102 protein-coding genes, 1 tRNA gene and 1 pseudogene (2 of these 104 running past the window's edge) are annotated in these 114,094 nt (G+C 58.8%); 46 read left to right on the top strand and 58 right to left on the bottom strand.

From position 1 onward, the window contains the following. The 4 genes from AB4P91_RS24300 to AB4P91_RS24285 form a co-directional block, all read left to right on the top strand. Positions 1-3,952, top strand: partial view of an RHS repeat-associated core domain-containing protein gene (locus AB4P91_RS24300; RefSeq protein WP_395603872.1) — the 3' portion only. 776 nt of this gene lie to the left of the window's left edge; the window shows 3,952 of its 4,728 coding nt (coding positions 777-4,728); its start codon lies off the left edge, out of view; its stop codon occupies positions 3,950-3,952. After that, the gene (locus AB4P91_RS24295) at positions 3,949-4,335 is read left to right on the top strand and encodes a hypothetical protein (protein WP_224787182.1); all 387 of its coding nucleotides are present in this window, start codon (positions 3,949-3,951) and stop codon (positions 4,333-4,335) included. The genes AB4P91_RS24300 and AB4P91_RS24295 overlap by 4 nt, the downstream gene beginning before the upstream one ends. A 132-nt stretch (positions 4,336-4,467) precedes the next feature. Continuing rightward, positions 4,468-4,842, top strand: coding sequence for a hypothetical protein (locus AB4P91_RS24290; RefSeq protein WP_395603871.1), 375 nt, complete (start codon positions 4,468-4,470; stop codon positions 4,840-4,842). After that, positions 4,842-5,258: a hypothetical protein gene (locus AB4P91_RS24285; protein ID WP_150688893.1), complete on the top strand. Its 417-nt coding sequence runs from the start codon at positions 4,842-4,844 to the stop codon at positions 5,256-5,258. The genes AB4P91_RS24290 and AB4P91_RS24285 overlap by 1 nt, the downstream gene beginning before the upstream one ends. 87 nt (positions 5,259-5,345) lie before the next feature. Here AB4P91_RS24285 and AB4P91_RS24280 read toward each other — a convergent pair whose 3' ends face one another. Together AB4P91_RS24280 and AB4P91_RS24275 are read right to left on the bottom strand one after the other, a co-directional pair. Beyond that, entirely contained in the window at positions 5,346-7,136 is a 1,791-nt protein-coding gene (locus AB4P91_RS24280) for a bifunctional diguanylate cyclase/phosphodiesterase (protein WP_395603870.1), read from the bottom strand. Positions 7,137-7,270: 134 nt separating this feature from the next. Next, the gene (locus AB4P91_RS24275; protein WP_395603869.1) at positions 7,271-9,355 is read right to left on the bottom strand and encodes a carboxy terminal-processing peptidase; all 2,085 of its coding nucleotides are present in this window, start codon (positions 9,353-9,355) and stop codon (positions 7,271-7,273) included. A 138-nt stretch (positions 9,356-9,493) separates the two neighbouring features. Between AB4P91_RS24275 and AB4P91_RS24270 the strand changes: the two genes are divergently transcribed. After that, the gene (locus tag AB4P91_RS24270) at positions 9,494-10,456 is read left to right on the top strand and encodes a zinc-binding dehydrogenase (protein ID WP_150595595.1); all 963 of its coding nucleotides are present in this window, start codon (positions 9,494-9,496) and stop codon (positions 10,454-10,456) included. Between the two features lie 134 nt (positions 10,457-10,590). Here AB4P91_RS24270 and AB4P91_RS24265 read toward each other — a convergent pair whose 3' ends face one another. The 6 genes from AB4P91_RS24265 to AB4P91_RS24240 all read right to left on the bottom strand — a co-directional run bounded on the left by AB4P91_RS24265 (position 10,591) and on the right by AB4P91_RS24240 (position 16,018). Further along, a complete protein-coding gene (locus tag AB4P91_RS24265) occupies positions 10,591-11,244 on the bottom strand; it encodes an HAD family phosphatase (RefSeq protein ID WP_047300339.1) in 654 nt (217 codons plus the stop codon). 104 nt (positions 11,245-11,348) lie between these two features. Further along, positions 11,349-12,338: an ABC transporter ATP-binding protein gene (locus AB4P91_RS24260; protein WP_150595596.1), complete on the bottom strand. Its 990-nt coding sequence runs from the start codon at positions 12,336-12,338 to the stop codon at positions 11,349-11,351. After that, positions 12,335-13,135, bottom strand: coding sequence for an ABC transporter permease (locus AB4P91_RS24255; RefSeq protein ID WP_150595597.1), 801 nt, complete (start codon positions 13,133-13,135; stop codon positions 12,335-12,337). The genes AB4P91_RS24260 and AB4P91_RS24255 overlap by 4 nt, the downstream gene beginning before the upstream one ends. Next, on the bottom strand, positions 13,122-13,958 hold the full coding sequence (locus AB4P91_RS24250; protein WP_162184598.1) for an ABC transporter permease subunit: 837 nt from the start codon (positions 13,956-13,958) through the stop codon (positions 13,122-13,124). Before AB4P91_RS24250 ends, AB4P91_RS24255 begins: the two co-directional genes overlap by 14 nt. A 5-nt stretch (positions 13,959-13,963) precedes the next feature. Continuing rightward, positions 13,964-14,770: an alkaline phosphatase family protein gene (locus tag AB4P91_RS24245; RefSeq protein ID WP_150688897.1), complete on the bottom strand. Its 807-nt coding sequence runs from the start codon at positions 14,768-14,770 to the stop codon at positions 13,964-13,966. A gap of 180 nt (positions 14,771-14,950) precedes the next feature. Further along, a complete protein-coding gene (locus tag AB4P91_RS24240) occupies positions 14,951-16,018 on the bottom strand; it encodes an ABC transporter substrate-binding protein (RefSeq protein ID WP_047300342.1) in 1,068 nt (355 codons plus the stop codon). Between the two features lie 350 nt (positions 16,019-16,368). Between AB4P91_RS24240 and phnR the strand changes: the two genes are divergently transcribed. Beyond that, positions 16,369-17,082: a phosphonate utilization transcriptional regulator PhnR gene (phnR, locus tag AB4P91_RS24235; RefSeq protein ID WP_395603868.1), complete on the top strand. Its 714-nt coding sequence runs from the start codon at positions 16,369-16,371 to the stop codon at positions 17,080-17,082. 493 nt (positions 17,083-17,575) lie between these two features. Here the strand turns inward: phnR and AB4P91_RS24230 are convergent, their stop codons facing one another. The 8 genes from AB4P91_RS24230 to minC form a co-directional block, all read right to left on the bottom strand. After that, complete coding sequence (locus AB4P91_RS24230; RefSeq protein ID WP_395603867.1) at positions 17,576-18,910, bottom strand: amidohydrolase; 1,335 nt, start codon at positions 18,908-18,910, stop codon at positions 17,576-17,578. Positions 18,911-18,976: 66 nt separating this feature from the next. Further along, entirely contained in the window at positions 18,977-21,130 is a 2,154-nt protein-coding gene (locus tag AB4P91_RS24225) for a mechanosensitive ion channel domain-containing protein (RefSeq protein WP_395603866.1), read from the bottom strand. Positions 21,131-21,207: 77 nt separating this feature from the next. Next, positions 21,208-21,384, bottom strand: a complete 177-nt coding sequence (locus AB4P91_RS24220) for a hypothetical protein (protein ID WP_191624088.1) — start codon at positions 21,382-21,384, stop codon at positions 21,208-21,210. Positions 21,385-21,490: 106 nt separating this feature from the next. Then, on the bottom strand, positions 21,491-22,780 hold the full coding sequence (locus AB4P91_RS24215) for a M18 family aminopeptidase (protein WP_395603865.1): 1,290 nt from the start codon (positions 22,778-22,780) through the stop codon (positions 21,491-21,493). 197 nt (positions 22,781-22,977) lie between these two features. Continuing rightward, positions 22,978-23,613 carry an RluA family pseudouridine synthase gene (locus tag AB4P91_RS24210; protein ID WP_016982865.1) on the bottom strand — a complete coding sequence of 212 codons (636 nt, stop codon included), beginning with the start codon at positions 23,611-23,613 and terminating at the stop codon, positions 22,978-22,980. Positions 23,614-23,704: 91 nt separating this feature from the next. After that, positions 23,705-23,959: a cell division topological specificity factor MinE gene (minE, locus tag AB4P91_RS24205; protein WP_003223146.1), complete on the bottom strand. Its 255-nt coding sequence runs from the start codon at positions 23,957-23,959 to the stop codon at positions 23,705-23,707. Beyond that, positions 23,959-24,771 (bottom strand): septum site-determining protein MinD, encoded by an 813-nt coding sequence (gene minD / locus AB4P91_RS24200; protein WP_042558418.1) that lies wholly within the window; start codon positions 24,769-24,771, stop codon positions 23,959-23,961. Before minD ends, minE begins: the two co-directional genes overlap by 1 nt. Before the next feature lie 169 nt (positions 24,772-24,940). Continuing rightward, positions 24,941-25,678 carry a septum site-determining protein MinC gene (gene minC / locus AB4P91_RS24195; protein WP_395603864.1) on the bottom strand — a complete coding sequence of 246 codons (738 nt, stop codon included), beginning with the start codon at positions 25,676-25,678 and terminating at the stop codon, positions 24,941-24,943. Positions 25,679-25,795: 117 nt separating this feature from the next. Here minC and AB4P91_RS24190 point away from each other — a divergent pair, with 117 nt between their 5' ends. Next, complete coding sequence (locus tag AB4P91_RS24190) at positions 25,796-26,728, top strand: lipid A biosynthesis lauroyl acyltransferase (protein WP_042558420.1); 933 nt, start codon at positions 25,796-25,798, stop codon at positions 26,726-26,728. Between the two features lie 34 nt (positions 26,729-26,762). Beyond that, positions 26,763-27,935 carry a patatin-like phospholipase family protein gene (locus AB4P91_RS24185; RefSeq protein WP_150595607.1) on the top strand — a complete coding sequence of 391 codons (1,173 nt, stop codon included), beginning with the start codon at positions 26,763-26,765 and terminating at the stop codon, positions 27,933-27,935. Positions 27,936-28,068: 133 nt separating this feature from the next. On the opposite strand, the gene AB4P91_RS24180 is transcribed toward AB4P91_RS24185, so the two are convergent. The 8 genes from AB4P91_RS24180 to puuE all read right to left on the bottom strand — a co-directional run bounded on the left by AB4P91_RS24180 (position 28,069) and on the right by puuE (position 36,215). Then, positions 28,069-28,854: an outer membrane protein OmpK gene (locus AB4P91_RS24180; protein ID WP_042558422.1), complete on the bottom strand. Its 786-nt coding sequence runs from the start codon at positions 28,852-28,854 to the stop codon at positions 28,069-28,071. Between the two features lie 373 nt (positions 28,855-29,227). Next, positions 29,228-30,013, bottom strand: coding sequence for an outer membrane protein OmpK (locus AB4P91_RS24175; protein WP_395603863.1), 786 nt, complete (start codon positions 30,011-30,013; stop codon positions 29,228-29,230). 160 nt (positions 30,014-30,173) lie between these two features. Continuing rightward, positions 30,174-31,532 (bottom strand): nucleobase:cation symporter-2 family protein, encoded by a 1,359-nt coding sequence (locus tag AB4P91_RS24170; RefSeq protein WP_395603862.1) that lies wholly within the window; start codon positions 31,530-31,532, stop codon positions 30,174-30,176. A gap of 167 nt (positions 31,533-31,699) precedes the next feature. Further along, positions 31,700-33,013, bottom strand: a complete 1,314-nt coding sequence (locus tag AB4P91_RS24165) for a urate hydroxylase PuuD (protein ID WP_150595610.1) — start codon at positions 33,011-33,013, stop codon at positions 31,700-31,702. Between the two features lie 50 nt (positions 33,014-33,063). Beyond that, a complete protein-coding gene (locus AB4P91_RS24160; RefSeq protein WP_150595646.1) occupies positions 33,064-33,567 on the bottom strand; it encodes an ureidoglycolate lyase in 504 nt (167 codons plus the stop codon). Positions 33,568-33,687: 120 nt separating this feature from the next. After that, on the bottom strand, positions 33,688-34,689 hold the full coding sequence (gene alc / locus AB4P91_RS24155) for an allantoicase (protein ID WP_150595611.1): 1,002 nt from the start codon (positions 34,687-34,689) through the stop codon (positions 33,688-33,690). Positions 34,690-34,776: 87 nt separating this feature from the next. Further along, the gene (gene uraD / locus AB4P91_RS24150) at positions 34,777-35,292 is read right to left on the bottom strand and encodes a 2-oxo-4-hydroxy-4-carboxy-5-ureidoimidazoline decarboxylase (RefSeq protein ID WP_395603861.1); all 516 of its coding nucleotides are present in this window, start codon (positions 35,290-35,292) and stop codon (positions 34,777-34,779) included. Next, a complete protein-coding gene (puuE, locus tag AB4P91_RS24145) occupies positions 35,289-36,215 on the bottom strand; it encodes an allantoinase PuuE (RefSeq protein WP_047300354.1) in 927 nt (308 codons plus the stop codon). Before puuE ends, uraD begins: the two co-directional genes overlap by 4 nt. A gap of 441 nt (positions 36,216-36,656) precedes the next feature. Here puuE and uraH point away from each other — a divergent pair, with 441 nt between their 5' ends. Beyond that, the gene (uraH, locus tag AB4P91_RS24140; RefSeq protein ID WP_042558430.1) at positions 36,657-37,010 is read left to right on the top strand and encodes a hydroxyisourate hydrolase; all 354 of its coding nucleotides are present in this window, start codon (positions 36,657-36,659) and stop codon (positions 37,008-37,010) included. Between the two features lie 131 nt (positions 37,011-37,141). On the opposite strand, the gene AB4P91_RS24135 is transcribed toward uraH, so the two are convergent. The 8 genes from AB4P91_RS24135 to AB4P91_RS24100 form a co-directional block, all read right to left on the bottom strand. Then, positions 37,142-40,642, bottom strand: coding sequence for a calcium-binding protein (locus tag AB4P91_RS24135; protein WP_395603860.1), 3,501 nt, complete (start codon positions 40,640-40,642; stop codon positions 37,142-37,144). Positions 40,643-40,843: 201 nt separating this feature from the next. Beyond that, positions 40,844-42,796 carry a hypothetical protein gene (locus AB4P91_RS24130; protein WP_395603859.1) on the bottom strand — a complete coding sequence of 651 codons (1,953 nt, stop codon included), beginning with the start codon at positions 42,794-42,796 and terminating at the stop codon, positions 40,844-40,846. A gap of 119 nt (positions 42,797-42,915) precedes the next feature. Continuing rightward, a complete protein-coding gene (locus AB4P91_RS24125) occupies positions 42,916-44,580 on the bottom strand; it encodes a hypothetical protein (protein WP_395603858.1) in 1,665 nt (554 codons plus the stop codon). A 323-nt stretch (positions 44,581-44,903) separates the two neighbouring features. After that, the gene (locus tag AB4P91_RS24120; protein ID WP_395603857.1) at positions 44,904-48,521 is read right to left on the bottom strand and encodes a calcium-binding protein; all 3,618 of its coding nucleotides are present in this window, start codon (positions 48,519-48,521) and stop codon (positions 44,904-44,906) included. A 108-nt stretch (positions 48,522-48,629) separates the two neighbouring features. Then, the gene (locus tag AB4P91_RS24115) at positions 48,630-50,543 is read right to left on the bottom strand and encodes a hypothetical protein (RefSeq protein ID WP_395603856.1); all 1,914 of its coding nucleotides are present in this window, start codon (positions 50,541-50,543) and stop codon (positions 48,630-48,632) included. A gap of 497 nt (positions 50,544-51,040) precedes the next feature. Continuing rightward, positions 51,041-51,673 (bottom strand): LysE family translocator, encoded by a 633-nt coding sequence (locus tag AB4P91_RS24110; protein ID WP_042558435.1) that lies wholly within the window; start codon positions 51,671-51,673, stop codon positions 51,041-51,043. A gap of 87 nt (positions 51,674-51,760) precedes the next feature. Beyond that, entirely contained in the window at positions 51,761-53,110 is a 1,350-nt protein-coding gene (locus AB4P91_RS24105; RefSeq protein ID WP_150595619.1) for an NCS2 family permease, read from the bottom strand. 314 nt (positions 53,111-53,424) lie between these two features. Further along, a complete protein-coding gene (locus tag AB4P91_RS24100) occupies positions 53,425-53,871 on the bottom strand; it encodes a MarR family winged helix-turn-helix transcriptional regulator (RefSeq protein ID WP_150596962.1) in 447 nt (148 codons plus the stop codon). Positions 53,872-53,953: 82 nt separating this feature from the next. Here AB4P91_RS24100 and AB4P91_RS24095 point away from each other — a divergent pair, with 82 nt between their 5' ends. Beyond that, positions 53,954-55,120, top strand: coding sequence for a PLP-dependent aminotransferase family protein (locus AB4P91_RS24095; protein ID WP_150595621.1), 1,167 nt, complete (start codon positions 53,954-53,956; stop codon positions 55,118-55,120). 166 nt (positions 55,121-55,286) lie between these two features. Here the strand turns inward: AB4P91_RS24095 and AB4P91_RS24090 are convergent, their stop codons facing one another. From AB4P91_RS24090 to AB4P91_RS24070, 5 genes are all read right to left on the bottom strand, one after another. Continuing rightward, positions 55,287-55,658 (bottom strand): glutathione S-transferase N-terminal domain-containing protein, encoded by a 372-nt coding sequence (locus tag AB4P91_RS24090; RefSeq protein ID WP_395603855.1) that lies wholly within the window; start codon positions 55,656-55,658, stop codon positions 55,287-55,289. 102 nt (positions 55,659-55,760) lie between these two features. Then, positions 55,761-56,306 (bottom strand): GTP cyclohydrolase I FolE, encoded by a 546-nt coding sequence (folE, locus tag AB4P91_RS24085; protein ID WP_003236739.1) that lies wholly within the window; start codon positions 56,304-56,306, stop codon positions 55,761-55,763. Positions 56,307-56,383: 77 nt separating this feature from the next. Further along, the gene (locus AB4P91_RS24080; RefSeq protein WP_042558443.1) at positions 56,384-56,941 is read right to left on the bottom strand and encodes a Smr/MutS family protein; all 558 of its coding nucleotides are present in this window, start codon (positions 56,939-56,941) and stop codon (positions 56,384-56,386) included. A 74-nt stretch (positions 56,942-57,015) separates the two neighbouring features. Then, the gene (locus tag AB4P91_RS24075) at positions 57,016-57,336 is read right to left on the bottom strand and encodes a hypothetical protein (protein WP_042558444.1); all 321 of its coding nucleotides are present in this window, start codon (positions 57,334-57,336) and stop codon (positions 57,016-57,018) included. Between the two features lie 131 nt (positions 57,337-57,467). Continuing rightward, positions 57,468-58,058, bottom strand: coding sequence for a cysteine hydrolase family protein (locus AB4P91_RS24070; protein ID WP_008080919.1), 591 nt, complete (start codon positions 58,056-58,058; stop codon positions 57,468-57,470). A 239-nt stretch (positions 58,059-58,297) separates the two neighbouring features. On the opposite strand from AB4P91_RS24070, the gene prmB reads away from it, so the two are divergent. Continuing rightward, on the top strand, positions 58,298-59,206 hold the full coding sequence (gene prmB / locus AB4P91_RS24065) for a 50S ribosomal protein L3 N(5)-glutamine methyltransferase (RefSeq protein ID WP_150595623.1): 909 nt from the start codon (positions 58,298-58,300) through the stop codon (positions 59,204-59,206). 115 nt (positions 59,207-59,321) lie between these two features. On the opposite strand, the gene AB4P91_RS24060 is transcribed toward prmB, so the two are convergent. After that, entirely contained in the window at positions 59,322-60,113 is a 792-nt protein-coding gene (locus tag AB4P91_RS24060) for a hypothetical protein (protein WP_150595624.1), read from the bottom strand. 130 nt (positions 60,114-60,243) lie between these two features. Next, a complete protein-coding gene (locus AB4P91_RS24055; RefSeq protein WP_395603854.1) occupies positions 60,244-61,197 on the bottom strand; it encodes an alpha/beta hydrolase in 954 nt (317 codons plus the stop codon). Positions 61,198-61,327: 130 nt separating this feature from the next. Here AB4P91_RS24055 and aroC point away from each other — a divergent pair, with 130 nt between their 5' ends. The 5 genes from aroC (at position 61,328) to mtnC (ending at position 65,550) form a co-directional block, all read left to right on the top strand. Further along, complete coding sequence (gene aroC, locus AB4P91_RS24050) at positions 61,328-62,419, top strand: chorismate synthase (RefSeq protein ID WP_395603853.1); 1,092 nt, start codon at positions 61,328-61,330, stop codon at positions 62,417-62,419. Between the two features lie 34 nt (positions 62,420-62,453). Continuing rightward, positions 62,454-63,599 (top strand): MFS transporter, encoded by a 1,146-nt coding sequence (locus tag AB4P91_RS24045; RefSeq protein ID WP_150596958.1) that lies wholly within the window; start codon positions 62,454-62,456, stop codon positions 63,597-63,599. Then, on the top strand, positions 63,596-64,222 hold the full coding sequence (locus AB4P91_RS24040; protein WP_150595627.1) for a methylthioribulose 1-phosphate dehydratase: 627 nt from the start codon (positions 63,596-63,598) through the stop codon (positions 64,220-64,222). Before AB4P91_RS24045 ends, AB4P91_RS24040 begins: the two co-directional genes overlap by 4 nt. A 94-nt stretch (positions 64,223-64,316) precedes the next feature. After that, entirely contained in the window at positions 64,317-64,862 is a 546-nt protein-coding gene (locus AB4P91_RS24035; protein ID WP_042558451.1) for an acireductone dioxygenase, read from the top strand. Positions 64,863-64,866: 4 nt separating this feature from the next. Next, a complete protein-coding gene (mtnC, locus tag AB4P91_RS24030; protein ID WP_150595628.1) occupies positions 64,867-65,550 on the top strand; it encodes an acireductone synthase in 684 nt (227 codons plus the stop codon). Positions 65,551-65,644: 94 nt separating this feature from the next. On the opposite strand, the gene AB4P91_RS24025 is transcribed toward mtnC, so the two are convergent. Continuing rightward, positions 65,645-65,923 carry a DUF3509 domain-containing protein gene (locus AB4P91_RS24025; RefSeq protein ID WP_042558453.1) on the bottom strand — a complete coding sequence of 93 codons (279 nt, stop codon included), beginning with the start codon at positions 65,921-65,923 and terminating at the stop codon, positions 65,645-65,647. Between the two features lie 383 nt (positions 65,924-66,306). Here AB4P91_RS24025 and AB4P91_RS24020 point away from each other — a divergent pair, with 383 nt between their 5' ends. The 10 genes from AB4P91_RS24020 to AB4P91_RS23975 all read left to right on the top strand — a co-directional run bounded on the left by AB4P91_RS24020 (position 66,307) and on the right by AB4P91_RS23975 (position 75,458). Then, positions 66,307-68,145: a long-chain-acyl-CoA synthetase gene (locus AB4P91_RS24020; RefSeq protein WP_395603852.1), complete on the top strand. Its 1,839-nt coding sequence runs from the start codon at positions 66,307-66,309 to the stop codon at positions 68,143-68,145. A gap of 96 nt (positions 68,146-68,241) precedes the next feature. Beyond that, complete coding sequence (locus AB4P91_RS24015) at positions 68,242-68,760, top strand: ankyrin repeat domain-containing protein (RefSeq protein WP_150595630.1); 519 nt, start codon at positions 68,242-68,244, stop codon at positions 68,758-68,760. Positions 68,761-68,827: 67 nt separating this feature from the next. Continuing rightward, positions 68,828-69,358, top strand: a complete 531-nt coding sequence (locus AB4P91_RS24010; protein WP_150596954.1) for a hypothetical protein — start codon at positions 68,828-68,830, stop codon at positions 69,356-69,358. Positions 69,359-69,429: 71 nt separating this feature from the next. Continuing rightward, on the top strand, positions 69,430-69,621 hold the full coding sequence (locus AB4P91_RS24005) for a PLDc N-terminal domain-containing protein (protein WP_042558457.1): 192 nt from the start codon (positions 69,430-69,432) through the stop codon (positions 69,619-69,621). 237 nt (positions 69,622-69,858) lie between these two features. Next, positions 69,859-70,734: a polyamine aminopropyltransferase gene (gene speE / locus AB4P91_RS24000; RefSeq protein ID WP_395603851.1), complete on the top strand. Its 876-nt coding sequence runs from the start codon at positions 69,859-69,861 to the stop codon at positions 70,732-70,734. Between the two features lie 233 nt (positions 70,735-70,967). Then, positions 70,968-71,201, top strand: coding sequence for a hypothetical protein (locus AB4P91_RS23995; protein ID WP_150595632.1), 234 nt, complete (start codon positions 70,968-70,970; stop codon positions 71,199-71,201). A 210-nt stretch (positions 71,202-71,411) separates the two neighbouring features. Then, on the top strand, positions 71,412-71,759 hold the full coding sequence (locus tag AB4P91_RS23990; protein WP_042558460.1) for a ribonuclease E inhibitor RraB: 348 nt from the start codon (positions 71,412-71,414) through the stop codon (positions 71,757-71,759). Between the two features lie 526 nt (positions 71,760-72,285). After that, on the top strand, positions 72,286-73,695 hold the full coding sequence (locus tag AB4P91_RS23985) for a circularly permuted type 2 ATP-grasp protein (protein WP_150595633.1): 1,410 nt from the start codon (positions 72,286-72,288) through the stop codon (positions 73,693-73,695). Between the two features lie 12 nt (positions 73,696-73,707). Next, entirely contained in the window at positions 73,708-74,658 is a 951-nt protein-coding gene (locus AB4P91_RS23980) for an alpha-E domain-containing protein (RefSeq protein WP_007914063.1), read from the top strand. Further along, positions 74,655-75,458, top strand: coding sequence for a transglutaminase family protein (locus AB4P91_RS23975; protein WP_042558462.1), 804 nt, complete (start codon positions 74,655-74,657; stop codon positions 75,456-75,458). The genes AB4P91_RS23980 and AB4P91_RS23975 overlap by 4 nt, the downstream gene beginning before the upstream one ends. Before the next feature lie 129 nt (positions 75,459-75,587). Here AB4P91_RS23975 and AB4P91_RS23970 read toward each other — a convergent pair whose 3' ends face one another. Next, positions 75,588-76,409, bottom strand: coding sequence for a cytochrome c (locus AB4P91_RS23970; RefSeq protein ID WP_150595647.1), 822 nt, complete (start codon positions 76,407-76,409; stop codon positions 75,588-75,590). A gap of 585 nt (positions 76,410-76,994) precedes the next feature. On the opposite strand from AB4P91_RS23970, the gene AB4P91_RS23965 reads away from it, so the two are divergent. The 3 genes from AB4P91_RS23965 (at position 76,995) to AB4P91_RS23955 (ending at position 81,184) form a co-directional block, all read left to right on the top strand. Then, entirely contained in the window at positions 76,995-78,200 is a 1,206-nt protein-coding gene (locus tag AB4P91_RS23965; RefSeq protein ID WP_395603850.1) for an acetyl-CoA C-acetyltransferase, read from the top strand. A gap of 24 nt (positions 78,201-78,224) precedes the next feature. After that, positions 78,225-80,369: a 3-hydroxyacyl-CoA dehydrogenase NAD-binding domain-containing protein gene (locus tag AB4P91_RS23960; protein ID WP_395603849.1), complete on the top strand. Its 2,145-nt coding sequence runs from the start codon at positions 78,225-78,227 to the stop codon at positions 80,367-80,369. A 92-nt stretch (positions 80,370-80,461) separates the two neighbouring features. Beyond that, positions 80,462-81,184, top strand: coding sequence for an amidotransferase (locus tag AB4P91_RS23955; protein ID WP_150596978.1), 723 nt, complete (start codon positions 80,462-80,464; stop codon positions 81,182-81,184). 105 nt (positions 81,185-81,289) lie between these two features. Here AB4P91_RS23955 and AB4P91_RS23950 read toward each other — a convergent pair whose 3' ends face one another. The 3 genes from AB4P91_RS23950 to AB4P91_RS23940 form a co-directional block, all read right to left on the bottom strand. Further along, positions 81,290-82,261, bottom strand: coding sequence for a magnesium and cobalt transport protein CorA (locus AB4P91_RS23950; protein WP_042558467.1), 972 nt, complete (start codon positions 82,259-82,261; stop codon positions 81,290-81,292). A gap of 133 nt (positions 82,262-82,394) precedes the next feature. After that, positions 82,395-83,117: a 1-acyl-sn-glycerol-3-phosphate acyltransferase gene (locus AB4P91_RS23945; protein ID WP_150688924.1), complete on the bottom strand. Its 723-nt coding sequence runs from the start codon at positions 83,115-83,117 to the stop codon at positions 82,395-82,397. A 215-nt stretch (positions 83,118-83,332) separates the two neighbouring features. Then, positions 83,333-84,022 carry a crotonase/enoyl-CoA hydratase family protein gene (locus AB4P91_RS23940; protein ID WP_150595638.1) on the bottom strand — a complete coding sequence of 230 codons (690 nt, stop codon included), beginning with the start codon at positions 84,020-84,022 and terminating at the stop codon, positions 83,333-83,335. 295 nt (positions 84,023-84,317) lie between these two features. On the opposite strand from AB4P91_RS23940, the gene AB4P91_RS23935 reads away from it, so the two are divergent. From AB4P91_RS23935 to AB4P91_RS23925, 3 genes are all read left to right on the top strand, one after another. Next, positions 84,318-84,407 (top strand) — tRNA-Ser (locus tag AB4P91_RS23935). Between the two features lie 152 nt (positions 84,408-84,559). Further along, positions 84,560-84,880, top strand: coding sequence for a YbjQ family protein (locus AB4P91_RS23930; RefSeq protein ID WP_047300625.1), 321 nt, complete (start codon positions 84,560-84,562; stop codon positions 84,878-84,880). A gap of 163 nt (positions 84,881-85,043) precedes the next feature. Further along, entirely contained in the window at positions 85,044-85,232 is a 189-nt protein-coding gene (locus tag AB4P91_RS23925; protein ID WP_150595639.1) for a hypothetical protein, read from the top strand. A gap of 97 nt (positions 85,233-85,329) precedes the next feature. Here the strand turns inward: AB4P91_RS23925 and AB4P91_RS23920 are convergent, their stop codons facing one another. Beyond that, on the bottom strand, positions 85,330-85,560 hold the full coding sequence (locus tag AB4P91_RS23920) for a hypothetical protein (protein ID WP_150595640.1): 231 nt from the start codon (positions 85,558-85,560) through the stop codon (positions 85,330-85,332). Between AB4P91_RS23920 and AB4P91_RS23915 the strand changes: the two genes are divergently transcribed. From AB4P91_RS23915 to AB4P91_RS23900, 4 genes are all read left to right on the top strand, one after another. Next, complete coding sequence (locus tag AB4P91_RS23915; protein WP_150595641.1) at positions 85,559-85,930, top strand: glycine zipper domain-containing protein; 372 nt, start codon at positions 85,559-85,561, stop codon at positions 85,928-85,930. The genes AB4P91_RS23920 and AB4P91_RS23915 overlap by 2 nt on opposite strands. A gap of 137 nt (positions 85,931-86,067) precedes the next feature. Then, entirely contained in the window at positions 86,068-86,490 is a 423-nt protein-coding gene (locus AB4P91_RS23910; protein ID WP_115148196.1) for a YMGG-like glycine zipper-containing protein, read from the top strand. Positions 86,491-86,613: 123 nt separating this feature from the next. After that, positions 86,614-86,784, top strand: coding sequence for a hypothetical protein (locus tag AB4P91_RS23905; RefSeq protein WP_164488108.1), 171 nt, complete (start codon positions 86,614-86,616; stop codon positions 86,782-86,784). A gap of 85 nt (positions 86,785-86,869) precedes the next feature. Further along, positions 86,870-87,013 (top strand): hypothetical protein, encoded by a 144-nt coding sequence (locus AB4P91_RS23900; RefSeq protein ID WP_191624089.1) that lies wholly within the window; start codon positions 86,870-86,872, stop codon positions 87,011-87,013. A gap of 7 nt (positions 87,014-87,020) precedes the next feature. On the opposite strand, the gene AB4P91_RS23895 is transcribed toward AB4P91_RS23900, so the two are convergent. From AB4P91_RS23895 to AB4P91_RS23885, 3 genes are all read right to left on the bottom strand, one after another. Continuing rightward, positions 87,021-87,326 carry a contact-dependent growth inhibition system immunity protein gene (locus AB4P91_RS23895; RefSeq protein ID WP_150595642.1) on the bottom strand — a complete coding sequence of 102 codons (306 nt, stop codon included), beginning with the start codon at positions 87,324-87,326 and terminating at the stop codon, positions 87,021-87,023. Between the two features lie 123 nt (positions 87,327-87,449). After that, positions 87,450-87,878, bottom strand: coding sequence for a DUF6896 domain-containing protein (locus AB4P91_RS23890; RefSeq protein WP_150595643.1), 429 nt, complete (start codon positions 87,876-87,878; stop codon positions 87,450-87,452). Beyond that, positions 87,875-88,111, bottom strand: a complete 237-nt coding sequence (locus AB4P91_RS23885; RefSeq protein WP_395605002.1) for a ParB N-terminal domain-containing protein — start codon at positions 88,109-88,111, stop codon at positions 87,875-87,877. The genes AB4P91_RS23890 and AB4P91_RS23885 overlap by 4 nt, the downstream gene beginning before the upstream one ends. 174 nt (positions 88,112-88,285) lie before the next feature. On the opposite strand from AB4P91_RS23885, the pseudogene AB4P91_RS23880 reads away from it, so the two are divergent. Next, positions 88,286-88,522: pseudogene (locus tag AB4P91_RS23880) on the top strand (diguanylate phosphodiesterase); the annotation flags it as partial. A 52-nt stretch (positions 88,523-88,574) separates the two neighbouring features. Here the strand turns inward: AB4P91_RS23880 and AB4P91_RS23875 are convergent. Together AB4P91_RS23875 and AB4P91_RS23870 are read right to left on the bottom strand one after the other, a co-directional pair. Beyond that, positions 88,575-88,985 (bottom strand): hypothetical protein, encoded by a 411-nt coding sequence (locus tag AB4P91_RS23875; RefSeq protein WP_395603848.1) that lies wholly within the window; start codon positions 88,983-88,985, stop codon positions 88,575-88,577. Positions 88,986-88,992: 7 nt separating this feature from the next. Continuing rightward, positions 88,993-93,894, bottom strand: coding sequence for an RHS repeat-associated core domain-containing protein (locus AB4P91_RS23870; RefSeq protein WP_395603847.1), 4,902 nt, complete (start codon positions 93,892-93,894; stop codon positions 88,993-88,995). A gap of 245 nt (positions 93,895-94,139) precedes the next feature. On the opposite strand from AB4P91_RS23870, the gene AB4P91_RS23865 reads away from it, so the two are divergent. Further along, positions 94,140-94,835 carry an HAD-IA family hydrolase gene (locus AB4P91_RS23865; protein WP_150688337.1) on the top strand — a complete coding sequence of 232 codons (696 nt, stop codon included), beginning with the start codon at positions 94,140-94,142 and terminating at the stop codon, positions 94,833-94,835. A gap of 82 nt (positions 94,836-94,917) precedes the next feature. Here AB4P91_RS23865 and AB4P91_RS23860 read toward each other — a convergent pair whose 3' ends face one another. Next, a complete protein-coding gene (locus AB4P91_RS23860; RefSeq protein WP_150594582.1) occupies positions 94,918-95,664 on the bottom strand; it encodes a 3-oxoacyl-ACP reductase family protein in 747 nt (248 codons plus the stop codon). 127 nt (positions 95,665-95,791) lie between these two features. Here AB4P91_RS23860 and AB4P91_RS23855 point away from each other — a divergent pair, with 127 nt between their 5' ends. After that, on the top strand, positions 95,792-96,718 hold the full coding sequence (locus AB4P91_RS23855) for a LysR family transcriptional regulator (protein ID WP_150594583.1): 927 nt from the start codon (positions 95,792-95,794) through the stop codon (positions 96,716-96,718). 131 nt (positions 96,719-96,849) lie between these two features. On the opposite strand, the gene AB4P91_RS23850 is transcribed toward AB4P91_RS23855, so the two are convergent. The 3 genes from AB4P91_RS23850 to AB4P91_RS23840 form a co-directional block, all read right to left on the bottom strand. Further along, complete coding sequence (locus tag AB4P91_RS23850; protein ID WP_150594584.1) at positions 96,850-97,578, bottom strand: aspartate/glutamate racemase family protein; 729 nt, start codon at positions 97,576-97,578, stop codon at positions 96,850-96,852. A gap of 53 nt (positions 97,579-97,631) precedes the next feature. Continuing rightward, positions 97,632-99,170 carry an NCS1 family nucleobase:cation symporter-1 gene (locus AB4P91_RS23845; protein ID WP_395603846.1) on the bottom strand — a complete coding sequence of 513 codons (1,539 nt, stop codon included), beginning with the start codon at positions 99,168-99,170 and terminating at the stop codon, positions 97,632-97,634. 483 nt (positions 99,171-99,653) lie between these two features. After that, positions 99,654-100,388: a phosphoadenylyl-sulfate reductase gene (locus tag AB4P91_RS23840; RefSeq protein ID WP_150597017.1), complete on the bottom strand. Its 735-nt coding sequence runs from the start codon at positions 100,386-100,388 to the stop codon at positions 99,654-99,656. Positions 100,389-100,551: 163 nt separating this feature from the next. Between AB4P91_RS23840 and thrH the strand changes: the two genes are divergently transcribed. Next, positions 100,552-101,169 (top strand): bifunctional phosphoserine phosphatase/homoserine phosphotransferase ThrH, encoded by a 618-nt coding sequence (gene thrH / locus AB4P91_RS23835; RefSeq protein ID WP_150594587.1) that lies wholly within the window; start codon positions 100,552-100,554, stop codon positions 101,167-101,169. A gap of 86 nt (positions 101,170-101,255) precedes the next feature. Here the strand turns inward: thrH and pabB are convergent, their stop codons facing one another. From pabB to AB4P91_RS23815, 4 genes are all read right to left on the bottom strand, one after another. Next, positions 101,256-102,599 (bottom strand): aminodeoxychorismate synthase component I, encoded by a 1,344-nt coding sequence (gene pabB / locus AB4P91_RS23830; RefSeq protein ID WP_150597019.1) that lies wholly within the window; start codon positions 102,597-102,599, stop codon positions 101,256-101,258. Positions 102,600-102,900: 301 nt separating this feature from the next. Next, positions 102,901-103,887, bottom strand: coding sequence for an alpha-L-glutamate ligase-like protein (locus AB4P91_RS23825; protein WP_150594589.1), 987 nt, complete (start codon positions 103,885-103,887; stop codon positions 102,901-102,903). Next, entirely contained in the window at positions 103,887-105,422 is a 1,536-nt protein-coding gene (locus tag AB4P91_RS23820) for an inactive transglutaminase family protein (protein WP_150594590.1), read from the bottom strand. Before AB4P91_RS23820 ends, AB4P91_RS23825 begins: the two co-directional genes overlap by 1 nt. Before the next feature lie 5 nt (positions 105,423-105,427). Beyond that, the gene (locus tag AB4P91_RS23815; protein WP_016983749.1) at positions 105,428-105,964 is read right to left on the bottom strand and encodes an ATP-dependent zinc protease; all 537 of its coding nucleotides are present in this window, start codon (positions 105,962-105,964) and stop codon (positions 105,428-105,430) included. A 288-nt stretch (positions 105,965-106,252) separates the two neighbouring features. Between AB4P91_RS23815 and AB4P91_RS23810 the strand changes: the two genes are divergently transcribed. The 6 genes from AB4P91_RS23810 to prpD form a co-directional block, all read left to right on the top strand. Next, complete coding sequence (locus AB4P91_RS23810; RefSeq protein ID WP_150688343.1) at positions 106,253-106,978, top strand: GntR family transcriptional regulator; 726 nt, start codon at positions 106,253-106,255, stop codon at positions 106,976-106,978. Continuing rightward, positions 106,975-107,868 (top strand): methylisocitrate lyase, encoded by an 894-nt coding sequence (gene prpB, locus AB4P91_RS23805; RefSeq protein ID WP_115148452.1) that lies wholly within the window; start codon positions 106,975-106,977, stop codon positions 107,866-107,868. Before AB4P91_RS23810 ends, prpB begins: the two co-directional genes overlap by 4 nt. Positions 107,869-108,004: 136 nt before the next feature. Continuing rightward, positions 108,005-109,132: a 2-methylcitrate synthase gene (gene prpC, locus AB4P91_RS23800; RefSeq protein WP_395603845.1), complete on the top strand. Its 1,128-nt coding sequence runs from the start codon at positions 108,005-108,007 to the stop codon at positions 109,130-109,132. Positions 109,133-109,338: 206 nt separating this feature from the next. Next, entirely contained in the window at positions 109,339-111,933 is a 2,595-nt protein-coding gene (acnD, locus tag AB4P91_RS23795) for a Fe/S-dependent 2-methylisocitrate dehydratase AcnD (protein ID WP_395603844.1), read from the top strand. Positions 111,934-111,987: 54 nt separating this feature from the next. Continuing rightward, a complete protein-coding gene (prpF, locus tag AB4P91_RS23790) occupies positions 111,988-113,178 on the top strand; it encodes a 2-methylaconitate cis-trans isomerase PrpF (protein ID WP_395603843.1) in 1,191 nt (396 codons plus the stop codon). 360 nt (positions 113,179-113,538) lie between these two features. After that, on the top strand, positions 113,539-114,094 hold the 5' end (the start) of the coding sequence (prpD, locus tag AB4P91_RS23785) for a 2-methylcitrate dehydratase (RefSeq protein WP_395603842.1). 929 nt of this gene lie beyond the right edge of the window; only the first 556 of its 1,485 coding nucleotides appear in the window; its start codon is at positions 113,539-113,541; the stop codon falls past the right edge of the window.

Here is a 114,094-nt window from a genome sequence, read left to right as displayed (position 1 = left end):
GGAGATGCTGCCGCCGAGCCAGATCGCCGGTAAAACCGCGCAAGCGGTATCGATGATGATGGTGCAAGTGCTGATCGACGTGCTGATTGCCGTCATTCTAACTTTCGCCAGTGGTGGCGGAGGGATCGCTTATCTGACGCTACGTCTGGCAGGTCACGCGGTTCAACTGCTGTCGGCGCTGGTGCGGTTGGTGAAGGCGATGTTCAGCATCGTCAGCGGTTTCATCAAGTACGTTGATCAATACAAGACTGTTGCCGCGCGCGGGATCGCCGCCGGTATCAAAAAAGGCCGGATGCAATTGCGCTGGAATGCCAAGCGCAACGCCGTGCTGAAAAAAGACGAACACCACGACGATTCCCCGGATCAGGCAAAAAACCCCAACGGCAACAGCGCCGATTGTGTGCCACTCACCTGCAAAAACGGCTGCCCGGTGTCGATGGTCACCGGCGAGGAACTGCTGACCCTGACCGATGGCGTGCTCGACGGGTTGCTGCCATTCGAATTCACCCGGCTGTATCGCACCAGTGCCGCCGAAATCGATGTCGGGCTGGGGTTTGGCTGGAGCCATTCGCTGGCGCATCGGCTGGAGTTCGATGGCGATTGTGTTGTCTGGGTTGACCATGAAAACCGGCGTACGCGGTTCCCGTTGCCGAGTGTTGAGCGCCCGGCGATTCATAACAGCCTGTCGCGGGCGGCGATTTTTCTCGGGGATGAACCGGAAGAACTGATCCTCGCGCTGGCGGGGGATACGGCGCGGTTTTATCACTTTCGAGCCGGGCGTCTGACGGCGGTCAGTGATGCCTATGGCAATCGTCTGCGCGTTGTTCGGGATCGGCAGGATCGGGTTCAGCGTCTGGACAACGGCGCGGGTCGGGCGTTGTTGTTGCGTTATGACCGGACGCATCTGATCGCGGTTGATTACCAGCGTTTTGACTCGGCGCTGAACCTTGCCGAGCCTTGGCACACCGAACACACCCTCGTCAGTTATCGCTACGACGCCTATCAGCGTCTGGTCGAGGCGACCAATGCTGTTGGCGACAGCGAGTGTTACGACTACGACGATCAGCACGTCATCCTCCAGCGGCAGCTCACGGGGGGCGCGAGTTTCTTCTGGGAGTGGGAACTCGCTGGCAAAGCTGCCCGTTGCGTGCGGCACTGGGCGTCGTTCTCGCAGATGGACACGCGCTACGTCTGGCATGACGACGGCAGTGTCGTCGTGCATTACGTCGATGGCACCGAAGAAACCTACGTCCACGACGACCGCGCACGACTGGTGCGAAAGGTCGAGGCCGACGGCGGCGAACACCTCAAGGCCTACGACGGTTCGGGCCGCTTGGTCGCCGAGCAGGATCCCTTAGGCGCGGTCACCGAATACCGCTACGACGATGTCGGACGGCTGATCGCGCTGCTCCCGCCGGACGATGTGCCAACGTCCTACGAGTACCGCAACGGTTTCCTGCACAGCCGTTCCCGGGGCGACGCGGTATGGACCTACCGGCGCAATGCCCAGGGCGATGTCACTGAGGCGGTCGATCCTGATGGTCAGGTCAGCCATTACCACTACGACGCTCGCGGGCAGTTGCTGTCGATCCGTTACCCGGACACCAGTCGACATGTGTTTGTCTGGAACACCCTCGGTCAGTTGGTTGAAGAAACCCTGCCCGATGGCGGTGTGCGGCGCTTTTCCTACGATGCACTGGGGCGCAGGACTACCACTGCTGATGAACACGGTGCGGTCACGCGTCAGCATTGGGACGCCATTGGCCGACTGATCCAGACAACTTCTCCTACGGGCGCCACCCGCGCCTACAGTTATGGCGCCTACAACCAGGTCACCGCCGAGCGCGACGAACTCGGGCGCATCACCCGTTTCGAGTATGACGACGACCTGCACCTGGTCTCGCGCCGGATCAACCCCGACGGCACGCGGGTGCAGTACCGCTACGACCATGCGCAACTGCTGCTCACCGAAATCGAAAACGAGTCTGGCGAAAAGTACCGACTGGACTACACGCCGACCGGACTGATCCGACAGGAAACCGGCTTTGACGGGCGGCGTACGGCCTACGGCTACGACCTCAAGGGTCATCTGCTGGAAAAGACCGAGTTCGGCGATGACGGCTCGGTGTTGGTCACGGGCTACGAGCGCGATGCGGCCGGGCGCCTGCTGGTCAAGACCTTGCCTGACGGGGGCAAGGTCATCTACCAGTACGACCGCCTCGGTCGGCTGACTGGCGTCGACGACGGCCAGAAACATCCGCTGGCTTTCGAATACGACCTGCAGGACCGGCTGATCACCGAGCATCAGGGCTGGGGCACGCTGCGTTACGCCTACGATGCCTGCGGCCAGCTCAAACGCATGCGCCTGCCGGACAACAGCAAGCTCGACTATCAGTACGCCAAGGGCGGCGCACTGACCGCCATCCACCTCAACGGCGCGCCGCTGACGCAACACGTCTACCAGTCGGGCCGCGAACAACAACGTCAGCAAGGCCTGCTGCTCAGCGAATATGCCTACGACGATCAGGGCCGATTGCTCGCCCACGCCGTAGGCCATCAGCACGATTCGCTGTACCGCCGCGATTATGCCTACAGCGCCAACGGCAATCTGGAGCACATCGCCGACACCCGTCATGGCCAACGCACCTACGGCTACGACGCTCTTGACCGCCTGATCCGCGTACGCCACTCACGCGACGAACTGCCGGAATCCTTCGCCCATGACCCGGCCGGCAACCTGCTCATGCAGGACCATTGCGGCCCGAGCCACATCAAGGGCAACCGCCTGCTGATGCAGGGCGACCGCCACTACGACTACGACGCCTTCGGCAACCTGATCCGCGAACGCCGCGGCACCGCACAGAAACTCGTCACCGAATATCGCTACGACTGCCAGCACCGCCTCATCGGCCTGACCCGCCCCGACGGCAAAATCGCGACCTACCAGTACGATGCTTTCGGCCGGCGGATCAGCAAAACCGTCGACGGCGAAAAAACCGAGTTCTTCTGGCAAGGCGACCAGCTCGTCGCCGAAAGCAGCAAAACCCAGCACCGCAGCTACGTCTACGAGCCCGGCACCTTCCGCCCGCTGGCACTGCTCGACGGCAAAGGCCCAAAAAAGGCCTGCCCGTTCTACTACCAACTCGACCACCTCGGCACCCCACAAGAACTCACCGACTACAGCGGTGAAATCGTCTGGTCGGCGCAATACGACGCCTACGGCAAAGTCGCCGCAATCACCCTGGCTGGCGAGGAATACCTGGACCAACCACTGCGGTTTCAGGGGCAGTATTTCGACGCGGAAAGCGGGCTGCACTACAACCGGCATCGGTATTACGACCCGCGACTTGGGCGGTATCTGACGCCGGACCCGATCAAGTTGGCGGGCGGGTTGAATCAGTACCAGTACGTGCCGAATCCGACAGGGTGGGTGGATCCGTTGGGGTTGAATGGGTGTCCGGGTGGCGATGGCTGCAAGAAACCAGCCCTCGAGTCAATCGATCCGACCAAAAAAATAAAGGGTGGAGAGGAAGACTTTTCCCGCTCAGTACCGCAACAAACTTACTTGTACCGTGGATCTGGAACAGATCCAACAGAAGTCTTCGAGAACGGCTTTAAAAGCAAAGGAAATAGCACGGATCTATTTCTTCACTCAATCGATAGTGACTTTCCTCCAAGTAATTTTATTAGCACCTCTCTTTCAAGAGAGATGGGGAAGGCATTTGCTACCAGCTATTTCACACGTCCCGGATTTCTCTACACACTGAAAATGATCCCAGGCCATAACTTGAAAAAAGAGTTAGGTGCATCATATAGATTTAGTAAGGAACAGGAAATTGCCATCCCTGGTCAGATCAAAAGGGAAGATATTCTTGGTGCTACACTGATTATTGATGATGGCAGAGAATTTGGTTACTCAATTCCTAATCCATACAGGAAAATAAACAAGTGATAAAAATATTTACAGTTGATGTTGTGATGAATGGAAATAAGAAGAGAATTAATCTTGCATGTGATCCTGTAGCTATATCTATAACAATCGACCTTGGAGGTGGGCCAAAAAAGACGTATTTCGGAAGTGATTTTTATAAGTGTTTTGCGGCATTAAGAAAAGATAATGATGATTTGGTTTTTTATTGTAAGGGGGCGAAGACTAATGTTCATCCATCAAGCATGGCCTCGCAGATGTCTCTCGGTCTGAAAGCATACGAGTTGGTGATCGGCAAAGAACCGTCAATAGATGACCTCGTATTCATCTTCGATTATGAGGAGAAAGACTTGTCAGGCGATCCCGATGAGCAACGGCAGTTTTATTTGAGTTGGATGGCTTCTTGAGTATTGCGAAAGGAATTCGAGCTTTTGGTGTATTAGTGATTATGCATTAGGTTTAGGTCATTGTTGGAATAGTGCATGTAAAAGTCGATTTACTGTGAGCTGAATGTTACTTTGGTACGGACTAGGAAGGTTATGAGTAAAGTTGATAGTGATGCAGGGAGAAATTTCGGTCTTGGTGGTCATCAATCAGCCGGTAAAGAAGGTGACATTGAAAGAGATACATTCAGAGGCGTTCCTAGCTCTAGGTTTATTAGTAGTCGGGCGCAAATGAACGCTTATAATGAAGCGCTGACAAGGGAGGTCAGAAACATGCCGCGCTTTACGGGTGAGGACAGTATGGGGAATTTGGTCGTGCGGATGCCCGCGGAAGGTGTGGGTGAAGGATATGAGCCTAATCCATATGAACCGACAGAGCCTAGATTCATGCCTAAAATGAATGCGTTCGAAATGAAGTTTGATTTCGAAACGTTACAACCCTATGCCCTGTATCCGGTGGAGAATGTTTGATGTTGATGCATCCCTATCTTGATGTTCCATATAATCCGCAGTTGAAGCACTTTCTTGGAGGATTCGATATATACGATCGCGAGGAGACGCTGGGCTCGGAGTTGGCGGAGTACGATCCTGAGTGTCCTTCGGATAGAGAGGTTCTGATATCGAAGTTTGTTGTGAAAAGATTTTCTGGTTTGACTTACCGGCACAAATTTTTCTTGTTTTCCGTTTTGGGTGAGGCTTTGGATGGCGAAATATGTGATCTAGCTAAAGCCTTCAAACATGATCCGTTTTCTCATTCATTGCTCCCGTTTGGGTGGAACGAGATGAAAGATCCGAAGAGTTTTTTTGAGCACATATACTCTGTCCTGTCCGAAGTCTGGACTGATGATTTATATCTAGCCAGTCAGGAAGACCGCTCAGCGTGGTAGCCGACATTAGAAGCGGAACCTAGAGTGCCTGTACTGACGCCTTCGCGGGCAAGCCCGCTCCCACTGGGAAGTGTGTCGTTTGAGGAATCAGCGTGGACCCGTTAGCTGTGGTTGGTAGAGCACTGAGGTTGTAAGGCTATCCAGCAAATGCACGCTATACCCCGGCACATTCTTCGCATGATGCTTCGCCTGCGAAGCCATCTCCGCGAGTTGGCTTGCGTCGAGTTGTGCGCAAGCTTCGGGATGCAGGTGCACCACGCCAATGGACAATGACAGCAACGGAAACTCCTGCCGCACACCCTGTCGATTCGGCGCGATAAAGCATCCGGCCTCAAGGTGTTCAGGGCGGTAGAAACGTCGGCATTGGCTCTGGAAGTCATCCAGTAACTGGTTGAGCCGTTTGCACCAGTCTTCGGGGCCGAGGACGAGGAGGAAGTCGTCGCCGCCGATGTGGCCGACGAAGTCGCGGGAGGGGTCGACGCGTTCGTTGAGGCATTGCGCCAGGCACAGCAGGACTTCGTCGCCGCGGCCGTAGCCGTAGATGTCGTTGAAGGGTTTGAAGCTGTCGATGTCGACGTAGCAGATGACCGACTCGCGGCCTTGCTGCAGCAGGCGGGTCAGGCATTGCTGGATCGGTACGTTGCCAGGCAGCAAGGTCAGTGGGTTGGCGTAGCGGGCCTGCTGGATTTTCAGTTCGGTGATCAGTTTGAGTACGTCGATCACCCGGCCAAGGCCGAGGTAGCCGCCGTTGAGGGTGATGATGAAATCTTCTTCGATGCGTTGACGGGCGCGGCTGGTGATCAGGCGGCTGACCTGTTGCAGCGACTGGCTCATTTCCACGGCGAGGAAGTCGTCGTTCATCAGGCGGCTGATGGGTTTGCGGGCGAACAGGTCGGTGGCGAAGGGTTTGAGCAATGCATCCGACAGGGAGTGGCGGTGGACGATGCCGCACGGCTGGCCTTGTTCGTCGAGCACTGCCAGCGAGTTGAGATTGGCCTGGCGGCGGAAGGCTTCCAGCACGGTGGCGGTCGGCGTATCGCGCCCCACGGCCGGTTGCTCGTTGAGCAAGGCGCTGAGGTCGCTGCCTTCGTCGTTCAGCGCCACTGCGCTGCTGTCGTGTTTGGGCATCAAAGCGCGGGCATCGCGGGGTGGATGCTCTTGCGGACGGCCGAGCAGATAACCCTGCACCAGATCGACACCCATTTCCGTCAGCACCGCCAGTTCTTCCGGCAATTCGATACCTTCGGCAATCACTTGAGCCCGTGACGCCTTGGCGATTTGCAGGATCGACCCGACGAACTCGCGCTTCAAGGCGTCCTGATGAATACCGTCGATAAAGTGCCGGTCGATTTTCACGTAATCCGGACGCAGTTCCGACCACAGGCGCAAGCTCGAATACCCGGCGCCGAGATCATCCAGCGCAATGGAAAAACCCATGGCCCGGTAGTGATGCAACGCAGTCTGCAACAACTGGAAGTCGTCGATCGGCGTCTGTTCGGTGAGTTCGATGACCACCTGGCTAGGTGGAATGCCGAAGTCCTGCAGCAGTTGCAACGTGCGCCCCGGCTGGTGCGCGGCTTCGAGCAAGGATTCCGGGGAGACGTTAAGAAACAGCTTGCCCGGCAGTTGCAGCTCGTTGAAACGGCGGCAAGCACTTTGTCGGCAAGCGATCTCCAGTTCGCTCAGGCGCCCGGCCTGACGCGCCACGGCGAACAGCGCGATCGGTGAATGCAAAGGACTGTTGGACGGGCCACGGGTGAGGGCTTCGTAGCCGAGAATGCGGCGCTCGGAGAGAGAGATGATCGGCTGAAACAGGCTGTGTAATCCGCTTTGAGTCAGGATCGAGCTCAAGGCACTCAGCTGTTCGGTCGTGGTCATGGCAATCTCTGGCGATAAAAAAAGGACTGGGAGCCCTCTCGATGAAGAGAGTGGCTCCCAGTCCTTCATTGCACGACAGAATGATGACTGTTTGATGACGATCCGGGGATCGTCAGCATTAAATTGCCATCACCTTACTTCTTGGCGACCTGGTTGCTCAGCTTCAGGTAATCCAGCAGAACGCGCCCGGTTTCGCTCAGATAAGCATCGTCTTCTGGTTTGAGCTTGTCCGGCTCGGCTGCCGCGAGGGCGTCCTCGTCTTCTTTCTTCAGCTCTTTGAGCGGCTCTTCGCCCTTTGCCTTGCGACGGATGTTCTCCATCACCAGTTGCTTGGCGTCGATGTCGGCATGCTGGGCACGGCGGTCGGCTTCGTTGAGGCTGACGGTTTTTTCCAGCATCAGTTTCTGCGCCAGGGCCAGCTTGTCACGGATGAACACGAACTCGGCATCCTTGGCGGTGCGCGTGTCATGTTCGGACTTGAGCTGCGCCAGGAACGGTTTGAACGGATCGGCTGCCGGTTTGATCGCCGCGCGGATGGTGTCCCACGGCATGGCTTCCGGCAGGGCGCTCTCGCCGATTTCCTTGGTGTCGATCAGCGACGGGTAGTCGATGTCCGGCAGGACGCCCTGATGCTGGGTGCTCTGCCCGGAAACCCGGTAGAACTTGGCCAGGGTCAGTTTCAGTTCGCCATGGTTCAGCGGCTGAATGGTCTGCACGGTGCCTTTACCGAAGGTCTGGCCGCCGATGATCAGTGCACGGTGGTAGTCCTGCATGGCGCCGGCGAAGATCTCCGAAGCCGAGGCGGACAGGCGGTTGACCAGCAGTGCCATCGGACCTTTGTAGAACGCACCCGGGTTTTCATCTTCCAGCACGTCGACGCGGCCATCAGCATTACGCACCAGGACGGTCGGGCCCTTGTCGATGAACAGGCTGGTCAGCTCGGTAGCTTCCTGCAGGGAACCGCCGCCGTTGTTGCGCAGGTCGATAACCACGCCGTCGACTTTTTCTTTCTGCAGTTCGGTCAACAGTTTCTTGACGTCACGGGTGGTGCTCTTGTAATCCGGATCACCGGCACGGAACGCCTTGAAGTCGAGGTAGAAGGCTGGAATCTCGATCACGCCGAGTTTGTAATCCTTGCCGTCCTGTTTCAGGTTGAGCACGGATTTTTTCACGGCCTGGTCTTCGAGCTTCACCGCTTCACGGGTGATCGGCACGATCTTGGTGGTCTGGTCGTTCGGTGCATTGCTGGCCGGAATCACTTCCAGGCGCACCACGGTGCCTTTCGGACCGCGGATCAGCTTGACCACTTCGTCCAGACGCCAGCCGACCACGTCGACCATCTCTTTGTTGCCTTGGGCAACGCCGATGATCTTGTCGGCCGGAGCCACCATCTTGGTCTTGTCGGCCGGGCCTGCTGGCACCAGACGCACGACTTTCACCTGATCGTTGTCGCTCTGCAACACGGCGCCGATGCCTTCGAGGGACAGGCTCATGTTGATGTCGAAGTTTTCCGCGTTGTCCGGCGACAGATAGTTGGTGTGCGGATCGTAGGACATGGCGAAGGTGTTGATGTACGCCTGGAAGATGTCTTCCGGACGGGTCTGGTCCAGACGCGACAATTGATTCTTGTAGCGCTTGGTCAGGGTTTCCTGGATCTGCTTGGGCTCTTTGCCAGCGATCTTCATCCGCAGGACTTCGTCCTTGACGCGTTTGCGCCACAGGTCGTCGAGTTCGGCGGTGGATTTGAGCCAAGGGGCGTCCTTGCGATCAATCAGCAAGGTTTCCTTGGTGTTGAAATCCAGCTTGTCGACGCCTTTGTTCAGCTCGGCAAGGGCGAAGTCCAGACGCGATTTGACGCGATCCAGATAGCGCTTGTAGATGGTGAACCCGGCGTTGAGGTCGCCGCTTTTGAGGAAGTCGTCGAACTGGGTCTTCCACTTGTCGAATTCGGCGATGTCGCTGGCCATGAAGTAGCTGCGCGACGGATCCAGCAGCTTGAGGTAGCTGTCATAGATGATCACCGAGCGCGCATCGTCGAGCGGCGGCTTGCTGTAGTGGTGACGCTTGAGCAACTCGACGACGTTCAGGCTGGCGATCACTTCGTCGCGATCAGGCTGTAACTTGTCCCAGCTGTTGGCTGCGAATGTATTGCCCGACACCGGCAACAGGCCGATACCGATGAAAAGTGCTAGGGCGGTGCTGGGGAGCAAATGCTTCATGCTGATTCGACGCGGGGACAATTGATAACGCATATTAGGCCGTCTTTGAAGTCGCCGGTTCTACAAGAGCCGGTCGCATAATGCAAAAAGCCCGGCGCTACAGCTTCGGGCTCAGTCCAGACTCACTATGGAGGCACTGTGAAGGCATTGCAAGGCGTGGAAGGTCAAGTGGCATGGGTTGAAGAGCCGAGTCCTACATGTGATGTAGGACAAGTTCGCATTCGCGTGGCGGCAGCGGGCCTCAATCGAGCCGATTTATTACAAAAGGCAGGGCTTTATCCACCTCCGCCGGGTGCCAGCCAGGTACTCGGTCTTGAGTGCTCGGGGGTGATCAGCGAGGTCGGTGCAGGTTCGTCCTGGCAGGTAGGCGACAGGGTCTGCGCCTTGCTGGCCGGGGGCGGGATGGCCGAAGAGGTGGTGGTCGACGGGCGGCATGTGCTGCCGGTTCCGGAGGGTGTTTCGCTGATCGAAGCGGCGGCATTGCCCGAGGTTTACGCAACAGTCTGGCTGAATGTGTTTCAACTTGCGGCGCTCAAACCGGGTGAGAAAGTTCTCTTGCACGCCGGTGCAAGTGGGATCGGTTCAGCCGCCATTCAGCTGTGCAAGGCGTTCGGCAATCCGTGCTGGGTCAGCGTCGGTTCAGCCGAGCGTCTGGCCTACTGTGAAAGTCTGGGTGCGCAGGGCGGGGTGGTGCGCACGGATGATCTGGAAAGCCTGCGCGACCTCGGCCCGTTCGATGTCATCCTCGATCCGGTCGGCGGGAATTATTCGGCGCTGAATCTCAAGCTGGTAGCGCTGGATGGGCGCTGGGTGTTGATCGGTCTGATGGGTGGCCGCGAGGCTAAACTTGACCTGGCACAGGTATTGGCCAAGCGCGTGCAATTGCTGGGCTCGACGTTGCGCAGTCGTAACGATCAATTCAAGGCGGATTTGCTGAGTGACCTAGGCCAGCATGTGTGGCCGCTGTTTGCCGAAGGGCGGTTGAAGCCGCAATTGGCTAAGGCTTTCCCGGTGAAAGATGCCGAGGCGGCGTTTGCCGAGCTGGCGAGCAATACCGTTTCCGGGAAACTGGTTTTGGTGATTGATGAAAGCTTGAGCTGAAGCCCCTCACCGTAACCCTCTCCCAAGGGAGAGGGTGCTGACCGGGTTGTACTGTCGAGCTACACCGACCTGACACATCGAGTCGAACTCAGGTTTGGATACCAGCCTGCCTGCAAGTCCACATTAAATCTTTGTCATTTCCAGATGTGGATCGGCCAGCCGGACTTTTCGGCGTGCTCAAGCAACACCGGATCCGGGTTGACCACGTGCGGGAAATCCACCTTCAGTAACAACGGCAGGTCATTGCGTGAGTCGGAATAGAAACTCGCGCCCTCCAGATTTTCTTCTTCAGCATCCAGCCATTCCAGCAAGCGGGTGATCTTGCCTTCGCGGTAGGTCAGGGTCCCGACGGTGTGGCCGCTGTACACACCGTGCGCGACTTCCAGTTCGATGCCGAGAATTTCGTCGATGCCCAATCGATCGGCAATCGGCTTGACCAAGTGCGTGCCCGAGGCCGAGATCACCAGAATCCGGTCACCGGCCTTGCGGTGGGCGGCGATGGTTTTGGTCGCGTCGCTGAAGATGATTGGCTCGATGAAGTCTTCCACCCATGGGCCGACCAGGTGCTCGACCTCTTCCGGCGTGCGGCCGATCAACGGCTCGAGGCTGAACTCCATGTAGTCTTCCATGCGCAATTTGCCATGGCTGTAGGCATCCATCAGCTCGTTGTTCTTGCGCATGAACGACTCGGGGTCGACCCACCCCAAGCGTCCCATCTGCTCGCTCCAGAGGGTGGCGCAGTCGCCGTGAATCAGGGTTTCGTCCAGATCAAAAATTGCCAAAGCCATCGGTTCTCTCCGAGAACAGCTGCGAGCTACAAGCTTCGAGCTGCAAGAGTGGAAATGAGGTGCGTCGCAGTCTACAGCTTGTATCTCGAAGCTTGCAGCTGCTTTTAAGCGACCTCACACAGGGCCGTCGGATCGATGGAAAGCGCCAGGCGCCGACCGTCGGGATGCAGATCGGCGGCCGAGCGATTGAGCACGTCCACTACCAGTTCCACGCCGCGCGCTTCAACGCGATAACGGATGACGTTGCCAAGCAGGCTGTGGCTGCGGATCTGCGCGTCGAGCTCGCCGTTGAGGCTCAATTCGATGGCTTCCGGGCGAATGGCGATGCGGTGATTGATCGGGCGCTGCAACAGCTTCGATGCGTCCTCGGCGTCGAGCAGGTTGTAGTTGCCGATGAAGCCCGCAGCGAACACATCGACCGGTGCCGTATACAGGGTTTCAGCATCGCCACTTTGTACGATTTTTCCCTGATTCATGAGGAAAATCCGGTCAGACATGGTCAGCGCTTCTTCCTGATCGTGGGTGACGAAAATCGTGGTCAGGCCAAGTTCGCGCTGGATCTGGCGAATCTGCTCGCGCAGGTGTTTGCGAATTCGCGCATCAAGCGCCGAGAGGGGTTCATCCAGCAACAACAATCGCGGGCGGGTCACCAGCGAGCGGGCCAAGGCAACGCGCTGACATTGGCCGCCGGATAGTTGATGCGGATAACGGCCGGCGAAATCATTCAGTTCAACGAGTTTCAACACCTCGGTAACCCTTTTGTGGCTGTCGTCGGCGTTGACCTTTTGCATGCGCAGGCCGAACGCGACGTTCTGTTCCACGGTCATGTTGGGGAACAGCGCATAGCTCTGGAACACCATGCCGATGCCGCGCTTTTGCGGACTGAGTGGCACGATATCGACGCCATCGAGCAGTATCTTGCCGCCATCCACCGATGTCAGGCCGGCGATGCAACGCAGCAGGGTGGATTTGCCGCAACCGGAAGGGCCGAGCAGGGTGACGAATTCGCCCTTGTTGATTTCGCAGTCGATATCGCTGAATACGGTAGTGCCCGCATAACTTTTCTGCAGATGTTGGACGCTGACATAGCTCATTCGCTTTTGTCCTTGTTCAAGATGTTGGCGATCCAGGTCAGGACCAGCACGAATAAGAAGTAGGAGATAACCAGCGCACTGGTGAAGTGTCCGCTGCTGTTGCGCATGTTGTTCAGATAGACCTGCAGGGTTTCGTAGCGGGTGCCGACGAGGATGTTGGCAAACACGAACTCACCGAACAGGAACGAGAACGACAGCAGCAACGCCACCATCAGGCCTTTGCGCAGGTTCGGCAGTACCACCAGAATCGCCGCCTGGAAGGTGCTCGCACCGAGCAGTTGTGCAGCGTCCATCAGGTCGCGCAGGTTGATCGCTTGCAGGTTGTTGGTAATCGCCCGGTACATGAACGGCAGCGCCACGGTGAAGTAGCAACCGATCAAAATCCACGGCGTGCCGACCATGGCCATCGGCCCGGAACCGTACAGCTGCAACAGGCCCACGGACGACACCACTGGCGGCACCGCGAAGGGCAGCAGGATGAGGATGTTCATCAGCGCATCGAGTTTCGGAAAGTGGTAATGGACCACGAACAACAGCGGCAGGATCAGCACCACCGACAGTACCAGCGCGCCGACACACACCAGTAGCGATTGGCCAAAAGCGTGGAGGAAGCGCGGGTCGCTCCACAACTGGAGGTACCACTTGAAGGTAAAACCGCTGGGCAGAATGGTCGCCGACCAACTGCTGGCAATCGAGTAGATCAGCGTGCCCACCAGCGGCAGCAAGAGGATGGCGAACAGCAGGTAGACCACGACGCGGTGGTAGACGCCGACAGGGCCGGATTCAACGCGAGACATGGTAGCTCCTCTTCAACAGCAGTTGATGCACGACGGTGACGATGGTCATCAGCGCGACCAGCACCACGGCCAGCGCACTGGCCAGATTCGGATCGAGCGAAATATCGCCGGAAACCATCGCGGCAATGCGGATCGGCAGCACGTTGAAGTTGCCCGTCGTCAGCGCATACACCGTGGCATAAGCGCCGAGGGCGTTGGCCAGCAGGATCACGAAAGTACCGAGCAGTGCCGGCGTCAGCACCGGCAAGCCAATGTGGCGCCAGAACTGCCAGCCGTTGGCGCCGAGCAGCGCGGCGGACTCGCGCCAGTCTTCACGCAAGGCATCGAAGGCCGGGTACAGCAGCAGCACGCCGAGGGGAATCTGGAAATAGGTGTAGAGGATGATCAGCCCGGTTTTCGAGTACAGGTTGAAGTCCTCAATGATCCCGGCCTGCTTGAGCATGATCGTGATGCTGCCGTTGAAACCGAGCAGGATGATGAACGCGAAAGCCAGGGGCACACCCGCAAAGTTGCTGGTCATGTTGGCGAACGCATTCACAAAATTGCGCAGTTTCGAATCCACCCGGCGCAGGGAATACGCACCCAGTACGGCGATGATGATGCCGAATACGCTCGACCAGAAACTGATCTCGAGGCTGTACTGGATCGCCTGCAAATAGAATTTTGAACTGAAGATTTTCGTGAAGTTTTCAACGCCCCAACCAAACTCTTCCGATTGCAGGCTGTTGATCATCACCCAGATCAGCGGGGCGATTTCGAAGACGATAAAGAATAAAGCGAAGGGCACAAGGCACAGGGCTGCCAGCCATTTGCCGCGAGTCATAGCGTTCACTTGAGCAGCTCCCGGCACACAGGTTTGTCGTGGGGCACGCCGAGCAGCTCGCAGACCGTGCCGCAGATGTCGGTCTGCTTGGGGACGGCGTCTGCGTTCAGGCTGAAGGCCTCACCGAGGACGAACAGCGGCACTTGGCGTTCTTCCGGCAGCAGGCCGTTGTGCGAGCGATCGTTGTTCATGCCGTGGTCGGCGGTCACCAGTACCTGATAACCCGCGTCGAGCCAGCCCTGCAAATAGTCGGCGAGGATGATGTCGGCCGAGCGCGCGCTGTTGCGGTACTGCGAGCTGTCGAGGCCGTGTTTGTGCCCGGCGTCGTCGATGTTCATCGGGTGGATCAGCAGGAAGTTCGGTGCGTGGCGCAGGCGCAGGTTTTCCGCATCGGCGAACAGGTGCGAATCAGGGTAGTGATCGTTCCAGTAGAAATGCCCGTGCTGGATCGGCAGCGATGGATCGTCGGTGTGACGGTCGCGTGCGGCCACAAATGGTGAGCGGTTGTACAGCTCGCTGACCCAGTGATAAGCCGCCGCTGCGGTTATCAGGCCGGCGTCGCGGGCGTAGTGATAGATGCTGCGCTGACTGGACAGTCGCGAGACGTTGTTGTGGACGATGCCACTGTCGATGGGCGGCACGCCGGTAAGAATGCATTCATAAAGCGGTCGGGACAGGGCCGGCAACTCGCACTCCAACTGATAGAGCGCGGCGCGTCCTGCGCCAACGTAAGCCTGCAGATGCCCCATGGCGTGGCGCGCGACTTCATGGCTGAGGCCGTCGAGCACGACAAGGATGACGTTGTGCTTCATAGGGGCAAAAACTCCGCGAAACAGGAAACTTGAAATTCAACCTGGATCCCCTGTGGGCGCGAGCCTGCTCGCGAATGCGCCAGATCATTCAACATTGATGTCGACTGACACAACGCTTTCGCGAGCAGGCTCGCTCCCACATTTGGATCTCAACAGATTACGCAGTAGGGATCAGGCGCCTTATTTCATCTCTACGATGACTTCTTCGTTCCACTTCTGCGGCAGAGCTTTGGAGGTCTTTTCCCAGGCATCGGCGTCCTTGATCGGGGTGACCTTTTTGTACTGCTCGTTCGGCAGCAGTTTGGCCTTCACGTCTTCCGGCAATTGCAGGTGTTCGGCACGGATCGGACGCGCATTACCGCGAGCGAGGTTGGTTTGGCCGGCGTCGCTGAAGATGTATTCGCGAGTCAGCTTGGCGGCGTTGGGGTTTTTCGCGTACTTGTTGATGATGGTGGTGTAGCCGGAAATCACCGAACCGTCGGACGGGATCAGCACCACGTAGTCATCCGGGTTGGCCATCTTGGCTTTGTAGCTCAGGCCGTTGAAGTCCCAGACCACGCCGACTTCGATCTCGCCTTTTTCCATGGTGGCGATGGTCGGGTTGGCCATCGACAGGCGACCTTGCTTGGCGATGTCTGCGAACAGCAGCAGGGCAGGCTGAATGTTTTTCTCGTCGCCACCGTTGGCCAGCGCTGCGGCGAGAACGCCGTTGGCGGCTTGTGCGGCGGTGCTCACGTCACCGATGGAAACCTTGTATTTGCCGCCCTTGAGGTCAGCCCATTTGGTTGGTACTTCGGAACCGTGCAGCAGCTTCTTGTTGACGATGAAGGCGATGGTGCCGGTGTAGGCCAGTGCCCAGTTGCCGTCCTTGTCCTTGGCCCAGTCCGGGACTTGATCCCAGGTACTTGGCTTGTAGGGTTGCACCACGCCTTGCTTGACCGCGATCGGGCCAAAGGCAGCACCGACGTCGCCGATGTCAGCGCTGGCGTTGTCTTTTTCTGCGGCGAACTTGGCGATTTCCTGAGCCGAACTCATGTCAGTGTCGATGTGTTTCAGGCCGTATTTTTTGGCCAGGTCTTCCCAGGTGCCTTTCCAGTTGGCCCAGTCATCGGGCATGCCGACGCTGTTGACGGCGCCTTCCGCTTTCGCAGCGGCTTCGAGGGTTTTCAGATCGGTGTCGGCCGCCATGGCGGCGGTGCACATGGCAATGGTCGAGCCTAACAGTGTTGCCAGGAAAAGCTGTTTCATTCCGAAGCTCCTTGGTCGTGTTCAACGCTGCGATTGCGGTTTGTGTTGGTCTAGGTCAGCAATACCTGAGCCAATTTAAGGGGGCTGGATGACACTTTGATGTCGGTGACCTTGTGTCAGGCCTTTTATTTGACCGGTTTTTGCGGTTGCTCGATAAGCGTAGACCATGCCCAAAGCCCCGGAGGGCAGGGATTTGGCCGATGTATTGCAAGTCGTGAGTGCGACCGTTGAGCCGTTTTGTCATCTCTCGGTCATCTGCACTGCCTAGGCTTGCAGCACATGGACACGGCGTGATCGTCGTGCGGTCTTGCCCCGAAACAGTGCTGGTCTAGTCCAGATAGGTAACGTTGATGCGCGATGAGGCAACAAAAGCGGTGACAGCGATCGGCCAGGTGCTGCAGGAGCAACTCGACCACGGACTTTTGGCGCCCGGCAGCAAGTTGCCGGCCGAGCGCAAGCTCAGTGAGTTGTTCGGCACGACGCGGATAACTGTGCGCGAGGCGTTGTTGCAGTTGGAGGCGCAGGGCCAGATTTATCGTGAGGAGCGGCGGGGGTGGTTCGTTTCGCCGCCGCGTCTGGCGTACAACCTGATGCAGCGCAGTCACTTTCACGCGATGGTCAGTGCGCAGGGGCGGGTACCTTCGACCGAGGTTATTTCGGCCCGACTGCAACCGGCTTCGGCGGCGGTGTGTGCGTGGTTGCAACTGCCGGCGTTGTCGAGTGTGATTCAGATTTGTCGGTCGCGGCGGATTGATGGGCGGCTGGTGCTTTATGTTGAGCATTACCTGAACCCGCAGTTTTTTCCGGGGATTCTGGAGTTTGATCTGAATCAGTCGATTACCGAGTTGTATGCGCGGCATTACGATTTGCACTATGGGCGGGTGCGGTTCGAGATTGTGCCGACGTCTTTGTTGGTGGATGCGGCGGCGGCTTTACGGGTTTCGGTGGGGAGCCCGGGCTTGCGGATTGCTCGGGTTAATTATGATCAGCATGAGCGGTTGATTGATTGTGATCTGGAGTTTTGGCGGCATGATGCGATTCATGTTGGGGTTGATGTGAATTGATCGTTTTGGGTGAATATCCGTTTTTTGGGGGATGGCTGATCAGGGTTCCGCCCTTACGGCGGGTCACTTTTTCCAGACGCCGAAAAAGTAACCAAAAAGGCTTGCTCCTACGTGCGGCCCGCTCGCTGGGGCTCGGGGTGCCTTCGCTCCGGGATCGATCCGGGGGCATCGCTTCCGGTTTGCTTCGCTGCACCTCCTTTCGATGTGTTTGGCTTCGCCAAACGGTCGCTGCGCTCCCACCCCCGGATCAATCCCTCCACTCAGCCTTCCGACGTCGCCCGTGGATCAAGATCAAAAGCGGTACTCGAGCTTGCGCTCATTGTGTTGAGTGGGGCGGCATGCGCCGCCCGCGAGCGGGGTGGACTCATTTTCTTGTGGGAGCTGGCTTGCCAGCGATGGCGGCCTGACAGCCGACCCGTCTCTGGCAGCCTGCCCACAGTCCAATTGTGGGAGCGAGCCTGCTCGCGAAGGCGCCCCCACATTCCCCCATGCTCTACTTGCCTGACCCGGCATTGGCATACAAATAATCCGTCGCCAACGAGGCCAGTGTCCTCACCCCCACCACCAATGCCGACTCATCCACAAAGAACCCCGGATTGTGGTTCGGTGCAGCCTTGCTCATGTCCTGATCTTTTGGCGTCACGCCCAGAAACACAAACAATCCCGGCACTTCTTTGGCGAAGAACGAGAAGTCTTCCGCGCCACCCACCAGCGGCGCATTCACCACGTCATCCCTGGCTGCCCACTTCAATGTCGGCAGCATTTTGTCCGTCAGCGCCGGGTTGTTTATCGTCGGGTCGTATTTTTCGATGATGGTGACATCGGCTTTCGCGCCGCCACTTTCAGCGATTTTCTCGATGGTCTGGCGCACGTCGGCGTGCAGTTTCTGGCGGATGCCGTAGTCGTACGAGCGGATGGTGCCGGTCATGTCGACTGATTCGGGGATGATGTTGTAGCGCGTCCCGCCATTGATGGTGCCGATGCTGACCACCGACGGGTAAGACGAAATATCGGTGCGGCGGCTGACCACGGTTTGCAGGCCGACGATGGTTTGTGCGCCGACAGTGATCGGGTCGATGCCGTCCCACGGGCGGCCGGCATGGGTTTGTTTGCCGAGGATTTTGATGCGCAGGTCATCGGAGCTGGCGAGGGTGGCGCCGGGGCGGTAGGCGATCTGGCCGGCGGGGATGCCGGCCCAGACGTGCAGGCCGAAGACCGCGTCCGGTTTCGGCGATTTCATCACGCCTTCCTCGACCATCATTTTTGCGCCCCAGGTGTTTTTGCCGTCGGGAATGAAGTCGCTTGGGCCTTCTTCGGCCGGTTGGAAATAGAACACCACGGTGCCGGGCAGGGTGTCGCGCATGCCTGTGAGAACTTTCGCTGTGCTGAGCAGGATCGCGGTGTGGGCGTCGTGGCCGCAGGCGTGCATGACGTCGACTTCTTTGCCGAGGTAGGTGCCTTTAGCTTTGGAGGCGAATGGCAGGTCGGCGACTTCCTTGACTGGCAGTGCATCCATGTCGGCGCGCAAGGCCACGGTCGGGCCGGGCAGGCCACCCTTGAGGATGGCGACTACACCTGTGCGGGCGACGCCGGTTTTGACTTCCAGGCCCAGGGCTTTCAGTTGTGCGGCGACCAGTTCCGATGTGCGTTTCTCCGTGTTGCCCAGTTCTGGGTGGGCGTGGATGTCGCGGCGGGTTTCCAGCAGTTCGGGTTCGAGCTGTTTGGCCTGTGCGGCGATCTGTTCACGGGTGCTTTCCATCGTCGCCGCACTGGCGTGGCTGGCGAACAGCGTGAGCAAAACGGCTTGGGCAATACGTGTCAGCTGCATCGGGCTTCTCCATGGTTATTGTTTTTCTGGCTTCCCTGCCTGTGACCCAAGTGTCGCTGCGAAGTGCTATTCCTTCGGCTGGCCACCACCGGCGGTGATCACTTGCACGCTCATGCGTGGGGTCGCCAGATCCAGCCCGGCTTCGTCCAGATGTCGTTTCAGGGAAAGGTTAAACGCCCGCGAGACTTCCCATTGTTTGATCGGCGCAGTCTTGAATCGCGCGCGGAGGATCGCATTGCCGGATTCGAAGCTTTCCACGCCTTGAATCTCCAGTGGCGACCAGATGTTGCGGCGTTGCAGCGGGTCGGTGCGCATTTTCTGGCCGACGTCGCGCATGAGTTTGATCGCGCCATCGATTTCCATGTTGTACGGCACGGCGACGCGGAAGATCGCGTAGCCGAATTCCCGCGAGTAGTTTTTGATGCTTTTGATTTCACTGAACGGGATGGTGTGGACGATGCCGTCGATGTCACGCAGGCGTACGGTGCGGATCGTCAGGCCTTCGACGGTGCCGAGGTGGCCGCCGACATCGACGTAGTCGTCGATCGCCAGCGAGTCTTCGATGATGATGAACAGGCCGGTGATCAAATCCGCGACCAGTGACTGCGCGCCGAAACCGATGGCCAGACCGATGACACCGGCACCGGCCAGCAGTGGCGTGACGTTCATGCCCATGTTCGCCAGAGCGACGATCAGCGCGATGATGAAAATCGTCACGAACAAGACGTTGCGGATCAGCGGCATCATGGTTTGTGCGCGTGCGTTGGCCAGGCCTTTGCGTGAGCGGGTGAGGGCGTGGTGCACGGCGGTGTCGGCGAGGATCCAGATCAGCCAGGAGAAAATCAGTGTGCCGATCAGGCTGAACAGTTTGACGCTGATGTCATGCCCGTCACCTTCGGCGAAACCGATCAGCGACTGGCCCCAGACGCGCAGGCCGAGTTCGATGAATACCAGCCACACGAACAGGTGCGCGAGGGTATAGAAGAAGTTTTTCAGGCGCTCGGAATAGAGCGCGTGGCGTTTCGGCCCGCGTTGCGGTTTGAGTGAATGACGGCGGACGAGGCCGTTTATCACCATGCACAACACCAGCAGCACGGTGCAAATCAGCGACTGGCGCAGCGCGGTGCTGGTGTCGCCGGCGGAAACGAAAGTGGCGAACAGCGAGATGCCGACCAGCACCAGCGCTGGCACGTACCAGAAGGTGCCGAGGATTTCGATGGTGTCGCTGAGGGCGCGGCGGGTCAGGCGGCGTGACAGCGGCTGGTTGCGAATCAGGTGCGCTACCGGCCGGCGGAAACGCAGGATGAACAATCCGGTCGACAGTGCCGCGAGGACATTGGCGATGGTCGCGGCGGTGTGCGCCAGGTGCACGCCGAGTCCTTCAACCAGCCGCGGGTCGCTCAGGGCTTCACCGAACGCGGCGAAGCTGCCGATCAGCCACAGTGGCCGGAACGCCTGGTGGCGCAAAATGTACAACGCGCGATGGCGGTGCGGGCCGTCGAGGAGGGAAAAGGCGATGACGCAGATTGCCGAGAAGCAAGTGCCGACCACCAGTGCGTAGGCCAATAGCATCGCCAGGCTTTTGCCCAGCGACGATGGCAGCGCGTAGCTCATGTAAACGGTGATCACCAGGGCGATCAGCCACGGCCCGAGTTTGCGCAAAGCGAAGCGCAACATGTCGAGGGCCTTGGGGTGTTGCGGCAGTTCTTCGGTGAGGCCGAAGCGCATGCGTACGCGATGACCGAGCCAGATCAGCGCAGCGGCGAGCAGGCTCCAGACCATCAGAATGATGGCGAAGGCAAAGATGATGGGCAGCCATTCGCTGGCCGGCAGTATCAGCGCCTTGAACTCATCCTTGGCCAGATCGAACTCGCTGGACCAGCGCGTCACCGGGCTGTCGGCGCCGGAGAACTGCTTCTCGAAATTGCTCAGTGTGCCGCCAATCAGGCCGAGCACGCCTTGTTCAGGTGAGGCCTGGGCTTTTTTCGTGGCGTCGCGAAGTTTCTTCAGATCGGTCAGCAACTGCGCGCGTTGCTTGTCGTTTTCCAGCGACTTGATGACTTCGTCGAGGGACTGCCCGAGCGGTTCCTGGGCTTCGGGCTGCGCCTTGCTGGTATTGAGCAGGCCCGGCAGACCGACCGCGTGGGCAGGCGCCACTGGCAGCAACGCCATCAGGCAGATGAGGAAAATACAGGGCAGAGCAAACAGACGAGCAAACACTAGGCGGTCAACCTCGCAAGGGGCGGATTCGCTGAAGTGTACGAGCCCGCCGAAAGCAATGCGAGCCGGGCACGGGTTTATTCGTTGAGTTTGGCGAGGATCTTGTAAATCACGGTAACGAGGATCGTCAGCATGCCGATCCACATCGCGAACACACCCGCGTTCTTGTCGCGGAAGTTGAAGCCGATGGCCAGCAGGATCATTCCGCACAGGATGGGAATGAGCATGGCGTGGAAAGAGGACATCGAGATCATGGTGACTGCCTTGTCGAAATGAATGATGTAAGTCTAGGCCGCTTTGGGCTGATCGGTATTGATCTGTGTAGGAGCTGCCCGAGCCTTCGGCAGCTCCTACAGTGGGTCAGGGCAATTCGCGGCAGGCGTAGAACGCGCTCAGCACTTTGACCAGGTGCGCCAGGTCATGGCTGCCGCACAGTTCGCGGATCGAGTGCATGGCGAACGTCGGCAGGCCGATGTCGACAGTGCGCACGCCCAGGTGGCTGGCGGTGATCGGGCCGATGGTCGAGCCGCAGCCCATGTCGCTGCGCACTACGAAGCTTTGCACCGGTACTTCTTCGGCCATGCACAGATGACGGAAGAACCCGGCGGTTTCGCTGTTGGTGGCGTAGCGCTGGTTGCTGTTGACCTTGATCACCGGGCCGGCGTTGAGTTTCGGGCCGTGGTTGGCATCGTGTTTGTCGGCGTAATTGGGGTGCACGCCGTGGGCGTTGTCGGCCGAAACCAGCAAGGATTTCTGAATGGTACGGACGAACTCGTCACCTTCGGGCAGCAGACGACGCAGGGTCTGCTCAAGCATCGGGCCATCGGCACCGCAGGCCGAGCAGGAGCCGACTTCTTCGTGGTCGTTGGCGACCAGGACGCAGGTCTCGTCGGTTTCGGCAGTGAGCAAGGCTTGCAGGCCGGCGTAGCACGACAGCAGGTTGTCGAGGCGCGCGCCGGCAATGAAGTCACCGTTCAGGCCAATGACTGCAGCACTCTGCGTGTCGTAGAAACTCAGCTCGTAATCGAGCACGACGTCGGCGTTCAGACCATGTTCGCGCGCCAGTTGATCGGTGAGCACGGCACGGAAATCGACGCGCTCGTCACCGGCGAACTGCGCAAGAATCGGCGGCAATTCGGTCTGGGCATTGATCGCCCAGCCCATGTTGGCTTCACGGTTAAGGTGAATGGCCAGGTTGGGGATGATCGCGATGGGCGCCTTGAAGTCGATCAACTGGCTTTCGACTTTGCCGTCGCGGCGGAAGGTTACGCGGCCGGCCAGCGAGAGGTCACGGTCGAACCACGGCGCCAGCAGCGCTCCACCGTAGACTTCAACACCCAGCTGCCAGAAGCCCTGGCGCTGTAATTCCGGCTGCGGCTTGACCCGCAGGCACGGGCTGTCGGTGTGTGCGCCAACCAGACGAATGCCACCGTGCAGCGGCGAGTTGCGGCCCATTTTGATCGCGACAATCGAGGAATCATTGCGGGTGACGTAGTAGCGGCCGTTGGTCTCGGTGGTCCATGGCTCGCGCTCGTCGAGACGCACAAAACCGGCAGCCTCCAGACGTTGCACCAGGCTGGCGGTAGCGTGGAACGGGGTAGGGGAGGCCTTGAGGAAGTCGATCAGGCCTTGGTTCAACTCTTCGCGCATAAGAAGCTCCAGACAGCAGTGGGCGGGAGTTTAACGCATCGGCTTGAAGCTTGGGGCATGACATGCGGTCTTGAAATGCATGCAAAAAACTGTGGGAGCGAGCTTGCTCGCGAAAGCGGTATTACATTCAACATCAATGTCGACTGATCAATTGCTTTCGCGAGCGAGCTCGCTCCCACGGGGGGCCGTGTGGTCTGTCAGAACGGCGCCGGGCACTCGAAGCGCAGGCGTTCGCCGGTTTGCGGATGGGTGAAGCTGAGCATGCTCGCGTGCAGGCACAGGCGTGGCCACGCGGCGAGCGCTTGCTCGTGTGCGTAGAGACCGTCGCCGAGCAGCGGATGCCCGATCGACAGCATGTGCACCCGCAACTGGTGCGAACGGCCGGTGATCGGCGTCAGCTCGACGCGACACCAGTCGCCGCAACGCTCAAGCACACGCCAGAAGGTCAGCGCATGTTTGCCGAATTCGTGATCGACCACGTGACGTGGCTTGGTGGGCGGATCGTAGCGCAGCGGCAGGTCGATGCTGCCACTGTCCAGCTCCGGCTGCCCCCAGGCCAGCGCGGTGTAGGCCTTTTCGGTTTCGCGGTCGTGAAACTGGCGCGACAGTTCGCGGTGAGTGTCGGCGTCACGGGCGAGCAGAATGATCCCCGAGGTTTCCCAGTCCAGACGGTGGACGATGCGTGCTTCCGGGTAGCCGTTTTCCTGCAGGCGGGTTATCAGGCAGTCCTTGTTGTCGTCGGCGCGGCCGGGCACCGAGAGCAGCAGGGTCGGTTTGTTCACCACCAGTACAGCGGCGTCCTGATGGAGGATGTGGATGTTGGACAACGGCATTAAAACAGCCTCGTAACAAATGCCAACGGCGGCTCAGGACCATTCCGGGGTCGGAATGGCCCTGAGCCGCCGTGGCGACTACCGGATCGACTTAACGATCAGGCAGGGTGATGTTGAGTTCCAGAATCGAGCAACTGCCCTGGCTTTCCAGTGCAACATGTACGTCGTCGTTACCGATGTTGACGTACTTGCGGATCACGTCGACCAGTTCCTTCTGCAAGGCTGGCAAGTAATCCGGTGTGCTGCGCTGGCCGCGCTCATGCGCCACGATGATCTGTAGACGCTCTTTCGCTACCGAGGCGGTACTTGGCTTTTTGTTGGCACGAAAGAAGTCAAAAAGGTTCATTACCTACCTCCAAACAGGCGCTCGAAGAATCCCTTCTTCGTAACATCGAGGAAACGATGTTCTTTTTCTTTGCCCAGCAGACGATCAACGGCATCGCTGTAGGCCTGACCGGCATCGCTCTGGTCGTCGAGAATAACCGGGACACCCGAGTTGGAAGCCTTCAGGACAGCCTGGGATTCCGGAATGACACCCAGCAGGGTCACTGCCAGGATTTCCTTCACGTCTTCGACGCCCAGCATTTCGCCATCACTGACGCGCTGCGGGTTGTATCGGGTCAGCAGCAGGTGTTCCTTGATCGGCTCTTCGCCTTGTTCGGCACGACGCGACTTGCTGGCCAAGAGGCCGAGCATGCGGTCGGAGTCACGTACCGAGGACACTTCCGGGTTGGTCACGATGATCGCTTCGTCGGCGAAATACATGGCCAGGTGTGCACCTTTCTCGATGCCCGCCGGGGAGTCGCACACCACGAAGTCAAAGTCTGCCTTGAGTTGCATCAGGACTTTTTCCACGCCTTCGACGGTCAGCGCGTCTTTGTCGCGAGTCTGACTGGCGGCCAGTACGTAGAGGTTTTCCAGGCGCTTGTCTTTGATCAGGGCCTGTTGCAGGTTGGCTTCGCCGTTGACCACGTTGACGAAGTCATACACCACGCGGCGCTCGCAACCCATGATCAGGTCAAGGTTACGCAAGCCCACGTCGAAGTCGACGATCACTGTTTTGTGGCCGCGCAGAGCGAGGCCGGTACCGATAGCGGCGCTGGTGGTGGTCTTACCCACACCACCCTTGCCGGATGTAACCACGAGAATCTTGGCCAAGGTGTTTCACCCCTGAGGAAGAAGGACTGTTTAGCCCCTGAAAAACATCTCTTGAAAACTACTGCAGTCGGACAGCCTTGGCTGGAATTTGGCTTTTGGCCTTTTTCCTACTTCGTTTGAGCCGTTTTCGCTACGTTTTAGAGATGCTTGGAAAATGCGGCAGTATCCGTTAAAGCCGAATGATGTTCAACACGTCGCCCGACAGGCTGACCTGTACGCCCGAGCCCCACATGGGGTCGCGACGCAAATCCTCGGAAACCTTGTAATGACCGGCGATGGAGATCAGTTCAGCGCTCAATTGCTGACAGAAAATCCGTGCCTTGGTATCGCCCTTCACGCCGGCCAGCGCACGGCCACGCATTGGGCCGTATACATGGATGTTGCCATCGGCGAGAAGTTCCGCGCCCGGGCTGACCGACGACACCACAACCAGATCGCCACCCTGGGCATATATCTGTTGGCCACCACGCACTGGCGTCGTGATGACACGGGTCGGTTTGATGGTCGGCTCTGGCGGTTTTTCCGGCTTCTTTTTGACTTCGGGTTCCGGGGTTTCCAGCGGTCGTTCACGGGCGCCGGACGGCGGCAGCACCGGGATGTCGATGGCGATGGCAGCGGCGATGTCTTCGATGCGGCTGGCGCGAATCGCCAGGGTGCGCAGGCCATGTTGACGGCATATGCGCATCAGCCCTGGCAGATCGACGGCGCCTTCGCCGGGCGGCAGTTTGTCCAGCGCCAGGACCAGCGGTGCATTGCTGAAGAAATTGGGCGCCTGTGCGACTTTGGCGGCCAGTTGCCGATCAAGGCTTTCGAGGTCGTTGCGGGACAGCTCCAGCACGGTAATGGCCAGCATGCTGCCCTTCAACTGGAACACGGAATCTTGGTCTGGCGAGTGGATTTGGCTCATATCGGCATACAACGGCTTGTCACTAAAAGTGCCGAGACTTATAACGAGAACGCCCGCGAGCCGCAAGCCGGGTCGAACGATGTAGAATGCGCGGCCACTGTATTTACGGAAGCTTTAATGGATCGCCCGCGTTTTCGAAAAGCATTTCTTGCTCCACGCTTCTGGCCGCTCTGGTGCGGTCTGGGGCTTTTGTGGCTGATTGTGCAGTTGCCGTATCCGGCACTGCTGACCATCGGTCGAGTTTTGGGCGCGTTGATGTATCGCGTGGCCGGCGACCGGCGGCGCATCGCCAAGCGCAATCTGGAATTGTGCTTCCCGGAAAAGTCCGCGGCCGAGCGCAAGCGTCTGCTCAAGGAAAACTTTGCCTCGACCGGTATCGCCTTTTTTGAAATGGCGATGAGCTGGTGGTGGTCCCGCGAGCGCCTTGCAAAACTGGCGCACATCGAAGGTCTTGAGCATTTGCAGCAGGCTCAGCGCGAAGGTAAAGGCGTGATCCTGATGGCGGCGCACTTCACCACCCTGGAAATCGGCGCGGCGCTGCTCGGCCAGCAACACACCATCGACGGCATGTACCGCGAACACAAGAATCCGCTGTTCGATTTTGTTCAGCGTCGCGGGCGCGAACGGCACAATCTCGATTCGCTGGCGGTGGAGCGCGACGACGTGCGCGGCATGCTCAAGTTGCTGCGCTCAGGTCGGGCGATCTGGTATGCACCGGATCAGGACTACGGCGCCAAGCAGAGCATCTTCGTGCCGCTGTTCGGCATTCAGGCCGCCACCGTGACCGCGACCAGCAAATTTGCGCGGTTGGGCAAGGCGTTGGTGGTGCCGTTCACTCAGGAGCGTCTGGCCGACGGCAGCGGTTACCGCATGGTGATCCATCCGCCGCTGGAAGGCTTCCCCGGTGAGACCGAAGAGGCCGACTGCATCCGCATCAATCAGTGGGTCGAGAGCGCGCTGCGGGCCTGCCCCGAGCAATACCTGTGGGCGCATCGCCGCTTCAAGAGCCGTCCGCCGGGCGAGCCGAAGTTGTACGCCAAACGCGGTTGACTGACCCATCCCTTAAGCACCATGGAGTGTTGCGATGAGCCCTGCTGAACCGGTTACAGGTTTGATTCTTTCCGGCGGCGGGGCTCGGGCGGCCTATCAGGTAGGGGTGTTGGCGGCGATTGCAGAGTTGCTGCCATTGGGCGCGGACAATCCTTTTCCCGTGATCGTCGGCACCTCGGCCGGGGCGATCAACGCGGTCAGCCTGGCCAGCGGCGCCACCGATTTTCGCGCCGCCATCGAACGCCTCACCCTGTTCTGGCAGGGCTTTCGCAGCCATCGCGTGCTGCGCAGTGACTGGCCTGGCGTGATCCGTCAGGCCAGTCGGTTTGTCAGCCATAGTTTGCTCGGCCTCGGTCGACAAGTGCCGGTGGCGCTGCTCAACAGTTCGCCGCTGCGCGATCTGCTCAATGAAAAACTGCACCTGCCCGGCATTGCCGAAGCCATCGCTCACAAGCAATTGCGCGCCGTGGCGGTGACCGCGTTCGGCTACGAATCGGGGCAAGCGGTGACGTTCTATCAGGGCGGCGGCGTGATTGATGCGTGGCTGCGTCATCGGCGCATTGGCGTGCCGACGCCGTTGTCGGTGGAGCATCTGCTGGCCAGTTCGGCGATTCCGTTGCTGTTCGCGCCGGTGAAGATCGGCGAGGAGTATTTCGGTGACGGCGCGGTCCGCCAATCGGCGCCGATCAGCCCGGCGCTGCACCTGGGCGCGACTCGCGTGCTGGTGGTGGGCGTCAGCGGCAACCCGCGCGGGGTTGATCCGCAGCAGCCGCTGGAACGCACCTACACCGGTCAGCAGCCGACGCTGGCGCAGATCGGCGGGCACATGCTCAACAGCACGTTCATTGACAGCCTGGAGAGCGACATCGAGTTGCTTCAGCGCTTGAACCAGTTCAGCCATTTGATGCCCGATGGCACGCCGACCCGCGCATTGGGCGTGGCGCCGGTGGAGGTGCTGGTGATATCGCCAAGTCAGCCGATCGATGAGATCGCGGCGCGGCATCGCCAGGAATTGCCGGCGGCGTTGCGGTTGTTCTTGCGTGGGCCGGGGGCGACCAGGACGAGTGGGGCAGGGGTGTTGAGTTATCTGCTGTTCGAGGCGGGGTATTGCAGCGAGCTGATTGATTTGGGGCGGCGGGATGCCTTGGCCAAGCGGGAGGAGCTGTGCCGGTTTCTGGGGCTGTCGGAGGCGGTGGTTCCAGCCTGAGATTTGCGTTGAGCCCATTCGCGAGCAAGCTCGCTCCCACAGGATTCGGTATCGAATGCGCAATTTGCGGTCAACATAGAACCACTGTGGGAGCGAGCTTGCTCGCGAAGGCGTCCTTGCGGACGCCGCCGCATCAGAAGTGGAACTTCACCAGGAAGTTGGTCACGCTCTGATTGGTCTTGAACGCACCGGTGTCGTCGATCCCGTACTTGTCTTTCCAGTAATCGTATTCAACACCGACGTACAACTGCTTCTCGCCATAACTCAGTGCCTTGCCCAAGTCGTATTTGACCTGTGGGTTGAAGTGCAGGTTGGCGTGGTAATCGCCTTTGGAGTTGGAATCGTTGTCGGTGACCCAGTCCATGTAGCCGTCGATCAGGATGTTCGAATTGCCCACCGGCACGGTGTAGGACCACACCGGGGTGATCTGCCAGACGTTGTCACCGGCGCGCGAGCCTTCGGTGTGACGCTGGTAGAAGTTCAGCTGGAAGTAGTCGAAGCCCGGGATGGCCAGGTCGAAGCCCGGACCGATCAGGTAGGACTCGGTGTCACCTTCGCCGAACTCGTAAGTCATCGCCAGCAGGACATCTTTGATCGGGCCGAACTCGATCTTCTGGTCGAGAACCTTGCCCAGCGAGATGCGTGGCTGGAACTCGCCGTAGTAGGTGTTCGGACCGTTGTTGAAGTCCTTTTCACCGTTGTAGAAGATCTTGTCGAGGAAGAAGAAGTTGTCCCCGTACTTCCACCCGTCAGCGTGTTCAAAGGTGACGGTCTGCTGGATGCGCGGGTTGACCTGGAAGTCCTTGCCATAGAGGTAAGTCAGGCTGTTGTCCTGCCATTGCAAGAGGCCTTCGGCCATGGCCTGCCCCCCGGCCAGCAAGGATCCCGCAAGCATCAGGCTGGTGCACATACGTTTCATTCGGTTGCTCCCAAAGTAGGTGTTCCACGTTTATTTTTTTTGATCGGCGCTCTGGTGTGGCGCCTTTTTTCGTTGCTGCAAAAAGTCATCCGATCGGTCAGCTTGTTTGCTGTTAGCAAGAGCTGAGCCAAGGCTTTTCGAAAAGCAAAAAAACGCCCTTCGGCTGCTGACAAACAGTCGATTGAGCGTGTTTTCGGGGTGCCTCGGTACTGACCGGGGCCGGGATAAGTTGGCCCGCTGGTCAGGAATTAAATTCGGGCTTTTTTTTAGACCGAATTCAAGAGGTCGCGGAGAATACTGACTCGCAGGCCTCGCCTCAAGTGCCCCGCAACAGAGCACCGACGACAGGCATGGGGCACGGTTGCGGGCCATCTTAGAAGTGCACCTTCACCAGCAGGCTGGCGGTGTTCTGATTGGTGTCGAAGTTAGGGCTGTTTTCGACGCCGTATTTGTTCTTCCAGTAGCTGTATTCGGTGCCGACATACAGTTGCTTCTGACTCCAGCCAAGGGCTTTGCCCAGGTCATATTTGATCTGCGGATTGATGTGCAGGTTGGCGTGGTAGGTGCCGCGCGCGTTCTCGTCGTTGTCGACCACCCAGTCCAGATAACCATCGATCAACAGGTCGGAATTGCCTACCGGAATGCTGTAGGACCAGCCGGGCGTGATCTGCCAGACGCCATCGCCGGGGCGTGGGCCTTCGGTCTGGCGGCGGAAGATGTTCAAGGTGACGTAATTGAAGCCAGGCACTTTGAGGTCGAAGCCGGGGCCGATCAGGTAGGCCTCGCTTTCACCTTCGCCGTATTCGTAGGTCATCGCCAGCAGTACGTCCTTGATCGGGCCGAACTCGATGTTCTGGTCGAAGATCTTGCCGAACGAGAAGCGCGGGGTGAATTCACCGTAGAAGGTGTGCGGGCCTTTGTTGCGGTCTTCCTGGCCGTTGTAGAAGATCTTGTCGACGAACAGAAAGTTGTCGCCGTACTTCCACTTGTCGGCGTGCTCGAAGGTCACCGTCTGCTGGATCGACGGGTTGATCGCGAAATTCTTGCCGTACAGGTAGCTGAGGCTGTTGGTCTGCCAGAGCAGTAAATCGCCGGCCATGGCCTGGGATGCGGCGAGCAGGCCGCCGCTCAATAGCAAACACGATTGCGTGCGAATCATCTGTTGCTCCCTCTTGTTTTTATTGTATGAGGCAGGGTGTTGCACAGTCCCTGTGGGAGCGAGCTTGCTCGCGAAGGCGGTGTGTCATTCAACAGTGATGTTCGCTGACATGGCCTCTTCGCGAGCAAGCTCGCTCCCACCGGTTTTGTGGTGACTTCGATTAATGCGAGTGCGCGTTGCAGTCGTTGATCGCCGCGCGCTCGGCGCCGCCAAGAATGTTGAACAGCAGGTTCAGCGTCAGCGCGCTGAGCGTTGCCATGGCGATGCCGCTGTGGGTGATCGGGCTCATCCACATCGGCAGATGTGCGAAGAACTCCGGCCGCACCACCGGGATCAGGCCCATGCCGATGCTCACCGCCACCAGCAACTGGTTGCGACGGTCACCGATATCGGCTTCCTGGAGGATCTTGATCCCGGTCGCGGCGACCATGCCGAACATCGCAATCGCCGCGCCGCCGAGTACCGCGGGAGGAATCGATGCCACCAGGAACGCGGCTTTGGGCAGCAGGCTCAAGACGATCAGCAAGCCGCCGGCAACGATGGTCACCGAACGGCAGCGCACACCGGTCATCTGCACCAGGCCGATGTTCTGCGCGAAGGAGGAGTGGGTGAAGGTGTTGAAGAAACCAGCGAAGAACGAGGCGCCGGCATCGCACAGCAAACCGCGACGCAGCATGCGCGGGCAGACTTCCTGGCCAGTGATTTTGCCCAGTGCGAGGAACATCCCGGTGGATTCCACGAAGATGATCACCACCACCAGACACATCGACAGGATCGGTGCGAGTTCGAACTTCGGCATGCCGAAATGCAGCGGAGTGACAAACTGAACCCACGGCGCAGCGGCCATGCCGCTGAGGTCGACCATGCCGATCGCGCCGCAAAGCACGTAGCCCAGGCACATGCCGATCAACACGGAAATGTTCACCCAGAAACCGCGCATGAAGCGGTGGACCAGCAGGATAGTGGCCAGCACCAGTGCGGCAATGGACAGATAAATCGGTGAACCGAATTGTTCGGCATCAACGCCGCCACCGGCCCAGTTCACGGCTACGGGGAACAGCGACAAACCGATCGAGGTGATGACGGTGCCCGTCACCAGCGGCGGGAAGAAACGGACCACCTTGGACATGAACGGCGCGATGATCATGCCGAAGAAACCGGCGGCGATTGTTGCACCGAAGATGCCTTGCAGACCGATACCGGGCATGCCGGCCATGGCGACCATGCTGCCGACAGCGGCAAAACTGGCGCCCATCATCACCGGCATGCGAATGCCCATCGGGCCGATACCGAGCGACTGCACGATGGTGGCGATACCGGCGACCAGCAGGTCGGCGTTGATCAGGAAGGCGATTTCTTCACGACTCAGGCCAGCGGCCTGTCCAATGATCAGCGGCACCGCAATGGCACCACCGTACATCAGCAGAACATGTTGCAAACCGACCAGAATCAGTTGCAAAAGAGGCAAACGCTGAATGGCGGGTGCGTCGGGGATGCGCGCTTTGGACAGCTCGGACATGCAACACCTCGGATCTTTTTATTCTTGTGATTAACAGCTGCCGGGTGGCTCACAGCTGTTTATTTGCATCAGGTCGACCGCGTCGCGGCCATTCGCGAGCAAGCTCGCTCCCACAGGGATTGAAAGTTTCCTTGTGGGAGCGAGCTTGCTCGCGAAGTTTTTACGGCTTAGTTGGTCTGGGCTCCCTGGGCGATCCATGCACCGATCAGGTCACGTTCCTGCTGGGTCATCTGTGTGATGTTGCCCAGTGGCATGATCTGCGTGGTGATGGCCTGCGCCTGGATCCGCGCCGCGTTCTGGCGGATCTGCTCAGGGGTGTCGAGCATCACACCGGCCGGAGCTGCGCTGAACAACGGGCTGGTCGGCTTGGCCGAGTGACAAACCGTGCAACGCTCTTGAATCACGTTGTGCACTTTGTCGAAGCCTGGGCCGGCGTTGGAGGCTTGCGCTGGTGCTGCGGCAGGTTCGGCAGGTGCAGCAGGTTGCGCCGCTTCAGCCGGTTTCAAGCCACCGCCCACTGCAGTTTCCGGCAATGGCTGGTACTCGATTTGCGCTGGAGCCTTGGCCACTTCCGGTGCGGTCGACATCGGCGCAGGGCCGGTGACGTACGCCAGAGTGATCATGCCCACCGCTGCAACAGGCAGCGTCCAGGCGAACTTGTGGCTGTCGTGACGGGTGTTGAAGTAGTGACGCACCAACACTGCAAACACCGCGATCCCGGCCAGGATCAACCAGTTGTACTGGCTGCCATACGTGCTCGGGAAGTGGTTGCTGATCATGATGAACAGCACCGGCAGGGTGAAGTAGTTGTTATGACGCGAACGCAGCAAGCCTTTGGCCGGCAGCGCCGGGTCCGGCGTGCGGTTCTCGGCAATCGCCGCTACCAGTGCACGCTGCGCCGGCATGATGATGCGGAACACGTTACCGACCATGATGGTGCCGATGATCGCGCCAACGTGCAGGTACGCACCACGACCGCTGAACACCTTGCTGAAGCCATACGCCGCGCCGATGATCAGCACGAACAGGATGAAGCCGAGCAGGGCAGGGCGTTTGCCCAGCGCCGAGTCGCAAAGGAAGGAGTAGACGAACCAGCCGACGAACAGAGAGCCAATGCCCAGTGCAACGCCTTCAGGGCCGGTCAGGCCGCTGCCCGGTGCCAGCAGGTACAGCGTCGGGTTGTAGTAGAAGACTACGCACAGCAGCGCGATCCCCGACAACCAGGTGAAGTAGGCTTCCCATTTGAACCAGTGCAGGTTGTCCGGCATGGTCGGTGGAGCCAGTTTGTATTTTTCCAGGTGATAGATGCCGCCACCGTGAATCGCCCACAGATCACCGGCCAGACCGGTTTTCGGGTTGACGCGGTTGAGGTTGTTCTCCAGCCAGACGAAATAGAACGACGCGCCGATCCAGGCCACGCCAGTAATCATGTGAACCCAGCGCACGCTCAGGTTCAGCCATTCCAACAGATGTGCTTCCACAGTCTTTACCTCTCGCCTGTCACTCTGTTGTCGAGTGATCAGACCTTCTCTTATTGGTGGGGGGCGAGGATCAAACGCTCATCCTCTTTGAAAAAATGCTCATCGCAGTTATTGCCTGTGCCACTGCGATCAACCACCAGGAAGTCATCCCGCTTTTCGATCGTCAGCACCGGATGGTGCCAAACGCCGCGATGGTAATTAATGCCCTGCCTGCCGTTGGTGACGAAGGCGCGGACCAAGCCTGATACAGGTTCATCGCCAATGGGCGCGACCACGATCAGAAAGGGGTTGCCGAGCAGCGGAATGAAAGCCTGGCTGCCCAGCGGATGGCGTTCCAGCATGCAAACGGTCAGCGGCATGTCCTGCGCGTCGGCGCGGAAGATGCTGATGATCGCGTTGTCCTCCGGCGTGGCGGTTTCGACCGTCGCCAGTTTATGGAAGCGCATGGTCGAACCGTTGTTGATCATGAAGTGATCGCTGCCGTCGGTTTCGATCACGTCACCGAAAGGGGCGAAGGCTTCTTTGCTCAGCGGTTCAATCGTCAGTGTGCGCATGCTGTTCTTCTTATCCGAATTCTGTGTTGTTAGAACTATCGCCATCGCGGGCAAGCCCGCTCCCACTGTGATCTGTGGCGTTCACAAAACCTGTGGGAGCTGGCTTGCCAGCGATTGGGTTCAACCTTGTTTAGCGACCTTGCCCAAAACGCGCAGGCGACTCACACCACCATCCGGGAACACGTTCAGGCGGATGTGGGTGATCGGGCCCAGGGCCTTGATCTGCTCGACGAAGGTGTGTTCGGCGTGCATTTCCAGCTTCTGGCTTGGCAGCAGATCGCGCCAGAACAGCGACTGGGTTTCGATCTGGCTGTCAGTACCGCCCTTGACGAACGCGCCCTGAATCGAGCAAGTGTCCGGGTAGTTGCCCTTGAAGTGCAGGGTGTCGACGATGATTTTTTCGATCTCGCCCGGGTGGCCCAGTGCGACGATCACCCAGTCATTGCCCGGCGTGCGACGACGTGCAGTTTCCCAGCCGTCGCCCATGTTGATGCCACGGCCCGGGTTGAGGATGTTGCTCATGCGGCCGAAGTGTTCGTCGGAGCAGGCGAGGGCGCGACCACCGTTGAGGGCGGCTGCCAGGTCGATTTGCTCATTGTCGCCAACGGCCGACCAGTCGCGATGCGGCACACCGTACACGCGCAGACGGGCCACACCGCCGTCCGGGTAGATGTTGAAGCGCAAGTGGCTGAACGCTTTGTCGTTGCTGATTTCGTGGTAGTGGTGGCTGTTGCCCTGCAGCTCGACGGCCGACAGCACTTCAGTCCACTGGGTGTTTTCGTCAGGCTCGCCCGACGCCAGGAAGCACGCTTCCAGAGAGGCCGATGGCGGGAAGTTGCCGGTGAAGAATGAAGTGTCGATGTCCACGCCTTTGATCGAACCCGGTACGCCCAGGCGGATCACGGCGCTGTCGAAGCCTTCGAAGCGCTTGCGGCGCGATTCCCAGCCGTCCATCCACTTGCCGTTGTCATCGAACACGCCCTCCTTCCATACGGCCGGGGTCGGTTGGAACAGACGATTGGCGTCTGCGAACCAGTCATCGGTGACCGAGATGATTTTGGTGCCCAGACGGGCATCGGCCAGGTTGACGAACTTCTCGAAAGGTACGGCGTAAGCTTTCATTCTTCTTGTCTGCCTTTAAATAAGTGGCTGGGGATGCTTGCGCGACCCTGGGCATTCTCCGCGTCTGACATGCTCGGGTCAGGCTTGCTAAAGGGTCAGTAAACGGAACAGGGCAATCTTGTTGATCTCCGCCAGCGCGCATTTGAATTCGGTATCTGCCGAATTGTGAATACGCGTTTCGAACGCTGCGAGGATCTGATGCCGGTTGCTGCCTTTTACCGCCATGATGAAGGGAAACTTGAACTTGGCTTTGTAGGCGTCGTTCAGCTCGGTGAAGCGCTGGAACTCTTCGGCCGTGCATTGGTGAATACCGGCGCCAGCCTGTTCATGGGTGCTGGCTTCGGTCAGTTCGCCCTGGACGGCAGCTTTGCCGGCCAGGTCCGGGTGAGCGTTGATCAGTGCCAGTTGACTGGTGTGATCGGCGCTCAACAGGATGTCGCTCATGCGCTGGTGCAGGGTTTCGATCTCGTCGATCGAAGCGTCTGCGCCCAGGTCGTAGGCCCTCTCGGCCACCCATGGCGAATGCTCGTAGATGTCGGCGAAGGCTTTGACGAAGGCGTCGCGGCTCAGGGTCGACGGTTGCAGGGTTTGAAAGCGGCTCATTTGGCGGCCCCTTGGTGCGGGTGGGTTTCGTGCCAGTGACGCGCGATGTCGACGCGACGGCTGAACCACACCTGTTCATGACTTTTGGCGTATTCGATAAAGCGCTTGAGCGAAGCGATGCGACCCGGACGGCCGATGAGGCGGCAGTGCAGACCGATCGAGAGCATCTTCGGCGCTTCGGCACCTTCGGCGTACAGCACGTCGAACGCGTCTTTGAGGTATTCGAAGAAGTCGTCGCCCTTGTTGAACCCCTGCACCTGAGTGAAGCGCATGTCATTGGTGTCGAGGGTGTACGGGATCACCAGGTGCGGCTTGCCGGTCGGGTTGTTCGGTTCCCAGTAGGGCAGGTCGTCGTCGTAGGTGTCGCAGTCATAGAGGAAACCACCTTCTTCCATGACCAGGCGACGAGTATTCGGGCCGGTGCGGCCGGTGTACCAGCCCAACGGGCGCTCGCCGGTGAGTTCGGTGAGGATGCGGATGGCTTCGAGCATGTGCTCGCGTTCCTGCGCCTCGTCCATGTACTGGTAGTCGATCCAGCGGTAACCGTGGCTGCAGATCTCGTGACCGGCCTCGACCATCGCGCGGATCACGTCCGGGTGGCGCTGGGCGGCCATCGCGACGGCGAAGATGGTCAGCGGAATATCGAATTCCTTGAATAGCTTGAGGATCCGCCAGACGCCCGCACGGCTGCCATACTCGTAAAGCGATTCCATGCTCATGTTGCGCTCGCCTTGCAGCGGCTGGGCGGCAACCATTTCAGAGAGGAACGCTTCGGATTCCTTGTCACCGTGCAGAATATTGCGCTCGCCGCCTTCTTCGTAATTGAGCACGAAAGACAGGGCGACACGGGCATTGCCCGGCCAGTGTGGGTGAGGAGGGTTACTGCCGTAACCGATCAGGTCGCGTGGGTAGTCAGCGCTCACTGCAGTCTTCCTTCTTGTTCATGACTTATTCAAAGTCGGGATTACGTGGCTGCCTGGCGATGAGATTGCAGGCTGGCGTCACAGCGATGGGCTGATTGTATACAACTTTAATCGCACTTTGTAAGCCTGAATTTTCGCATTTTTCACCGACTGTCATCTTTTACTGCGATTGGCGTGAGCCTGCAAGAAACCTGCCTGACTGGTCAGTTAATGGATGTAAGGCGCAATGTTCATGCGCTTGCGGGGTAGACCGGGAGAAAAGCCCCGGATGGCGGGGACGAAGCAAAAAATGTCGTTTTTATTGTGTACAATTTTTTTGAAAAGTGTCTTAATCAGCCGCTCGCCGCAACTTTTCGTGCTCCGAATCGGTGCGGTCTCCTTTCAACTGACTTCGGGAGGCGCGAAGTCTGACTGCTCCATGCAGGCAGGCGCGCAGAATCAATGGGACGTTTGACTACACACGTTTTGGACGCTGCACACGGTTGCCCGGGCAGCTCGATCAAGGTCGAGTTATACCGCGTTGAAGGTTCGCAGCTGGAATTGGTCGCCAGCGCGACAACCAACAGCGATGGCCGGGTTGATGCGCCGCTGTTGCAGGGCGATGACTACCGTACCGGGGTTTATCAGGTTCAGTTCCACGCTGGCGATTACTACCGCGCCCGTGGTGTGCAACTGCCGGAGCCGGCGTTTCTGGATGTGGTAGTGCTGCGGTTCGGCATCTCTGCCGAACAGGATCACTACCACGTTCCATTGCTGATCTCGCCTTACAGCTACTCCACGTACCGGGGCAGCTGACCCCCAAGCGGCTGCCCCTGCCGGGAAGCGACTGCGCATATAGCTTCTTTGGTCTTTCGCCCGCTCACACTGCGGGCTTTTTTTCGCCTGCGAAACGGTGAACGCCATTGAGCAACTGGATATCAGAATGCTCACGCTTTCCCCAGTTGGTGCTCGCAGCGGTTGAGTACAAGCAATTGCGAATAGCTGATGTCGCGGGACGGATCACTGCTCAAAATCCATTTGCGCTGTGCCAGGTTGTACTTCAAATACCCTGCGCTGCCATCCGCCATGATGATGTGATTGACGCGCAATTCCTTGTCCGCAATGTCGGCAAACTCATCTGGCCACGGGGATTTGTCGTCCTTGGGTGGCTCGAAATATCGCCCGTCCAGACCGCCGATATAAATCATGTCAAAGATCAGGTCGACCGTATGAATGATCCCGTGCGCACCGATGATGGACATCTGGTCCACAAGATCGTCGCCGCCGTATTCAGGCACATGAACAGTGGTCGACCCCAGATACAACTGCGTTCCTTGCAATTCGATGGTGACGCTGCCCAGCGCCTGGGCATCGAGGTCCCATGTGGATGAGTAGTCCAGTCTGTGGGCGGCATTCGCGAAGCCACCGGGTGTGGATAGGCGCAAGATCATTCTTTTGCACAGGTGTACCAGATAGTTTCCCCCGTTGCCCTCGAGGCTGGTGATACCGGATTGGCCAGGATGGAAAGTCAACTGACTGCAAGAGTTTCTGGCGCCGAGTTCGTAAGGTGCCTGTTCAGGCAGCCGGAAGATGTACGGTTTAGGGTTCATCTTCAAGGGTAAGGCGATGTTGGCAACAGACAGCGAGCTGCGTCCGCGGCTATAAACATAGGTTCTCGGCGCCGCCACCATTTCTTTCGTCAAATGTACGTTGTGAACCTTGCCGTCCCTGAAGACCAGAGAGTAGGCATGATTGATCTGGTTGTTCACTATTTTCAGTAACGCGTCTTCGAGCGTCATTTCCTTGTGATTGGCAAACCTGGCAATGACCACCACTTTATTTCCGAAATAGAAACTGAGCCCGCACTCGATATCTATCTTGTCCGTAGGCGATGAACGTACCCAGTCAACTTCTGTCTCGTACCTCGCCTGAACGCCGGTCAGTTCGCAACTGTCGTAATCGAGGAATATCCGCGTACCGTAAAGTGGTGCGCTCCTGCCGGATGTAAACGAGCTCGCAGATGAGTGACGCTGCACGTAGTAATCGGTGAAAGTGTTCGCCGGAACGTGGGGGGCCAGATATTGATCGACAATCGTGACAGGTTCCGGGCCTGCTTCGCGGGTAACGATGGCAAAAATCTCAACGGACTGGTCGCCAGTTATCTGTGCAGGCAGGTCAGGTTTGAGGTGGCACTTGTCGCGCGTGACAAAAGTCAGTTTGTTATTGATCAATAGCCGCACGTCATCGGACTGTCTGTACACGTCATGGACATACAGCTTGCTTGTGCGAGCGTCATCGAAGTCGAACTTCAACGTGACTTCGAGCGTGGTTTTGACGACTCGCCATGTTTCGATGAGGTCCATTCTCCAGTCGAGTACGATTGCGCTTTCTTCAACGCCGTCTTCTGTTATCGATACGTTATTGATGGTGAGCGGGATGTTGTAAGTATCCTGTCCCGACTCGCCGAATGCTGCGGCGCCATCCTTGTGCAGATAGAGGGTGTCATCACCCGCGCCGGCATGGATCGTATCCTTGCCTTGCGCCACGATGACATCGGCTTCCCTTGAGCCGGTGACGGTCGTGGTGCCGTTGCCCTGTGTGTGAATCTCGTTGATACGCTCCAGCAGCGCCTTGAAGGCGTAACGGTTGCCATCTTCGGCCGATGAATCCGGAGTAAAGACATGCAGAGTCCCGGCGGACAGGTCGATGTCATAGCCGCGACCGTCTGCCTTGAATGTTTGCTCACCGATGAATTCCAGCGAATTGTGGCCGTCACCTCCGCGCAGGGTGGAGTGATTTTCATCGTCGGGATCGGCGCCGTAGAGCACCTGGGCAGCGTCCTGCGCAATGAACCGATCATTCTCGGCCCCTCCGGTCAGGTCCTTCCTGCCATCGGTGAAGTAGAAAACATTCGGTTTCTTCTCCACTCCCCTGACCGTGTCATTACCGCCGCCCAGCAGCCATAAAATATTTTTGCCGTTTTCGGCACTGCCAAGTACGGCGCCAGGTGTTTGCGTGGTGACGCCATCACGGGCGTCTATCAGATCGTCTGTATCCCGGATTTGTGGGACGTAAACGATTTTCGAGGTCTTCAGGCCCCAATTGGTGGTGTATTCCCTCCGGGGAAGCAGCGTCACTTCGAATGCACCGTTGACGACCGCCTCCGTGGTGTTTTTCACGGTTTCATCGAGATACTTTCTGGCCGTTGCTTTCAACTGGCTGGAATGCGCAGCGCGGGCTTTGGCAATCTCATAGCGGTCGAGAATGTGGCGGTCTGCCTCCATAAACACGAACGTGAACCAGCCAGTACGCCATCTTTCCTCCAGCGTGAGTTCGATATAGTCGTCAATGTCGTCGACCAGACTCACCGCCCCATAGACTTGCGACCCGATGGCCATCATCGCTCCTGCGATCAAACCGACCGGGCCGGCGAACGAAAACCCGGCCATCGCTGCGGAGCCAAGGATGACCGTCATGGCAGCGCTGGCAATGTTCAATCCAGCGCTTACATAGTGTGCGGTAGCCTCCTTGCCGGATTTTGATTCGGCTGTCTTGAACTCTTTTACGGCACTCATGATGTCGAAAGGCAGTGTCAGTGCTCCGCCGATAAGTCCGCCAGAGCGGCTCCATCGCAGTCCAGCCCTGGTCCTGGCGAAATCATTGAAGGCGTCGCTCCCGGTTTTTATCAAACTCGTGCCCACCCGGGTGGTCACCACATCGACCGCTATTGAGGCGCCTTCCGTCACCAGGCCGATACCGTTGAAAAAGGCATCGGTTTCGTTCTTTGCTTTAAGAGCATCGTTGATCCCGCGCAGCCCCATCCATATTCCGAATAGTTGAATACCGAGGCTTGGACCGAGCACGCTGTATTGTCTGACCAACGCCCAGTAGGGATAGTTGGTTGGACTGGCGCTGACGCGGCGCAAATCAATCTTTTGTGCCGCATTCAATAGCTGGATGGTTTTTTTGCGAAAGCCACTGACATCCGGCGGCACATCTGCTTCTTCCCTGATGACTGGAGGTGCGTCCGCGGGACGAGCCGACGCCAGTTCATACAGGAATGTTGGAAGTAAGTAGTTTTTGCCGAGTGTTGTGACCTTGGTGCGTTTCTCGATTTCGCTGTACCTGAATTGCAGCGAATTAGTGAAAGAACGACGGGGGATACGAAAGTGCGTATTGTCACCCGTCAATGGTTGACCATTAACTGTGGCGCCGAGGGCGTCCAATGATCTGCGTGTGATCGTAGAGGCGCCAAATTGCAGGGGGCCAAATAAATCGTCGAGTTCTTTTAATTGGTTTGGCTTGCTGTGAGAGCTGGTTTTTCCGCTGTCGGAGGCATCGCGATCAAAATCAATCGTGGAGTCCGTGGAAGGGTTGGGGGCATCGCCAATATTTGTAACAACTACAGAATCCTGAATCGAGAACTGATGTTTCACCGGGCCAGTCATTTGAACTTCCTTGTTCAGTTGCGTTGAATGTGCGGTGCCATGCTAATTACATGTTTTCCAGGTGTATATCAGCAGGAAGTTACCGTCCGTTGCGGAAAACTGCTGTCAGTTATTTATTAAAACCGGCACGCCAACGGGAGCAGCACAAGGCTGCTCCAGTTGTCCCTGAGTCAGTTTCGAACGGGTTTTTTAATGAGGTGATCAACTTTCACGGACGATATAGAGCGCGGGCGATACACCTGTCAGTTCAAGGCCACCGACCAAGTAGATGATTTTCATCTCGCTGACAAATGAAATTAGCCTTTGGTGCGCCGCCTCGCCCACTACAGCGCGAAATTGCGGGTTGGCGATCTCGAATCCCGGTAGCGTGGCACGGTGTAACAGGTTGTGAGGGTCATCCGGAATCTTCAGCACAAACACGGCATCAAGCCCTTCTCGGTGAAACACCACGGCGTTCTCGTTGAGCGCGCGACTGCTGGCATACAGGCTGTAGCCATTGTGCTGCAGCACGGTTCTGAACAGGGTCTGCAGGTTAGCGCTGTCAGGTGCTGCCAGATAGGCGCTCCACTCGGGCAGGCGAGTGGGGTCGAAGTTCAGGCGCTGGTACTCGCTGGCCGTGCGGGTCGGGAGGTGGATCCTCCAGTGAGGTGCAGTCGCGCCAAACAGGGTGGGCAGCGTTGGCAGCATCATCAGTGGATCGCTCAGATCGCGACGGGGTGAAAAGGTTTTGGCCCTGTCGTTCCAATGCCGGAAGGTCTGATTGAGTCGTGCCAGTCCGTTACCGTCAATTGCCCTTTGATAGGCTGCCCGGCGAAATACTTCCCTGGCAATGGCGCTCGCCGAGTCGGGCGCCATGTAATTGAAGGCGTTGGCGACTTGCTGCGTCAGCGGTGTCGCGAACGGCATGCGATTTTCCATCACGGCCCAGCCACTCTCGCGTTTGACGGCCCATATCGGTTGTAGCGCAGGTTCTTCCACCAGCATCCGCTCAAATGCGTCAAAACGATCTGGCGCAAATCGTGGGTGTTGCAGATAGACCAGACGTGGATTGGCCTGCAGGGGCTGAGGCACGATCGGATAATGAAGCCCGGCTATTTCTATTGAGGCGTCCGCCGGTTTTTGCGTTTTGCCCCAGTTGCGCCAGTAACCGGTGGACAGGTTCATTGCGCCGCTGGCATCGAGCAGCAGGCGGTCAGCGAACAGGTCCGTATCGGGGGTGAGTCGCTCGTCGGCCTCCAGTCGCGGACGCTTGCTCGGGCCCGGTTCCGGGGAGTCGGGCCGGACCGCCCGCTGATCGACGTCTGGCCGCGAGTGCGTTTGTTCGGCTGTCGTCGGCCGGGGAGTTTCTCGCCAGCGTCGGGTGCCCGGAATTTGTTCGACCAGCGGCCCCGAGGGCGTGCGCTCACCCGCATGGCATTGCTGATAGATGCCATCGGAATTTCTGCGCACCTGCACTGTGTTGCTCAGGTTCGAATTCGCCGGTTGCGGGCCTTGCATGTCGACGTATGTGCGTTTTTTTCGGTCAAAACGAAGTCCCAGGCTTGAGTCGTCCGGATGGGTCAACGTCTCAGCCAGTTGCCGCGAAAGGAACAGCGGCGTGGCAGGCCTGGCAGGCGCGCCAGCCGAGGGCGATGAGTCAGAGGGTGGGGCGCGCATCCAGTCTGGCGCCTCGATGCGCCACAGCGCCTGCCCGTCGATTCTCCTGAGCGTCGGGCCGGACAAATGCGGGGTGGCGAGTAATGGCACCTGGTACTCGCCGGCCGCGTTGCGTACTGCCAGAAAATAGGTGCCGTCGCCCAGGTGGGCATACGTTCTTGAATCCTCGCTCCTGAACAGCCCCGGTTCGTTGTCAATGGCGCGCAACGCGGCCACCTGCTCCGGGCGCAGCGTAATCATGGCCATGGCTGCCGCCACGCGCTCGGGCGTTGCTCCGGGTAGCGGATTGACGACAACAGCGCTTTCCCGCGGTGTTTCACTGGCGGTGGTTTCGACTGCGCGCTCATCGGTGCCGGGTGTGCGGGTTTGCCTGCTTGATCCCGGCCCGCTCACGGCTGCAACCGGATCAGGGTCTTGCGCGGCAGTCGAGCGGGTGGGCAAAGCGGAGCCGTCCGGGGAGGTCGAAGAAGAGGGGATTTTGCGTGGAGGTTTGGCCATGGGTATGTACCGCTGATGATTGAAATTCCATCATCTTCGAAGCGGTTTTTTCACTGGCGGTATCTATATATCGTGCTCAAAAATCATCACGTCTGCGCCTCCCCGTGTCAGGGCTGACGTCACGCTTCTCTGATGATGAACACACAGTAGCGGCCCAGTCCGTCACTGAGGACACCGCCCTGCAGCCAGACGATTTTGCCCTCCGTCCTGGCTTGCATGAGGGCGGTGTAGGCGGGGTCGCCAATCCTTGCCCGCAGCTGCGGATCGGCGAATTCCGTCTCCGGGGAATGGCCCAGCGCAAAAGCGTTGCCGGTGACTTGTCCCACCTTCATGAAATAGACCTTGTCGCGGTTTTTGCCCTGGAAAACCAGCGACGACCAATCCTGATGGCGGGTGAAGGGCGCCACGTCGTAACCGCAGCGTCGGAGGACCCCGCTGACCAGCAATCTGAGGCTGGCAAACGTTGAATTGCTGCGGTATTTGGTCCACTCCTCGTGGAAACGCTGCGGGTCAAATGTCAGGCGTTGCAGCGGGCCGTCTACCTCGGGCGGGAGCAGGACGGTGGTTCGGCCGCCAATTTCCGCCCGTGGCGCCACTGGCAGCATGTCCACCGGATCGGCGAACGAAGAAGCCGCACCCAGTGGCTTGCGCCGCCATTGATCGGTTATCCACTGCAGCTTCAACAAACCGGCGGAGGTGATCGTGCGCGAGTTGTCAGCACGCTCGAACAACATTCTGGCGACGGCTCGGGCAGTGATATCGGAAAACTCGCTGAACATGTCCCTGACCGATTGCGTCAGGGGCTGGGCGAACGATGTCTCGCCGACGCGTACCTTCAATGGCGTATCCGTGCTGCGCCAGATCGGTATGGGTTGAAGGGCTGGCGCCTCGCGCAGCATGCGCTCGAACGTCTCGAAATGGCTCGGCGAAAACTCCGGATGGCTGAGGAAATACACGCGGGTGGCGTCGTTCCCCTGGTTGCCTACCGGCACGATAGGGTAGTGGCGGCCATTGATGGCAATGGATTCACCGGTTTCCGGTTTGTTTTGCCTGCCCCAGTTTATCCAGTGTTCATTGGCCGGCGGCTGTGGCCGTTCTGACCCTTGGCGGCGTGTGCCCGGTTGAGCAATCGCGTCGACGCTGGCGCCAGCAGCACTGGCCGAATGTTGATTCGAAGCCTGACCCTCTTCGGCGTTCTGAATGAACCGCCAGATTTTCTGCCCCGCGACCTGCTCCACCATCGGGCCCGTCGGGATGAAGCGGTCAGCGGATTTCTGTTGATAGCTGCCATCCGGATGACGATGAATCATGATGGTGCCTTCGAGCGTATCGACATAGGGCCGGTTGGCGACGTCGTAACGCACCCCCTGCGCCGAGTGTTCGCGGGAGGTCAGGGTGGCCGCCAGAAAGGGCGGTATGAATCCGAGAGGCTTGGGCCGAGCGTCGTTGCGCGCCACCTCTGGGTCGGGTACAGGCTGCAAAGGCAGCCAATCGGCATGCCAGCGGGCTTCACCTTCGAGTTTTCTGAAGCTCAATTCTGCACCCGGCCGCGTCACTAAAGGACTTCGATATTCGCCATCTGCGCGGCGCTCGACCCACATGTAATCGCGGTCGCCGACGAACGCGTAAATCTGTCCGTCAAAACCTTCGAACAGGCCACTGTCGATCGACACGGGTCGCAGTTCATGGATTTTGTCCTTCGGCCAGTTTGTGGCGCTGATGGCGCCTAGCGTTCGGGCGCGCGACGGGTCCGCAATAGCCGTAATGACGACCGCCGATTGCACGTTCGCTCCGCCTGAAGAGGGGGAAGCCGGTGTTGCGGAGGCTGTCGAACTGTGGGCATGAGCGGCGCCCACGACGTGAGAGGTTGTGATCGAAGCGGGGGGTACTTCCACACCCGCAACCGGCCTAGGGGATGGAGAGGCGGGCGGCGTCGTGGTTACGCTGGTTTTCCTGGGCGGCTTGGCCATAGGTATCTTCCTGAATAAAAGGGGGGAGCCATCAAATGGCGAGGCGATCGGTTTTACGGTGTCCTGCGCGACGCAGTGCGCCGCGCCGCTGGACAAACCGCGCGCCGGGCACCGGTTTTCAACGCACTGCCTGAGGGTCAGAGCAGCGCCAGGCAATGTTGCTTCAGCGCCGTCAGTTGCTCGGCGGTCACCGGCGGGTTGGCCTGAAGGGCGAACTGCAGTAAATCCTGGCAAACCTCAAGCTGGTGGTCGCAACGGTTCAAGACCTGCAGCTGGGTGAACGCGAGCTTGTGCAGCGGCTCGTCTGACGTTGCCCAAGTGCGGTCGCGCGGATCAAAAATCGGCTGGGCCAAGGCGTCTTCCCGGACCACGGCATTTTGTACCGTCAGGTGTCGCGCTCGCGCAGGGGTCGCCGCTAACGCGTTGGCGTAATCGAATTCCGGATCGAAGTAGCGCGCATCAATGTGCTTGACGGAGATCGTTTCGAACTCGATGTAGACGCTGTGCACGATCCCCCCGCGGGTGATGACGTGCACCTGGTCAATCAGATCGTCTGGCTGGCTGTATTGCGGCAGATGAACAACGACCTCGCCGATGCGCAGCAGATGGTCGGCGAGGCTGATCTCGACTGCGCCCAGTTGCGTCGCGTCGAGCTCCCATACCGAGGAATAAGGCAACTGCGCCGGGGCGTCGGCCAGTGCGCCGGGGGTCGAGATACGCAACGTTATATTGCGCGTCAGGTGCACGAGGTAGGTGGATCCCTCGCCGACGAGGTGCTCGATCGCGCGTTGCCTTTGCAGGCTTTTCAACCCGATGCAGACGTTGCTGGCGCGCAGCTGATGCCCGGGATTGTCTGCAGGCCGATAAAAAGGGTAGGGGCCGGCGCATGGCTTGAGGGGGAGCGCGACGCTGGTTTTCCAGGCGCTGGAGGTGCTGTTGCGAAACGTTTCGTTGGTGAAAAAATCGTCGGCCACAGGCGGTTGTTCAAGCCGCCACGACACGCCGTCGTTCATGACCAGAATGATCGGCTGATTCACCGCCAAGGCCGGTCGAGTCAAGCGCTCACGGATGGCGATAGTGCCGACACTGTGAGAACTGGCGAGGTTTTTGATGAGCAGTTCATGTTGGCCGAAGCGCAGGGACAGGCCGCACTCGGTATACATGATGCGGTCGAACGCCAGCTCGCGTTTGATCGTGGCGTTGTAGTACGCCTCGATGCTGGAGATGTCCTGGCTGGCGTAATCGAGGTAGACCATGCTCAGGGCTTTCGGTGAGTGCTCGGTAATGCGCAGCGTGGTGAGGCGTTCACCCCGAGGAATGTAGTAACGCTCGAGTTTTTTCTGCGGATCCGTCTGTTCATCTTCATAGACAATCACCGGGCCGGCAGTGCTGCCCGGTCGGATGATCGTCACCTGCAGCGTGATCGGCCCTGGGGTGTCGAGCGTGGCGGGCAGCTCCGGTACCAGGTGGAAACCATCCCGGGTGATGAACAGCAATTTCGCATTTTGCAGCACGCGTTGCGCGCCGCGCTGTTGGTAGACATCCTTGATCCTGACGATTCGACTCAGGTCGTCATCCAGATCAAACCGCGAGGTGATGACCAGGTGCGCGCCTTCCAGCGTCCAGCTGACAATCAGTTCCTTGCGCCAGTCCAGACCGATGATGCTGTCTTGCGCGCCATCCTCGATGATCGACACATGACCGGCCACGTGAGCAATGCTGTAGGTATCGCTGCCTGCTCCTCCGTGCACGGTGGCATGAGCGCCGAACACATCGATGCGGTCATCGCCCTCGGCGGCGTGGATATCGTCCTCTCCCCACGCCTGGATAATGTTGGCTGCTTGCGTGGCGATGACTTCATTGCTGGCGCCGGCAAGGGTTGTCACATTCTCGATGCTGGTCAGGGACGTGTGCGGCTCGAGTTTTCGCTGATGGGTGGAATCGTCCAGGCTGATCACCGACATCAACCCTGCCTTGAGGTCTACGTGGTAGCCCAGTCTGCCTGCGCCTGGTTCGGCAATGGCATCGGCCAATGACAATGTGTCGTTGCCCTCACCACCGTCGAGTGCCGATAGCCGTCCCTGCGCCGAGGCGTTCGTGAGTTGATTGGCCGCGTCTTTGAACACGAACTGATCGCCGCTGTTGCCCCCCGTCAGCTTCTTGGTGCCGTTCCTGTAATGAAACACGTTGGGTTTGTGTTCGACGCCGCGAATGTCGTCGTCACCGCCGCCGATAAACCACAACACGCCCTTGTGCTCGCCGGCAGTGCCGAGTGACGCCCCCGGGGTTTGCTCATTCACCCCGCCACGGGCGTCCAGCGTGTCATCGGTGTCCTGAATTTGCACACGGCTGACCGTGGCGTCTTCCATGGTTTCCCGCGACCAGTTGTAGAAGCGGATTTGCACCGGGTTCGCTTCAGCGACAAAGGCGCCATCGACCACGGCTTCAATCTGCTCTTTGAGCGTTCCGTCGAGCAGCCGTCGCGCGGTGGTTTGCAGCAACCTCGCGTGCTCAGCCGTTGCCTTGGCCAGGTCGTAACGATTCTGCACCGCGGTGTCGGGGTCGACGCCCCAGAAGGCAAACCAGCCGGTGCGCAGTCGCTCATGGGTGGTCAGTTCGATGTAATCGTCAATGTCGTCCACGACGCGCACTCCGGCCCACACGCGGGCACCGGCCACCAGAAACAGTCCGGCCAGAAGCCCCACCGGGCCTGCTGCGGAAAAACCTGCCAACGCCGCGCTGCCCAGCAGCACGGTCATGGCGGCGCTGGTGACGCTCAGGCCGGCCTCGACATAGTGGTCAACCGCTTGCTTGCCGGTGGCCTTGGACGCTGCATCAAAAGCGTCGACGGCGGCGATGATGTCGAAGGGCAGGGTCAGGACGCTGGCGAGCAATCCGGCCGAGCGTCCGAGCCGTACGCCGATTCGCGTGTGGGCGAAGCCTTTGCAGGCGCTACGACTGGCCTGAATCATCAGCGTTGCTTTTTTGGCCACGGACACTTCAACCGCCATTGAAGCCAGCTCACCGGCGACGCTGGCACCGTTGAATATCGCCTCGTATTCATTCTTGTTGCGGATGGCGTCATGCAGGCCGCGCAGGCCGCTGTAGACGCCAAATGACTGCAGCCCCATGCCCATGCTGGCCATGCCCGCACTCTTCGCGCGATTGACCCAACCGGGCAGGCGTCCGGACGCTTGTCCGGGCAGTTGCGTGTCGCCGATATCGAGTCGTTGCGCAGCGTTCAACAGTTTGCCCAGCGCATGGCGGTATTTGCCCGGATCGGCGAGCGACGGATCGGTTTCCCTGAGCATCGCCGGGGCCGTCAGGGGGCGCATGCTCGCCAGTTCGAACAGCAGCGAAGGCAGCAAATAATCGTCTGCGCCTGTGGTCAATTTCATCTGCGCTTCGATGGCTATCGGGTCTAACTGCAGCTGGTTCAAGAAGGATTGTTTCGGCTCTCGGAAAAAAGTGTTTTTTCCGTTCAGCTGTTCTCCAAGCAGGGTGGCGCCCAGAGCGTCGAGGGATGTCCGGGTGACGGAATAAGGGCCGATGTGCAGCGGGCCGAAGAGCTCGTCGACAATGCGCAGCTGCGAGGCTTTGCTGTTGCGTCTGGCGTGTGCAGGCATGCCCTCGGCGGCGCTGATGTCGAGTGTCGACGGCGTTTTCTGATTGGCGCGCAGGCCAATGTCGGTGATGACGACGGCATCATCCAGATGGATATTCGTGGAAGACTGAGTGCTGGGCAATTTGAGCATCCTTGTTCATTTTTGCTGGCTGTTGATCGGTCAGTGAAAAAAGGCAGAACGGGCGCGCAGCGCTTGCAGCGCAGGGGCACACTGCCAGGCTGGCGCCGTCCACGGGTTTCAGCGCTCTCGGATAATGAACACGGAGTCAGGCTTCGACCTGACGTTGAGCACGCCGCCCAGCAGCCAGACCAACTGATTCTTCGCATGGGCCGCCTGTACTGCGGCATACGCGGGCTGGCCAATGCTGGCGGGCAGGATCGGGTCCAGCAGTTCGGTGCCGGCCTGGGTATGAAGGGCGATGGCATTACCCTCGACCACCCCCAGTTTCAGAATGAACACGTCATCGGTGGCTGGACCGCGGAACACCAGCGTGGGCCGTTGATGATGAGGCGTCAGCGGGAAGACGTCATAACCGGCACGCACCAGCAGGCCACCGGTCAACTGCTTCAAGGCCTGGTTGGAAAGGGTCCTGAGGTAGTAACTCCAGTCTTCGGGGAAACGTTGCGGATCAAAGGTCAGGTTATGCAGTGGCGCCTCCGGAGCGGCGGTCAGCGGTAGCAAGGTTCGTCCGTGCTGTTCGACACGCGGGGCCTCCCGCAACATGAGCATGGGATCGCCAAGTGGCGGCACGCCGGAGGTGGCTCGCCAGTTCCACTGCGTCAGTACCTGATAGAGATGGTGCAGGCCGGTGGCAGTGATTTGCGCGGAATTGTCAGCGCGCTCGAACAGGGTCCTGGCGACTGTCTGTGCCGTCCCCTCGGAGAAATCGGTGAAGCGCTCGGCGACCGATTGCGACAAGGGTTTGTGGAAGAGCTTCTGCGCCGGTCGCACTTCCAGTGGATCGTTGCTATAGCGATAGATGGCCACAGGCTGGAGGGTCGGCGTCTCTCGCATCACCCGTTCGAATTCGTCGAAGCGGCTGATTGGAGATTCGGGATTTTGCAAAAAAAACATTCGGGGCAAGCGATCGGCAGCCGAACCTGGCGGCACGATCGCGTAGTCAAATCCACCGAGTCTGGTAGACGGGCCCGGAGGCGGGCCGTCGTAATGTCCCCACTGCATCCAGTAATAAGGACTTTCAACGGTCTCTCGGGGCACTCGGGGGGCGGTGTCCAAGTCTTCAAGCGGTCCGGATGGCTCGGCACTCTCCTCTAGACGGGGGCGTTTGGCCGGGCGGGGGCCGGTGTCTGAATCGGTGTCGGACGACTCGTGGATGTACAGGCGCGGACTTTGCGGGGACGATTGCCGTTCGGGGATTCGCTGCCAAAGACCCGTGCCGGGGATGCGCTCCACCGACGGGCCCGAGGCATACCGCTCGTTGAAGTCGCTGGCCTGGTATTCACCGTCGCTGTTCTTGCGGATCAGCACCGTACCTTCGTCCGCAATATCAGCGTAGGTCCTGCCGGTTTTGTCGTAACGAAGGCCATCCTGCGGCCGTGCGGGTTCCAGCAGTTTCGCCAGTTCGGGGGATAGAAATTCGAAGGCTGGCGCTATTTCGCGAGGCGGAGTCTGCGCGGTTTTTCTTACCCAGCCAGGACGCTCGATGCGCCAATGCGGTTCACCGTCGATCCTGGCCAGAATCGGCCCTGGCACGCCGGGCACGAAGGGGAAGGGCACCTGATATTCACCTTGGCTGTTGCGCTCGACCATTGTCTTGCCCAGGCCTTTCAAATCGGCAAACAGGGTGCCGTCGTTGCTGGTGAACAACCCTGAATTGCCTCTGAATGGAACCAGTTCGTCGAGGCGCTCTTTCGGCCACGTGATCATGTTGATCGCCGATTCGACGGTGAGGGGCGCAGCTCGCGCAGGCGATCCCGGAATGTCCGTGATGATGACCGCTGACGAGTGTGGTGTTTCAATCGAGGTGTCGGTTCCGGCGCGTCGGGCAGCATCAGCGTCGGGGGTATGGGTAGATAAGTCCGCCACCTGATTGTGGGCGCGGGTAGCGGCGCTTGAACTGTTCGTCGCTTTGCTCGCGCTGGAAGTATTGTCGATGTTTGAGGTGTTGGTTTTTTTCGTCGGCTTTAACATTTATACACTTCGGGTTGAATGATTAAGATTGGTTGATAAACAGGTTTGTAATGTTTAGCGCGCAGGGCGACCACGACACATCGCAACGGGCGTGCGTCGAGTTTTATGCGGTTGGGCGGCGGCGAACGGTCGGGCTGCGCAGGAATACAGGCGGGCCGAAAGCGCTAGGGACAGGGGAATAGGGGCGAGCAAATGTCGGTGGCCAAACAAGCGCTGGTTGCCGGGATTTCGGAGGCGGTTTTAATCGTGCGGATGTGTAGACGCTGGGCCATATAGAACTTCCTTGTTCTGGCGTTGATGGTCAGTTGCGCGGCTATATTAGAGAGGGAGTTTGATGGGTGTATATCGAAGTGTTGTTGCCTGGTGTTGCGAATTGCGCGGGATGAAATGATGTAATTTTTAAAACTGATTTAGTTCGATTCATTCACGGTTGTCACTGCTGCAATCCGTGCACACGGATCAACAGCAGTGCCAAACCCATCACCTGATTATTGTTCTCAGGAATGGCTGCCAAGCAGGGAAGCCGCGCCCGCTCCGCCGAACAATCCTGCGCTGATCCGGTTGAACCAGCTCTGTCCCTTGCCGCTGCGCAGGTACCGAGCCGCACCGTGGGCACTCAATCCGTAGGCCAATTTGCACAGCAGGTCCAACACTGTCCAGGTCGCGATCATGACCAGCAGTTGTGGGAGAAACGCTTGCTCGGCGCTGAGAAACTGCGGGAGGAAGGCGGCAAAGAACAGAATGTCTTTCGGGTTGCTGGCGCCCAGCACGAAGGCGCGACCGAACAATGCGCGGAATCTGGGAACCGGCGCGGCTTGCGGCACTTCGGTGGCCACTGATGGCTGACGCGATTGCTGCCAGCTCTGCCAGGCGAGGTAGAACAGATAGATTGCGCCGACGATTTTCAGCGCGCTGAAAAGTTTTTCCGATGCCAGCAGCAGGGCACCCAGACCCAGCGCGGAAGCACTGAGCAAACAGATCGAGGCAAACACGCCGCCGAGAAACGCCGGGTAGGAACGGCGCAAACCGTAATTCAGGCTGTTGCTGATCATCAGCAACGACAGTGGCCCCGGTATGAGGATCACCACCAGCGCAGCGCCGCTGAACAGCAGCCAGGTTTCCAGACTCATTATTTGCTCCTTTTTGTTGTACTCACGAATGTGCAAAAGCCCCACCCGCGAGGGTGAGGCCGTTGTGAAGCTTGAACCGCGTGCCGCTTACAGGAAGATGAACTTGGCGAAGAAGATCGCGCAGAGCACCCACAGGCTGACGGAGATTTCCTTGAACTTGCCGGTGCCGGCCTTCAGCGCCACATAGGTGATGAAGCCCAGCGCGATACCGTCGGCGACCGAAAACGTCAGCGGCATCATGATCGCGGTGACGATGGCCGGAATGGCATCGGTGGCTTCGTCCCACTCGATGTGGGCCATGCTGCCCATCATCAGCATTGCAACGTAGATCAGTGCACCGGCGGTGGCGTAGGCGGGAATCATGCCGGCCAGCGGTGCGAAAAACATCGCCGCTATAAATAGCACACCTACGGTGACGGCGGTAAGACCAGTCCGACCACCAGCGGCCACGCCAGCGGCACTTTCCACATAACTGGTGACGGGCGGAACACCGACGACGGCGCCGAATACACTGGAAGCACTGTCGGCTTTCATGGCACGGGAGAGGTTTTCGATGCGACCGTCAGCGTTCACCAGATTGGCACGCTGGGCAACGCCCATCAGGGTGCCGGCGGTGTCGAACATGTGCACGAAGAGGAAAGCGAGGACCACGCTGATCATGCTGACGTTGAATACACCGGCCACATTCATCGCCATCCAGGTCGGTGCCAGGCTTGGCGGGGCGGACATGATGCCCTGATAGTGCACGAGGCCCAGGCCCCAACCGGCCAGGGTGACGGTGATGATGCTGATGAGGATCGCGCCAAATACGCGGTGATAGCTGAGAATTGCGATCATCAGGAAACAGACCGCGGCGAGCAGTGGGCCAGCTTCATGCAGGGAACCCAGTTTGAGCAGAGTCGCCGGGCTATCGACAACGATGCCAGCGGTTTTCAAACCGATCAGCCCGAGAAACAAACCGACACCGGCGCCCATCGCGTGGCGCAGGCTGACCGGAATGCTGTTGAGCAGCCATTCGCGAATCCGCGAGAAGGTCAGAATCATGAACAACACACCCGAGACAAACACCGCACCGAGGGCGGTTTCCCAGTTGTAGCCCATGGTGCCGACCACGGTGTAGGTGAAAAACGCGTTGAGGCCCATGCCCGGTGCCAGACCCACCGGCCAGTTGGCGTACAGGCCCATCAACAGGCAGCCCAGTGCGGCGGCGATACAGGTGGCGACGAAGGCGGCACCGTGGTCAATCCCGGCATCGGCCATGATGTTGGGGTTGACGAAGATGATGTAAGCCATGGTGATGAAGGTTGTCAGACCGGCAATCAGCTCGGTCTTCACCGTGGTGCCATGCAAGCTGAGTTTAAACAGGCGCTCAAGCAAGCCAGTGCGTATTGGCGGCGTGAGATCCAGCGTCGATGCTTCGGATTTGCGGCTTTCCACAGCGAGTACTCCTCAAGAGTTTTATTGTTATTTCCAGGGCCGGACCCATGAGGGGTGGCAGCGGCCCTTTGAGGCATACGCGAATTTGTTGACCATGCGGTCAGGAACTCGCACGCTGTGGATTATGCTTTTGTGTACAAATAAAGCAAATATTGTTTTTGATTTTGTTTACGAGAAGTCCGTCGATAGGGATATATCGGCTTTTTCGACCTCATCGCAGGCAAGCCAGCTCCCGCGATGATCGGGGTTTACACAGATGTGCAAACGACTCGAACCCTGTGGGAGCTGGCTTGCCAGCGCTGAGGCCAAGACAGTCAATCAAAAGCCGCCTGACTGTCCCCCAACGCCAGATTCACCGCCAACCAGCCATTCACCGCAGCCTCCCCAGCCTCGGCAAACACCCGCTCCAGCAACTTCACCTGCTCACGCCGTAACGTCTGTTCAAACTTCGCGCCTTCCGCGGTCAACGCCAGCAGGCGCTTACGCTTATCCGTCTCTGACGCGACGCTGTCCACCAGATGCATTTCCTGCAATTGCCGCAACGGCATGTTCAGCGCCTGCTTGCTCACGCCCAGCAAGGCCAGCAGTTCCTTGACGCTCAGATTCGGGTAGCGGGCGATAAAAAACACAATGCGCTGATGCACCCGCGACAGACCTCGGCGCTCGAGCATTTCGTCAGCCTTAGCGGTGAACGCCTGATAACCGAAGAAAAACGCTTCCATGGCTTGCTGCTGACTGCTGGGGTTTTTAAGGTCAAGCATATTGACGTACTCGCTCAAGCTGTCGTAGTTTCAGTCAACAAGTTTGACTCATTTTCCACACGCCTTGCTATCGGTGACCTCCATGGCTTTTTCCGAACGTGTCTCGCGCCTTAAAAGTTCTCTGATCCGTGAAATCCTCGCCGCAGCCCAGCGCCCGGAAGTGATGTCGTTCGCCGGCGGCCTGCCGGCAGAAGCGATGTTGCCGAAAGTCGAATGGGCCGACATGCCCCTGTCGCTCGGTCAGTACGGTATGAGCGAGGGCGAGCCAGCATTGCGTGAAGCCTTGGCGGCAGAGGCGAGGGCGTTGGGGCTGGCGTGCGACGCGAGTCAGGTGCTGGTGGTCAGCGGCTCCCAGCAAACGCTGGACCTGGCGGCAAAGCTGTACATCGACAAAGGCACCGAGATTCTGCTGGAAGCGCCTACTTACCTGGCTGCATTGCAGATCTTTCAGTTGTTCGGCGCTGATTGCCTGACTGTGCAGCAGGAGGCCGACGGCCCGAACCTTGCGCAACTGCGCACTCGCCTGGAACAGCATCGTCCGGCGTTCATCTACCTGATCCCGACGTTCCAGAACCCGTCTGCCGTGCGCTACAGCGAAGCCAAACGGGCAGCGGTCGCCGCTTTGCTCGACGAATTCGGCGTGACCCTGATCGAAGACGAGCCGTACCGCGAACTGACGTTCGACGGCGGCAGCGCCAAGCCGATCGCCGCGCGCCTGAAGACCTCCAGCTGGATCTACACCGGCACCGTGTCGAAAACGCTTCTGCCGGGTTTGCGTGTCGGCTACCTGATCGCCAGTCCGGATCTGTTCCCGCATCTGCTCAAGCTCAAGCAATCAGCGGACCTTCACACCAATCGCATCGGCCAGTGGCAGGCCTTGCAGTGGATCGGCAGCGAGAAATATCAGCAACATTTAAGTGAGTTGCGCGGCTTCTATCGTGAGCGTCGCGATGGCTTTCAAGCGGCGCTGCAAATGCACTTTGCCGATCTGGCCGACTGGAATGTGCCGCAGGGTGGGCTGTTTTTCTGGCTGACGTTGAAACAACCGCTGGACACGCGCACGTTACTCAACCAAGCGCTGGCCAATGATGTGGCGTTTATGCCGGGCGAGCCGTTCTTTCCTGATCCGGACAACCATCATGGCCATTTGCGTTTGAATTTCAGTCACATCGATCCGGCGCGACTGGATGAAGGGCTGAAGCGATTGGCGGCGGTGGTGCGCCAGGCGCAGATAGAAAAAGCGGCCTGAAAAACAAATAAACCGGCGCGAGGGCCGGTTTATTTTTGTCTGAAGTTTGCGGTGTCTTAACTTGCCCCATCGCTGGCAAGCCAGCTCCCACAGTGATACGTGGCGTTCACAGAACCTGTGGCAGCTGGCTTGCCAGCGATGAGGCCATCAGCGACACCAAAATCCATCAGACCGCTGCAAACCGCTTGTCCAGATAATCAATAATCACCTTGGACTCATACATCCAGGTCGTCTGCCCATTCTCTTCAATGCGCAGGCACGGCACTTTGATCCGGCCGCCCTGTTCCAGCAGCGTCTGGCGATCCTGCTCGTTGTTCTTCGCATCCTTCAACGCCACCGGCACGTTCAAACGACGCAAGCTGCGACGGGTTTTTACACAGAACGGGCAGGCGTGGAATTGGTACAGGGTCAGGTCTTTGGCAGCCGCATCGACGTGCGCCTGAGCAGCGGCGGGGCGCTGTTTTTTGCCGGGACGGGTGATGAAGTCGACGAAAATAACCAGTTGGCCGAGGCCGACACGAAGCGCTTTGACAAACACGTTGAAAGCCTCACGGTGCACATTGAGAAAGGCGCGCAGCTTACCCGATTTTTCGCGGGCAAAAAAAACCGGCGATCAACGCCGGTTTTTTTGTGTGACGAATTACTTGATCAGGCTGAGGAATTCGCTGCGAGTCGCTGCATTTTCACGGAACTCACCGAGCATCACCGAAGTGATCATCGACGAGTTCTGCTTCTCGACACCGCGCATCATCATGCACATGTGCTTGGCCTCGATCACGACGGCAACGCCCAGGGCACCGGTGACCTGCAACACCGCGTCAGCGATCTGGCGACTGAGGTTTTCCTGAATCTGCAGGCGACGGGCGTACATGTCGACAATACGCGCAACCTTCGACAGGCCCAGCACCTTGCCGCTCGGGATATACGCAACGTGAGCCTTGCCGATAAACGGCAACAAGTGATGTTCGCACAGCGAGTACAACTCGATGTCCTTGACCAGCACCATTTCGCTGTTGTCGGAGCTGAACAGGGCACCGTTGGTGACCTCTTCAAGCGTCTGTTCGTAACCGCGGCAGAGGTACTGCATGGCTTTGGCGGCACGCTTTGGCGTGTCGAGCAGGCCCTCGCGGGAGACGTCCTCGCCCAATTGGCCGAGAATCGCGGTGTAATTCTGTTCCAGGGACATGAAACTACCTGTGGGGATTTTCGCAAAGAGCAAGGGTACGGTGGCGGACACGCCCCTGCAAGTTCGGTGTAACGCGATTATTCGTCGCGGCCTTCCATCATCGTGCGTTTGAGCATCACGTAAACCGCGCCGGCGCCGCCATGTTTGGCCTGGCACGAGCAGAAACCCAGCACTTGCGCGTGCTGGCGCAACCAGGTGTTGACGTGGCTTTTGATCATCGGCCGCTTGCCGTCCAGCCGCACAGCCTTGCCGTGGGTGACGCGCACGCAGCGAATTTCGAATTTGGTCGCTTCGGCGAGAAACGCCCATAGCGTTTCCCGGGCCTTTTCCACGTTCATGCCGTGCAGGTCGAGGCTGCCTTCGAACGGGATCTGCCCGACCTTGAGCTTGCGCATCTGACTTTCCTGAACCCCGTCCCGGGACCACATCAACTCGTCTTCCGGACCTACATCGATCACGAACTGATCCGACAGACCGTCAACGGTCGCCTGGTCGGTGCGCACGGTGGCCGATTGGCGCAGCTTGGCGATCTGTGCGCGGTCAGTCTTGGGTTTGCCGGTGTCGGCGCGATCGTGCTTGATCGGCTTGACGCCGCGCAGCTCGTTTTTGAACAGGGAAAAATCGTCGTCTTGCATATCAGCCTCCGCGAAGGGCGGCCAGTTTACCCAAGTCGAAACAAAACGGCCCGGCTAAAAGCCAGGCCGTCGATTCAGTCGTGTTTTTTCATCAGGTGCGGGGACATGTTCAGTTCCCTCGATTGCCGTGCGCGACGGCGGCAGCGACGCCACAGGGCGACACCGAAATACAGAAACAGCAAACCGACCGCCAGAATGATCGCCGAGCCCATGGGCGTGGCGTTCAAGTCACCGAGCGCCGGTGGGCGTCCCAGCAGGCTGGCAGCACCGGCCATCGCCAGCAGCACGCCAAACGTCGCCAGAATGGCGGCGAACGCTGCACCAAAACGAAAACGCCAGTTGCTTTGGCCCTTGGGCCGCAAGCGGCGTGCGTCAAATCCATCGGATAACTTCATTCCGACCTTCCTCAATGGGTATCGGCCCTTCGACCGGGAGTTGACCGGGTTGTTCCGGAGGCTATGGCATTTGCGGCAAATGAGAGGCTTTTGCAGATGAGCGGCGGCATGAGCCGCTCATCAAGCGGCGATCAGATCAGGTCTTGAGTCAAGGCGAGGGTGGCGAAGTTGTCGGCCATGATCGCCATTTCCGCCTCCTGCACGCGTTCGGCGCTCAGTACACGGCCCTTGAAGGGCAAGTCACGGGTGGCGCAGGCATCTTCAACCAGGGTGCAGCGGAAACCCAGGTTCTTCGCTGCACGCACGGTGGTACTGACGCTGGAATGGCTCATGAAGCCGCAAACGATCAGGTCCAGCGAGCCAAGGTTTTGCAGGCGATCGAGCAATTCGGTGCCGTGAAATGCGCTCGGCAGCAGTTTGCCGATGATGGTTTCGTCACCCTGCGGCTCGAGGCCGGGGATGAATTCGCCGCGTTCGCCTTGCGGGTCGAACAGGCCACCGACGGTGCCAAGGTGACGCACGTGCACGATAGGCCGACCGGCGGCACGGGCGGCGGCGACCACTTGTTTGATGTTTGCGACGGCCGCGTCCATGCCGCTCAGGGCCAGCGGGCCACTGAGATATTCTTTCTGGGCATCGATGATGACCACGGTCGCATGGCTCAGTGTGGCCGCTGCGTAACCGCGACCGCTGAGTTGAAACATCGTTTTTGGAACGGACATTCTGGGGCTCCTTGGGGTGGGGCTTTTGCGGCATTGTCCTCTGGCTGAGCGGTTCTGTGAATCGCTACCATCGTAGGCACCGTCGTTATTGGCCTGCAGCCTTGTCAAGTTACACGTTCTGTTCAATAGCTGATAAGAAAAACAGAACAGTCCTACGGTCGGCCCAGTGTTTTTCCTGCGTCGTCGCGGGGCGTTTTGGCTGGTAGAATCGCCAGTCGTTTTTTCTGGAGTTCTGCCCCGTGATCACTTCCCGACTTCGTACCCTGCGCGACCATATCCGTTGGGCCGTCAGCCGCTTCCATGGGGAGGATCTGTTTTTCGGCCATGGCACCGACAACGCGTGGGATGAAGCCCGCCAGTTGGTGCTCGGCGCTCTGCACCTGCCGTGGGAGATCGCCGACAGCTATCTGGACTGCGCGCTGGAAGACGATGAACTGGTTAATCTGCAACGCCTGCTCAAACGCCGCATCGAAGAGCGCATTCCAACCGCATACCTGTTGGGTGAAGCGTGGTTCTGCGGCATGTCCTTCATTGTCGATGAGCGTGTGTTGATTCCGCGTTCGCCGATTGGCGAGCTGATCGAAAACCGTTTTGCGCCGTGGATCGGCGATGAGCCGGCGCGAATTCTTGACCTGTGCACCGGCTCCGGTTGCATCGGTATCGCCTGCGCTTACGAGTTCCAGAACGCTGAAGTCGTGCTGGCAGACCTGTCGTTCGAAGCGCTGGAGGTGGCCAATCAGAACATCGAGCGTCACGGCGTCGATGAGCGCGTGTACACGGTGCAGGGCGATGGCTTTGATGGGTTGCCGGGTCAGCGTTTCGACCTGATCGTGTCGAACCCGCCTTACGTGGATGCCGAAGATTTCGCCGACATGCCGGACGAATATCAACACGAACCGGAGTTGGGCCTGGCCTGCGGTGATGACGGTCTGAACCTGGTACGACGGATGCTCGCCGAAGCGGCGGATCATTTGACCGAGAAGGGTTTGCTGATTGTTGAAGTCGGCAATAGCCAGGTGCACGTTGAGGCGCTGTACCCTGAAGTCGACTTTGCCTGGCTGGAATTCGCGCGCGGCGGGCATGGCGTGTTCATGCTGACCGCGGAGCAGTGCCGCGATCATCAGGCGCTGTTCGCTTCCCGCGTTTAACCCGCTAAAAGCTTCGTCGGAACGCCGCCGGGAGCAGGCTCGCTCCCACCTTTGGAATGCATTTTCCTGTGGGAGCGAGCCTGCTCGCGAATGGCTGCACCGCGGTATCAAGCCATCAGCGGTGCGTTGCAATCCAGATCAACAACCCCGCCTGAAACACCGCAAACGCCACCAGGCAAGTAATGGTGAACCGCAGCCCGGCGTCTTCGCGCTTGAACTTGCTGACCTTGTCTTCCTGCTTTTTGAGCTTCACTTCCTGCTCGGCCAGATTCTGCTCAGCCTGCTGCAGCATCTGCGCCGCTTCAAGAATTTCGACGACTTGCAGCTTTTCGCTGTTCCAGTCACCGAGCAAGTCTGCGACCTGCACCTCCTTGACGCTGCCCTTCAAATGCTGCGCATCGGCGTACGCCACGTCAAAACCATGCACGCGCAGGAAATGATCGCGACGCAGGCGAGTGTCCTCGTTCAACGCGTCCTTGTTGTTCAAGTCCATGCCGTCGACGGTGTAGGTGGGCCAGCGCTTTTTCGCCCAGTTGATGCCTTGCGCAGCGACGAAACGGCCGATGCCACGGTTCAACGGTTCGATCTGCAAGCCGCTGTCCGGGCCAAAATGCACACGCTTGGTGGTGTGATTGACCCAGACGTCGAGGTGATTCTGTTCTTTGCGCACGCGCTGGCCAGGCAGTTTGATCGCCATGCGCATCAGGCTTTGCTCTTTGCTGTGGCGCTCGGCGTAACCGAATTCGACAAAGCGCAGCGGCCGGCCACCGGTGTGGCGATCAGTCTGTAGCGGGGCCAGGCGGAGCATCTTGTGGTGCTCGGCGTGGACATCCGCCCACGGCAGCTCGACCGCTGGCGGTACGTCTTTTTCAGCGGTGGTGTCGGGTGAAGTCTGCGTATCAGTCATAACGGCGAGATCCTGTCCAAGCCCTGCTTGCCCCAGCGATTGCGCTGGCGACAAAGGCTTATCGGCCGTTTTCTTCAGGACTGGAGGGGTATCAGGCTGGAAAACTGCCTGAAACGCCCCCAGTTGAGGCTCAACGGGCGCGAAGTCCGTCAATAAAGTCGATGATTTGCGAACCGAGTTCTGCCGCCAGTGGCAAATTCGGGTCCTTATAGGAGGCCAGTTGCCGCTTCATGTCGTTGTGCACGATGCGCAACACATGGTTCATGCCCTCGATCACCACCAGCCTGGCGTCCGGTTTGGCAGCCTTGAGCAATTTCGCGTCTTCGGTACCGACCTGCATGTCATTGCTGCCCTGGACAATCAGCGCCGGCATTGGCAATTGCGCGAACGCTTTCGCGGGATCCTGACGGAACAGCGAAATCAGGTACGGCTGCACGCTTGGACGGAATATCACTTGCAGTTGCCCCGGCACGTTGTCATCGACGTGACCGGCCTTGAGGCTGTCGAGCAGTTCATTGCTGCGCATCATCAAGGGCGGCGGCAGACTGCGGGCCAGTTGTTCACGAATCACCTGATCGACCGGTCGGGCACTGCCGGACAAGGAAATCACCGCTGCTGCGTCTACCTTTGGCGCAGCGAGGGTGGCGATCAGCGCGCCTTCACTGTGCCCGAGCAGAATCAGTTGGCCGAAACGCGGATCCGCCTTGAGCTTTTGTCCCCACGCCACCGCGTCTGCCGCGTAAGCCTCGACTGACAGATTGCGCTCATCCGGCGTGGCCGCCAGGCTCGCAGCCACGCCGCGCTTGTCGTAACGCACGCTGGCGATGTTGTGTTTGGCCAGCACCCAGGCCAGCCGTTTGAGGCTGTCGTTGCGTCCGCCGTCGGGGTTGTTTCCGTCACGATCCGTAGGACCTGAGCCAGAAATGATCAGGACAACCGGTACAGGCTTGTCGGATTTTGGCAGCAACAGCGAGCCGAAAAGTTCGCCGCTGCCGGTGTCCAGAGACATCGGGCGCTGTAGGACAGTCGCCTGGGCAAAGCCAGTAAAGAGGGTAAGACTCAAGATCAGAACTCGCAGCATCATCACGCCATCATTCGCCAAGATGCCGGTTGGACTCGCCAGCACCACTAAGGTTCGAGGATGAACTACTCGGTTAGCCTGCGTATACTGGCGCGCATTACGAATTTGGGTTTGATTTCACGGAGCGTCCTGCATGTCCGGCAATACCTACGGCAAGTTGTTCTCTGTCACCACCGCTGGCGAAAGCCATGGTCCGGCGTTGGTCGCCATTGTTGACGGCTGCCCGCCGGGCCTGGAGATCTCTGTCGAAGACTTGCAGCGCGACCTTGATCGCCGCAAGCCCGGCACCAGCCGCCACACCACCCAGCGCCAGGAGCCCGACGAAGTCGAAATCCTTTCCGGCGTGTTCGAGGGGCGCACCACCGGTTGCTCGATTGGCCTGCTGATCCGCAACACCGACCAGAAGTCCAAGGACTACTCGGCGATCAAGGATCTGTTCCGCCCGGCCCACGCCGACTACACCTACCACCACAAATACGGCGAGCGCGATTACCGTGGCGGTGGGCGCAGTTCGGCGCGCGAGACTGCGATGCGCGTGGCGGCGGGTGCGATTGCGAAGAAATTCCTCGCCACTCAGGGCATCGTCATTCGTGGCTACATGAGCCAGCTCGGCCCGATCGAAATCCCGTTCAAGACCTGGGATTCGGTTGAGCAGAACGCTTTCTTCAGCCCCGACCCGGACAAAGTCCCCGAGCTGGAAGCCTACATGGACCAGTTGCGCCGTGATCAGGACTCGGTCGGAGCGAAAATCACCGTGGTCGCCGAAGGTGTGATGCCGGGTCTGGGCGAGCCGATTTTCGATCGTCTCGACGCCGAACTGGCCCACGCGCTGATGAGCATCAATGCGGTCAAAGGCGTGGAAATCGGCGCCGGTTTCGCCTGCGTTGCCCAGCGCGGCACCGAGCATCGCGATGAAATGACACCGCAAGGTTTCCTCAGCAACAACGCTGGCGGCATCCTCGGCGGTATCTCGTCCGGTCAGCCGATTGTTGCGCATCTGGCGTTGAAACCGACGTCGAGCATCACCACCCCGGGCCGTTCGATTGATGTCGATGGCAACCCGGTCGATGTCATCACCAAGGGCCGTCACGACCCTTGCGTGGGGATCCGCGCCACGCCGATTGCCGAGGCGATGATGGCCATCGTGTTGATGGATCACCTGTTGCGTCACCGTGGGCAGAACGCCGATGTGCACGTGAGCACGCCGGTGCTGCGTCAGCTTTGATGGCAGATATCAAAGCCACTGCGGCTTGACGGGCGTGGCGGCGCTTCCTTACTGGCGGCTGTCCAGTTTTTATCTGTTCTATTTCGCCTTGCTCGGTTCGACGGCGCCGTTTCTGGCGCTGTACTTCGATCACCTCGGGTTCAGCGCCGCGCGCATCGGCGAACTGGTGGCAATCCCGATGTTGATGCGCTGTGTGGCGCCGAACATCTGGGGCTGGCTGGGCGACTACACCGGCAGACGCCTGGCCATCGTACGTTTCGGCGCGGTGTGCACGTTGCTCACCTTCTCGTTGATTTTCGTCAGCAAGAGCTATGCCTGGCTGGCGATGGTCATGGCGCTGCATGCGTTCTTCTGGCATGCGGTGTTGCCGCAGTTCGAAGTCATTACGCTGGCGCATCTGCAGGGCCAGACCTCGCGTTACAGTCAGATCCGCCTGTGGGGCTCGATTGGTTTCATTATCACCGTGGTCGCTTTGGGGCGCCTGTTCGAATGGCTCAGCCTCGACATCTACCCAGCGGCGCTGGTGTTGATCATGGTCGGCATTGTCGTCAGCAGCTTGTGGGTGCCGAACGCGCAACCGGCGCAGGGCAACCGACCGGGCGGGGAGGGCTTTCTCAAACAATTGCGCAGCCCCGGTGTGTTGGCGTTTTACGGCTGCGTGGCGCTGATGCAAATGAGCCACGGCCCGTATTACACGTTTTTGACGTTGCACCTGGAGAAACTCGGTTACACACGGGGCGTGATCGGCATGCTCTGGGCAGTCGGTGTGGTCGCCGAGGTGCTGATGTTCATGGCCATGAGCCGGATTCTGGCGCGGTTCTCAGTACGCCGGGTGCTGCTGGCCAGTTTTCTGCTGGCGGCCTTGCGCTGGTTACTGCTAGGTTCGTTCGCCGAGTTTCTCTGGGTGCTGCTGTTCGCACAGATTCTCCATGCGGCGACCTTCGGCAGTTTTCACGCCGCTGCCATCCAGTTCGTGCAACGTAGCTTCGGTGCGCGCCAACAGGGGCAGGGGCAGGCGCTGTATGCGGCGCTGGCCGGCACCGGCGGGGCGTTGGGCGCGTTGTATTCCGGCTACAGCTGGAATGCCCTCGGGGCGACATTGACCTTTAGTATTGCCAGTCTCGCGGCGCTTGCTGCTGCCGTTATCATTGCCACACGTATGCAAGAGGACAGGCCATGAGCCTTACGCGTGAACAACTCGCCCAGCAAATCGTCGACGCCGGGCGTTTCCTTTACGGCCGCGGCTGGTCGCCGGCCACCAGCAGCAATTATTCGACGCGCCTGTCGGCCAGCGAAGCGTTGTTGACCGTGTCCGGCAAGCACAAGGGCCAGTTGGGTGTGGACGATGTGCTCGCCACCGACCTTGCCGGTAACAGCCTGGAACCGGGCAAAAAACCGTCCGCCGAAACTCTGCTGCACACCCAGCTCTACCGCTGGCGCCCGGAGATCGGTGCGGTGCTGCACACTCACTCGGTCAATGCCACGGTGCTGTCGCGCCTGACCCCGCAAGACTTTATCGAGTTCGAAGACTACGAACTGCAAAAAGCCTTCAGCGGCATCTCGACCCATGAGTCCCGGGTGCGCGTGCCGATTTTCGACAACGACCAGGACATTGCGCGGCTCGCCGCCAAGGTGCAGCCTTGGCTCGACGCCCATCCCGATTGCGTCGGTTATCTGATTCGCGGTCACGGCCTCTACACCTGGGGCGCGCAGATGAACGACGCGTTGCGCCAGATCGAAGCCTTTGAATTCCTGTTTGAATGCGAGTTGAAAACCCGCAGCGTCATGAACCGCCAGGGCTGACTTCACCCGAAGTCGCCCATTTGCCTGATGAAATGCTGTGCCCGACCGGTCTGCAAGAACCGGACGGCAAGGCCGATACCGAGGAATTGCCCCAATGAGCAGCCTGTCCGTCTATCACGTTTCCAGCCCTGACATTCCGAACAAGGTGCTGACCCATTTCGAAGACATCGCCTCGACTCTGGCCGAGCAGGGTGTGCGCTTCGACCGCTGGCAAGCCACCGCGAAGATCCAGCCCGGCGCCACGCAGGAAGAGGTGATCAGCGCTTACCAGGAACAGATCGACAAACTGATGACCGAGCGCGGTTATGTCACCGTCGACGTCATCAGCCTCAACAGCGACCACCCGCAAAAAGCCGAACTGCGCGCCAAGTTCCTCGAAGAACACCGCCATGGTGAAGACGAAGTCAGATTTTTCGTCGCCGGTCGTGGGCTGTTTACCCTGCACATCGACGATTACGTGTACGCCGTACTCTGCGAGAAGAACGATCTGATCTCCGTTCCAGCTGGCACCAAGCACTGGTTCGACATGGGCGAACATCCGCACTTTGTCGCGATCCGTCTGTTTAACAACCCGGACGGCTGGGTTGCCAATTTCACCGGCGAAGACATCGCCGGCCGATTCCCGCGTCTGGAGGACTGAGCCCATGTCGATCAAAGTCATCCTCACCGACATCGAAGGCACCACCAGTGCCGTCAGTTTCGTCTTCGACGTACTGTTTCCGTACGCGGCCAGACACCTGCCGGACTTCGTGCGCCAGAACGCTGAGCGTGCCGATGTCGCAGAGCAACTCGACGCCGTACGCCGTGACAGCCATGAGCCGCAGGCCGACGTTGAACGGGTTGTTGAAATCCTTTTGAGCTGGATTGCCGAAGACCGTAAAGCCACGCCGCTTAAAGCGTTGCAAGGCATGGTCTGGGAGCAGGGTTATCAGGCCGGGCAGTTGAAAGGTCATGTTTATGCGGATGCTGTTGAAGCACTTCAACGCTGGCACGCGGCCGGTTATCAACTGTTTGTGTACTCGTCGGGCTCGATCCAGGCGCAGAAACTGATCTTCGGCTGTTCGGAAGCAGGTGATCTGACGCCGCTGTTCAGCGGCTATTTCGACACCACGTCGGGACCGAAACGAGAGGCGCAGTCTTACACGAACATTCAACAGGCGATCGCGGTTGAACCTGCGCAGATCCTGTTTCTGTCGGACATTGTCGAAGAGCTCGATGCCGCTCAGTCAGCAGGCCTGAAAACCTGCGGTCTGGCCCGCGATGGCGGAGAGCTGGCGGGCCACGTTACCGTCGACAGCTTCACCGGCATCGAACCGGAAGCGTTCTAACGTCTGGCAAAAACCTGGATAAAATCGGGGCACAAAAAACAGGCCGTGAAGCGAAAGCTCCACGGCCTGTTTTGTTTAACGAGTTCTTAAGCGTTTACAGCGAGTGATACGTCGGCAGGGCAAAGCGCTGCTGGCTCTGCAGCATCGCAATCTGCGGCAACTCGCTGGCCTGTTCGGCCAGGTCACGGCGAATCGCACTGATTGCCCACGACAGTTGGTCGCCGGCATGCAGTTGCTGGTACGACAGTGCACGTTTGAACACTTTGCCGTCGGCACTGCGCAGGGTCAGCAAAATCCCGCCATCGGGACGCGGCGAGGTGGTGACGTCGAAGTTGGAGAACAGGGAGGTAAATTTTTCTTGAATCAGGCTCATGTTTTTCAGCTCCGTATGCACTTGAATGGCAAGCATGCATAGGAGGTTGCAGTGATTGTGCCAGCACCGGATAAAAATAAAACCGTTATAAATCAAAAGGTTAAAAACAATAAGATTTTAAGGTGTCGTGCAAACTGCATGAATGGCCATCGTGCATCCTGCATTTTGCGGGATCATTGAGCAATTAACGGAACCAAACCGGCTTTTCTGAATCATCGACATCGCCGCCGCCCGGGCGGATACAAAACATTGCAAAAACCGCGTGTACAGCCTCAGAAGCGCTGACGTACTTTCAGTCTCGACCCTCGCTCGAACGCGGCGGTTGCATCAGCCCGACAATAAAAAACATCGGCCACCACACCAAGGTCGAACGGGGAGCTTCCATGAGTCACGCGCCAAGCGACACGATTACCTGGGGCATGATGCTCCGCAAGTTGCCGATGATTGCCAAGGCCATTCCCCGAGTGGTCAAGGGCATGAAGGTCGCCAACGTCACGGATCCGACCCAAAGCTGTGGCCTTGGCTGGACGTTCGAACAAGCGACTCTGCGCAACCCCGATGGCCCGGCGCTATTGCAGGGCGAGGTTTCGCTGAGCTATTCGCAGGTCAACCAGTGGGCCAATCGCATCGCCCACTATCTGAGCGAGCAGGGCATCGGCAAGGGCGATGTGGTCGCGGTTTTTATCGAGAATCGCCCGGAGTTGCTGGTGACGATTCTGGCACTGGCCAAGCTCGGTGCCGTCAGCGCGCTGCTCAATACTTCGCTGACCCGTGACACGCTGATTCACAGCGTGAACCTGGTGGCGCCGGTGGCGATTGTGGTCGGCGAAGAGCTGCTGCCGGCGTTCGCTGCGGTGCGCGATCAGGTCTCGATTGCGCCGCAGCGCAGCTGGTTTGTTGCCGATCAGGACACCTGCAATCACCCAGGCATTGCGCCTGAAGGCTACGTCAACCTGATCAGCGCCAGTGTCGATGCCGCCAGTGAAAATCCGCCAAGCAGCCAACAGGTATTTTTCGACGACCCGTGTTTCTACATCTACACCTCCGGCACCACCGGCCTGCCCAAGGCCGGGGTGTTCAAGCACGGTAGGTGGATGCGCAGTTCGACCAGCTTCGGCATGATCGCGCTGAACATGCGCCCCGACGATGTCGTCTACTGCACCTTGCCGCTGTACCACGCCACGGGTTTGTGTGTGTGCTGGGGCTCGGCGATCAATGGCGCATCGGGTTTTGCGATACGCCGTAAATTCAGCGCCAGTCAGTTTTGGAGCGACGTGCGCCGCTATCGCGCGACCACCATTGGTTACGTCGGTGAGTTGTGCCGCTATCTGGTCGATCAACCGGCCAGCGCCGACGACAACCGTCACGGCGTGCGCAAGATGATCGGCAACGGCTTGCGCCCCGGCGCCTGGGCCGAGTTCAAGACACGCTTCGCCGTCGAGCACATCTGCGAACTGTATGCGGCGAGCGACGGCAATATCGGATTCACCAATATTCTCAACTTCGACAACACCATCGGTTTTTCGCTGATGGCCTGGGAGCTGGTGGCGTACGACCATGACAGCGGCGAGCCGGTGCGCAGTGCTGACGGTTTCATGCGCAAGGTCGGCAAGGGCGAGCAGGGCTTGTTGTTGGCGCGGATCGACGAAAAGGCGCCACTGGACGGTTATACCGATCCACAGAAGACCGCCAAGGTTGTGCTGCACGATGTGTTTAGCCAAGGCGATCGCTTTTTCAACACCGGCGACCTGCTGCGCAACATCGGTTTCGGGCATGCCCAGTTTGTTGATCGCCTCGGCGATACCTACCGCTGGAAGGGCGAAAACGTCTCCACCACAGAAGTCGAAAACCTGCTGCTGCAACATCCGCATATTTGCGAAGCAGTGGCGTATGGCGTGGAAATCCACAACACCAACGGGCGCGCCGGAATGGCGGCGATTACCCCGGCTGAATCCTTGGCGACGCTGGATTTCGCCGAATTGCTGGCATTCGCCCGGCAACGCCTGCCGGCCTATGCGGTGCCGTTGTTTTTGCGGGTGAAAGTAAAAATGGAAACCACCGCCACCTTCAAATATCAGAAAACGCGCCTGAAAACCGAAGGCTTCGACCCAGGCCAGACAGGCGACGATCCGATATTCGCCTGGCTGCCCGGCACGCAAACCTATGTGCAAGTTACCGATGAAGTGTTGGCTGAAATTAATCAGGGCAAATACCGTTATTGATTCTGGCTATGGGAGATTTTCAGAAAAAGGGGGTGACAGCTATCGTCTGGCTCGGGAAACTGTCGACTTTTCAGATTGCCCAAGTGGAGTTGCCCCATGTCCGACCAAAGCCGCCAGATGACCCCTGAGGAAGCTGCCGAATTCACCGAGCAGGTTTTCAACAAGGCGCGCGACGGTGATGCACTGATGCTCGATCGACTGGTCAGCGCCGGTTTGCCGGTGAACCTGAAAAACAGCAAGGGCGATACCTTGCTGATGCTTGCCAGCTATTACGGCCATGTCGATGCCGTGCAGGTGCTGCTTAAACACAACGCTGATCCCGAGTTGCGCAATGCCAACGGCCAGAGCCCGATTGCGGGTGCGGCGTTCAAGGGCGATCTTGCGGTGGTCAAGGCACTGGTTGAAGCGGGCGCGGAAATCGAAGGCTCGTCCTTTGATGGCCGGACTGCGCTGATGATGGCGGCGATGTTCAACCGTGTTGAAATCGTTGACTACCTGATCAGCAAGGGCGCCGACCCGAAAGCCAAGGATGCCAATGGCGTTACTGCGCTCGACGCTGCCCGGACCATGGGTGCAGTGGATACCACGGCGCAGCTGGATAAATTACTGGGCTGACGATCTTTTACTTTGTGCGCTATCCTCCGCGCCCTCAAAAACCCTCTTCGCCACAGGATCCGCCCTCATGAAAGCCGCGCTCGTCGAACTCATCAGCAAAATCAGCTCCGGCTGCATGGGCGAGGACGAGATCCTGAAGGTGGCCGACGAGGCCGCGCAGGCCTACGCCGATGCCGACGCTTTTCTGGCTGCCAACCCGGACATCAACTACGACGACACTTTCCCGATCGCACTGGGTGAGTGGGTTGTGGTCGGCAGCCTGCCGGAAACCGTGTTGTTCCAGGCTGACACCTACGTCGACCTGTTCGCACAGATCGTCGCCTCGTTCGGCCCGACCGTGGACTTCAACCTCAAGCCCAAGCAACTGGCCAAAACCGAAGCGCTGACCGCCCTCAACCGCATTCAGGTGCAGATGAGCAGCCTGAACAAGGAAAACGGCGGTTACACGCTGATGAACTTCAGCCAGTTGCTCGACGATGAGCTGCAAGTGGTGCTGGTCTACGGCAACGACGTGCCGCGCGTCCTCGAGTTGTGCGCACAAATTGGCATCGCCGCTGCGCCTTCGCTGGAAGCCTTGAAGGTCGCCGTTCACGTTTGAGCACAATAAAAGGGAACCCTGCACGCGACCGTCTATCCTAAAAGTGCATGCCACTATTCTGGAGCGACACCATGGGTTCCACGTTCAACGGTCTGATTGGCCTGATCATTCTTGCGCTCGATATCTGGGCCATCATCAATGTGCTGAAAAGCGGCGTCTCCACCGGGATGAAAATCGTCTGGGTGCTGCTGATCATCCTCCTGCCAGTGCTGGGCCTGATCATCTGGGCAATCGCCGGGCCGCGAGGCAACGTCCGGATCTGACCGCTACATTCGAAACCATCCCGAAACCTGTGGGAGCGGGCTTGCCAGCGATGGATCACTGCGGTGTCACTGACACACCGAGTTGACCCTGTCGCTGGCAAGCCAGCTCGCGCAAGGTTCTGTGGTTTGCAGATGAAGTGAGGTTCGACCTGTCATCTTCGGCAACGTAGAATGCGCGCCTTTCCCGGGCAATCGTCTCCACGATCCAGGCCCGCGCATTCATCCGGAGCACTGACCATGACCGTCACCAAAACCAGCGAATACCTGGAAACCCTGTACGAAGGCTACGGCCAGCGTTTTCGCATGGAAAAACTGCTGCACGAAGTGCGCACCGAACACCAGCACCTGGTGATCTTCCAGAACCCGCGCATGGGCCGTGTAATGGCGCTTGACGGTGTGATCCAGACCACCGAAGCCGACGAATTCATCTACCACGAAATGCTCACCCATGTACCGATCCTCGCCCATGGCGCCGCCAAGCGCGTGCTGATCATCGGTGGTGGTGACGGTGGCATGCTGCGCGAAGTGACCAAGCACGCTGGCGTCGAGCACATCACCATGGTCGAGATCGACGGCACCGTGGTCGAGATGTGCAAAGAGTTTCTGCCGGAGCATTCCAAGGGTGCCTACGACGATCCACGGTTGAACCTGGTGATCGATGACGGCATGCGCTTCGTCGCCACTACCACCGAAAAATTCGACGTGATCATTTCCGACTCCACCGACCCGATCGGTCCGGGCGAAGTGCTGTTCTCGGAAAACTTCTACCAGGCCTGCCACCGTTGCCTGAACGAAGGCGGCATCCTCGTGACCCAGAACGGCACGCCGTTCATGCAGATCGAAGAAGTCAAAACCACTGCCGGCCGCCTGCGCAGCCTGTTCCCGAACTGGCATTTCTATCAAGCGGCGGTGCCGACCTACATCGGCGGTTCGATGACCTTCGCCTGGGGCTCGACCAACACGTCGTACCGCAAGCTGAGCCGCGAAACGCTGCAACAGCGCTTCATCGGCAGCGGCATCGTCACCCGCTACTACAACCCGGAAATCCACATCGGCGCGTTTGCAATGCCTCAATACGTATTGCAGGCGATCAACAAGCCAAGCAACGACTAATAGAACACGGCAAAACCCGTGTGGGAGCGAGCCTGCTCGCGAAAGCGTACTGTCAGCCAACACTTTTGCTGGATGGACAATCGCCTTCGCGAGCAGGCTCGCTCCCACAACAGCTTATCTGCACCGTCAATGATGTTTTTTCAGGTCGCGCGCTGCATCCTTTTGAACGATCAATCACGCCGAAAGTCGAGATAGAGGTAAGCCCATTTGCGGGTTTGATCGAGGAGGCTCCGATGCAAAAGTGGAAAGTCACTTTCGTGGATGATCATGGTGAATCAGTCGACGAAGTCTTCGAGTGCGAGGAATGCCCGAATCACGAGCACGCCGCCAAACTCATCAAGGAACGGTTCCTGCCCGTCGCTGCCGAACTGGATCTGAACGATCTGGAAGGGCGTACGCCCGATGCGGCCGTCAAAAGCCTCAAAACCCAGAACAGTATAGAAATCCTCAGCATCACTCCCGTCTGAAAATTTCCTGTCACTTCAATCACCAGGCCTTGGCAGCGGCTCTATCTTGGGGCTACTCTGCAAGCGAGATCAGCGAATGGATCGCTAAGGTCTGGTCTTGTCAGCTACATGCTTGTTTCCCGCAGCAACCACGTTGCAGTAGTACTTTGGCCAGTCAGGCCCGGGGCGGGAATACGGAAAGTCTATCCATCTATCCGAGGGGGACGATTCATGAGCACAGCCTATCAAGAAGACATCAGCAGCAATGTTCTGCGCCGCATGAAAGAAGGCGGTTTCGATTTTTCCCGATTCCATCCCATCGAGTTCTACGCGATTTTCCCGGACGAGGAGCGGGCGCGCAGGGCAGCAGGAAAATTTCGCGGTGAATCCATCAATGCCCAGGTCAGCGCGCGCGACGACGGCGCCTGGTCTCTGGAATTGAGCAAAGTGATGTACGCAACCTATGACGATATTGGCGATTTCGAGCAGGGCTTTTCTGCCGTGGTCGAGCCGTTGGGCGGCATCATCGAGGGCTGGGGCGTGAAGCAGGAGGTGCGCAGTCGCTACCGTCTGAACTGATCTCTTGCCTGAACGTAAGCAACGGCTGGCCTTTGGGTCGGCCGTTGTTGTTTGTGAAAATCAAAAGATCGCAGCCTTCGGCAGCGCCTGCAGGTGATCGCCGTATGAGCGGCCGCAGGCTGCGGTCTTTTGCTTTCAAAACGTTTCACACAGGCAAAAAAAAGCCACCGGAGAGGGTGGCTAAAGGGAAGACCGATAAGGAGAGGAAACCGGTCAGGGTCAAGGCTTTGCGGGCTGCATTGGCAGTGCGGATCAGTGGGGCTGAAGCCTTCTGCGTAGAAGTCAGCTCAGCGAATGCGCGGATTATCCGTAGCTGACGCCAAGCAGTGAAATCAACTCTGACTATGCTGGTGATAGGCGATGCAGTGCGTCGCAATGAAGCGGGGGCGATCAGGCGGGGGCATTTGCCGCACAGGAATGGTGCGGCGCCTGCGACGTGAATATCCAAGCGATTGATATCAAAGCGTTTATGCCGATGGCACGGGCCTTGCGAAGGCCTGTAGGTCCGGGTGACAAGGAGTACGGCATGATCCGCACCTATTTTGATGAGATGTACGATGCCGGCGGCCAGGTTCGCCCGCATTACCGGGAATTTGCCCGTTGGCTGGCCGACACGCCTGATGAACTGCTGGCGCAACGGCGACGCGAGGCCGATCTGCTGTTCCATCGCGCCGGGATTACTTTCACGCTCTATGGGGACGAGCAGGGCACAGAGCGACTGATTCCTTTCGACACCATTCCGCGCAGCATTCCTGCCAGCGAATGGCGGATCGTCGAGCGCGGCTGCATTCAGCGGGTCAAGGCGTTGAACATGTTCCTCGCCGATCTCTATCACGAGCAGCGCATCATCAAGGCCGGGATCATTCCCGCCGAGCAGGTGCTGGCCAACGAGCAGTATCAGTTGGCGATGCAGGGGCTGGATCTGCACCGCGACATTTACTCGCATATTTCTGGCGTCGATCTGGTGCGCGATGGCGACGGCACCTATTACGTGCTCGAAGACAATTTGCGCACCCCGAGCGGCGTGAGCTACATGCTCGAAGACCGCAAAATGATGATGCGCCTGTTCCCGGAACTGTTCGCCGCCCAGCGCATTGCACCGATAGACCATTATCCGAACCTGTTGCTCGACACCCTGAAAAGCTCCAGCCCCATCGATAACCCGAGCGTGGTGGTGCTGACGCCGGGGCGCTTCAACAGTGCGTTTTTCGAGCATGCGTTTCTGGCGCGAGAGATGGGTGTTGAACTGGTGGAGGGCGCGGACCTGTTCGTGCGTGACGACAAGGTCTTCATGCGCACCACCGACGGCCCGAAAGCCGTGGACGTGATTTACCGCCGCCTCGACGATGCGTTCCTCGATCCGCTGGCGTTCAACCCGGACTCGATGCTCGGTGTGCCGGGGCTGCTGTCATCCTACCGCTCCGGCAATGTGGTGTTGGCCAACGCCATCGGCACCGGCGTGGCGGATGACAAATCGGTCTACCCGTTTGTCACCGACATGATCCGCTTCTATCTCGATGAAGAACCGATCCTGAAAAACGTGCCGACCTGGCAATGCCGCAACCCGTCTGAACTCTCCCACGTGCTGGCCAATCTTCCAGATCTGGTGGTCAAGGAAACTCAAGGCTCCGGCGGTTACGGGATGTTGGTGGGGCCGGCGTCGACGAAGGCGGAAATTGACACCTTTCGTGAGCGCATCAAGGCCAAACCTCACGCCTATATCGCACAACCGACGCTGTCACTGTCGACCTGCCCGACTTTTGTCGAAAACGGCATTGCGCCACGTCATATCGACTTGCGCCCGTTTGTCTTGTCGGGGCGTGAAACCCGGGTCGTACCCGGTGGTTTGACCCGTGTCGCGCTGCGTGAAGGCTCTCTGGTGGTGAATTCCTCCCAGGGCGGCGGAACCAAGGACACCTGGGTGGTCGAGGATTGAAGGAAGCTTGCCATGTTAAGTAGAACTGCCTCGGATCTGTATTGGATGTCGCGTTACCTGGAGCGGGCGGAAAACCTCGCACGGATGCTCGACATCAGTTATTCGCTGTCGCTGATGCCGCAGGACGGTCGCGGCGACGGTCTGCACGAACTGGCGATGCCACTGTTGATCACCGGCACGCTTGACGATTATCTGGAGCGCCACGGTGCGCTGCATGCCGAACGCCTGTTGCATTTCTTCGCCCTTGATGCGGCCAATCCGGCGAGCATCTACAGCTGCCTCGGCGCGGCGCGAGCCAGTGCTCATGCGGTGCGTGGGCGTATCACGGCGGACATGTGGGAAAACATCAACGCCACGTGGCTGGAGATTCGCGGGATCGCCGAGCAGGGGCTCAGCCGTTATGGCATGAGTCGTTTCTGCGAGTGGATCAAGGAGCGTTCGCACCTGTTTCGCGGTGCGTCCTACGGCACGATCATGCGAAACGATGCGTTTCGTTTTATTCGTCTGGGCACTTTTATCGAGCGCGCAGACAACACGTTGCGGCTGCTCGATGCGCGCTACGAAATGGCCGGCGATCAGGCCGAAGCCGTCAGTGACGGCACTGCTCACGCGTATTACCAGTGGAGTGCGTTGCTGCGAGCGTTGTCATCATTCGAGGCTTACACCGAAATCTATCGTGACGCCCCGGGTGCGCGGCATGTCGCCGAGCTGCTGCTGTTGCGTGCCGACGTGCCGCGTTCGCTGCGTGCCTGCACCGAGGAGATCGACCAGATTCTCGCGCAGTTGCCCGGTGCCAACGGGCGACCGGCGCAACGCCTGGCGGCAGAAATGGACGCGCGCCTGCGCTACACCGGCATCAACGAAATTCTCGAGGAAGGCCTGCACGCCTGGCTGACCGAATTCATTCCGCTGGTGCGCCAGTTGGGTAACGCCATTCACAGTTCCTACCTGGAGGCTGCATGAGACTTTCGATTAGCCACGAGACCACCTATCACTACGAGGATCAGGTGCGGGCGAGCATCCAGTACCTGCGGCTGACCCCACACGACAGCGAGCGTCAACATGTGCTGAGCTGGCAGCTCGACCTGCCGCGCCCGGTGCGCGCGCAACTCGATCCGTTCGGCAACATCCTGCATGTGCTGACCATGGACGAGCCGCATGAAGCGATCATCATCGGTGCACGTGGTCAGGTTGATATCGACGAATTGCGCGAGGCTGAACACGAGAGCCAGTCAGCGCTGCCGTTTCTGCGCTTTACCCGGTTGACCGAGGCTGACGAGGCATTGCGCGGGTTTGCGGAAAAATCCTGCAAGCAACGCCGCGACCGCACGGCCCTCATCGACTTGATGCACGGTCTGAATCAGCACATGACCTATACGCCCGGCTCTACCGCGGTCGACACCAGTGCCATGCAGGCCTTCGCCGGACGGGCGGGCGTCTGCCAGGACCACACCCATGCGTTTCTAGCGTGCGCACGCAGTCTCGGGATTCCCTCGCGGTATGTCTCGGGGTATCTGTACAGCGAGGATTGCGAACACCTGGCCAGCCATGCCTGGGCCGAAGCCTGGCTGGATGACGCCTGGTACAGTTTCGACGTGACCAATGAGCTGGCGCGACCGGAGCGACACTTGAAGCTGGCGGTGGGTCTGGATTATCTGGATGCCTGTCCGGTGCGCGGGATGCGCCGGGGCGGCGGGTGCGAGCAGATGCATGCGAAGGTATTCGTATCGCCGACCCCAGTGATCTCTGTCCAACAACAGTAGATTCGGGAAACCGCTATCGCTGGCAAGCCAGCTCCCACAGGTTATGCGCTGACGGTGAATCAGTGGTGACCCAGTGGGAGATGGCTTGCCAGCGATGAGGTCAGTGATAACCACCCAAGGCTCAAGGTATCAAGGCTTAACCTTGCGCCCCACCATGTGTTTCAGATACCCCACTAACATCTGCAAATCCTCCTCTGGCAGCACCTGTGCCGAAAACCCTGGCATCTTCGCCTGAGGCCATTGGCGCAAACTCTGCGGATCACGGATGTATCGCTTTAAGAAGTCCGCACCGAAATACTCGGTCGGGTTGTACGGAATATTCAGATCCGGCCCAAACTGCGCATCCCCCGCACCGTTAAGGCGATGGCAAGCCAGGCAGTTCTTCTGAAACAGCGCGAACCCCTGATTCACCGGGTCATCTGCTTTCAGTGCAGGGTCCGGCAACAGGGCCGGGAAGCGCTCAGCCACGGGTGCCATGCGCTTGATGCTGGCGACCTCGAACGGCCATTGCTCCGGGCTGATGTTGCCGGCCTGTGGATCGGTCCACACCAGATAGAACGGCCCGGCGCTGTGCTTGCCCGCCGACAATGGCGGCCACGGATGCGCGGGGTCTTCAATCGCCAGCCAGGCACGCGAGCCTTGGGTGTTGAGCAGCGGCGCTGCTGCCAACTCGGCGGCAAAGCCATCCAGCGCCACCGCTTGCAGATGGTCTTCAGGTTTGATTCCGGCCAGTAACGCCGCCATGGGCACGGCGCGATACGTCATGTCCTTCTTGTAGGACACATCGTCTTTTACCGTGAGGGTTTGCACCTGAGGATGCTTGAGTAGCTCCTCGGTCTGCCAGATGCGGCTGTTTGCGCCCAGCTGTAAATCCAGCTGTGCGGCTGACAAGGGCATGCTTAGCAGCAAGGCCCCGAACACAATGAGCGCTTTCAAATAATCGCCGTCCATGCCGTGCAAATGTGCAGAGATTGGCACAGCCACGCTGGCCCGGGTAGCGGGCCAGGGACATTTTCCAGTGGCGATAACCAGCAACTGTTTCTTGATTCAGCCGATCACCTTGGTCAGGTTCGGCAAAATCAGCAACAGTGTCGTGGCGAAAAGAATGAGCCCTGCTTGACGAACTTTCGGTTGCTTGAACATGGCTTGACCGCCTTTTTGTTATTTCCTGATGCCTGCCTGCATATCCATGACGGCAAGCGATGCACTTCCTGTTAAAGAACGCCTGCCTCGGCAAAACCCGACGACAACGACGTACATGTTCTACCTTAGGGCCCGCGTCACGCTTGGCTTAGATCCATTTAATATGGCGCTGCAGCTATCAGCGATTAAAAAGGTATGAGGCGTATTGCCAGCTCCGTCGCCGGCCGCTTGCTAGACAACTCGCCGACCTGAACCGGTTCACCCGATCCCTGATGACCGTCCGTCTGAGCGCGTGCGTCAACACCATTGAGCGCTGTGGTCATTGAATCCTTGAGCCCGCAGGCCAAGAGTGGGAGCACAAGAATTCACTCACCGCCCAGGTTCGAGGACGTCATGACCCAAGCTTTGATTTTCGATGCATTACGCACGCCGCGCGGCAAAGGCAAGGCTGATGGTGCCCTGCACAGCGTCAAACCGGTGACCCTGGTGGCCGGGTTGCTGACTGCGTTGCAACAGCGCACGGCGCTGGACACCAGCCAGGTCGATGACGTGGTGCTGGGCTGCGTCACGCCGATTGGCGATCAAGGCTCGGACATCGCCAAAACCGCCGTGCAAGTGGCCGATTGGGACGTCAGCGTGGCGGGCGTGCAGATCAACCGTTTCTGCGCCTCGGGTCTGGAAGCGGTAAATCTCGGCGCGATGAAAGTGCGTTCGGGATTCGAGGACCTGGTGGTGGTCGGCGGCGTCGAGTCGATGTCACGCGTGCCGATGGGCAGCGACGGCGGCGCCTGGGCGCTCGACCCGCAAACTAATTTGCACGGCCACTTCACCCCACAAGGTATCGGCGCCGACCTGATCGCCACCCTTGAAGGCTTCAGCCGTCAGGATGTCGATGCCTACGCGCTGCACTCGCAACAGAAAGCGGCACGGGCACGGGCCGATGGCTCGTTCAACAAGTCACTGGTGCCGGTGCAGGATCAGAACGGCATCATCCTGCTCGATCACGATGAATTCATTCGTGCCGAGTCGACCCTGGAAGGGCTTGGCAAGCTCAAGCCGAGTTTCGAAATGATGGGCCAGATGGGTTTCGACGCGACGGCGCTTCGGGTTTACAGCCATGTCGAACGGATCAATCACGTACACACCCCCGGCAACAGCTCCGGGATCGTCGATGGCGCGGCGCTGATGTTGATCGGTTCCGAAGCCAAGGGCCGGGCGCTGGGCTTGCAGCCACGGGCGCGGATTGTCGCCACGGCGGTGACCAGCACCGACCCGACCATCATGCTCACGGGCCCCGCGCCGGCCACCCGCAAGGCACTGGCCAAGGCCGGCCTGCGCGTGGAAGACATCGACCTGTTCGAGGTCAACGAAGCGTTTGCTTCGGTGGTGTTGAAGTTCATCAAGGACATGGCCGTCGATCCGGACAAGGTCAACGTCAACGGCGGTTCCATCGCGATGGGCCATCCGCTCGGCGCCACCGGATGCGCGATCCTCGGCACCTTGCTCGATGAACTGGAAACCCGGCGCCTGCGCTATGGCCTGGCGACGCTGTGCGTCGGCGGCGGCATGGGCATTGCCACCATCATCGAACGCCTCTGAGCCCCGAATTCAAGGAACCTTGTTATGAGCGAAGCCATTCGTTACGAAAAAGGTCAGGACGGCATTATCGTCCTCACCATCGACATGCCGGGCCAGAGCGCCAACACCATGAACGCCGTGTACCGCGAGGCAATGGCCGCCTGCGTCGCCCGGCTTGTGGCTGAAAAAGACAGCATTGCCGGGGTCATCATCACGTCAGCAAAGAAAACCTTCTTCGCCGGCGGCGACCTTAATGAACTCATCAAGGTCGGCAAGCCTGAAGCCAAAGCCTTCTACGACATGGTGCTGACCCTCAAAGGGCAATTGCGCACGCTGGAAACCCTCGGTAAGCCGGTGGTCGCGGCCATTAACGGCGCGGCGCTCGGCGGCGGTTGGGAAATCTGTCTGGCGTGTCATCATCGCGTGGCACTGGACGATGCGTCGGTGCAACTTGGCCTGCCGGAGGTGACCCTCGGCCTGTTGCCGGGCGGCGGCGGGGTAGTGCGCATGGTGCGCATGCTCGGCATCGAGAAAGCACTGCCGTATTTGCTCGAAGGCAAAAAGGTCCGTCCGCAACAGGCTTTGCAGGCCGGATTGATCGATGAGCTGGCGGCCGATCGCGATGAGCTGCTGGCCAAGGCGCGTGCCTGGATCGTTGCCAATCCGACGGCGGTACAACGTTGGGATGTGAAGGGATATCAGATTCCTGGCGGCACGCCGTCGAATCCGAAAGTCGCGCAGATGTTGGCGATTGCGCCGTCGATCCTGCGCATCAAGACCCAAGGCACGTTGCCGGCGCCGGAGAAAATTCTCTGCGCGGCGGTGGAAGGCGCGCAGGTGGATTTCGACACCGCGCACTTGATTGAAACCCGCTACTTCACAGAGTTGACCACCGGCCAGATCTCTAAAAACCTGATCGGCACGTTCTGGTTTCAGCTCAACGAAATCAACGCCGGTGGCTCGCGGCCGCAGGGCTTTGCGCCGTTCGTTACGCGTAAGGTCGGCGTGCTCGGCGCCGGGATGATGGGCGCGGGGATCGCTTTTGTCAGCGCCTCGGCGGGTATCGAAGTGGTGCTCAAGGACATCAATCTGGCTGCTGCCGAAAAGGGTAAAGCGCATTCGGCGGCGTTGCTGGACAAAAAAGTTGCCCGTGGTCAGATGGATGCCGCGCAGCGTGAGGCAGTGCTGGCGCGGATTCTTACCAGCGAAAACGATGCTGACTTGTCGGGTTGTGATTTGATCATCGAGGCGGTTTTTGAAGACCGCGAACTCAAGGCCAAGGTCTCTTCGGCGGCGCAGAAAGTGGTCGGCGCCGACGCCGTGATTGCCTCCAACACGTCGACCTTGCCGATCACAGGGTTGGCGACGGCGGTACCGGATCAAAGCAAATTCATCGGCCTGCATTTCTTCAGCCCGGTGGAAAAAATGCCGTTGGTGGAAATCATCAAAGGCGCGCAAACCAGCGACGAAACCCTTGCTCGCGGGTTTGATTTCGTCCTGCAAATCAAGAAAACGCCGATCGTGGTCAACGACAGTCGCGGCTTCTTCACCTCGCGGGTGTTCGGCACGTTCACCAATGAAGGCATCGCCATGCTCGGTGAAGGTGTGAGCGCGCCGATGATCGAGACCGAAGCGCGCAAGGCCGGGATGCCAGTCGGGCCTCTGGCGATCTCCGACGAAGTTTCCCTCAGCCTGATGAGCCATATCCGCAAGCAAACCGCCAAGGACTTACAAGCAGAAGGGAAACCGCTGATTGAACACCCGGCGTTTGCCGTGATTGACTTGCTGCTCAACGAATACAAGCGCCCGGGCAAAGCCGCAGGTGGCGGATTCTACGAGTACCCGGCCGGGGGGCAGAAACATTTGTGGCCTGAATTGAAGACGCACTTCGAGAAGGCTGACGGGCAGATTTCGCCGAAGGACGTGCGTGACAGGTTGCTGTTTGTGCAGGCCATCGAAACCGTGCGCTGTGTGGAGGAGGGCGTGCTGACCTCGACGGCGGATGCCAACGTCGGCTCGATCTTCGGCATCGGTTTTGCGGCATGGACTGGCGGTGCGTTGCAGTTCATCAACCAGTATGGAGTCAAGGATTTCGTCGCCCGAGCGCAGTATCTGGCCGAACAATATGGCGAGCGTTTCGCACCGCCTGCGCTGCTGCTGGATAAAGCGGCAAAAGGTGAGATGTTCTAAGGGCGACGAGCATTCCGGGGCTTGCCTTGCCAGGGTGTTTCAAGGCAGGCTCTGAGGTGTTCATTATTCCCATCATGTGTCAGGTATTTTTTATGTCGCTACGCATCTGCATTCTGGAAACCGACATCCTGCGTCCAGAACTGGTCGATCAATATCAGGGTTACGGGCAGATGTTCCAGCGCCTGTTCTCGCAGCAACCGATTGCCGCCGAGTTCACGGTGTACAACGTGATGCAGGGCGAATACCCGAGCGACGACCTGACGTTCGATGCGTATCTGGTCACTGGCAGCAAGGCCGATTCCTTCGGCACCGACCCGTGGATCGAGACCCTAAGGGAATACTTGCTGAACCGCTACGAGCGTGGCGACAAGCTGCTCGGCGTGTGCTTCGGCCATCAACTGCTGGCGTTGTTGCTGGGCGGCAAAAGCGAACGCGCCACGCAAGGCTGGGGCGTCGGCACCCACAGTTACAAACTCGCGGCAAAGGCTCCGTGGATGAGCCCGGTGCGTGAAGAGCTGACGCTGTTGATCAGTCATCAGGATCAGGTCACTGCGCTACCGGAAAACGCCACGGTGATCGCATCCAGTGATTTCTGCCCGTTTGCGGCGTATCACATCAATGACCAAGTGCTGTGCTTCCAGGGCCACCCGGAATTTATCCACGACTACTCGCGCGCGTTGCTGGATTTGCGTCAGGAAGCCTTGGGTACGCAGATTTACAGCACGGGCGTGGCGAGCCTGGAGCAGGAACACCATGGTGCTACGGTCGCGGAATGGATGATGCGGTTTGTGGCGCACAAGCCTGAAGCTGCCTGACTGCAGATCAAAAGATCGCAGCCTGTGGCAGCGCCTACAGTGGGATAAAGTACAACCTGTAGGCGCTGCCGAAGGCTCGGGCCGCGATCGGACGATCGTTTGCTTTTACAACCACCCTGATTTCTTGAAACTCGCCCACAAACTCACACAACCCACCGTGATAAATCCCAGCACGCCAAAATAGCCGTAATGCCAGCTCAGCTCCGGCATGTTCTGGAAATTCATCCCGTAAATCCCCGCCACCGCCGTCGGAAACGCCAGAATCGCCGCCCACGCGGCAAACTTGCGCTGCACCACGCTCTGCCGTGACGCTTCCAGCAACACGCCAATCTCGATGGTCTGGCTGGCAATGTCCGCCAGTGTCGTCAGGTCTTCCATTTGCCGCGTTACATGGATCTGCACGTCGCGGAAATACGGGCGCATGTTCTTGTCGATGAACGGGAAGCTGAGTTTTTGCAGTTCCTCGCTGATCTCCACCATTGGCGCGGCATAGCGGCGCAGACGCACGACATCACGGCGCAATCCGTGAAGCTTCTGAATGTCGTGTTCGTTCAACGCACTGCACAGCACGTTGCGCTCCAGCTCATCAATTTCGGCGTGGATCGCTTCGCCCACGGGCTGATAGTTTTCGATGACAAAGTCGAGCAGCGCATAAAGTACGAAATCTTCCCCGTGCTCCAGCAACAGCGGACGCGCCTCACAACGTTGGCGGACATGGGCGTAGGACGCCGAGTGACCGTTGCGTGCGGTAATGATGTAGCCCTTGCCGGCGAAGATATGGGTTTCGATGAACTGCAGAATCCCGTGTTCACGAATGGGCGAGTAGGTGACGATAAACAAAGCGTCGCCGAAGGTTTCCAGCTTCGGTCGGCTGTGTTTTTCCAAGGCATCTTCGATGGCCAATTCGTGCAGGTTGAATTGGCGTTGCAAATTGGACAGCTCCTGAGCGTCCGGCTCTTCCAGACCGATCCACACAAAGTGACCGGTCTTCGCGGCCCAGGCCGCGCCTTCATCAAGGGTAATGTTGGTGACTTTTTTGCCCTCGCTGTACACCGCAGCAGCAACAACTCGACCCATGGTGGTGATTCACTTCTTCTTGGCAGATGACTGGGAGACCAGGCCTCAGCTTAGCCTTGTCGCTGCTTGAGAGTCAGTGAAATCTGCACAGTTCACCCGGCGAAAGAAAACCCGCACAGGGCGGGTTTGTTTTTCAGGCGGCTTGCAGTTGGTGATCCAGCGCTTCGATGCATTCGCGCATCTGCTCGCGGCACTGCTCGATGAGCATGGGCATGTCGTCCATGGTCAGCCCGGCAGTAGGAATGGCCGGCAGCGAGCGTATGAGGATTTTCCCGCTGCGCCAGCGGTTCAGGCGCATGTGCTTGACGTAGCTACTGACACACACCGGAACAATCGGCACACCGGCAGCAATCGCCATCTGGAACGCGCCTTTCTTGAACGGCAGCAGCTCTTCGCCGAGGTTGCGCGTGCCTTCGGGGAACACCCAGATTGAGGTCTTTTCGTTCTGCAAGGTATTCGTGGTAGTCACCATCGACTGGCGAGCTTTTTGCGCATTGCCTCGGTCGATCAACACGTTACCCGCCAGCCAGAACAACTGCCCGAACAACGGCACCCATTTCAGGCTCTTCTTGCCAATGCACACGGTACGGCGCGGCACGACATTGCCAAACACGAACAGATCATAGTTGGACTGGTGGTTCGCAATGATCACGCAACTGTCGGGCTTGTTCATCAACCCGCTGACGTCGGTCTTCACTCGCAAACGCAAAATGCACATCGCCGGCAGAGCGTAGAGGCGGGCGCACAGACGGCTGTTGTCCGGATTGAATGGACGGCACAGGCCGAGAACAACCCCAAGCACACCCGCGAGAATAAAGTGCAGGCCCATCAACAACATACGAAACACAAACAGCATTTTCAGGCCCCACCGGCGCAAAAGGTGGCGCAGTGTACGGATGTGCACTGTTTTCGGCAATTGCCACTATAGAGTCCGGAGATAGCCGATGTTTAAGCGCATGTTTCCAAGCCGTTCGTCAGACGCGTCCTAGAGCAGCCGCGGCATGTTCAACCCCGCGTGTAAGAAAAAGCCCGACACGACGGTCGGGCTTTTCTTCATCGCGTGAGCCGGGTTTAACCCAGATGCTCCTGATCCTGGATGATCGCGTTATCCAGGGTTTCCAGCAGCGCCTTACGCACCTTCAGTTTGGTGTTCTTGTGCGCGGTCATGTTGATCTTCTTCAATTGACGTGCGGCGGCGAGCGCGGCGCCTTGCAGTTCCTCGGCGGCAACCACCTTGTCGAGGAAGCCGGCATCCACAGCACTTTGCGGATCGAACATCTCACCGTTGATCACCGAACGGTGGAACGCCGAGCGACGCAGGCGGTCACGGGCCAGTTCGATACCGGCGTGGTGCATGGTCATGCCGATCTGCACTTCGTTCAGGCCAATGCTGAACGGGCCATCGACACCGATGCGGTAATCGGCAGACAACAGAATGAACGCGCCTTTGGCCACGGCATGACCCGGGCAAGCAACGATCACCGGGAACGGGTGAGAAAGCAGACGACGGGCCAAAGTCGACCCCGCGGTGACCAGCGCCACGGCCTCTTTCGGGCCAGCGGTCATCACTTTCAGATCATAGCCGCCGGACAAAATGCCTGGCTGACCGGTGATGATCACGATGGCACGATCAGTCACTGCCTGATCCAGCGCCGCGTTGAACGCCGCAATCACGTCCGGGGAAATGGCATTGACCTTGCCATTGCTCAAGGTCAGGGTCGCGATACCGTCTTCGAGGTGGTAGGAAATCAACTCACTCATGACGCTATTCCTTGTAAGAAAGATGGGCAGACGTTACCCACCACCGCAGGCCAGGTAAAGCGCCGTGACTGACCCGCTGGTCACCGTTTCCCGGGGCAGCCAGCGTGGTGAGCCATTCTGCTTCTATATAGAAGGCGCGCACTCACCGGAGATTGGCCGGTTTGCCATGGTCCGCCGATGGGGAAAACCACTTTTTCTCTTAACCGCATGAAAATTCTGAAAAAAAGTTTGCCATCAGAAAAGCTTTCGACTACATTAGCGCGCCTCGACAGACAGAACATGTTTGAAGAGATACGGTGAAGTGTCCGAGTGGCTTAAGGAGCACGCCTGGAAAGTGTGTATACAGGAAACTGTATCGAGAGTTCGAATCTCTCCTTCACCGCCAAATTTAGTAAACACAAACCCCTGATTTCGAAAGAAGTCAGGGGTTTTGTGGTTTCTGGTGTCTGGAATTTGCCGACGTGCGTGATGTGGTCGGCTGAATTCTGGTTTGAGCATTACAATCGCGGTTTTATTGCCAGTAAAAGGACGACGTTCATGATCATCTCCACCACTCACGCCATCGAAGGCCGGCAGATCACCGCGTATCTGGACATTGTCAGTGCCGAGTCGGTGCAAGGCGTCAATGTGATCCGTGACATGTTCGCCGGTATGCGCGACTTCTTTGGGGGGCGGTCGCAAACGCTGGAGAGAGCATTGAAAGAAGCTCGCATTCAGGCCACCGACGAGATCAAGGAACGAGCGCGTGCCTTGCAGGCAGATGCGGTGGTCGGGCTGGATTTCGAGATCAGCATGCCGGCGGGCAAGGGCGGCATGGTTGTGGTGTTCGTGACGGGTACAGCGGTGAAGTTGCGCTGAGCGAGCCGCTGCGGCGTTGAATGTTTGTAGGCCATTCGTCGGGCGTCGGCCGATCTGAATAACAAGTCCAGTAATGACCGGCTAGTCTCAAAAGTCTGAGGGGCCGATACTTTTCAGGCGAGAGGGTTTTGCCGGTGTCGACCTGTTACGAAGGGGAGATGGCATGACTCAACCGTATATCGAAGACGATGGCGCTGAATTTTCCTTTAACAACTGCGTCCGCTGCGGACAGAGCGAGTACCAGTCGGGCTTTGGCGAAGACACGATTCAGAACGCCAAGATCAAATCCGCAGCGCCGAAAGGGCCGAAGGCGAAATTTCTTCCCAAGGTGATGGCCCGGGCCAGAAAATAAGCTTTCTCGACATGACCCCGTCATTAAACGGGGTTTTTTACGTCTGATCGCTGACCGCCGATACATTCTCAAGATGGTTTAAAGAACTGCTTTTTTTTCACAAACTTTTCACGTAGTCCGGATTAAGGTGAAGCCATCCGTTAGAAAGCAACTCTCCAGCCCGTCTCCCCAGCGGGCTTTTTTTTGCCTGCCGTAAAACCTTTTCCAGAATCGCGGTCAAATCGGCGCCAAGTGCTCGCTGTGCTTTGTTGCCGTCTGGACGTTTGCCCTCTGGCGACATTAAATCCCGGTCTTTTTTTGTCATCTCTGTTTTTGAGGTTTTCGTCATGCGTTTAACACTCCCTGCTTTGGTTCTTGGCCTTTTCTTTATTCAAGGAGCAATGGCTGCCGGCGATGGCACGGCGGCATTGGGCGGTGGCCTGGGCGGTGCGCTGGGTAATGTGGTCGGTCAGAAAATGGGCGGCAGCACTGGTGCGGCGATCGGCGCGGGCGTAGCAGGCGCAGCGGGCAGTGCGGTGGCGGCACGCAAGGGCAGTCGGACCAAAGCGGCCATTGGCGGCGGTGTCGGCGCGGCCGGCGGTTCGGTGATTGGCAACAGCCTCGGCGGCCGAAATGGTGCGACCATCGGTGCAGGCTTGGGTGGTGCAGCTGGCGGTGCGGTGGGCAGCAACCTGTCCAAAGGCCACAAGCGTCACTGAGATTGATTGCCTGTCAGAAAAAGCCCGACTTGATGTCGGGCTTTTTGGTTGCTGAACGTTTTTCCCGCTAGTGCCTCCAATAGCTTATAAGCCCTTGTACGGGCGGACTGTCCCGCTTCGGGAACTGTGAGGTTCAAATGCGATTGTCATTATCTGCACTGTTTTTCGGATTGCTGGTTGCTCAAGGCGCGATGGCTGCCGGCGACGGCACCGCCGCCGTCGGTGGTGGCTTGGGTGGTGCGTTGGGCAACGTGGTTGGCGGACAACTCGGTGGTAGCACGGGCGCTGCGGTGGGTGCAGGTTTGGGCGGCGCGGCGGGCAGTGCCGTTGGGGCGGATAAACGCAGTCGTACGGAAGCCGCTATTGGCGGCGGCCTCGGTGCCGCCGGCGGTTCAGTGGTCGGCAATAGCCTGGGCGGGTCAACCGGTTCGGCCATCGGTGCAGGCTTGGGTGGCGCGGCAGGTGGTGCTGTTGGCAACAACCTGGGTGACGATGGCGGTAAGTCTCATTCCGGTGGTGGTCATAAACACAAGAACAAGCATAAGAACAAACATCGTTGATTGATGTTTAAACAGAAACCCGGCCCTGCGCCGGGTTTTTCGTTTCTGCTCATCGGACTCGGGAACGATTGGCGGCAGGGCGTTTCGAACGTCATACACTCCCCCGAAATCCCGAGGTATGCCATGACTCCCGAAACTGAAGGCAAGGAAGAAAAAGGTTCAAGCGGGCTGCCGTTCATCAACGATCCGGGGAATGAAGATCCGGGGTCGGTTATGGACGATGCGACGGTGCCGCTAAATGATTCGGATGATGCACTGGATGGTGAGTATGACGAGGAGGAGGATGAGCAGTGACCGAAGTTCGTTGGATGCACGTGTTGGCAGCGTGAAATCCGAATCTTCAGGGCCTGTGTTTTTCAGGCCCTTTGAGAGGTGTGAAATGAGTGGTGAGTTGAAGAGCGATGAGGTCGATGACACGCCGGAATATCCGTTGCCTTCGCCTACGGATCCGTTGGGGCGAGATGATTTGCCGCTGGAGGATGAGGAGGGCGATGATTCAAGTGAAGATGCTCCTGAAGACTAATGATTGGTCAAATACTTCTTTTTTTCAGTAAAAGATTAATGTGTTCTAGCCATTCGACCCCATTCGGCCATTCATGCCAATAGCAGTAATAACATCCCATTTCTTTCAATAGGAAGTTTCGTAAGTCAGGCTCTGCAAGATTCAAAGTCAGGAGTGCTGCAATTTCCTTCGCTACATCTAGGATTATGGCTGCTTCGGAATCTGTAGTGAACGACATGATAATGTCATCTGCCAAATCGGATTCACACATCCAGTCTTGATGGAAATATGCGCCGAGGAACTGAAAAAGCTCAGGGAAGGAATCATTTGTCATTTGCGATGCCTTGGACGGTGAGTGTTACGGGGAGGATGAGTAGTGAGGTGTTTTTGTAGTGAGTTGAGCGTTTGTATTTGTTCTTAAGGGCCTGAGTTAATAGGCCCTTTTTTGTGGTTGTGTCTAATCGGTTTCTTTTGGGTCAGTCAATACATACAGGTTGCTGATGGCTGACATTTTTTTGATTTTCTTAAGCTTTATATATTCTTCGAGTTCTTTTTTAATGATTTCTTCGTCGCAGTATTTTTTATGTTTGGATGGTCTTTCACGGGCAAAGTTGTATAGGCGCCAAGTATCAAACCCATTAATTTCACCATTAGGGCCATAGTCGAAATCTACGCTTCCTGTCGATAAATTGATGCGGCAGCCAATGCCATGTAATTCATATTTAACGCCTCGAGCGACTTTTCCGCATCGCTTTATTGCATTGGTGCGCCAAAGCCTTCGAATGTCTCGAGTGCCAAATTTGCACTCAAGTATCAGCGTGCTGGACTCCACCATGGAGATAAAGTCATTTATCAGAATTTCCAAAGTTTCATTTTGATCGCTCATCTTCTTCTCCGATGCTCCAATCTGTCTAAACCTACGTTGTTTGCTGACTCTATTACCTCTTCAATACTATTTAGAGATCTGTCGTACTTTAAGAGATCGGTTATGAGCCTAATTGTCACATTTGTCGAAGTTTGCCGTGCAGCTGCTGCGCGATGGTGTCCGTCCAGAATATATAGGTTGCCGTCGTGTTCTATGACGTCGATGGGGACTTCTGGGTCGTATCCGTTGCGCATTTTGTTTTTATAATCCTCGACTGTCTTGGTTGAAGTCTTTCCCTCTATTGTATGTACTCGCTTCAAAGTTTTTGGATCTATATTGTGAGCAATGGCCGGTAGGTTCGGCTCACCCTCATCTACCTTAGCGCCACTGACATCACCCGGCACCTTACAACCCGGCTTACCCGGCGATGCTTTATCGCGCCGAATCGTCAGGGTGTGCGGCAGTAGTTTCCGCTGCTGTCACTATCGATCGTCGTGGTGCATCTGCATCCTGAAACTTGCGCACAACACGACGCGAGCCAGCTCGCGGAGATGGCTTTGCAGGCTAAGCATCATGCGAAGAATGTTCCGGGTCATAGCGTGTATTTGCTGGACACCACCACCGCCGTCGGCCTCCACACCCTGCAACTAATCGGCCAACGCTGATTATTCGAACAAACTCAAAACTTTAATTGCCAGCTTATGCCAATTTAAATATTTACCAATTTAATTGATCTTCAAGACTAGCCTTTCGCAAATCATCTTCCCATACGATCGTAGCCAACCTAAATATATCCTCAAAAAAAACCCTGAAGCTTAGCATCTCATCCCAGCCATCCGGGAATGAAGAGTACGCCTCCGGATCATATTTAAAAAACGATTCAAAATCATAATCCGCTTCATTTAAGGCATTTTGTAGCGACTTATAAATCAAATATTTATGTCGATACGACTTCCTTGTAGGTAAACAGTAATCAAGTATTATTCTTTCCCTATCAGCGGAATCATTGGGATCAAGCTTTTCCAGCCTTTCCCCTAAAGTTTCTTCTCGATCATAAATATCGACACCCGCCAAAAAAAAAGCGGGAGTAGGGTTAAATGGCTCACCGGTATCTGAATCTATAAACATTACTAGCCTACTTAATAGGATAAAGCGTGAATGGAATACCTGTTTCTTTATCAAATTTCATTTCAAATCTATTCATTTTAATTAGCTTGGGATTCTGAACAGATTTTGAGTTCGGTATGTACCCCTCTCCCGCACCCGGAAGATCCATCCTCACAATGTCTGCCAATTGAGCATCTTTTCCCGTGAACCGTGGCAGGCCATTTTCAACTCGCGTAGTCCCAAGAGTATAGGCCTTCAGCATTAGTTCGAAACTATGAAACCTCGAACTTGGATTTCCCTGTCTGTTTTTCGGTGTTTTCCCTGTTATTGGATTCGTACCATCAATAGCTCGCTGCTTCCACTTGGCATTTGAAATCTCTGGATCATGCTTTCCAACCATATGCATGCCCTGACTGTCGTTCAATCTTATAATCTCTTTCTTGGCTTTCTCTTCGGCTGTGAGCTCTGGAGCCGGCAGCGCAGGCTCACCCTCATCTACCTTAGCGCCACTGACATCACCCGGCACCCTACAACCCGGCTTACCCGGCGGCGGACAATTGGAACTCAACCCCAACGGGTCAACCCACCCCGTCGGACTCGGCACGTACTGGTACTGATTCAACCCACCCGCCAACTTGATCGGGTCCGGCGTCAGATACCGCCCAAGTCGCGGGTCGTAATACCGATGCCGGTTGTAGTGCAGCCCGCTTTCCGCGTCGAAATACTGCCCCTGAAACCGCAGTGGTTGGTCCAGGTATTCCTCGCCAGCCAGGGTGATTGCGGCGACTTTGCCGTAGGCGTCGTATTGCGCCGACCAGACGATTTCACCGCTGTAGTCGGTGAGTTCTTGTGGGGTGCCGAGGTGGTCGAGTTGGTAGTAGAACGGGCAGGCCTTTTTTGGGCCTTTGCCGTCGAGCAGTGCCAGCGGGCGGAAGGTGCCGGGCTCGTAGACGTAGCTGCGGTGCTGGGTTTTGCTGCTTTCGGCGACGAGCTGGTCGCCTTGCCAGAAGAACTCGGTTTTTTCGCCGTCGACGGTTTTGCTGATCCGCCGGCCGAAAGCATCGTACTGGTAGGTCGCGATTTTGCCGTCGGGGCGGGTCAGGCCGATGAGGCGGTGCTGGCAGTCGTAGCGATATTCGGTGACGAGTTTCTGTGCGGTGCCGCGGCGTTCGCGGATCAGGTTGCCGAAGGCGTCGTAGTCGTAGTGGCGGTCGCCCTGCATCAGCAGGCGGTTGCCCTTGATGTGGCTCGGGCCGCAATGGTCCTGCATGAGCAGGTTGCCGGCCGGGTCATGGGCGAAGGATTCCGGCAGTTCGTCGCGTGAGTGGCGTACGCGGATCAGGCGGTCAAGAGCGTCGTAGCCGTAGGTGCGTTGGCCATGACGGGTGTCGGCGATGTGCTCCAGATTGCCGTTGGCGCTGTAGGCATAATCGCGGCGGTACAGCGAATCGTGCTGATGGCCTACGGCGTGGGCGAGCAATCGGCCCTGATCGTCGTAGGCATATTCGCTGAGCAGCAGGCCTTGCTGACGTTGTTGTTCGCGGCCCGACTGGTAGACGTGTTGCGTCAGCGGCGCGCCGTTGAGGTGGATGGCGGTCAGTGCGCCGCCCTTGGCGTACTGATAGTCGAGCTTGCTGTTGTCCGGCAGGCGCATGCGTTTGAGCTGGCCGCAGGCATCGTAGGCGTAACGCAGCGTGCCCCAGCCCTGATGCTCGGTGATCAGCCGGTCCTGCAGGTCGTATTCGAAAGCCAGCGGATGTTTCTGGCCGTCGTCGACGCCAGTCAGCCGACCGAGGCGGTCGTACTGGTAGATGACCTTGCCCCCGTCAGGCAAGGTCTTGACCAGCAGGCGCCCGGCCGCATCGCGCTCGTAGCCCGTGACCAACACCGAGCCGTCATCGCCGAACTCGGTCTTTTCCAGCAGATGACCCTTGAGGTCGTAGCCGTAGGCCGTACGCCGCCCGTCAAAGCCGGTTTCCTGTCGGATCAGTCCGGTCGGCGTGTAGTCCAGTCGGTACTTTTCGCCAGACTCGTTTTCGATTTCGGTGAGCAGCAGTTGCGCATGGTCGTAGCGGTACTGCACCCGCGTGCCGTCGGGGTTGATCCGGCGCGAGACCAGGTGCAGGTCGTCGTCATACTCGAAACGGGTGATGCGCCCGAGTTCGTCGCGCTCGGCGGTGACCTGGTTGTAGGCGCCATAACTGTAGGCGCGGGTGGCGCCCGTAGGAGAAGTTGTCTGGATCAGTCGGCCAATGGCGTCCCAATGCTGACGCGTGACCGCACCGTGTTCATCAGCAGTGGTAGTCCTGCGCCCCAGTGCATCGTAGGAAAAGCGCCGCACACCGCCATCGGGCAGGGTTTCTTCAACCAACTGACCGAGGGTGTTCCAGACAAACACATGTCGACTGGTGTCCGGGTAACGGATCGACAGCAACTGCCCGCGAGCGTCGTAGTGGTAATGGCTGACCTGACCATCAGGATCGACCGCCTCAGTGACATCGCCCTGGGCATTGCGCCGGTAGGTCCATACCGCGTCGCCCCGGGAACGGCTGTGCAGGAAACCGTTGCGGTACTCGTAGGACGTTGGCACATCGTCCGGCGGGAGCAGCGCGATCAGCCGTCCGACATCGTCGTAGCGGTATTCGGTGACCGCGCCTAAGGGATCCTGCTCGGCGACCAAGCGGCCCGAACCGTCGTAGGCCTTGAGGTGTTCGCCGCCGTCGGCCTCGACCTTTCGCACCAGTCGTGCGCGGTCGTCGTGGACGTAGGTTTCTTCGGTGCCATCGACGTAATGCACGACGACACTGCCGTCGTCATGCCAGACGTAGCGCGTGTCCATCTGCGAGAACGACGCCCAGTGCCGCACGCAACGGGCAGCTTTGCCAGCGAGTTCCCACTCCCAGAAGAAACTCGCGCCCCCCGTGAGCTGCCGCTGGAGGATGACGTGCTGATCGTCGTAGTCGTAACACTCGCTGTCGCCAACAGCATTGGTCGCCTCGACCAGACGCTGATAGGCGTCGTAGCGATAACTGACGAGGGTGTGTTCGGTGTGCCAAGGCTCGGCAAGGTTCAGCGCCGAGTCAAAACGCTGGTAATCAACCGCGATCAGATGCGTCCGGTCATAACGCAACAACAACGCCCGACCCGCGCCGTTGTCCAGACGCTGAACCCGATCCTGCCGATCCCGAACAACGCGCAGACGATTGCCATAGGCATCACTGACCGCCGTCAGACGCCCGGCTCGAAAGTGATAAAACCGCGCCGTATCCCCCGCCAGCGCGAGGATCAGTTCTTCCGGTTCATCCCCGAGAAAAATCGCCGCCCGCGACAGGCTGTTATGAATCGCCGGGCGCTCAACACTCGGCAACGGGAACCGCGTACGCCGGTTTTCATGGTCAACCCAGACAACACAATCGCCATCGAACTCCAGCCGATGCGCCAGCGAATGGCTCCAGCCAAACCCCAGCCCGACATCGATTTCGGCGGCACTGGTGCGATACAGCCGGGTGAATTCGAATGGCAGCAACCCGTCGAGCACGCCATCGGTCAGGGTCAGCAGTTCCTCGCCGGTGACCATCGACACCGGGCAGCCGTTTTTGCAGGTGAGTGGCACACAATCGGCGCTGTTGCCGTTGGGGTTTTTTGCCGGGTCGGGCGCGTCATCGTGAGGGTCATGACGCTCCATCCGGCTCATGCCATGCGACTTGTCCCGTACGAGTGGGGCCGGATTCGGTACCGTCAAAATCACGGAATCGGCCTGACGAATGTCCAGCGGAATCGACGGCGTCGGTTTCAGCTCAACGTCACGCACATTGAGCACCAGCGGTTTCAAAACGCCGGCATGGCGAGTCAAGTCAGGCGAGGAATTCAGTTCCGCCAGGCGCAAAGCAGACGCTGCCAGCCATTCCCGCGCGCGCGGCGATTTGATTTTCGCCAGCACTTTGCTGCTCAACCGCAGTTGCACGCCAATGCCACCAGAGACGCGCATCAACAGGAAACTGACCAACAACTCGACACGGACTTCTGCGACCACTTCCGCCAGGTATTGCGGCGGCAGCATCTTCAGCCAACTGGTGAACGCCGCCAGATGAATGAACAAAAGCGGCTCGTCGCTGAGCATCAACAGGCCGTTGGCAATCGCCTCGTGGGAAGCCTGCAGCAAAGCGTCCAGCTCAATGTCGCTCAGATAATCCAGAAGCTTTTCGCTGTTGGCCTGCAAGTCGGCGAGCAGGGCGAATAGCTGTTTGATGTCATCCCAGACGCCGTGCAAGGCATTTTCGAAACCGCGCCAATCGGCCTGTTGCAGTTGACCGAAACGCTCGAGAAATCCGGCGCTGGAAAACTCCCTCCAAAGCGGCTGAAACCCTGCCCATTCACCGCGTAACCAGTCTTCCAGACCACTGATGACACTTTCATAAGAGGCATACAGCGCCCGCACATGCCGGGTGGAAACATCAGGAAAGAAGGTGATGCGATAACGCTGGCCCCGGTCGCAATCACTCAGCTCCAGAATGCCGCTCGGGCCGATTTCATAATGTTGAGGTTCGCCGAAGGTGAAAACGCCGCCGACGTCGGCAATCACCGGCTCGAGTGTCAGCGGGGTGTTGCCGATCGGTACAAAACGAGCGGCTTCGAACATGTGCACCAGGGTCAAGGGGCCGCTGGCCGGGCACATGAACACTGAAGAGCTGATGGGTTTACGGCTGTTGACGGGCGCGCTGAGGTTGACGTCGTTGCCGACTTTGAACACCTGCTCGATATCCAGCACCGAGCCCATCCAGAACTGTTCGGCCCAGGCTTCATAGTTGTTCAGACACAGGCGAAACTCCCGGATCAGGGTTTCGAAGTCCGGGTGCTCGGGATTAAGGGCGGCAACCACCAGCAGGCCGATGCTGTTGTTCAGGGGCAGAAGCCGATCGGGTGGGAGCATTCGTAGTCACTCGCGCATGTGAAAAAGGTGCGCGGACTTTGCGGGGGATCAAAAAGGAAAGAAGTCGGGAAGGTAGGCAATATCTGTAGGGCGTTTCGCTATTTGCCTGCGAGTAGTTCATCGCCTCAACAAACATTGCCCGTTGCTCAATGTCGGCTGTGCTCGTTATGCTGCTGAACCCATTAATCAGATCCGAGCAGCGGCGCTACCCGCCGCCTGGGCTGTCTTTGATAACGGATCCGATGATGAATGCACCGCTGAAGGCGTTCGGCCCGATCAAGGCCGTGATTTTCGATATGGACGGTTTGCTGCTGGACACTGAAGGCATTTACACCGAGGTCACCTCGATGATTGCCGAGCGTTACGGACGCACCTTCGACTGGAGCGTCAAGCAGAACATCATTGGCCGCGGTGCCAACGATCTGGCGAACTATGTGGTGCAAGCGCTGGATCTGCCGATCACTGCCGAAGAGTTTCTGGTGATCCGTGAGCCGTTGATGCGTGAGCGTTTCCCGACCGCGCAGGCGATGCCGGGCGCGCAAGAGCTGGTTCGTCACCTCAAGGCCCACAATATTCCCATCGCCGTGGGCACCAGTTCGTCACGACAGTCGTTCGGCCAGAAGACCACGTTGCACCGCGAGTGGTTTGCGCTGTTCGATTTCATTGTCACGGCGGACGATCCGGAAGTCGGCGCAGCCAAACCCGCGCCGGATATTTTCCTCACCGCGGCCCGGCGTCTGGGTGTCGCGCCCGAAGATTGTCTGGTGTTCGAGGATTCGCCGTTTGGGGTGACCGCAGCGAAAGCGGCGGGCATGACGGCCATCGCCATTCCCGACGCGGCCATGGCCGACGAAAAATACGCACACGCCGACGGTATTCTTCGGTCGTTGAAAGGGTTTGTCCCGAGCGCCTGTGGCCTGCCGGCACTGGAATGGACCTGATCGAGCGATCACCCGATAAACAAAAACGCCGCCCCTGCGTTTAAGGAGGGGCGGCGTTTTTCGTACAGTCGATCGAGAGATATCAGGCGCCGAAACCACCATCGATGGTCAGGCTGGCACCGGTAATGTAACCGGCTTCCGGGCCTACCAGATAAGCGACGAAGCTGGCGATTTCATCGGCGGTGCCGTAACGACCTACAGCCATCAAAGGAATCAGGCTTTCGGCGAAGTCACCGTGCGCCGGGTTCATGTCGGTGTCGACCGGGCCAGGTTGTACGTTGTTGATGGTGATGCCGCGCGGGCCAAGATCACGGGCCAACCCTTTGGTCAAACCAACCAGTGCCGATTTACTCATCGCGTAAACACCGCCACCGCCGAAGGGCATGCGGTCGGCATTGGTGCTGCCGATGTTGACGATGCGCGAGCCTTCGCCCATGTGTTTGGCGGCCTCCTGCGAGGCGATGAATACGCTGCGGACGTTGATCGCGAGGGTCTGGTCGAAGTCTTCCAGCTTGAAATCTTCCAATGGCGCGATGGCCAGAACACCAGCGTTGTTCACCAGAATGTCCAGACGTCCAAAGGCTTCGACGGTGCTGCTGACCGCATGGCGGATGGCGTCGGCGTCGGCACTGTCGGCCTTGATCGCGAGGGCTTTGCCACCGTTGGCGGTGATGCTGTTCTGCAACTCTTCAGCCTTGGCTGTGGAGCTGACGTAAGTGAAGGCTACTGCAGCGCCTTCAGCGGCCAGGCGTTTGACGATGGCGGCGCCGATACCGCGGGATCCGCCTTGAATCAGAGCGACTTTGCCGCTGAGGTGTTGAGTGGTCATGTTCGATCTCCAGACTATTCAAGGCGGGACTGCCTTGTTGTTGGAGTCGAGTATCGACCTCTGATCCACAACCGTGTAGCCCATGATTGCTATAGTCTGTGTAAACCAGAAGTTTATAGTGGCGATCATGGAAACGTTCAGCAGTATCGAATGCTTTGTGCGCAGCGCCGAAGTCGGCAGCTTCGCCGAAGCGGCAAGGCGCTTGAGCCTGACCCCGGCGGCGGTCGGTAAAAGTGTCGCGAAACTTGAGACGAGGCTGGGCGTGCGGTTGTTCCAGCGCAGCACCCGCAGCTTGGCGCTGACGGAGGCGGGCCAGCTGTTTTTGAGTCAGGTCAGTGCCAGTCTGACCACGATCCAGAACGCAGTGGCGAATCTGGCCAGTGTCGAAGGCCTGCCAGCGGGAACGTTGAAAGTCAGTATGGGCACCGTGTTCGGGCGTTTGTACGTCGTGCCGTTGCTGGAAGCGTTTTTACGTCGGTTTCCGGCGATCAACCCTGACTGGCATTTCGATAACCGTCAGGTCGATCTAATCGGGCAGGGGTTCGATGCAGCGATTGGCGGAGGATTTGAATTGCCCCAAGGCGTCGTCGCACGCAGATTGGCACCCGCGCATCGCGTGTTGGTGGCCTCTGCTGACTATCTGCAAAAGCACGAAGCGATCGTCGAACCGGACGACCTGCAATATCACGATGGCATTCTGATTCGGTCGCCGCAAACCGGTCGAGTGCGCTCTTGGCAATTGATCAGTAGTGGCAGTCAGCTCTGTCGAGCCTTGACCCTCAAGACGCGAATGACCATGAGTGATTCGGAGGCTGCCTGCGCCACGGCTGCGCAAGGGCTCGGGATTGCACTGGTGAGCATGCCGTTTGCGGTGGGGTATCTGGAGGCGGGCACATTGCAGCGGGTGTTGCCGGAATGGTTCGTCGATGACGGCAACATTTCCATCTACTACGCCGAGCATAAATTGTTGCCGGGCAAAACTCGGGCGTTTGTCGATTTTATGATTGAGCAGTTTGTAGAGCAGGGCTTGGCTCGGCGGTTCAGTGCTTTTTGAGCAAGGCCTGGGGCCGGGTTGCCCCCTTCGCGAGCAGGCTCGCTCCCACAGATTTTGCGTCGGACCACATATTTGTAACCAACACTGATCCTGTGGGAGCGAGCCTGCTCGCGAATAAGTCGACTCGGTTCTCAGCGTGCAAACCGCCCTGGCCAGCCAATAATCGTCTTCGGCCGCGGCGTTGCATAAGTCCGCACCTTGGACGTCGACAACCGCAAACGCACCAGCGATTCCGCAATCATCACCGCCGCCGTCACCCCATCCACCACCGGCACGCCCGTGCGGCGGCGAATCTGCTCATCAAGCCCGGCCATCCCGCCACAACCCAGGCAGATCACCTCGGCCTTGTCCTGCGTTACGGCTAATTCAGCCTGATGGACGATGGCTTCCAGCGCCCGTTGCGGTTCGTGTTCCAGCTCCAGAACGGCCAAACCACTGGCCCGGACCGACGCGCAACGATCCCACAGCCCTGACAGTTTCAGCCGATCCTCGATCAACGGCACGGTGCGATCCAGCGTGGTCACCACCGAATAGGCATGGCCGAGAAACATCGCGGTGCTGGCCGCCGCATCGGTGATGTCCACCACCGGCACGTTGAGCAATTCCTGCAAACCTTCGCGACCGTGTTCGCCGTAACCGGCCTGAATCACCGCGTCGAACGGTTGGTCGTAGGCCATCACCCGGTCCATCACGGCGATAGCCGCCAGATAGCTTTCGAAGTTGCCTTCAATCGAGTCGGCGCCGAAGTAGGGCGTCAGGCCGACGATTTCCGTACCGGGTGACGCGACAGCCTGCGCGGAGCGGGCGATGGCATCGGTGATGGATTCGGTGGTGTTGACGTTGACCACGAGAATGCGCATGGAGAGTCCTTATAGCGGGCAGTGTGCGGCCCGCAATCCGGGCCGCGAGGAAGTTAATGGCAGACGTTGTCGACAGCGATGCATTCGCCGCTGACGTCGACGTAGTCAGGCTGGCGTTTGGCGATGATCAGATAGAGCATTCCGGCGATCCCGGCACCAATCAGCCAGGAGAACGGCGAAACACTGTGGAAACCCGGTACCAGCGCCAGGACGATGGCAATCAGCGCGGCAGGAATAAACGCCGCCACTGCACGGAAATTGACGCCGTGGCTGTAGTAATAAGCGCCGTTGGGATCTTCGCTGTAGAGCTGCGGGACATTGATCCGGCCTTTGCGGATCAGCCAGTAGTCGACCATGATCACGCCGTACAACGGCCCGAGCAGGGCGCCGAGACCGGAGAGGAAATACACGATCACCAACGGACTGTTGTAGAGATTCCACGGCAGGATCAACACGGCGATGGCTGCGCTGATCAGCCCGGCGCGGCGGAAGGTCAGGTACTTCGGCGCCAGGTTACTGAGCACGAACGCCGGGGCGACGAAGTTGGCCATGATGTTCACCGCCACCGTGACGATCAGGAAGGCCAGGCAACCGAGAACCAGAAAGAAGGTATTGGGAATCGAGGCGATGATTTCGGTCGGGCTTTCGATGATCCGGCCGTTGATCTGAAACTGCGCGCCGCACAGCAGGACGGTAATCGCGGCGAACACCAGAATGTTCACCGGCAAACCCCAGAAATTTCCTACCTTGATGGTCTTCCGGCACGGCGAGGAGCGAGCGAAGTCGCAGAAATTGAGGATCAGCGTGCCGTAGATCGCCAGCCACAACGCGCCGCCGGCAAAGATGTTGCGCCACATCTCGCCACCGGTCAGCGGGTCGCGAGTCGACCAGGCAATGGTCGCGTTGGACTGCGTGTACATCCAGGCGGCGAGGGCCGCGACGGTCACCAGAATTACCGGCCCGGCAAACGCTTCATAGCGGCGGACCATTTCCATGCCGTAGGCGAGAATCGCCAGTTGCACGAGCCAGATCACCACGAAACACACCCAGCCCAACGTCGACAGCCCGAGGATCGAGTTGTGGTCGTACTCGGCGAATCCGGGATGAACCGCCGTGAGCAAAACGCGAAACACCACCGACGCCAGATACGTCTGAATGCCGAACCAGGCGATGGCGATAACAGCCCGGATCAACGCAGGAATTTGCGCCCCGTGGATACCGAAACTGATCCGGCTGATGACCGGAAACGGCACACCGGTTTTCTGCCCCATGTACCCGGACAGGTTCATGAAGAAGTACACCAGCGCTGCGCCGATCCCCAGCGACAACAGAATTTGCCAGCCACCCAGCCCCAAGGCATACAGGCCAATGGCGAACGAGTAGTTAGCGATGTTGTGCACATCGTTGGTCCACAGGGCGAAGATGCTGTACTTGCCCCAGCGTCGACCCTCGGCCTTGGTCGGTGCCAGGTCGCTGTTGTGCAAGCGGGGGCTCAGTTGCAGGGGTTCGACCAGCCCGTCGTGGGGGGAGGGGTGATCGAGTGCAGAGGCGGGCAGATTCAGCGCGATGTTATTCGAGAGACTTGTACGCATTCCGGCAGGCTCCTGATGTTCAAGGCCGCGATGACTGTGCATAAGCCGTCAGGCTCGACAAATCTTCGTCGCGGCAGTGAAACCATCACAGGTTAGGGGCATCTGCAGCCTGTACGGGATAGGGCGCTTCAGGCTTGCGGATCGAAAGTGTTTATGTTTTGCACTTTTGTATACAAAACATGTATGCACCAAAGCCAGATTTGTGCCAGTTATCGATCTATGGAACGCACCGCTCATTTCGAAAAGTTATCGAATACGGTTAAGTTGTTGAAAATATTTGGTTAAAAATTGACCGGTCGAACAGGTATTTATTTTTTGTGAAGATTTTTGGCGGACGCCAGAGAGTAAGAAGGTCTGGAGGGCGTGTAACTTTTCAGGGCGCAAAAATAAAAAAGTGCACACATAAATGGCACCGATGGTGACATTCGTGTGTACACGTTTTGAGTGGGCGTCTCAGGCGAGGGTAGGAGCTCGCCTGCAGAATCAAGCCTTGCTGATGATATTTCCCGCGTGCAACCCGCATTCCTTCTGGGTCGCTTCTTCCCACCACCAGCGGCCTTCGCGCTCGTGCTGGTTCGGCAGGACAGGGCGGGTGCAAGGTTCGCAACCGATGCTGATAAAACCGCGTTCATGCAGGCTGTTGTACGGCAGCTCAAGCATGCGGATGTAGCCCCAAATTTCTTCACTGGTCATCTGAGCCAGTGGGTTGAATTTGTACAGGGTGCGTTCCGGTGTCGAGAATGCGCTGTCGATTTCCATCACCGCAACGGCACTGCGCGTGCCCGGGCTCTGGTCGCGGCGCTGGCCGGTGGCCCAGGCTTTGACGGTGGAGAGTTTGCGTCGCAGCGGCTCGATCTTGCGGATGCCGCAGCATTCGCCATGGCCGTCCTTGTAGAAACTGAACAGGCCTTTTTCCTTCACGAACGGTTCCAGTTTCGTGTAATCCGGCGAGACGATTTCGATGTCGATCTTGTAGTGCTCGCGCACTTGCTCGATGAAGCGATAGGTTTCCGGGTGCAGGCGGCCGGTGTCGAGGCTGAACACTTTGACGTTCTTGTTCAGCTTCCAGGCCATGTCCACCAGCACCACATCCTCGGCGCCGCTGAAAGATATCCACAACTCATCGCCGAACTCGGCGAACGCGAGTTTCAGGATGTCCTGAGCGGATTTGTTGGCATAGGTCGTGGCGAGTTCCACGACATCGAACGTTGGGCTCATCAGGGCGGCTTCCTACAGGTCGGTGGCGCTGGGCGCTCTATATGGCGGCGATGGTAACAAAAAGCTGCGCCGGTTGGCGCGTGCTGTGCGTTGCACGGCTGTGGTGGAGCCGCTAGAGTTCGGCGTCGCTCGACTCAATAATCAATACAAACGGGAGTGTCTTGTGGAAATTGCTTGCCTGGATCTTGAAGGGGTGTTGGTGCCGGAAATCTGGATCGCTTTCGCCGAAAAAACCGGAATCGAATCCCTCAAGGCCACCACCCGGGACATTCCCGATTACGACGTGTTGATGAAGCAGCGTCTGCGCATCCTCGATGAACACGGCCTGAAGCTCTCGGACATTCAGGAAGTGATCGCCACGCTACAGCCGCTGGACGGCGCGGTGGAATTCGTCAACTGGCTGCGCGAGCGCTTCCAGGTGGTGATTCTGTCGGACACCTTCTACGAGTTCTCCCAGCCTTTGATGCGCCAGTTGGGATTCCCGACGTTGTTGTGCCATCGTCTGATTACCGATGAAACCGGTCGGGTGACCAGCTATCAATTGCGTCAGAAGGATCCCAAGCGTCAGTCGGTGCTGGCCTTCAAGAGCCTGTATTACCGGGTGATTGCGGCGGGTGATTCGTACAACGACACGACGATGCTGGGCGAGGCGGATGCGGGGATTCTGTTCCATGCGCCGGACAATGTGATCCGCGAGTTTCCGCAGTTTCCGGCGGTGCACACGTTTGCTGAACTGAAACAGGAATTCCTCAAGGCCTCGAATCGCGACCTGAGTTTGTAGTCGCCTGGAAGGACGCTTTCGCCAGCAGGCTCGCTCCCACGTGCGAAATGCATTCCATTGTGGGAGCGAGCCTGCTCGCGAAGCGTTTAGAGGTTTTGCAGGGTTTGAAGGAGGATTTTCACTTTGGTAATCGACTCCTGATATTCAGCTTGCCAGTCCGAATCGGCAACAATCCCGCCGCCTCCCCAGCAGCACACCTGCCCATCCTTGACCAACAGACTGCGAATCGCGATGGAGCTGTCCATCTCGCCGCGCACGTCCAGATACAGCAACGAGCCGCAATACAAGCCACGCCGGGTGGGCTCCAGTTCGTCGATGATCTGCATCGCACGAATCTTCGGCGCGCCGGTGATCGAGCCGCCGGGGAAGCTGCCGGCGATCAGGTCTAACGCGTCGCGATCCGGCGCCAGTTCACCGGTCACGCTGCTGACCAGATGATGGACGTTGGGATAGCTCTCCAAACTGAACAACTCCGGCACCCGCACCGAACCGATGCGACAGGTGCGCCCCAGATCGTTGCGCAGCAGATCGACGATCATCAGGTTTTCCGCGCGATCCTTGGGGCTAGCCAGCAGTTCGGCGGCGTTGGCGGCGTCTTCGGCCAGCGTAACACCGCGTGGGCGGGTGCCTTTGATTGGACGGGTTTCCACCTGGCCCTGACTGATTTTGACGAAGCGTTCCGGCGACAGGCTTAACACCGCGCCACCGTCCGGCAAGCTCTGGAACCCGGAAAAAGGCGTCGGGCAGGCTGCGCGCAGGGCGCAATAGGCCAGCCATGGATCGCCCTGGCAGGTAGCGCGGAAGCGCTGGGCGAAGTTGACCTGATAGCAGTCACCGGCCTGAATGTAATGCTGGATGCGTTCGAAGGCCTGGTGGTAATCGTCAGCCGAGAGGTCGGCGCTCATCGGATTGTTCAGTTTGAACGGGGCCAGCGAGTCATCAGGCAGTTGAGTGAACAACGTAATCAGGCGCTGCTTTTCGCTGTCGACGATGGACGGGTGGAAAACCAGTTGGCTGGTGGCGGTCTGGTGATCGCTGATCAGCGCCCAGGCATACAGGCCAAATCGTGCGTCGGGCAATTGCAGATCATCCCGCGCCTGACTGGGCAGGTGTTCCAGATGTCGACCGAAGTCGTAGCTCAGGTAACCGATCAGACCGCCCGCGAACGGTAACTCGAGGCCCACTGGCAAATCAGCCTCACCCAAACGGCTCAGGTTATCGCGCAGACGTTGCAGGAAAAGGCTGCCGCTTTCGTCCGGCATTACGGCCAGTTGTTCCAGCGGCCAGGCGCTGAGCAAGTCATACCGGCCACGCTCGGCACTCGGCCGACCGCTGTCGAGCAGCACAGCGCCGGGGGCATTGCGGATTGCCGCAAAGTAGTCGGCGGGATTGGCGCGGTAGGGCAGCGGGTGTACGGAACAGGTCAACATGGGCGGGGCAGATCGGCCGTTGAAGCGGGGTGGGGATTGTAGTCCTCTCGGCGGCCAGTTCAAAGTCAAAAGCCTACCCCCTCACCCCAGCCCTCTCCCCCACGGGGGCGAGGGGTAAAGGGAGCAGATCTTCATGCTCCTCAGGGGTTAAGTTCCAACTTGCGACCAAGAGGATTTCGTGCCCGAGTTCGACTCGGTGTTTCAGGTCGATGTCGTTTGAACATCCACCTCGGTCAGTCCCCTCTCCCTCCGGGAGAGGGTTAGGGTGAGGGGCTTTGGAGCTTTTCAGCGCTTAAGCGGTTCAGCCCTCGACCGCAGGAATATGCCCGAACATTTCCTGAGTAAACGCCACCCGCTCTTCAACCGATTCAGTCACGCCACGTGCCTTGAGCTCTTCCAGTCGCGCTTCCACCGCATGGGTACGCAACGTCAGACCGCAATCATTGGCGATCTGGATATTCAGCCCCGGCCGCGCATTCAGCTCAAGAATCAACGGGCCTTTTTCCTGATCCAGCACCATGTCCACGCCGATGTAACCCAGACCACACAGCTCATAACAACCGGCAGCGAGTTTCATGAAACCGTCCCAGTAGGGCAGTTGCACGCCGTCCACTGCGTTGGTGGTGTCCGGGTGTTTGGTGATGATGTTGTTCAGCCAGGTGCCGCGCAGGGTCAGGCCTGTCGCCAGATCCACGCCGACGCCAATGGCGCCTTGGTGCAGGTTGGCCTTGCCGCCGGATTGACGGGTCGGCAGGCGCAACATCGCCATTACCGGATACCCCATCAGCACAATGATGCGGATGTCCGGCACGCCTTCATAACTGATGCTTTTGAAGATCTGGTCCGGGGTCACGCGGTATTCGATCAGCGCGCGATCACGGTGGCCGCCCAGGGAATACAGGCCGGTGAGGATGCTCGAGATGTGATGCTCAAGCTCTTCGTGGGCAATGATCTTGCCCGAGACCGTGCGGTAACGGCCCTCGAAGCGGTCGGCCACCACGATGATGCCGTCACCGCCGGCGCCTTGGGCCGGTTTGATCACGAAGTCGCTGCGCCCGCCGATGATCTCGTCGAGCTTGTCGATTTCCTTCTCGGTGGAAATCACGCCATACAACTCCGGCACGTGAATGCCGGCCTTGATCGCGTGTTCCTTGGTGATGATCTTGTCATCGACGATCGGGTACAGACTGCGCTTGTTGTACTTGAGCACGTAATCGGCGTTACGCCGATTAATGCCCATGATGCCCCGGGCTTCCAGGGCCTTCCAGGTCTTCCAGAAACCGAACATCAGCTGTCAGCCTTCTTCAGGAACGCCTTGAAACGCACCAGTTCGGTCAGGCGGTAACCGCGATAACGCCCCATCGCCAGCATGAAGCCCACCAGAATCAGCAGGATCGCCGGGAAGGTGAACACGAAGTAGACCAGCTCCGGCACGGTCATGATCAGGTGCGCCAGGGTGGCCGCGAACAAGGTGCCAATGGCGACTTTCATTGCATGGCTGGCACCGCGTTCTTCCCATGTAATCGACAGGCGTTCGATGGTCATGGTCAGAATCACCATCGGGAACAGCGCCACCGACAGACCGCGCTCCAGCCCCAGCTTATGGCTGAACAGGCTGATTGCCGCGATCAACACCACGACGAATGTCAGCACCACCGACAGCCGTGGCAGCATTTGCAGCTTCAAGTGTTCCAGATACGACCTTAACGACAGCCCCAGCGCGGTAATCACGGTGAACAGCAAAATGCCGAACCCGAGCTGCGTCTCACGGAAGGCGAGGGCGATCAGCACCGGGGTAAACGTGCCGAGGGTCTGCAGGCCGATCAGGTTGCGCAGGATCAGGATCACCAGCACGCCGATCGGGATCATTACCATGATCATGAACGTCTGCTGGGTTTGCAGCGGCAGACCGTAGAGCGAGTATTCGAGGAAATTGGCGTCGGTGTTTTCGTCAGTCAGTTTGGCCAGACGAATCGCGTTCATCTCGCTGTTGTTCAGGCTGAAGGTCACGTTGGCTTTCTTGCCGCCGTCGACGGTGATCAGGTTTTCATCGCCGGTCCACCACAGCAGGCGGTCGGTCGGCAGGCCCTGTTCGCCGGTTTCCGGATTGAAGTACAGCCAGTCGGTGCCGTTGAAGCTGCGCAGCCACAGTTCAGGCGTTTGCGGCTGATCGGCGACGAGGCGGATGGTGTGGACTTTTTCCACCGGGACGTGGGCGATGGACAGCAGCAGTTCGACGATTTTGGCTTTGTGCGGCGTCGATGGGTCGCCAGCCAGGAGCAGTTTCACGTTGTCGTCGTTGACGTTGTTGACGCGCTTGATCGCTTCGCCGATGAAGGTTTCAACGTCGGCCGAGTGCTGACGAATCGGTGCGAGCAGCGATTCGGCGGCGATTTTCTCCGGTCCTTCGATGACCATGCTGTCGCGGAAGGTCGGGCCTTTGGTCTTGGTTTTTTCGGCGGTGTAGCGCTTGGTCAGCACCAGACGGTAATAAAGAGTCTGATTGCCCTTGGCGCGCCGCGCCGACCAGGTCACCTTGCGGTTGCCGTCGACGCGGTTCACCGACACGCCGTAGTTATTGGAGATGAAGCTCTCGTTGAGGCTGACGTAATCGCGGCTCAGCGGCGGCACGAACATCTGGATCTTCACCGGGTCCTTGGTGCTGGCGACGAACTCGACTTTGGCGTCGATGTTCCACAAGTCGTCGGTGGCGTCTTCGGTCACGGGGATGCCGAGTACGAAAATCTGATAGGCCGTAACCGAAACGCCCAGGAGCACCAGAATGGTGATCAGGATTTTCAGGTGGAAGGTTAGAGAACGCATGGAAATTACTCGGCGGTATGAGCGGCGATGGTGCAAGCGGGTTTGCCTGCAGCGTATTTGAGACTGGGATCGACCAGTGCGTCGAAGCGTTTCAGCGCTTCGGAACCGATCAAAAGCGGGTATTGGAACGCACTTCGGTCGGTCAGGTTCACTTCGATGCTGCGCATCGCCGAACCCATGCAGATATCCAGCTCGATCACCGGGCGCGCGGTGTACTTTTTGCCTTCTTCCGGATCGTAGTCGCCGGCGCGGCGCTTGATCTTGCTGACTCGGGCCAGCGGGCGTTCGATCGGGTGCGAATGCGCGGCGTCGATCGCCAGGTAGAAACGTACCCAGGATTCACCATTGCGCTTGAAGCGTTTGATGTCGCGGGCACTCAGCGAGGCGGTTTTTGCGCCCGTGTCGAGTTTGGCCGCGACTTCCAGATTGATGCCGTCAAGCGAAGCGTATTCGTTGAGGCCGTACACGGTTTTTTCGCCCGCGGCGGCGAGGCCGGGCAGGCAAAACAGGGCGAAGAATGTGGGAAAAGGCTTGAGTCTCATAAATCCTGGTGCGCAGCGTTCCGTTTTCGGTTCAGGTGCCTGGCAAAACTTGCGCAGGTCCCTTCGTGTGCCTTTCAGCTTTTTATGACAAGCCGTACAAATGGCCAGCAAATGCGGGCGGCATTCTAGCACGGTGGTTTTATGGCGCCAGCGCCCGAGGGGGTCTATAACCCTTGGACCTCATGGAGCGGGTTATTAGACGATTGTCGACAATACCTATTTATCCTTTGACTGATTCGGCTTAATTGGCTAGTTTTTGCCGCATTGGATTTCAAGGTGTCGACAATCATGCTGGATCATCTCGATCCCCCGGTCATCAGCGGCGACGATTCCGAGACGCTCTCGGAAAACGTCTTTCGACGCATACAGGCAGCTATCGTCAGAGGCGAGATTGCTCCGGGTAGCAAGATCTCCGAGCCTGAGCTGGCACGCACCTATGGCATCAGCCGTGGGCCGCTGCGTGAGGCGATCCACCGCTTGGAAGGTCAGCGCCTGCTGGTGCGGGTGCCGCACGTCGGCGCGCGAGTGGTATCGCTGAGCCATGCCGAATTGCTGGAACTCTACGAAATCCGTGAATCTCTCGAAGGCATGGCGTGCCGTCTGGCGGCTGAACGCATGAGCGTCGAAGAAATCGATGAGCTGCGTCGGGTGCTGGAAACCCACGAGCGCGACGCGGCGTTTCAGGCCGGGGTCGGCTACTACCAGCAGGAAGGCGATTTCGACTTCCACTACCGCATCATCCAGGGCAGCGGCAACCGCACGCTGACGCAGATGCTCTGCGGCGAGCTCTATCAACTGGTGCGCATGTACCGCATCCAGTTTTCGACCACGCCGAACCGCCCGCGCCAGGCCTTCGCCGAACACCACAGGATTCTCGATGCCATCGCCGACCGTGACGGCGAACTCGCGGAATTGTTGATGCGCCGTCACATCGGCGCCTCGAAACGCAACATCGCCCGTCATTACCAGGACGGCGCCCACAATAAGACAGCCACTGAACGAGGTGAGTCATGAGTTCCAACCCGAACACTCCAGGCCAGCGTTTCCGCGATGCGGTCGCCAGCGAGCACCCTTTGCAGGTGGTCGGTGCGATCAACGCCAACCACGCGCTGCTGGCCAAACGTGCCGGTTTCAAGGCGATCTACCTGTCCGGTGGCGGGGTGGCCGCAGGGTCCCTCGGCGTGCCGGATCTGGGCATCACCGGTCTGGATGACGTGCTCACCGACGTACGGCGCATCACCGACGTCTGCGATCTGCCGCTGCTGGTGGATGTCGACACCGGTTTCGGTTCTTCGGCCTTCAACGTGGCGCGCACCGTCAAATCGATGATCAAGTTCGGCGCGGCGGCGATTCACATCGAAGACCAGGTCGGCGCCAAGCGCTGCGGCCATCGTCCGAATAAAGAGATCGTCAGCCAGCAGGAAATGGTCGACCGCATCAAGGCTGCCGTCGATGCCCGTACCGACGACAGCTTCGTGATCATGGCGCGTACCGATGCGCTGGCCGTTGAAGGTCTGGAGTCTGCTCTGGATCGCGCCGCGGCGTGCATCGAGGCGGGCGCCGACATGATCTTCCCGGAAGCCATCACAGAGCTTGAGATGTACAAGCTGTTCGCCAGCCGCGTGAAAGCACCGATTCTGGCCAACATCACCGAGTTCGGCGCGACGCCGCTGTACACCACCGAGCAGCTTGCGGGAGCGGACGTGTCGCTGGTGCTGTATCCGCTGTCGGCGTTCCGCGCGATGAACAAGGCTGCGGAAAATGTCTACACCGCGATCCGTCGCGACGGCACACAGCAGAATGTCATCGACACCATGCAGACTCGCATGGAGCTTTACGATCGCATCGATTACCACACGTTCGAGCAGAAGCTCGATGCGTTGTTTGCACAAAAGAAAGGCTGAACCAGACCCTGTGGGAGCGAGCTTGCTCGCGAAGATGGACTGACATCCATCAGTGATGTCGACGGATCCAGCGCTTTGGCGAGCAAGCTCGCTCCCACAAGTTTTCCATACAAATTCAAAAAAATTGGAGACAGCAATGGCCGAAGCAAAAGTACTCAGTGGCGCCGGGCTCCGGGGCCAGGTTGCCGGGCAAACCGCACTGTCCACCGTAGGCCAGGCCGGTGCCGGGCTGACCTATCGCGGCTACGACGTGCGCGAACTGGCAGCCGATGCGCAATTTGAAGAAGTGGCGTACCTGCTGCTGTACGGCGAACTGCCGACCCAGGCCGAACTCGACGCTTATCAAGGCAAGTTGAGCAAGCTGCGCGACCTGCCGCAGGCGCTGAAAGAAGTGCTGGAACGCATCCCCGCCGACGCCCACCCGATGGACGTGATGCGCACCGGTTGCTCGTTCCTTGGCAACATCGAACCGGAGAAAGACTTCTCCGAGCAGCAGGACAAGACTGACCGTCTGCTGGCCGCGTTCCCGGCGATCATGTGCTACTGGTATCGCTTCAGCCACGATGGCAAACGCATCAACTGCGTGACCGATGAACAATCCATCGGCGGCCACTTCCTGCACTTGCTGCACGACAGGAAGCCGAGCGAACTGCACGTCAAAGTGATGAACGTGTCGCTGATTCTCTACGCCGAACACGAATTCAACGCCTCGACCTTCACCGCCCGTGTGTGCGCATCGACCCTGTCCGATCTGTATTCCTGCGTCACGGCGGCCATCGGTTCGTTGCGCGGCCCGCTGCACGGCGGCGCCAACGAAGCGGCGATGGAAATGATCGAGCGCTTTTCGTCGCCCGAAGACGCGATCAAAGGCACTCTCGGCATGCTCGAGCGCAAAGACAAGATCATGGGGTTCGGCCACGCGATCTATAAGGACAGCGACCCGCGCAACGAGGTGATCAAGGGTTGGGCGAAAAAGCTCTCTGATGAAGTCGGTGACAAGGTGCTGTTCGCGGTTTCCGAAGCCATCGACAAGACCATGTGGGAGCAGAAGAAGCTGTTTCCGAACGCCGACTTCTACCACGCCTCGGCGTACCACTTCATGGGCATCCCGACCAAGCTGTTCACACCGATCTTCGTCTGCTCGCGCCTGACCGGCTGGGCGGCGCACGTGTTCGAACAACGCGCCAACAACCGCATCATCCGCCCAAGCGCCGAATACGTCGGCGTAGAACAGCGCAAGTTCGTGCCAATCGAACGTCGCTGAATGGTGAGGGCTGAACACTGATCTTGACGTTCACCTAAATCCCTATGGGAGCTGGCTTGCCAGCGATGACGGAGTCACATCCAGCATCGATGTCGACTGACCCAACACTATCGCTGGCGAGCCAGCTCCCACAGGGTTCAGTGTGAATTTCAAGATCGGTGTCTGGCCCCACCCCTTGAAACTCCCGTGACCCGAGTCCTGACCCGATGAACACAGAATTTCGCAAGAACCTGCCCGGCACACCGCTGGACTATTTCGACGTCCGCGCGGCTGTCGATGCGATCCAGCCCGGCGCTTACGACACCCTGCCGTACACCTCGCGCGTGCTGGCGGAAAACCTTGTGCGTCGCTGCGACCCGGCCACGCTGACCGAATCCCTGAAGCAATTCATCGAGCGCAAGCGCGACCTCGATTTCCCGTGGTTCCCGGCGCGCGTTGTCTGCCATGACATTCTCGGTCAGACCGCACTGGTCGACCTTGCCGGGCTGCGTGACGCTATTGCCTTGCAGGGCGGTGATCCGGCGCAAGTCAATCCGGTGGTGCCGACGCAACTGATCGTCGACCACTCGCTGGCGGTGGAGGCGGGGGGCTTTGATGCGCAGGCGTTCGAGAAGAATCGCGCCATCGAAGATCGTCGCAATGAAGACCGTTTTCATTTCATCAACTGGACCAAAAAAGCCTTCAAGAATGTTGATGTGATCCCGCCGGGCAACGGCATCATGCACCAGATCAACCTGGAGAAAATGTCTCCGGTGATCCAGGTGCGTGACGGCGTGGCGTTCCCCGACACGTGCGTCGGCACCGACAGCCACACCCCGCACGTCGATGCGCTGGGCGTGATCGCCATCGGCGTCGGCGGCCTCGAAGCCGAGAGCGTGATGCTCGGCCGCGCCTCGTGGATGCGCCTGCCGGAAAGCGTCGGCGTCGAACTGACCGGCAAACTGCAACCGGGCATTACCGCCACCGACATGGTGCTGGCGCTGACCGAGTACCTGCGCAAGCAGAAAGTCGTCGGTGCATGGCTGGAGTTCTTCGGTGAAGGCGCTGCCGCGCTGACCCTCGGCGACCGCGCAACGATCTCCAACATGGCGCCGGAATACGGCGCCACCGCGGCGATGTTCTACATCGACCAGCAGACCATCGATTACCTCAAGCTCACCGGTCGTGAAGACCAACAAGTGCAGCTTGTCGAGCACTACGCCAAAACCACCGGTCTGTGGGCCGACAGCCTCAAAGGCGCGCAATACGAGCGCGGTCTGACCTTCGACTTGTCGTCGGTGGTGCGCAACATGGCCGGCCCGAGCAACCCGCACGCGCGCGTTGCGACCTCGGATCTGGCGGCCAAAGGCATCTCCGGTCAGTGGGATGACGTGCCGGGGCAAATGCCCGATGGTGCGGTGATTATCGCGGCCATCACCAGTTGCACCAACACCAGCAATCCGCGCAACGTGATTGCCGCTGGCCTGATTGCGCGCAACGCCAACCGACTCGGGTTGACGCGCAAACCGTGGGTGAAATCCTCGCTGGCGCCGGGTTCGAAAACCGTGGCGCTGTACCTCGACGAAGCGGGGCTGACCACCGAACTGGAACAACTCGGTTTCGGCGTCGTGGCGTTTGCCTGCACCACGTGCAACGGCATGTCCGGCGCACTGGATCCGGTGATCCAGCAGGAAATCATCGACCGCGACCTGTATGCGACTGCCGTGCTCTCGGGCAACCGCAACTTCGACGGCCGCATCCACCCGTACGCCAAGCAGGCCTTCCTCGCTTCGCCGCCGCTGGTGGTTGCTTACGCGATTGCCGGGACCATCCGTTTCGACATCGAGAAAGATGTCTTGGGCGTGGTCGACGGCAAGGACATTCGCCTCAAAGACATCTGGCCGAACGACGAAGAAATCGACGCCGTGGTGAAGTCTTCGGTCAAACCCGAGCAGTTCCGTCAGGTCTACATCCCGATGTTCGCCATCCATGAAGACACCGGCCCGAAAGTCACGCCGCTGTACGACTGGCGCGAGATGAGCACTTACATTCGCCGCCCGCCGTATTGGGAAGGCGCACTGGCCGGCGCGCGTCCGCTCAAGGGCATGCGCCCACTGGCGGTGCTGCCGGACAACATCACCACCGATCACCTGTCGCCCTCGAACGCGATCATGCTCGACAGCGCCGCCGGCGAATACCTGGCGAAAATGGGCTTGCCGGAAGAGGACTTCAACTCCTACGCCACCCACCGTGGCGATCACTTGACCGCCCAGCGCGCGACGTTTGCCAACCCGAAACTGTTCAACGAAATGGTCGTGGAAAACGGCAAGGTCAAGCAGGGCTCGCTGGCCCGTGTCGAGCCGGAAGGCAAAGTGATGCGCATGTGGGAAGCCATCGAAACCTACATGGAGCGCAAGCAGCCGCTGATCATCATCGCCGGCGCCGATTACGGTCAGGGCTCGTCCCGCGACTGGGCGGCCAAAGGCGTGCGTCTGGCGGGTGTCGAAGCCATTGCGGCGGAAGGTTTCGAGCGTATCCATCGCACCAACCTGGTGGGCATGGGCGTGTTGCCGCTGGAGTTCAAGGCGGGCACCGACCGTCATACCCTGGCCATCGACGGCAGCGAAACCTACGACGTGATTGGCGAGCGCAAACCGCGCGCCGACCTGACGCTGGTGATCCATCGCAAGAATGGCGAGCGCGTCGACGTGCCGGTCACTTGCCGCCTCGATACCGCTGAAGAAGTGTCGATCTACGAGGCCGGCGGCGTGTTGCAGCGCTTCGCTCAGGACTTCCTCGAAGAGTCGGCGGCTGCCGTTTAAATCATCGGATGTGGGCATGGGACTTCAAGTCCCATGCCCTCGTTAAGGAGCACCATGGTTCACGTTCCGCAAATCAAGATTCCCGCCACCTACATGCGCGGTGGCACCAGCAAAGGCGTGTTCTTCAGCCTGAAAGATTTGCCTGAAGCGGCGCAGGTTCCAGGTCCCGTCCGCGACGCCTTGCTGCTGCGTGTAATCGGCAGCCCCGACCCGTACGACAAGCAGATCGACGGCATGGGCGGCGCCACTTCAAGCACCAGCAAAACCGTGATCCTGTCGAAAAGCAGCCAGGCTGATCACGACGTCGACTACCTGTTCGGCCAGGTCTCCATCGACAAGCCGTTCGTGGATTGGAGCGGCAACTGCGGCAACCTGTCGGCGGCGGTCGGTTCGTTTGCGATCAGCAACGGCCTGGTCGACGCCAGCCGCATTCCGCACGACGGTGTCGCGGTGGTGCGCGTGTGGCAGGCCAATATCGGCAAAACCATCATCGCCCACGTGCCGATCACCAACGGTGAAGTGCAGGAAACCGGAGATTTCGAACTCGACGGCGTGACCTTTCCGGCGGCCGAAGTGCAGGTGGAGTTCATGGACCCGGCGGCAGAAGAAGAGGGCGGTGGTGGTTCGATGTTTCCTACCGGCAACCTGATCGATGAGCTGGAGGTGCCGGGTGTTGGCACGTTCAGGGCGACCATGATCAATGCGGGTATTCCGACGATTTTCGTCAACGCCGAAGACATCGGCTACACCGGCACCGAACTGCAAAGTGCGATCAACAGCGACCCGAAAGCCTTGCAGATGTTCGAGACCATCCGCGCTTATGGTGCTTTGCGCATGGGCCTGATCTCGAATCTCGATGAAGCGGCCAAGCGCCAACACACACCGAAAGTCGCGTTCGTCTCCAAGCCTGCGGATTACGTGGCGTCCAGCGGTAAAGCGATTGCTGCCGGTGACGTTGATTTGCTGGTGCGTGCATTGTCGATGGGCAAGCTGCACCACGCGATGATGGGCACGGCTGCGGTCGCCATCGGCACTGCGGCGGCAATTCCCGGAACGCTGGTGAACCTGGCGGCGGGTGGCGTTGAGCGCAGCGCCGTGCGCTTCGGTCATCCTTCCGGCACATTGCGGGTCGGTGCCGAGGCGAGCCTGGAACACGGGGAGTGGGTGGTGAAAAAAGCCATCATGAGCCGCAGTGCGCGCGTTTTGATGGAAGGCTACGTGCGTATTCCCGGTGATTCGTTCTGATTCGAGAGCTTTTACCCTCACCCCAGCCCTCTCCCGAAGGGAGAGGGGGCCGACCGGGTTGTCTGGCGTGATACATCGACCTGAAAGACCGAGTCGATTATGGATTCAGGGGGAACGGTCGAGGTTTCTGAAATTGTGTATGGATCTGATCAATTATGGATTCGATGAGATCGTTCACGTCGGTGAAGCTCTACTGCATCCCCCAATCGGTTCCCTCTCCCTCGGGAGAGGGCTAGGGTGAGGGGCTTCACCACCTGAAGAAACACCAAAAGAGCAGGCGCCCCAGACCTGCAATCAACCAGACCAACCAAGCCCTGAGGAAGACCGCACCACTCATCATCCCCGCACAGGAGAAACGCAATGAGCGCCAACGTCGACCTGAACGACCGCCCCGACTACGACCGTGTCCTGCAAGACATCGCCGACTACGTCCTGACCTTCAATGTTGAATCCACCGAAGCCCTGAATACCGCCCGCCACTGCCTGATGGACACGCTGGGTTGCGGCCTGCTGGCGCTGCGTTTTCCCGAATGCACCAAGCACCTTGGCCCCATCGTCGAAGGCACCGTCGTGCCGTTTGGCGCTCGCGTCCCGGGCACCCCTTATCGCCTTGATCCGGTGAAAGCGGCGTGGGATATCGGCTGCATCGTGCGCTGGCTCGACTACAACGACACCTGGCTCGCCGCCGAGTGGGGGCATCCGTCGGACAACCTCGGCGCAATTCTCGCGGTAGCCGATCATCTCTCGCAGAAGCGCTTGGCCAACGCTGAAGCAGCGCTGACGATTCGTGAGGTGCTGGAAGCGATGATCATGGCCCACGAGATTCAGGGCGTCATTGCCCTGGAAAACTCCTTCAACCGCGTGGGACTTGATCACGTCATTCTGGTGAAGGTCGCCTCGACCGCCGTGACCGCCA

This window comes from Pseudomonas sp. B21128, assembly GCF_044218865.1.
GTDB lineage: Bacteria > Pseudomonadota > Gammaproteobacteria > Pseudomonadales > Pseudomonadaceae > Aquipseudomonas > Aquipseudomonas iridis.
This window is presented reverse-complemented; position numbering and strand designations above follow the sequence as displayed.

What these genes read in the sequence shown, in the direction of transcription:
- AB4P91_RS24110 (WP_042558435.1), bottom strand. Translation starts at nt 51,673, where the DNA reads ATGAGTCTGGAAACCTGGCTGCTGTTCAGCGGCGCTGCGCTGGTGGTG.
- prpF (WP_395603843.1), top strand. Translation starts at nt 111,988, where the DNA reads ATGGTTCACGTTCCGCAAATCAAGATTCCCGCCACCTACATGCGCGGT.
- AB4P91_RS23955 (WP_150596978.1), top strand. Translation starts at nt 80,462, where the DNA reads ATGTCGCTACGCATCTGCATTCTGGAAACCGACATCCTGCGTCCAGAA.
- AB4P91_RS23840 (WP_150597017.1), bottom strand. Translation starts at nt 100,388, where the DNA reads ATGAGCCCAACGTTCGATGTCGTGGAACTCGCCACGACCTATGCCAAC.
- AB4P91_RS24275 (WP_395603869.1), bottom strand. Translation starts at nt 9,355, where the DNA reads ATGAAGCATTTGCTCCCCAGCACCGCCCTAGCACTTTTCATCGGTATC.
- AB4P91_RS24060 (WP_150595624.1), bottom strand. Translation starts at nt 60,113, where the DNA reads ATGACTGATACGCAGACTTCACCCGACACCACCGCTGAAAAAGACGTA.
- AB4P91_RS24015 (WP_150595630.1), top strand. Translation starts at nt 68,242, where the DNA reads ATGTCCGACCAAAGCCGCCAGATGACCCCTGAGGAAGCTGCCGAATTC.
- AB4P91_RS24025 (WP_042558453.1), bottom strand. Translation starts at nt 65,923, where the DNA reads ATGAGCCTGATTCAAGAAAAATTTACCTCCCTGTTCTCCAACTTCGAC.
- AB4P91_RS24240 (WP_047300342.1), bottom strand. Translation starts at nt 16,018, where the DNA reads ATGAAACAGCTTTTCCTGGCAACACTGTTAGGCTCGACCATTGCCATG.
- AB4P91_RS24265 (WP_047300339.1), bottom strand. Translation starts at nt 11,244, where the DNA reads ATGGCTTTGGCAATTTTTGATCTGGACGAAACCCTGATTCACGGCGAC.
- AB4P91_RS24260 (WP_150595596.1), bottom strand. Translation starts at nt 12,338, where the DNA reads ATGAGCTATGTCAGCGTCCAACATCTGCAGAAAAGTTATGCGGGCACT.
- uraH (WP_042558430.1), top strand. Translation starts at nt 36,657, where the DNA reads ATGGGACGTTTGACTACACACGTTTTGGACGCTGCACACGGTTGCCCG.
- AB4P91_RS23875 (WP_395603848.1), bottom strand. Translation starts at nt 88,985, where the DNA reads ATGTTTATAGATTCAGATACCGGTGAGCCATTTAACCCTACTCCCGCT.
- AB4P91_RS24250 (WP_162184598.1), bottom strand. Translation starts at nt 13,958, where the DNA reads ATGACTCGCGGCAAATGGCTGGCAGCCCTGTGCCTTGTGCCCTTCGCT.
- AB4P91_RS24220 (WP_191624088.1), bottom strand. Translation starts at nt 21,384, where the DNA reads ATGATCTCGATGTCCTCTTTCCACGCCATGCTCATTCCCATCCTGTGC.
- AB4P91_RS23850 (WP_150594584.1), bottom strand. Translation starts at nt 97,578, where the DNA reads ATGCGCATTCTCGTGGTCAACGTCAACACCACCGAATCCATCACCGAT.
- aroC (WP_395603853.1), top strand. Translation starts at nt 61,328, where the DNA reads ATGTCCGGCAATACCTACGGCAAGTTGTTCTCTGTCACCACCGCTGGC.
- AB4P91_RS24035 (WP_042558451.1), top strand. Translation starts at nt 64,317, where the DNA reads ATGAGCAGCCTGTCCGTCTATCACGTTTCCAGCCCTGACATTCCGAAC.
- AB4P91_RS23950 (WP_042558467.1), bottom strand. Translation starts at nt 82,261, where the DNA reads ATGGGTCGAGTTGTTGCTGCTGCGGTGTACAGCGAGGGCAAAAAAGTC.
- AB4P91_RS23920 (WP_150595640.1), bottom strand. Translation starts at nt 85,560, where the DNA reads ATGACGAAAACCTCAAAAACAGAGATGACAAAAAAAGACCGGGATTTA.
- AB4P91_RS24160 (WP_150595646.1), bottom strand. Translation starts at nt 33,567, where the DNA reads ATGCGCACACTGACGATTGAACCGCTGAGCAAAGAAGCCTTCGCCCCT.
- AB4P91_RS23865 (WP_150688337.1), top strand. Translation starts at nt 94,140, where the DNA reads ATGAATGCACCGCTGAAGGCGTTCGGCCCGATCAAGGCCGTGATTTTC.
- AB4P91_RS24190 (WP_042558420.1), top strand. Translation starts at nt 25,796, where the DNA reads ATGGATCGCCCGCGTTTTCGAAAAGCATTTCTTGCTCCACGCTTCTGG.
- AB4P91_RS23890 (WP_150595643.1), bottom strand. Translation starts at nt 87,878, where the DNA reads ATGAGCGATCAAAATGAAACTTTGGAAATTCTGATAAATGACTTTATC.
- AB4P91_RS24170 (WP_395603862.1), bottom strand. Translation starts at nt 31,532, where the DNA reads ATGTCCGAGCTGTCCAAAGCGCGCATCCCCGACGCACCCGCCATTCAG.
- AB4P91_RS24100 (WP_150596962.1), bottom strand. Translation starts at nt 53,871, where the DNA reads ATGCTTGACCTTAAAAACCCCAGCAGTCAGCAGCAAGCCATGGAAGCG.
- AB4P91_RS23820 (WP_150594590.1), bottom strand. Translation starts at nt 105,422, where the DNA reads ATGCGTTCTCTAACCTTCCACCTGAAAATCCTGATCACCATTCTGGTG.
- AB4P91_RS23895 (WP_150595642.1), bottom strand. Translation starts at nt 87,326, where the DNA reads ATGACAAATGATTCCTTCCCTGAGCTTTTTCAGTTCCTCGGCGCATAT.
- AB4P91_RS23860 (WP_150594582.1), bottom strand. Translation starts at nt 95,664, where the DNA reads ATGACCACTCAACACCTCAGCGGCAAAGTCGCTCTGATTCAAGGCGGA.
- speE (WP_395603851.1), top strand. Translation starts at nt 69,859, where the DNA reads ATGACCGTCACCAAAACCAGCGAATACCTGGAAACCCTGTACGAAGGC.
- acnD (WP_395603844.1), top strand. Translation starts at nt 109,339, where the DNA reads ATGAACACAGAATTTCGCAAGAACCTGCCCGGCACACCGCTGGACTAT.
- AB4P91_RS24185 (WP_150595607.1), top strand. Translation starts at nt 26,763, where the DNA reads ATGAGCCCTGCTGAACCGGTTACAGGTTTGATTCTTTCCGGCGGCGGG.
- AB4P91_RS23965 (WP_395603850.1), top strand. Translation starts at nt 76,995, where the DNA reads ATGACCCAAGCTTTGATTTTCGATGCATTACGCACGCCGCGCGGCAAA.
- AB4P91_RS24130 (WP_395603859.1), bottom strand. Translation starts at nt 42,796, where the DNA reads ATGGCCAAACCTCCACGCAAAATCCCCTCTTCTTCGACCTCCCCGGAC.
- AB4P91_RS23980 (WP_007914063.1), top strand. Translation starts at nt 73,708, where the DNA reads ATGTTAAGTAGAACTGCCTCGGATCTGTATTGGATGTCGCGTTACCTG.
- AB4P91_RS23995 (WP_150595632.1), top strand. Translation starts at nt 70,968, where the DNA reads ATGCAAAAGTGGAAAGTCACTTTCGTGGATGATCATGGTGAATCAGTC.
- phnR (WP_395603868.1), top strand. Translation starts at nt 16,369, where the DNA reads ATGCGCGATGAGGCAACAAAAGCGGTGACAGCGATCGGCCAGGTGCTG.
- AB4P91_RS23815 (WP_016983749.1), bottom strand. Translation starts at nt 105,964, where the DNA reads ATGAGACTCAAGCCTTTTCCCACATTCTTCGCCCTGTTTTGCCTGCCC.
- AB4P91_RS23845 (WP_395603846.1), bottom strand. Translation starts at nt 99,170, where the DNA reads ATGCGTACAAGTCTCTCGAATAACATCGCGCTGAATCTGCCCGCCTCT.
- AB4P91_RS23900 (WP_191624089.1), top strand. Translation starts at nt 86,870, where the DNA reads ATGAGTGGTGAGTTGAAGAGCGATGAGGTCGATGACACGCCGGAATAT.
- AB4P91_RS24285 (WP_150688893.1), top strand. Translation starts at nt 4,842, where the DNA reads ATGTTGATGCATCCCTATCTTGATGTTCCATATAATCCGCAGTTGAAG.
- AB4P91_RS24280 (WP_395603870.1), bottom strand. Translation starts at nt 7,136, where the DNA reads ATGACCACGACCGAACAGCTGAGTGCCTTGAGCTCGATCCTGACTCAA.
- AB4P91_RS24230 (WP_395603867.1), bottom strand. Translation starts at nt 18,910, where the DNA reads ATGCAGCTGACACGTATTGCCCAAGCCGTTTTGCTCACGCTGTTCGCC.
- AB4P91_RS24120 (WP_395603857.1), bottom strand. Translation starts at nt 48,521, where the DNA reads ATGCTCAAATTGCCCAGCACTCAGTCTTCCACGAATATCCATCTGGAT.
- AB4P91_RS23915 (WP_150595641.1), top strand. Translation starts at nt 85,559, where the DNA reads ATGCGTTTAACACTCCCTGCTTTGGTTCTTGGCCTTTTCTTTATTCAA.
- AB4P91_RS24135 (WP_395603860.1), bottom strand. Translation starts at nt 40,642, where the DNA reads ATGACTGGCCCGGTGAAACATCAGTTCTCGATTCAGGATTCTGTAGTT.
- AB4P91_RS24075 (WP_042558444.1), bottom strand. Translation starts at nt 57,336, where the DNA reads ATGAAGTTATCCGATGGATTTGACGCACGCCGCTTGCGGCCCAAGGGC.
- AB4P91_RS24005 (WP_042558457.1), top strand. Translation starts at nt 69,430, where the DNA reads ATGGGTTCCACGTTCAACGGTCTGATTGGCCTGATCATTCTTGCGCTC.
- AB4P91_RS23855 (WP_150594583.1), top strand. Translation starts at nt 95,792, where the DNA reads ATGGAAACGTTCAGCAGTATCGAATGCTTTGTGCGCAGCGCCGAAGTC.
- AB4P91_RS24180 (WP_042558422.1), bottom strand. Translation starts at nt 28,854, where the DNA reads ATGAAACGTATGTGCACCAGCCTGATGCTTGCGGGATCCTTGCTGGCC.
- AB4P91_RS24245 (WP_150688897.1), bottom strand. Translation starts at nt 14,770, where the DNA reads ATGAAGCACAACGTCATCCTTGTCGTGCTCGACGGCCTCAGCCATGAA.
- AB4P91_RS23925 (WP_150595639.1), top strand. Translation starts at nt 85,044, where the DNA reads ATGACTCAACCGTATATCGAAGACGATGGCGCTGAATTTTCCTTTAAC.
- AB4P91_RS23975 (WP_042558462.1), top strand. Translation starts at nt 74,655, where the DNA reads ATGAGACTTTCGATTAGCCACGAGACCACCTATCACTACGAGGATCAG.
- AB4P91_RS23970 (WP_150595647.1), bottom strand. Translation starts at nt 76,409, where the DNA reads ATGGACGGCGATTATTTGAAAGCGCTCATTGTGTTCGGGGCCTTGCTG.
- AB4P91_RS23905 (WP_164488108.1), top strand. Translation starts at nt 86,614, where the DNA reads ATGACTCCCGAAACTGAAGGCAAGGAAGAAAAAGGTTCAAGCGGGCTG.
- AB4P91_RS23985 (WP_150595633.1), top strand. Translation starts at nt 72,286, where the DNA reads ATGATCCGCACCTATTTTGATGAGATGTACGATGCCGGCGGCCAGGTT.
- AB4P91_RS24040 (WP_150595627.1), top strand. Translation starts at nt 63,596, where the DNA reads ATGAGCCTTACGCGTGAACAACTCGCCCAGCAAATCGTCGACGCCGGG.
- AB4P91_RS24095 (WP_150595621.1), top strand. Translation starts at nt 53,954, where the DNA reads ATGGCTTTTTCCGAACGTGTCTCGCGCCTTAAAAGTTCTCTGATCCGT.
- prpC (WP_395603845.1), top strand. Translation starts at nt 108,005, where the DNA reads ATGGCCGAAGCAAAAGTACTCAGTGGCGCCGGGCTCCGGGGCCAGGTT.
- AB4P91_RS23945 (WP_150688924.1), bottom strand. Translation starts at nt 83,117, where the DNA reads ATGCTGTTTGTGTTTCGTATGTTGTTGATGGGCCTGCACTTTATTCTC.
- AB4P91_RS23870 (WP_395603847.1), bottom strand. Translation starts at nt 93,894, where the DNA reads ATGCTCCCACCCGATCGGCTTCTGCCCCTGAACAACAGCATCGGCCTG.
- alc (WP_150595611.1), bottom strand. Translation starts at nt 34,689, where the DNA reads ATGAAAGCTTACGCCGTACCTTTCGAGAAGTTCGTCAACCTGGCCGAT.
- AB4P91_RS24215 (WP_395603865.1), bottom strand. Translation starts at nt 22,780, where the DNA reads ATGCGCGAAGAGTTGAACCAAGGCCTGATCGACTTCCTCAAGGCCTCC.
- AB4P91_RS23930 (WP_047300625.1), top strand. Translation starts at nt 84,560, where the DNA reads ATGATCATCTCCACCACTCACGCCATCGAAGGCCGGCAGATCACCGCG.
- minE (WP_003223146.1), bottom strand. Translation starts at nt 23,959, where the DNA reads ATGAACCTTTTTGACTTCTTTCGTGCCAACAAAAAGCCAAGTACCGCC.
- mtnC (WP_150595628.1), top strand. Translation starts at nt 64,867, where the DNA reads ATGTCGATCAAAGTCATCCTCACCGACATCGAAGGCACCACCAGTGCC.
- AB4P91_RS24175 (WP_395603863.1), bottom strand. Translation starts at nt 30,013, where the DNA reads ATGATTCGCACGCAATCGTGTTTGCTATTGAGCGGCGGCCTGCTCGCC.
- AB4P91_RS23990 (WP_042558460.1), top strand. Translation starts at nt 71,412, where the DNA reads ATGAGCACAGCCTATCAAGAAGACATCAGCAGCAATGTTCTGCGCCGC.
- AB4P91_RS24115 (WP_395603856.1), bottom strand. Translation starts at nt 50,543, where the DNA reads ATGTTAAAGCCGACGAAAAAAACCAACACCTCAAACATCGACAATACT.
- AB4P91_RS23885 (WP_395605002.1), bottom strand. Translation starts at nt 88,111, where the DNA reads ATGCGCAACGGATACGACCCAGAAGTCCCCATCGACGTCATAGAACAC.
- AB4P91_RS23940 (WP_150595638.1), bottom strand. Translation starts at nt 84,022, where the DNA reads ATGAGTGAGTTGATTTCCTACCACCTCGAAGACGGTATCGCGACCCTG.
- prpB (WP_115148452.1), top strand. Translation starts at nt 106,975, where the DNA reads ATGAGTTCCAACCCGAACACTCCAGGCCAGCGTTTCCGCGATGCGGTC.
- AB4P91_RS24010 (WP_150596954.1), top strand. Translation starts at nt 68,828, where the DNA reads ATGAAAGCCGCGCTCGTCGAACTCATCAGCAAAATCAGCTCCGGCTGC.
- AB4P91_RS24055 (WP_395603854.1), bottom strand. Translation starts at nt 61,197, where the DNA reads ATGATGCTGCGAGTTCTGATCTTGAGTCTTACCCTCTTTACTGGCTTT.
- AB4P91_RS24255 (WP_150595597.1), bottom strand. Translation starts at nt 13,135, where the DNA reads ATGTCTCGCGTTGAATCCGGCCCTGTCGGCGTCTACCACCGCGTCGTG.
- AB4P91_RS23910 (WP_115148196.1), top strand. Translation starts at nt 86,068, where the DNA reads ATGCGATTGTCATTATCTGCACTGTTTTTCGGATTGCTGGTTGCTCAA.
- minC (WP_395603864.1), bottom strand. Translation starts at nt 25,678, where the DNA reads ATGAGCCAAATCCACTCGCCAGACCAAGATTCCGTGTTCCAGTTGAAG.
- AB4P91_RS24210 (WP_016982865.1), bottom strand. Translation starts at nt 23,613, where the DNA reads ATGCCGTTGTCCAACATCCACATCCTCCATCAGGACGCCGCTGTACTG.
- uraD (WP_395603861.1), bottom strand. Translation starts at nt 35,292, where the DNA reads ATGAGCCGCTTTCAAACCCTGCAACCGTCGACCCTGAGCCGCGACGCC.
- AB4P91_RS23810 (WP_150688343.1), top strand. Translation starts at nt 106,253, where the DNA reads ATGCTGGATCATCTCGATCCCCCGGTCATCAGCGGCGACGATTCCGAG.
- AB4P91_RS23960 (WP_395603849.1), top strand. Translation starts at nt 78,225, where the DNA reads ATGAGCGAAGCCATTCGTTACGAAAAAGGTCAGGACGGCATTATCGTC.
- pabB (WP_150597019.1), bottom strand. Translation starts at nt 102,599, where the DNA reads ATGTTGACCTGTTCCGTACACCCGCTGCCCTACCGCGCCAATCCCGCC.
- AB4P91_RS24020 (WP_395603852.1), top strand. Translation starts at nt 66,307, where the DNA reads ATGAGTCACGCGCCAAGCGACACGATTACCTGGGGCATGATGCTCCGC.
- folE (WP_003236739.1), bottom strand. Translation starts at nt 56,306, where the DNA reads ATGTCCCTGGAACAGAATTACACCGCGATTCTCGGCCAATTGGGCGAG.
- AB4P91_RS23825 (WP_150594589.1), bottom strand. Translation starts at nt 103,887, where the DNA reads ATGTTCGGTTTCTGGAAGACCTGGAAGGCCCTGGAAGCCCGGGGCATC.
- AB4P91_RS24290 (WP_395603871.1), top strand. Translation starts at nt 4,468, where the DNA reads ATGAGTAAAGTTGATAGTGATGCAGGGAGAAATTTCGGTCTTGGTGGT.
- AB4P91_RS24080 (WP_042558443.1), bottom strand. Translation starts at nt 56,941, where the DNA reads ATGCAAGACGACGATTTTTCCCTGTTCAAAAACGAGCTGCGCGGCGTC.
- AB4P91_RS24070 (WP_008080919.1), bottom strand. Translation starts at nt 58,058, where the DNA reads ATGTCCGTTCCAAAAACGATGTTTCAACTCAGCGGTCGCGGTTACGCA.